Genomic DNA, 115,343 nt, shown 5'->3' with positions numbered 1-115,343 from the left:
AAGAGGGAACGCACGAACGCAAGGTGAAGAACGCCGCAAAGAAGGTGGTGGAATTTTTGGAGAAGGCTCACGCACTCCCGTAGCCATTACGATTATGGTTAAAGATACATCTCATTCAGGCCCTTGTGAATTATATTATCATGACATAGGCGATTACCTAAATAGGCAAGAAAAATTCGATATTATTGAAAAAGTAAGAAGCATTGAAAATATCGAGTGGCAGAAAATTACTCCAAATCAAAGTGGCGACTGGATTAATCAAAGGAATCCAATATTTGAGCGTTTTATTGCCTTGGGAAATAAAAATGATGTTAATACAAAATCTATTTTCAATATCTATTCTCAAGGTGTTTTAAGTGCTCGTGATGCATGGATATATAACACCAATAAAAATACTGTTGAATCTAATATTCAACGCATGATCGATGCTTATAATGCAGATAGAGTTAAATATTTCAATATGAGCTCTAACAACTTGGGACAGCAGATGAGTATTGAGGATATTATAGATACTGATTCCAAGAAAATTAGCTGGTCGCGCGCATTAAAGAAAGATGCAAAACAAAATAAGGAATATATTTTTGAATCTGAATCAATGGTGCAAAGCATGTACCGTCCTTTCTTTACACAGTGGATGTATTTTAATCGTCGACTAAATGAAATGGTTTACCAAATGCCTAAGATATTTCCAACAAGAAAGCATCGCAATTTTGTTATCATGACGACAGGGATCGGAGCTTCTAAAGAATTTTCCAGTTTAATATGTGATGTTGTCCCGAACTACCATATGCATGATACAGGACAATGCTTTCCCCTTTATTGGTATGAAAAAGTTGAAGAAAATTCTAATATCAAATCCGACTCGTTAGCATACTTTGATGGCTATATACGCCATGATGCAATTTCTGATTGGGCTTTACAAAAATTCCGGGGCCATTACCAAGATAGCCTCATTTGTAAAGAAGATATTTTTTGGTACGTTTATGGAATACTGCATTCTCCAGAATATAAACAACGTTTTTCTACAAATCTCAAAAAAATGCTAGCTCGTATCCCTCTTGCCAAGGATTTTCGTGCTTTCTGTGATGCAGGACGTCAATTAGGTAAACTACATTTAAATTATGAGAGCATAGCTCCCTATCCTCTAATTGAGGATAAGAAAATTGCGAGTAATACCAATTTTTTCGTCAGCAAAATGGTTTTTGGTAAAAAAGATGGGAAGCCAGATAAAACAACCATTGTATTTAATGACCTATTTACTTTTAGAGATATTCCTCTTAATGCTTATGATTATGTGGTTAATGGAAAATCTGCTATTGAGTGGATCATGGAGCGGTACCAAATTGTTATGGATAAAGACAGTAGTATCACTAATGACCCCAACCGATGGTCTAATGATCCACAGTATATTTTTGATTTGCTAAAACGAATTGTGAGAGTCAGTGTTGAAAGCATGGAAATAATTAACAGATTACCTCCACTCCAAGAGGCTGAATCTCAATAAAAAACACTAATTATTCATCAAGCTATGCAGATAATCCGCCCACCACTGCATCATCTTTCGTCGTTCGGGAAGATATTCCGCATAATTATACGCTGCGCGTATGTTATTACGTTCCGCATGTGCCAATTGCCGCTCAATAGCATCTCGGTTCCAACCGTGTTCATTAAGCAAGGTAGAGGCCATGCTTCTGAACCCATGCCCAGTCATTTCATCAGAATTGTAGCCTAAACGTCTAAGTGCTGCCAGTACGGTGTTTTCACTCATTGGGCGATCAGAGGATCGTAAGCTAGGAAATACGTATTTCCCTGAACCAGTGTACGCGTGTAATTCTTTGAGAATCTCAATGGATTGCGTGGAAAGTGGGACTATATGTTGCTCTTTCATCTTCATTTTTTCAGCAGGGATGCGCCATTCTGCTTTTTCCAGGTCAAACTCCACCCATTCAGCGCGGCGAAGCTCTCCTGGCCTTACGAAGAATAAAGGGGCTAATTGCAAAGCACATTTGGTAGTATAGCTGCCGCGATAATCGTGAGTAGCTGAGAGTAACTTTCCAATTTCGACAGGATCAATAATGCTGGCATGGTGTTTTTGTTTTACAGGTGCTAAGGCTCCTCGTAGATCAGCAGCAGGGTTGCGCTCTGCTTTGCCGATAACAATAGCATAGCGAAATACTTGCCCACAAATTTGTGATACTCGGTGGGCCGTCTCAACTGCGCCTCGATTTTCAATCCTACGAAGAGCAGAGAGAATTTCTGGTGCCGTAACTTCATTAATGGGACGTTTACCAAGCCACGGGAAAATATTTTGCTCGAAACGGATTAAAATACGTTCACCGTGATTTTTGCTCCATTGTGGGGTAAATTTGGCATGCCATTCTCTCGCAACTGCTTCAAAGCTATTTTCCTCTGCCATTTTCTTAGAACGCTTAATGGAATTTTTGAGTATCCCAGGATCAATGGTATTGGTTAATTGTCGACGCGCTTCATCTCGTGCATCTCTTGCAGCAGACAGCGAGACATCAGGAAAAGCACCAAAGGAGAGCTTTTTCTCAACACCAGCAAAACGATACTTAAATTTCCACAGCTTTGAACCGTTAGGATTAATCAATAGGTATAAGCCTTTCTCATCCGCCATTTTATAGGGCTTTTCTTTAGGCTTAGCATTCTTTATTTCTACGACAGTTAGGGTCATGGGGGCCTCATCTTTCTAGTATCATATAAAGCCCCTAAATAGGCCCCACTTTAGAGTAGGATTTTGGGGGCTTTTATTGAATCTTATAAGACAAAGATTAGACGAGATAAGCCTTTATATCAAGGCTTGTAGGATGTTTTTGGATGTCTTAGGAAGTTAATATGGTGGAGGCGGCGGGAATCGAACCCGCGTCCGCAAATCCTCTGCCTTCAGCTCTACATGCGTAGCCTTGTCATTTGATTTAACTGTGGACTCTCCGACAGGCAGGATGGTACACAGCTACTCCCTGAGTTTCGCATCGTAACCCGGGATAGATTAGGACACTAGCTTATCTTCTATGACCGTTGATTCGATACCGATAAGCGAGCTCGGTCAACGGGGCACTGGGGTTAAAGCCAGTACACGTTATGGTTTAACTAAAAAAGATTAAGCAGCTTGCGCTACTCCTTCAAGATTAGCTACGCCATCGAAGTTTTCTTCGTTTGCATTTATATTTAGTGAGTCTGATTTACGAGAGTTCTCATTCTCGGCATGCACTTCCGGTTTTGCAACCCACGTCGAAGCCAGGTCGCCCCCCGATTTGTACACTTTAAGTATAACATAAAATAGGACTATATTAGCAGTCTTTGCATTAAATTCTTATCTATATAGAAATTTGAGGGGAAAAAAGAATACTCCCCACGTTGATGTTGGGGAGCGTTATCGAAATATCGTGCAAAAAAGCACGGTATTTCGATGGCAACTCGTCTGCTCATATTATCTTTGCTGAATTGCATTATGTCTTAATAACGCATCTACCGTTGCGGGACGTCCTCTAAAGGCAACAAAAGCCTCAGACGCTTTCTTGGAGCCACCGGCTTCTAGAATATGGCTTAGAAAATCAAGTCCGGTTTTGGGGTTAAATACTCCTTCTTCCTCAAAACGAGCAAACGCATCACTAGATAAGACCTCGGCCCAGCTGTAACTGTAATAGCCTGCCGCATAGCCTCCACCAAAGATATGGCTGAAACTGTGTTGGAAGCGGTTGTAAGGAGCAATGGGGATCACATTAGTTTTAGTACGAACTTTAGCTAAAGTATCAGAAACCAGCGCTTTTCTTTCTGCATCGAAATCCTTATGGATCAGAAAATCAAATAATGCAAACTCTATTTGCCTTAGCATAGCCATGGCAGATTGAAAGTTCTTCGCGGCCATTAAGCGTTCGAATATGGTCTCCGGAAGCATTTCACCGGTGTCGACATGAGAGGTCAGCATGGTGAGAGCCTCTTGCACCCAGCACCAATTTTCAAAAAACTGACTGGGTAATTCCACTGCATCCCACTCAACTCCGTTAATACCAGAGCCGCCCATATAATCCACTTGCGTTAAGATATGGTGCAAACAATGGCCAAACTCATGGAATAAAGTAATCACTTCATCATGAGACAGCATTGCGGGTTTATTGGCTGATGCTTTAGCAAAATTACAGCTTAAGGTCGCTATGGGTAATTGCACATGACCATCTTCTAATTTTCTTCTACTTTGCAAAGAATCCATCCATGCGCCACCACGTTTATTGGGTCTTGCATATAAATCAGTATAAACATAACCACGAACTTGGTTGTGTTGATCAACAACACAAAAACATTGCACGTCTTTATGCCAAACATCAACACCATCAATTTCTTGAATCGTCATACCGTATAGCTTTTTAACGATATCAAACAAACCTTGCATTACTTTAGGATGAGGAAAATAAGGACGTAGTTCTTCTTGTGATAAAGTATAGAGATCTTGCCTTCTTTTTTCCGATAAATAACCTACATCCCAAGGCTGTACCTTATCTAACTGGAATCTCTCTGCCGCAAACTGCTGTAATTGTTTAAATTCTTCTTTCGCTTGTTCGCCAGCTTTTTTGACCAAATCCTCCATAAAGTTAATCACTTGATTGGAAGACTCTGCCATTTTAGTAGCCAATGACAGCTCAGCATAATTATGAAACCCTAGAAGCTTGGCCTGTTCATGACGCAGAGCCAGTATTTCGTCAATCAAAGCTGTATTATCGAATTGTCCTGCATTAGGTCCCTGCTCCGAAGCTCTAGTGACATAAGCTTGATAGATTTCTTCCCGCAAACTCCTGTCTTCTCCATAAGCCATTACTGCTTGATAACAGGGATATTCTAACGTCAATACATGTCCCTCTAGACCTTTTTCAGTTGCCAATTCTTTAGCCGTATTTAATGCGTGCTCTGGTAAGCCAGCCAAACGTGCCGGATCAGTAATCTGTAAGGTAAAGGCTTGAGTTGCATCAAGAACATTATTTTGAAATTGGTTAGATAATTCATCTAAACGTGTTTGTATGGCCTCAAAGCGTTTTTTATCTTCCTTGGATAAAGCAACTCCTGATAATTCAAAATCCAGAAGACTGTCCGCAATAATTTTTTGTTGTGCGGCATCTAAGTGCGACGTATCTATGGATTTAATCGCTTCATATAACTTCTGATTTTGCCCTACGGCCGATTCATACTCTGATAGTAAAGGTAAACATCCTTGGTAACATTCGCGTAAGGCTGGTGAGTTCATCACCGAATGTAGATGAGATAATGGAGACCAAAAGCGCTCTAGTTCATCAGATAAATCATCCAAGGGATACATTAAATTATCCCAAGTGTAATGGCGATTGGTTTCTAGCAAGGTTTTAATTTGCTCTAGATGACCTTTTAGCATGGCATCAAGATGAGTTTTAAATCCATCTACATCAATATGGCTAAACTGGGGTAATCCAACGATTGCAGACATGTTATACCTTCTAAAATTATGGTAATTAGAAGCATAGCATTCAATAGACCTCTTTCCAAACGCTACTGTAGTGGGGGTAATTGAACGCCTAGGTTTCAAGCGCGTTCATTGATAAGAAAAGAACCTAATCAATAAGTTAAACTCAGCAACAAGGAGAACATATCGCTGAAGGAGATGTATCTTCCAATTCAGGGGTTGGCTCTTTATCGACAAGCATGGAAGAAGGTACTTTCTCTTTTTGAGCAAAAAAGCCCAACTTACTGACGTTAGCAGGCTTCTCGACTATGTCATTAGGCCTATGCTGCTCCAGCATTTGCGTTAGTGTATAACTGGCCACCCAAACAGCAATTAAGAACGCGGCACCAATAAAAGGAATAACCGGGCTAGAAACCAAAAAGGGAAGAGCAAGGCTCATGGATAAAAATACAGCAACTGCATTAGCCACAGAAAGCCATAAACGTAATTGCTCAAATTGTATTCTATGGGTAATATAGTTTTGATACTCTTTGATTGCTTGCCGACTCTCTTCGTTTTCTTCTTTTCCCCACAGCGCAGTATAGTACTCCTGCAACTCAAATAAGCGGTTCAATTCAATATAAGCTCTAAAACTAGTATTCGCGATATCAAAAGCAAATGCCGCGACGGTAAGATAAATAGACACAGGAGCTAAGGGACCGATAAACAAGAAGCAATTTAACAGACCGACCGTAATCCATACCACATCATTACCTAACTCAAACCAACGACGTTGTATTTGCGCTACAAAACGAGTGCACCAATCAAGGGATTTTTCTTTTTCCTCCATCCAAAATCCTGGTATGGTATGCTTGAGCAATAAGAACATATTGGTTACAAAGCGAGGAAGGAAAAAGCACCAGGCTAGATAAGCGAAAAAAGGGTTGGTGTATTGATCAAGCATCGCCACAAAACGACTGTATGCTTCCGATCCAGTTCCCACCAATTCCAATAAATTGAATAGCCGTTTACTACGTGTCAAAAGCAGCCGGAACCAATTGGCCAGCGCAGTATTCTCCCGAACAAGCTGGGAAAGAGATAAACCCACGTCAACGTTTTCAGTATTGGGACTTTCTGTTGAAAAAGAATAACCAGCCAGTTCTGTTAACATGGAACGATATATTGCTTGGTGTCGACGTAAACGAGCTACTTCGCGGGGAACAGCTAAATAATGGTGATGCAGTTGCTCTAACAGTTCAGCTATCATTAAAGCAGCGGTCAACTGCTCAATGAGATGTTCTTTTTTAACGCGCTCAGGGAAGGAAAGGTTATGTTGTATTTGACTGCATAAGATACTATATTCCATATTGACGACAGGGTGCATGGCAACCAGCTTAGTATAAAGCTCTGGCCCTAGCTGTTTGATACTCTTATCAAAAGACCAATGCTGTGGCTGCTGCTCTGCAAACAAAGACAGATTCAAAAAATTAGATTGTAAGTGTCTAATAACTGGTGTCATATTTCCCTAAACTGTTTTTTAGATATTAAATCCATCCCCGAACAACGCCTCGCAGCTTGTTCTCAAGGCATAGAGACGGCTCCAAAGTACGGACTGAAAAACCTAAAGGTAGATCATTATTCCTATATTTTTATTATCTTTTCCACCCTGTTTCAAACCCGAATAGTTGAAAAACAGAGTGATTATTGCAAAAAATACACAAAAAGTAAAATTTTGAAAACATTGCGCTATAAAATTTACATTAGTCTCGACTAAAGTTAAACTGTTTTCTTGATGAATTATGCCTTCTGAGCGACAATAAGACCCTCAGTAAAATGCCGAAGAGTACGCATGAATCTTTCTAAAGAATTAGCTAATGCCTTGCGCATATTAAGTGTCGACGCTGTAAATCAAGCGCAATCAGGACATCCGGGAATGCCTTTAGGAATGGCAGATATAGCAACGGTTTTATGGAAAAAATTCTTAAAATTTAACCCTAATAATCCGTACTGGTTTGATAGAGACCGATTTGTCTTATCTAATGGCCATGGCTCAATGCTGCTTTATTCCTTACTGCATTTAACCGGTTATAAATTATCCATAGAAGAACTCAAAAATTTCCGTCAACTTAATTCTAAAACGCCTGGGCATCCAGAGTTTGGGCATACGCCTGGAGTAGAAACGACAACGGGGCCATTAGGACAAGGCTTAGCCAACTCCGTAGGTATGGCCATAGCCGAGAAGCTCCTTGCCAATCACTATAATCGTGAAGATATGAATTTGGTAGATCATTATACTTACGCTTTTGCCGGCGATGGCTGCCTAATGGAAGGTATATCTCATGAAGCCTGCTCTCTTGCAGGAACTTTGGGTTTAGACAAACTTATCGTTTTTTACGATGACAATGGTATCTCCATTGACGGTAACGTGGAGTATTGGTTTACCGACGACACTGCAGGACGATTTAGGGCATACAACTGGCAAGTAATAGGCCCTATAGATGGCCATGATATGGATGCTATAGAGCAAGCTATTATCCAAGCTCGTTCCAATACCACCCAGCCAAGCCTAATCATTTGTAAAACCATCATTGGCCTAGGTTCATCGGTTGCCGGAAGTGAAAAAGCACACGGGGCTCCTTTAAGTGCCGACGATATAGTTAAAGTTCGTCAATTTTTTAATTGGCACCATGCTCCTTTTGAAATTCCAGATACTATTTATAAAGGCTGGAACCATGGCAAACAAGGTGATGAAGAAGAACAATGCTGGTTAACCATGTTGCAAAAATACCAACAACGTTATCCTGAGGAACATTTTGAATTTTTACGCCGTATTAATGGCGATTTACCAGATTCTTGGCAAGAAAAAACTACTGCCTTTTTAAATCAATGCCGTAGCAACGACAAAGCCATAGCAACGAGAAAAACATCTCAGCTCTGCATCGAACATTTTGCCTCGTTATTACCAGAAATGTTAGGAGGCTCAGCTGATCTAACCGGATCGAACAATACAGACTGGTCAGGCAGTAAAGCCATTACTCCTCACGACTTTTCGGGTAATTATCTCTATTATGGCGTACGAGAGTTCGGCATGGCAGCTATAATGAATGGTATAGCAGTACATGGTGGATTTATTCCTTATGGGGGAACATTCCTCGTTTTCTCTGATTATGCCCGTAATGCGGTTCGTTTAAGCGCATTAATGAAACAAAGAGTCATTTATGTATTTACCCATGACTCCATTGGTCTAGGTGAAGATGGGCCCACCCATCAACCTATAGAACATGCGGCGATGTTACGCATGACCCCCGGTATGACTGTATGGCGTCCAGCAGATCTCATGGAAACAGCTATTGCATGGCAGCAAGCTCTGGAGCATCATAATGGCCCAGCGTCATTGTTGCTCTCAAGGCAAAATTTACCTGCATTGCCACATCGTGCGGATGCTGCCGTATTGATTAAAAAAGGGGGTTATATTATTGCTGACTGCGAAGGAAAGCCCGATGCTATCTTAATTGCAACAGGTTCTGAGGTTCATTTAGCACTAGCTGCCGCAGAACAAGCAAAAGCACAGGGGCTTAAAGTAAGAGTGGTCTCTATGCCGTGCGGTGAGCTGTTTCTAGCGCAAGACAGTAAGTATAGAAATCAGGTATTACCCAAAGAAGTACGCCTACGTATAGCAATTGAAGCAGCCAGCAGCGCTTATTGGTATCAATTCGTTGGCTTAGATGGCGCAGTGATTGGTATAGACCGCTTTGGTGTTTCTGCTCCAGCGGCTAAGGCTTTTGACTTTCTGGGCATTACTGTTGAGAAAATAATAAATACATTAGATACATTAACTAAACAAACCATTGTGTAACACGTTATACCCTTTGTAATTTACAAGATATACACTTTAACTCGGAGAAGTACTATGGCAATACGAGTCGCGATTAATGGCTATGGCCGCATTGGTCGTTGCATTTTAAGATCGATTTTTGAATACAATAGACAAAATGAATTTGATATCGTTGCAATCAATGACTTATCAGGTATTGATATTACCGCACACCTTACTCGCTTTGATACCACCCACGGTCGGTTTGCATCAGAGGTAAGCGTTGAGGGCAATATGCTGGTTGTCGATGGGCATGCGATTCAAGTTCTTGCTCACCGCGATCCCAAAACCCTACCATGGAAAGAACTTAATATTGATTTGGTCTTAGAGTGTACTGGCTTTTTTACCAGTAAAGAAGCCGCCATGCAGCATATTACTGCCGGAGCTAAAAAAGTATTAATTTCAGCTCCTGGCAAAGGAGTTGACGCAACTATAGTTTATGGCGTCAACCATACTGCGCTTAAAAACTCGGATATTATTGTTTCCAATGCGTCGTGCACTACTAACTGCCTGGCCCCTGTTGTTAAACCATTAAATGATGCACTAGGTATTGAGCATGGTTTACTTAATACCGTCCATGCCTACACCAACGATCAAATGCTATTAGACGGTAGTCATGAAGATCTGCGCCGTGCTCGTGCCGCTGCTCAATCAATAATCCCTACGAAAACAGGTGCCGCTTCTGCTGTAGGTCTAGTATTGCCAGAATTGGCTGGAAAACTCGATGGTTTCGCTATGCGAGTACCCGTTCTTAATGTGTCTGTTATTGATTTAACGTTCACTGCTAGCCGCGATACAACAGTGGATGAAGTCAATGATTTGGTACGAAAAGCAAAAAGCCGAATATTGCAAATCAATGAAGACCCATTGGTTTCTTGTGATTTTAACCACAACCCTGCCTCATCAATATTTGATGCCACCCAAACTAAAGTATTTGGTAATTTAGTAAAAATAGTTGCTTGGTACGACAATGAATGGGGATTCTCAAACCGTATGCTGGATACAGCACACCAAATGATGAGTTGCTAAGGATCTCTAATGAATCTGATAAAAATGAGCGATATAAACCTAAAAAATAAAAGGGTTTTAATTCGTGAAGATTTAAATGTGCCAATTAAAGATGGGATAATCACCAGCGACCAAAGATTGCAAGCCGCATTACCTACGCTAAAAGCAGCTCTTAATGCAGGAGCTGCGGTGATGGTGCTTTCACATTTAGGCCGTCCAGAAGAAGGTACGTTTGATAGTCGATTCTCCCTACAACCTATCGCGGATTATTTAAAAGAGAATCTGAATTATCCGGTCAGATTCATTACTGATTACTTGGATGGAATCGCGATACAACCTGGTGAATTAGTCGTTTGTGAAAACGTCCGTTTTAATCCCGGGGAAAAAAATAACGATTCCGATCTGGCGAAAAAATTAGCTAAGCTCTGTGATGTGTTTGTTATGGACGCATTTGGGACTGCTCATAGGGCTCAAGCGTCGACTTATGGCGTAGCCCAATATGCACCTGTTGCTGTTGCAGGGCCGCTACTAGTCAAAGAATTGGAAGCCTTACATAAAGTGCTACAAGCTCCAGAAAAACCTATAGTCGCTATTGTCGGTGGAGCTAAAGTTTCCTCCAAGCTTAGCCTATTAAAACAGCTAGTTTGCATGGTGAATTATCTTATTCCCGGTGGCGGGATTGCTAATACATTTCTCAAAGCTCAAGGTTTTGAAATTGGTGTTTCCCTTTATGAACCCGAGCTTTTGGATGAGGCGCGCGCAATAATTGCCTTAGCAAAAGAAAAAGGATGTGTGATCCCTTTACCGACTGATGTGGTAGTTGGCAAAACCTTTAGTGAGCACTGTCCTGCCTTTAATAAATCATTAGCTCATGTTGCCATTGACGATATGATTCTTGATATTGGCCCCGATACCATTAGCAATTATCTTGATATCATTGATTTAGCTAAAACCATCATATGGAATGGCCCTGTAGGCGTTTTTGAGTTCGCTCAATTTGCCTATGGAACACGGGCACTGGCCATAGCAATCGCAGAAAGCGATGCGTTCTCTATCGCCGGAGGCGGTGATACTTTAGCCGCAGTCGATCTCTATGATCTGAATCAGCAAATTTCTTATATTTCCACAGGAGGTGGGGCGTTTCTGGAGTATTTGGAAGGAAAAACCTTGCCAGCCGTTGCCATTTTGCAGGAGCGAGCTAAAGATGTTACGCCGAACTAAAATAGTTGCCACTTTAGGTCCCGCAAGTAAAGACCCTTCAACGCTGCGTGCTATGCTCAGCGCGGGGGTCGATGTCATTCGAATTAACTTTTCTCACGCTGCAGCCACAGCTCTTGAACTGATCACCTCCGCGCGCAAAATTGCCGAAGAGCTAAATCGCCCTTTGGCAGTTATGGCGGATTTACAAGGTCCAAAAATACGCATAGGCCGGTTCAAAGACAAATCCATTACCTTAGTTGATGGCCAATTCTTTACTCTCGATTGCTTAGCTACTGACGTATTAGGCGATCAGCAAGGGGTCTCTGTAGCCTATCCTAACCTAGCCAATGAACTCTCCGTAGGCGATCATTTATTACTCAATGATGGTGTTATTGAATTAGAAGTAATGCAAATCAACGTCCATAAAATTCATTGTCTGGTCATAGAAGGAGGAGTTTTAACCGACCTTAAAGGATTGAATCGTAAAGGTGGCGGTCTGGCTGCCAGAGCTTTAACGGAAAAAGACATTGAAGATATGCGCACGGCAATAAAAGCAGAAGTCGATTACATCTGCTTATCTTTTGTGAAAGACGCTGCTGACATTCTCCATGCGCGCAAATTAATGCAAGAATTTGGTGCCCTCACAACGCCCATTATTGCTAAGATTGAACGCACAGAAGCTCTAGAACAACTGACAGAGATTATTCAAGAAGCTGATGCCATTATGGTTGCTCGGGGTGATTTAGGGGTTGAAGTCGGTGCGGCGGAAGTTCCTGCGATTCAAAAACAAATTATCGAGCAAACTCGTCTTCTAGATAAAGTAGTAATTACTGCGACGCAAATGATGGAGTCGATGATCAGTTGTCCGCAACCAACACGAGCGGAAGTATCTGATGTAGCCAATGCCATCCTTGATGGGACTGATGCCGTAATGCTTTCTGCTGAAACGGCTAGTGGTCTTTATCCAGTGAAAGTGATTAGCATGGTCAACAAGATCTGTTTAAGTGCCGAAAAACATGCTAGCTTTTTCTACGATGCCAATGCAGAAAGCTGCCATTATCAACGAGCCGATCAGGCTATAGCAATGGCTACTATGCATGCGGCAAACCATTTTCCCATTCAGGCAATCATCACGCTTACTGAATCAGGTGATACGGCGTTGTGGGTATCTAGACAACACGGTACGGTACCTATTTTTGCAGTTTCCGCCAATAAAAGAACCATTGGCCGCTTAAGTTTAGTCAATAATGTCTACCCTATCTATCTCGATTTTCATCAATTCAAGCTGGAAGAACTGCACCAACAAGTAATTAATGAATTAGTTAACTTAAAACACTTAGAGAATAAGGGTTATGTTTTATTAACTCGCGGTCAAAGAATAGGAATGCCAGGCGGAACCAATTGCATGGAAATAATACACATCGAATAATATCATTCTATTTATCACCTATTTGCCCTGTTCTTGCGCACCATTAGTTGAGTACAATTTATGGCGCGCTTTGGGGCGAGCAAGCTCAATTAAACCAACGGTAGGTACACCAGAAATAGCTTAATTGGCCAAGTTATCTCTTTCTTTGGTCAAAATAACTTTTTTATTGTCTAGAAAATCACTAACCAAAATTAATATTACCTTAATATTTATCAACCATAATGGATGTATATTGGACACAATCACTCAAGTCCTTCTTTAACTTCTTAACTTGAGGCTATGTAATATGTTAAATAATCCAGAAGTAGAATCGCTTATATCAGATGATGCAATAAATGCCAGAAAAAATGCAGCAACAAATCCTACAGATGTAGGCTTACTACTACAAAACCTTGGCACTGATGAAGTTACTATTGAATTAGGTGCCCTGACGGCAGCTGAGATTAGCTCCAGAACAAACGAAATAAAACAAGCCTTATTAAGCTTAATTCATAGCCCTACAAAACGCCTCATCATTCATGGCGATGCCATGACAGAAGATCAAGCTAGATTTATTTTGAACTATTTACAAGAGCCTGAATCAGCACTCTTTGCTGTTGAAATCACTCTTCCAGCTCATCTTGAACAAAATAAAATACAACTTGAACTTGATAATCTTATTTCCAACCATTCTTTAGAAAAAAATAAAAAGCAAATTACTGGTGCGCTACCATCAGCAGAATTAGATCCACAAATTATTCAAGAAGCTCCCAAAGGACGTATACGTCCTAAAAAGGTTAAACCCAAAATTGAGATTACTTTATATGAAGAATCTACTCATGAGAGTCCTAAAGCAGAAGAAACTGTTGTTAAAACCAAGACACCTCCTCCCACATTAGTTGAGCCACCTAAACTTGAACGCTCACCAATGGCAGCACGTATTATTAATGAACTACTGTCTCAAGATATATTCAAGGCTGAGAAAAATATCTGGGAGCAAATTACTAACCGAAGCGATGCGCAAGTATTTAGAAAAACATTTCCCAAGGCCCGAACCGCACGCACGGAAGATCACCCCATATACTATCTAGTGCGTAATAACGAAGCACTGAAAAATAAATTAAATCATTGGACTGAGACACTTAAACTAGGTATTGAACAATATGACGCTCTCTTGGATGTCGTGGGTCAATACGGCCCAGAAGGACTTGAGTGCTTGTTTAAGACTTGGGAATACGATAGTGACCCGTACAAAACAGCAGCCTTTCAGGAGTCGCATGCTCTGCTGCTAAAATACATGCCAAGCTACTTACCCGTCATTCAAGATAGCGCTTTTAATGAAACAATTTCAAAAATTGCTAACTTAAATGCAGAAAAAAGAAGTTGGTGGGTCGCTCTAATAAAAAACCATGTTGATATCACTAAAGGATACAGTGACTTACCTTATCTATTTAAAGTATTCACTGAAGCTACTGTAGCCATTGAAGAAATGGGCTTACCCTTCTACAACATCAACACGATTCAATACAAGAAAAATCTTCCTACAACGCTGTCTCACATGATTGCACTGCTGCAAAAATGTCCTCCTCAAGATAGAGAGGTGCAGTGGAAATGTATCAGCAATGTAGATGTTTCCGAACAAGCTGATGTGCATTTCATTATTCCTGAGATGAAATTAGGAGAACAACACCCTGATTTGGCAGAAATGAAAACGATCATAGAGCGTACTCCTGAGAGTGCTCCTGAGCGTATCAAACCCGCTTTTTATCGCTTTCTTGCTCAGCAAAAACAGCACCTGCCGCTGAAACAATATGAACAAATTTTAAATGAGATTCTTTCCAATACAGTGCTCACCAACCAAAATAAACTGCGCATGGTCTATGTTTTAGCAAAAGCAACGAGTACTGACAAAGACACCCCTTTAGATGTTGAAAATGTTTATAAAGAATGGAATATCTTCCAAGTTCGAACACTAGAGCTCGCCTATATGGAGCGTATCAAAGCAAACCGTAGTGGTTTAGCACGCTTTGCCCTTACACAAGGTATAGAGTCAGAAGGGGGATATCCAGAAGTACGTAATACAATACTAAAACCTATTATGGACATGCCATTAGTTCCTCCAATGAGTTATTTAAATAAATTATTAACGCTGTCCGAATATCAGTTTTTAAGCCCGGCGCTATCGCTTTTGGATATGAAATCCGTACAAAAGGATATGTTGGTTAAAATGGACAAAGCTGCTGCATTATACGGTGACTACCCTGATGCGATGAGCAAGGCAATACGCCTTATCAAGACAGAAACAGTAAAAGCAAACGCGCAAGGACAATTTTTCCCGGAAACAAAGGATGTGACACTTTTAGAACAATTTGTTAGTTCTAGTACAACACTGATTGATAAAAAACATAATACGCTCAGCAAAGAGGAACATAATCCACGCCAGGTATTGCTCCCCTTACTCACTACTTTTCACTTAGAATATGAATCAAAAGATAAGCTCGAACAACTCATTGAGCGTTATAAAGAGCGCGTCACAGGGATTAAAAAGCCGAACTACAAAGACATCATTCAAGATTTGCTGCCTTATGGTTTATCTCTATTGCAATTGATCAAAGACAGAGCACAGCCTAACCGATTAGATCTTAATACCCTCGATAAAATTCAAAATGAACTCTTAGACATACTGTGCACGCCACAGCCGGTGTCCAAAAAGCAAATACGTGAATGGTTGCATCAGCGCTATGGAAAACATTTTGATGGCAATATTTTGCTTGATATTAAAGATGAAGTGAATTTTGATGTACTCTTTGATAGCCTGGATTGCCATCACAAGGAAACACGACGAGCTATAGAGACTTTGGCTAGTTACTTTGATGAGGATGAGGAAAAAGGTTACCATACGCAACTAGTAACAGATTTGGTAGCGCTAACGAATCAATTAATTCCTGAACAAAACGCCAAATTTTTTGAGTATTGCCTAGACGCTCTTAAAACAGATGGAATATTATCACGTAACAAGCAAGACAGACCACCAACCTATATACAACAATTTAGAACCCTTGTTCAGACTCTAACTTCGAACAAAAATATTGCAGCATTAGAACAGTACTTGATTATAGCTCGAGAACGCGCACTGCATGGTGGAACTGACCGAAATAATCTGGCGAAATGCGATTATTTGATTAACATTCTCTTTCCAGCCCTCTTAAGTAAAAATATAGAACGTAAGGAAGCATTCAATTTTGCGGCGAACCTGGTCTGCCAAAGTCCATTACAGGCATTACAAAGCGCCCATGAGCAAGTAAGTTTCGCAGCGACTATAGATCCCACCAGCTCCGAATTAAATGATTTAGAAAAACAAATTCAACACTTTAATACCGATGACAAAACCCTTCATGGTTTATTGGAAATTCGCAATAAAATTGAAGCACTTATTGCACTAGCACCTAATGATACGAATTATTTTAAACAGTGCCGAAAGATTCGAGATCTGATTGATAAAATAAACTCTGCCGCTGAAGAAAGGACTGCAGAACACAATAGTAGAAATTTATTAGTAAAAGCGTGGCGTTTTGTAACCAATTTCGGCAGCTATTCTCCAAGCATTATGAAAGATGAATTTTCTAGCCTAGACAGTGAAGGCCTCTCCACATTAGCAGCTGATACTCAAAATGATGTAAAACAACTAAGACTCAAGATGAATACCCGTTTTCAAGACGTTGTAACTCATCTTCATGATAAAAAAGAAGAATTAATTAGTAAATACGGAAATATCACCATTCGTGCCAATGACTTCATTGCAAAAGCCCTATCGCTTTCACCCAATGATATCAGCAAAAATCATAATGAAATCTGTCAATTAATCGACGATTTGATTCTTCTTGATGACCAAAATCTTGTCCTGAGCTTAATGTATCATTATGTTGGTGGCCTACCTGGTCGAGGTGTTAAAGACTTAGTGGCTCTGTTTAATACACCTGACTACCAATCATTAAATAACACCATTAAAAAAGATTTTATTAATGCCGTTATCTCCCAAATGAACAATAATGTGAAATGCGGCAAAGAAGAAATTAACGCCTTTCTCTCCTTTATTTGTGCCAATAAAGAACAACAAGTGGTCATCGATTGTTTGCATGATTTTTATCAACAAGCTCCTTATCCCCCCTTAGAAAAATTTATGTCGTGGACCCAAAACTCGACCAATCGAGAGGATTTAAATAGAACTTATGAACAGTTTGATAAAAATCCTTGTGCATTACCGAATGGTCATGATGGGCGTGAAAAAGAAAATGGATTCAAACTGGGTGAAGCAAAGCGCATTGTAGCAAAAATGCCTGAAGTACAAGAAATATTTACACAAGAATACCTCTTAGACATTGAGTCTCAATCTGAGAAGGCTAAAACCTTATCGACGGAATCCATCTTACAGCAACTCAAAGACTATAAAAATACATCGCATGCAAATCATATTGAGTTGGTCATGTTGGCTGCTGAATTGCTGCATCGCTGCAAAGGTCGCACTCCTGAGTTTGTTGGTGATGTTCAAATACCTGGACGATCATTTGAACTAAATACCACTCAAATTATGGCTATTCTTTCTATGCTTGAAACGGGAAGAAAAGTCACAGCTGAAATTGGAACCGGCGAAGGAAAAACACGTATCCTTATGCTTATAAACGCCTGCCAATTTCTTAAAGGCAATACGGTCGATTTTCTTACCAGCAATCTTGCTCTTGCGGAACGCGACTATCTTGAATCACTGCCCTTTTTTAAATCGTTGGGCGCTGAAGTTAATTTTATTACCGCCTCATCCAAAATTGAAGATTATAAAATTGGCGGTATTAACGTCTCCGATCCTGCCAACTTATTCTTATTCCGCAAGAAAGGCCATATGCAGAATAAAGCAAATCAGGTCATAGATCCTAACAAAGAAAAACGTACACTGACACTCGATGAAGCAGATGTAACCTTCTTCGATGTTTCAAATACAAAATATAATTTTGCATCCAAAACCCCCAAAATTAATATTAAGCTCGTTCCATTTTTCCCATTACTCATGGAATTTTTTGCGCAAGGCGAAACGGAAAAAACCTACCTTGAAAACAAAAAACGCTGTACGGAGCAACTCCTTGATTTTATTGAAGCAAGAAATCCAGACCTATTTAATATTGTAAAAACATTTAAAGTAGAACAATTAGAAAAGTGGCAGGATGCGGCTTATAGTGCTCGCCATCTTGAGTACAATATTGATTATTCCGTTGTCTCAGAAGCGACTATTTCAACTGACTTAGGCAGTAAAAAAGTAGCTGCAGCAATGTGTCTTATCGGCGGTCGTGTTAATGAGAATGCCAGATTCTCTGAGGGTGTTCATGCCTGTTTGCACGCTGAGCTTAATCGTTTAATGAAAGCACCTGACTCTGAGGTGATTAATCCTTATCTAAAAGAAATTCTGGAAAAATGTAAGAGTAAAGGGCGTCAATTCGATATAGCTCCTGAACGACAAATCGCCTCAACCACCTCAGCCAATACTATGCTTAAGGATTATGATAGAGGTAATCTCATGGCAGTGACTGGTACTGTAGGCACCGAGCTGGAACAAAGAGAAGCGAAAACTTATTTTAAAACAAAATTCATTTACGTGCCGAGGCATAAAGGATTACATCGATATGATCGCCCCATCATTATTTGTAACAATGATAAAAATTGTATCGATACGTTTGTTACTTCTATTCTGGAAGCACGCGCAAAAAATGAGCCTACTTTAATAATATGCAAAGATGACAATCAATCCAGAGAACTTTACGATGCGTTACAACGCCGCCTGGAATCAAACAAAGATAAGAACGGCTTACCTAAAATTACCCGTATTCATGCTGCCACTGATTATGAAGATGGAATTTCTGAAGCCGAGTATATCAAAAATGAGGCAGGTAAACCGGGACAAGTAACCATTTCAACGGAGATGCAAGGTCGCGGTGTGGACATTATACCTGGTCCAGCAGGATTAAGGGTGCTCCACGCTTATCTTCCCAAGGACGAACGTGATTATATTCAAGGAGTTGGTCGTTCAGGTCGCTTTGGGCAAATTGGAACGACGCAAATGATATTAACGGTAGACTCATTAAAACAGGATTTTGGGATAGATTACCTTAATACCGACTTTTATTTAAATCCAGAAGCATTCATTAGACGCCTGCAAATTTTCTCAACCATTACGAAGAAGCTTCATCGATTATTCTATAAAGGCTTTGATGATCTTTTGGGAGCTTATACCAAAAAATATGAAAAGCTCCTACTCGAAGATGAAGAGTCAGCCGAATCCTGGAGCCAGTTCCTAGAACAAATTAGTCTTAGCCAGGAAAATGCTCAGCAAGCAATTGAAGCACAAATACAACAGAAAGAACCCAATATTAGTGAAATTGAAGAAAAACTTGCTGAGCATTGCCAAAAGGCAACAGAGCTATGGAATAAATTTACTGAAAGCTTGCCTGAGGCTAAACGAGCCTTACTGGGAAATAACCAGCCTCCAGAAATGAAAAAGCCCAAAGAGTTAGAAGCATGGCTTAAGACGATGAAAGAATTGCAAGAAAAAAATATGCATCAAGTTGAAGTCATCGAAAAGCGAACCGTGAAAATTCATGAACGATACAATGCCGCTAATGATGGTCGTGTCAGTATTCTAAAATATCCAGCTGCTTTTATACCCAATCTCACAGCCTGGTGGAAGGGACAAGGAAAATTATTTCCCAATTTACAATCATGGTGGAAAGGCGATTTAGGCTTTAGAGATATGTTTGCATTCTCACGCAATTTCCAGGCTTGGTGGAGAGGTGAAGGTATCTTATTCCCTAATCTGCAAGCCTGGTTAAGTGGCAATTTATCCTTTAGAAACATGATAAGCCAATGGCCGATATTCCGATACTTTATAACACCAGTAGAGGAAACACATGAGGTTAAAATAACCATACCATCCACCTATGCCTATTTTTATAAACATCCAGAATTCATAGATGAAGAAGAGGCTGAAAATGATGCATTAGTTGATCCGAAACTCATAGCCGAAGAAAGCTCAGAAAAGGATTCATTAGTTGATAGAGAACCAAAACATCATCAATCGTTATTTGCCAATACGGATAAGGTGAAAGCAGGTACTGATGAGAATCGGTCGGAAATAGAAAATTTAAATGATACTTCCGCCCCCCAAAAATAACTATACGATTAAATAGAGGCCGGCAATTCCCGTCAAGAAAGTTCAGTGCCAACAAGTGATTCATGAATTAGTTAACTTAAAACACATTGAGAATAAGGGTTATGCTTTGTTAACTTGCGGTCGAAGAAGAGGAACACCAGGTGGAACCAATTGCATGGAAATTATTAGTACGTCGAATAGATTGCTGAACAACAAGTACAGATCGGCTCGTTCCATCACCTCTTTTTTAGCTCAGTTTGGATTATTTCTTTCCTAAATGCCTTGGAAGATGGCACTATTTTTGCTATTCTGCGCAACTTTATTAAAGCTATATTAATTGATTTAGTTTTATACAATAGACCTTTTTTGTAAACCCACAGACAGATACATGAGAGAATAAGAACTCACATACTGTATTAATAAATACAATTACACCCTTACCCAGGGTTTCGAATTGATCTTCACCTAAAAAAACAGTAATCGAGGTAAACTAGTGAAATTTTTTAAATTATCTAAAAAAACTGCCGAAAAACTCACTCCCTATATTCTTTATGCGGAGCCACCAGAAGGTAATACTGTGGTGTGCATCGCGATAAAAGAAGGAGGAAATAAAAAAGTATTATTAAAAAAAGGAGATATTGATGGAAACGAAACCCTTTATAGTGCTGATTTAGATTATGAAACCTCCGATCAAATGATGCCTGATGAAGAAAACTTTGATGGCGAAATAGCAGAGTTCACCCAGTCTGATGAAAAAAAGACCTCGCATTTTGATGATGAAATAGATGCACATGAAAAAGAATTTGCTATATCAAGAGAAATATTTTGCTCTGAACTTATCCGTGATATAGATGCTCAATGTAGCCCCAAATACAACCGTTATTATAAGGCTGAGACCATGAAGCCTTTAATAGGTCCTGATTTTATTAGTGATTTCCACTCATGGGAATCCAGTTATAACTATGAGCATCAGACCATTCTGGGTCATAAAATCAATAATCAGGGACTCATTCAATTTCCTGATCAATTAAAACGCGTACGAGGTTTGGGTACCTGTGCTGTTTTATTAGTCCTGCTTGGTAAAGATGACCGATTTAATAATAATTGGGGATTAGTTGAAAAAGGAAATCACCTGCAAGTGACTTTAATTGATTTCGGACGTTGCCTATCAACAATAATGTATCCCAATGGCCAAGAAACGAATATTGAAAATACATTTAGCGAACCATTAGACATGGTAAAAACAATATTTCAACAATACGCGAATGCTAATACAAATGAGCCGCCTCTACCCGCATCCTTTTCGCAAGCGGCTCATATAAAATTTGAAATTTTTGAAACTATAGACAGCCTGTACCACATGTCTGTTGCCTCTATAAAAAAGAGAGCGGAAGAGAATTTTAAACTGTTTCCATTATTTAGGGAGGCGATTACCCAAGATGTAAGACGAGGTATTGAACATTTACACCGTCAGTTTAAAGACAATCCAGAATATGTAGCCGCTCAATATATTAATCGTGCCTTCAAACAAGAAGGGCTTCAGGTCAAACTAAGTGATTTGGACGATGAGACAATAACTTACCTTCTCAGTTTTTATAATTTTGCAAAGCCTTATGAGACCTCGGCAAAAGCGGAAGCTTTTCTTAAGCAGCTATCACGATGCTTCACTACTCAGGAGCATAATGAAAGTTTGCAGACATCTCCTACAGCCCAGTAAAGCAACACCGGTCGGGTCCTTGGGACCCGACAATAGGCCTGTGGTACAACCTGCATGGACGGATTAAAACAGGAAAGCCTAATAGCTCCATTAAGGCTTTTTTAGAACCATAAAATAGGCATTAACATAATCAGGTAAATGACGCGTTGCACGAGAAAACGCCTCTTTTCCAGGGTAACTGCCTGCTAAATAATCAACTTGATATAAATTATCGGCAAAAGCCCCTCCTGTATCGGCCAAAATGCCTATTTTAGAAGTCCATGTCCCAGATTGGCCAGGATATTGGACCATTAGCATTTTGCCTAAACCAAGTTGAGTTAAATCTGCCGCGAAGGTTACCCCGGGATTAACTGTTATTTTATATTCTGCATCTTTACCGTAGCCTTTCACTCCAGCAACTTGCTTAAAATACCAAAACCGTTCTTGGGCATAAGGTGTTTTGGTGCGATCATAGGCAATGTTATTATTTCTGTGGACATTAAATATCTTTTTCCCCATCCCAGAACCAAAATCAGCAACCACAGTACCTTGTAACAAGGCTGCCTCTAAATCTTCACGGCTCAAATAAGCTAATTTCGGTACATCGAGATGGTTCAAAGCGCCATGCAATATAGCCTGCTTACCGTATTTAAAACGGGTTAGTCCCGGCTGGGCATCAGCCTGCTCTAGCGTTAAATGCAGTTCATCCTTAGGGAGAGCATACAAAGCAAAAGGCATAGCCGCGGTAGGTTTGGAATTGGCCGTAGCTAAATGCACATAGTATTTAGTCATTAAAATACGGTCTTTGGGCAAATGCTGTAATAAAGGCTTATTGGCTGAAAGTTGTCGTGCACGGCTCACATCAGGATACCAGCGTATGAAATCAAAATGCTCTTTAATAAAGGCGGGATCATTCATGCGCGATTGATTTTTACATATAAACACCAAAGTAGCCTTAACTCTATCAAGAGGTATGGTCACTGCTTTACCCGCATGAATGACTTGAGGATCATAAGCCATTCCTTTATTGAGATAAGCTAGAGTTTCTTTGGCCGTAGCACAAAGCTCAATGCTTTTAAAATCAAAACGACTTTTAAACTGCGGCTGGGAATCACTGAAATGAGACGCAGAATATGCCTGATGGATAAATACTAGGCCCATAACTAACGATATAGTTTTCATTTATTCAGCCGTTTCTTTTTTCTCTTCCAAGCTACGTGATAAACCTAATTTTTCTTTCAATCGTGCGATAGCATCAGGATCAAATTGCTTCGTTGTTTTATGCTTCACAACCACCGCTGCAGAACGCGCGGGCTGAGCTGGAGCAGATTGCGGACTTCTCGGTGGATAGATTGGTAAAAAGTCATCAGGCGCAGATACAGGCTGACTGTTGCTTGCCTTGAAGCTATATCCTGATCCTTGCTGCGGTGACATAGTGGGTGGATTTGAATTTTTCTCTGATAAAATTTTGCGAGCATTTCTCACACTTTTTTCTACTCGTCTTTTTATTTTTACAGAAGCATGTTCCGCTTCTTCGTCAGTCACTTCAGAAACCACATTACCTTGTAAATCAATCCGCATTTCCCGTGCTTTAAGGCAAGTCAAATAATCAAGACGGCGAGTGAATAATACAACTGCCTCTCTTAATTTACTTTTAGAAATACCTGCTTGAACAGCTTGCTCGGCATATTCCATAATATCAGCCATAATTCCCTTCTTTAAAGGGCTAATAGAGACTGAATTATCAAATGCGTTAGGGAAAGTCACCGCAAGCCAGGACAACGCATCAAGTCTGGCTTTTTTAGATTTATTTTTTTGCTTTTTATTAATAACAGCGGTGCGCGGATGCAGCTCCTGTCTTCTCATTCTGGTACCTTTCTTGAATAGAGTAAAATAAAATGAAAATAGCTAAAGTCATTTGCTTTGAAAAAGTCTATTGACCATGCATTGGTGATTGTCATATCTGGAAATTAGATAATAGAATAATTCTGTTATTCGGTTTAGAAATGAGCACACAATGTACAGTGTTTGGCGGTTGTTTGCAAGCCCCCCTGTTCGGACTTCTTATTTATTGATTATCTCATTAGCCAAATTACCTTGAGTCAGCATATAATTAACATAAATCAAAACACCGTTTATGTTGTTAAATAAAAGTTATCCTGTACAGTTTGTCCCTTATGCTGGTGATGAAGGATAGTTGTCATACGGGATCTAGCATTAGAAATGAGGACCTAATGAAACGGATATTAATGTCAGTTCTTGCCATACTCTTACCCTGGTTAGTTCTATTGCTTTATGATAATCCAGGAGGTGCTTTCGTTGCACTAATACTGCAGGCGACAATCGTTGGTTGGCCTTTTGCCGCCGTTTGGGCTTGGCGTCTGGTTCATCCTGAGCACTCAAAAACCTAGATCTATACCAACCACACTAGGTGCTTCTTAACATAGAGCTTATTCGCAAATTTGCTCTAGAAGAGCGTTTTTTTGCTAGTATTTGCCAATAAGCTCTTGAACAAAACAGCAATGGAGAATATATGACAACTCGAGTGATAGTTAACGGAGCTAAGGGAAAAATGGGAGTCCTTGCCTGTGAAACATTAGATAATCACAACGAATTTGAGTTAGTAGGAAAACTCGGTAGACAAGATAATTTGGCTCAAATCATTAAAGATACGCAGGCACGTATCGTAATCGATTTAACGCGAGCAGATTGCGTCTATGAAAATAGTATGGCTATTATCAATGCAGGTGCTCATCCCGTTATTGGCACTTCCGGATTAATTCCATCTCAAATCCAAACATTAACAGAGCAGTGCACTACAAAAAAATTAGGTGGAATTATTGTGCCTAATTTCTCCATAGGGGCGGTTTTAATGATGATTTTTGCTGCTAAAGCGGCAGAATATCTCTCCGAAGTGGAAATAATAGAAGCGCATCATCGACAAAAGCTGGATGCGCCATCGGGAACAGCGCTAAAAACTGCAGAAATGATTGCTGCAGCAAGAACAAAGCCTAAAAATAAATTAGACCTAAAAGAATTAATTCCTGGTGCAAGAGGTAGTTTACATAATGAGATCAATATTCATTCCTTGCGTTTGCCAGGAGTGCTTGCCCGTCAAGAGGTATTATTTGGCAATTTAGGAGAAACATTATCTATCACTCATAACAGTATCGATCGCCACTGTTTTATGCCTGGGGTACTATTAGCCTGTCAAAAAGTGCTGCAATTAAACACTTTGGTGTATGGCTTAGAGCATGTACTGTAAATAGCGCCGTCCACTAAGCTTTATACAGCGTTGCAAGCTTAGTGGACGACGCTATGTTTAGATCTTGTGCCAATTCGCTAAAAATTTCATTTTTTACAAAATATGCAAACAAGATCTAAAAAATACTAATACACCAAAGAGGTTCCTTGCTTAGACTCTTCAAACAATTGATTCCACTCCCTCACTGCATTGTCCGCTAAAACCTGACTTCGCCCACATGACTTTTCACGATCAAACAATTCACGAACCCTATCAAAAACTGAATTTGTTGCTTTGGGTCTTGTTTTATCCATTTTAGGTCGCTCTAAAACGATAGAAAATATTTTCTCAACTCGCTCCACACTACTACCAGCCTGCTTATCTTGCATTACTTCTTTAATCTGTTCTATTCCTGTGGACGCATTTGGCGTTTTATAAAGCGTTGCGGTCCAGCTTGTTTTAGGTTTAAATAATTCTGGTTGCTGCATTAGTCCACTTAAAGAATCATATATTTTTCTACACGTCGTTTCACCCAAATGATCCACCATTAATTTACATAACAGGGTACCTTCAGGTACTAGTTTACTTTTTAACGCTTTATACTTACTGATATTTTTTACTTCATTATCAGTAGCCAGCCTATCATCATACTCTAAAGTTTTCTCCATGTTTAAACGTTGCTTAATAGCGTCGGCAATATCTTGAGGTAAATACATTTCAGGAGTTTTAACTCCCTCAGAACCATGAGCATTTTGCCCGGCCAACACATGCTGATGCCTTGAGATATAAAGATCAACAAATTCATTAACAAATCGTGCCCGATCATCTTTAGAAGCACCAAACTTAGGCCAGCAACCGTATTTTAATTTATAGAGGATCATGGCGTCTGTATGAATTAATTCCAAAGCTCTCCTGTCTTTACCACTAACACAAGAGGCATAACTATGGCCGCCTATAGTTAGGACGATTAAGTGCTCTAGTGAGCTTAAAAATAATTCTCTGCCATCATAATCCCAAAAGGTAGCGGATCCCATGGATGAACCTAAGACATTTTGGTAATCATCTAATAACTCTTGTAAACCAGGTGTGTCTTTTACATATTTCTGGGCAACAGCTAAAATGGTAAGGCTATCTATGTTCTCAGCTTCGGTATAATAATAGCGCTTAGCAATATTATAAGGGTGGTTATGTTGCCAAATTGCAGCATAATGTTTACTTCTTTCGACAGCAGCTCGAGCTAGTTTATACAATTCTAGATCAGGAGGTAATTCAGGAAGCCAATCCGTCACTGCACTAGGAACATAATCTACCAGATGAATAGGACTAATTAAGGTTTGCATTAAACGGGGTTTGTCCGGGTCGGCCCCCTCCATAACTTTCGCTAAATTTGAATCACAATGACGCTGCTGTACCGCTTCTGGAAATTTTAATCCATCGCGAGTTGCAATATGGCTCGATCGAACCCTTTTACCATAAAGCTCACTCGCTTCGCCTTGCGCATTAATTTTTATTAAGCGGTGAACCCCCAAATTTGAAGGAAGCGGTAATGTACGAAGGCGGCTAGACACAAAAGCAAGAGCCTCTTCTTTAGTTGTTGCATTTTTCAGCACATGCTCTAAGAAATATTGCTGGCTCGTGGGAATATTCCAATACCATTGAGGAATGGTAGGTATTAATGCAAGAGTACGCTTGAAATCGGGGCTATTTGCATTAATAGCAAGCCACCCTTTAAATTTTAATAATTTCGAGTCAATCTCTTCAGGTTTTTTCGCTAGGACCTTAATCATTTCTTGATGAGAGACAGAAAGCTTATTAAACCAAGCGGGCAATGGTAGAGCGTTTGTTGCAATTTGTTTTAATTCTGTAAGAAGGCTTAATGACTCATCCTTAATGCTATTCCAGACTTTTAAAAAATCATTCAAATCATGCATTACCGTTGCCGGATTTACATTATCTAATTGTAAATTGCACAAATAAGCCTGTTGGTGCTCTTCAAGTGTGCGAAACCAAGAGGGGGTTTTCGGATACTCTTTAGTTTTTATAGTCTCTATTTCAGAGAGCAATAAATCATAATATGGAGGAATGGATTCATCGTATTGCAATATATATTCTTTTCTGCCGTCTATTTCAAAAGGCGTTAAAGTTGCTATATCGGGGCGTCCATGGCTCATCATCATGTTAAAACAGTCAGCATCATTTAACAAAGCAATGGCTTCTTTGACAGGCTTGGCTCCAGATGGCCATTGCCAACATGCTGACAGAACATTGATTAATTTGGCATTAAATGATTCCAACTCAAGGTGTAAATCCTCAACAGACTCCTTTTGCAGATTGCACGCGGCCTTACATTTTGCGGCGTAAGTTCTTAACGTATCTGCATTAATAAAGGTAGATGGATAAGAGTCGAGAATAAATGAAAATGCCGCGTGAAGACGATTAATACTGCGTATAATGCTTGCTTTATAATCAGGAGTTTGCTGATAAGTTTCTTTTTCATTATCAGGTAGGAGTTTACCTAATGTAGCTGCTACCTTTTCTGGTAATTCCATTCCTTCCGGAACACGTAAAATTATGCCTTTTTCCATAGCGATATTCCCTTACTGCTTAAGTAATTCATTACTGTATAAATAATTCAATAAAACAATAAGTTATCAAACTGTTGAATTATTTAACCCAATCGAGATTAGATGGGGCTGTGAACTTGTTGCTCACTTGAATCCTTATGAGGTGATTCCTGGGCGTAACAGCACAGAAACTCACTGCACTGGAACCAAGATAAGTAGACATATTATCAGTCCCTAGAAAGTTAATTATCTTAATAGTTCTACTTCATGTTAAACTATAACTCTCTACAATAAATGTTAAAAGGATGTACATGAAAAGTATAGAAGTTTTTACAGGAAATTCTGAACTAGGAATTGACGAAGCGATTAAAAATGCATTAGACAACGCAGGAAACCCTTCTCATTTTGAGGTACTTGAAACTCAAGGGTCTCGAGATGATAAAGCGTGTTATCACTATCAAGCAATCTTAAAAAAAATCACGATACTTAAATGAAGCCAACTTAAGCGCGTATAGCCTGGCTGCTGGCAACCAGGAGCAAACTTGGAATCACCCCCCTCCCCGCTTGCAAGCAACCGGGCTACAATTATGCGGCCAGGATTGATTCCTTAAGTTGACATCATTAAGTGAACTCTTACAAAATTCCTGAAATAGAAAAAGCAATAGACGGAAAAGAGTATTTTGGAGTATCTTGGTGTAAATAAAAAGCAACATAAAAAGGAGTTTAGTCATGGGCTATACGGTACCTCACCACATTGGTGGTCAACTGGTCAATGAAACAAATGCAGAAAATCTCCCAATTTATAATCCCGCCTTAGGTGAAATCATCGGTCAAGTACATTTTGCCGCAAAAGCAACTTGTGACAAAGCGGTTGCCACTGCCAAAGAAGCAGGAATAGATTGGGCTCAAACTCCTGCAATTAAAAGAGCACGCATCTTATTCAAATTTCGTGATTTATTAGAAAAACATCAAATGGATTTGGCTCGTATAGTCACCCGTGAACATGGTAAGACTTTAGACGATGCCAAAGGCTCCGTAGCACGTGCTATAGAAGTTGTTGAATTACATTGTGGATTGGTCAATCAACTCAAAGGCGAGTTCTCAGCTGATGTGGCCAGCCACATTGACTGCCATACGCTAAGACAACCTCTTGGGGTTTGCGCTGGAGTATCTCCTTTCAACTTTCCAGTGATGGTGCCTATCTGGATGATGATTCCTGCTATTGCCTGTGGTAATACCTTCATTCTCAAGCCATCAGAGCAAGATCCTTCTGCTCCTATTCGCTTGCTGGAATTATTAACTGATGCCGGATTACCTGCTGGAGTGGCCAATTGTATCCAAGGAAACAAAACAACCGTAGAGCATCTGTTAGCTCATCCAGATATTGCCGCATTTACCGCCGTGGCCTCCACTCCGGTCGCTCAATCAATTTATACTACAGCAACTGCTTATGGTAAGCGCAGCCATACTTTTGGCGGTGCAAAAAATCATTGTGTTGTCATGCCTGATGCAGATTTAGATCAAGCCGCAAATGCTATTGTCGGGGCAGCTTATGGTTCAGCTGGTGAACGCTGCATGGCTATCTCTGTGGCTGTTGTTGTAGGCAATCAAACGGCAGATGCTTTAATTGCAAAAATGGCACCACAAATTCGCGCTATACGTATTGGTGCTGGCGATGTCGCCAATACCGATATGGGTCCACTGATCAGTAGTACCCACAGACAAAAAGTCTTGGCAGCCGTTGATAAGGGAATCAGCGAAGGTGCCAACTTAATCATAGATGGTCGTGCGTTTAGGCATCCAGATCACCCACAAGGATTCTTCATGGGTCCCTGCCTCTTTGATCATGTAGAAGAACATATGTCTGTCTATCAGAATGAACTTTTTGGCCCGGTTTTAGTCATAGCTCGAGTAGATAACTTTGAACAGGCTCTTTCTCTTGTCAATCGCAATCAATACGGCAATGGCACAGCGATCTTTACTCGTGATGGCTTCTCTGCGCGAGAATACAGTCAGCGTGTACAAGTGGGCATGGTGGGAGTTAATATTCCTATCCCTGTTCCCATAGCAAATCATCCTTTTGGCGGTTGGAAGCGTTCTGTTTTTGGTGATACCAACATGCATGGAGCAGAAAGTATTCATTTTTATACTCGACGCAAAACCGTGACCAGCAAATGGCCTGTTACTGAAGTAAAATCAAGTGCTTTTATTATGCCGACTCATGATTAGATAGGTTTCTTGCATCTCGAGCAAATTTTGCTTGAGAACAAGAAGTCCAATACAGCGATTACGGAGCTTTCAATGGCAAAAATAGGATTTGTAGGATTAGGGCATATGGGTTTACCCATGGCTATTAATCTTGTTAAGGCAGGCCACAGTGTTACGGGATATGATCTAAACGACTCGGCTATGGACCGCCTTTCTGATGCTGGCGGTCTAATAGCTAATAACTTGATAGAAATATCTAAAGAACAAGATGTTCTTATTACCATGTTACAGTCAGGACAACAGGTATTACACGTGTGTACCGGGGTAGATGGATTATTGAGCCAGGCAAAAGAAGGTGCTTTATTTATTGACTGCTCAACCATTGATGTAAAAACTTCTCGCGAGGTACACCAAATTGCACAAGAAAATCATCTTCTGGCTGTGGATGCACCAGTATCAGGTGGTGTAGCCGGGGCTACTGCAGCGACTCTAACCTTCATGGTTGGTGGTGATGAAAAAGCATACAATGCCGCTAGGCCAATCCTGTCTATAATGGGCCAGAAAATTATTCATACTGGAAACGCCGGCAATGGCCAGGCTGCCAAAATATGCAATAATATGATCTTGGGCATCTCTATGATTGCTATTTCTGAAGCATTTACTTTGGCAGAGCATCTAGGCCTCTCCGCAGACAAGTTATTTGACGTCGTCAACAATTCATCAGGCCAATGTTGGGCTCTCAGTAAATATGTGCCAGTTCCCGGCATTTTAGAAAACGTCCCGGCAAATAATAATTATACCCCTGGCTTCGCAGCCACTATGATGCTTAAAGATTTAAATTTAAGCCAGGACACCGCTCGCTCTATTCACCTAGAAACCCCTTTAGGCGCAATAAGTACTGAACTGTACCAGCGCTTAATTGATCAAGGACTAGGAGAAAAAGATTTCTCCGCCATTATTAAACTGATAGCCCAAGGAAAAGAGGTCTAATATGTGTTCCGCTCCTATTCGTCACCCCCATCTATCACATACCGAAGAATCATTAGCAGAGTTCTGGGCAGAAATTGCCAAACAAACCGTTGATTGGATACAACCCTGGCATAAAACACTAGAAGGTGGCTTAAAACACGGGGATGTAAAGTGGTTTCAGGGAGGACTTTTAAATGTTAGTGCAAATTGCCTAGATAGACACCTTCCGCAGAAAGCAAACCAACTAGCCATCATCTGGGAAGGAGATGATGATAAAGAACAAAGAACGCTCACTTTTGCTCAACTGCATGCGGAAGTCTGTCGTATGAGCAACGTACTTAAGCGTTTAAACATAAACAAAGGAGATACCGTAGCCATTTATCTGCCTATGATACCCGAAGCAGCTATTGCCATGCTCGCTTGTGCGCGTATTGGTGCGATCCATACAGTCATATTTGCAGGATTTTCAGCCCAAGCGCTGAAACAACGTCTTATCGCTTCAGACTGTAAGTGTCTTATTACAACAGATGGCTTTAAGCGTGGCGGAAAAATTGTACCATTAAAAGCACAAGCAGAGAGTGCTAGCAACGATCTCAATATAAAGATGTTGGTTATCAACAATCATACCATTCCTATCAGCTTAGATAAGAAAAAAGAATATTGGTGGGATGACCTAAAACAAGAAGTTACAGATCAATGCGCTCCTCAACCCATGGATGCAGAAGATCCTTTCTTTATTCTTTACACTTCGGGAAGCACTGGCACCCCTAAAGGCGTAGTCCACACCACAGGTGGTTATCTAGTCCAAACAGCCTATACCCATCAATTAATATTTAACTGTCAGCCGGGAGAAATCTATTGGTGCACTGCGGATATAGGCTGGATTACTGGCCACAGTTACGTGGTCTATGGACCGCTGTGTAATGGTATTACAACCCTAATGTTTGAGGGCATTCCTACTTGGCCAGATCCGGCAAGGAGTTGGCGCATTATTGATAAATATCGGGTTAATATCTTTTATACCGCTCCAACCGCCATTCGTTCGCTGATGAAAGCAGGAGATCAATGGTTAAACTCCAGCTCCAGGGCTTCTTTACGGCTGCTTGGTAGTGTTGGTGAACCCATTAATCCCGAAGCATGGCACTGGTATCATCAAAAAGTAGGTCAGAGTAGGTGCCCGATTGTAGATACTTGGTGGCAAACTGAAACAGGGGCAATCATGATATGCCCAAGCGCTAGCGATGATCCACTTCCCAAACCCGGAGCGGCATGTCAACCTATTCCAGGGGTCATCCCTGTATTACTTGATGAGCATGGTCAGGAGTTAGCGGGAAGCGGTGAAGGATTCTTGGCGATGAAATATCCTTGGCCGTCCATGGCAAGAACCATTGCGGGTGATCACAAACGATATTGTGAAACTTATTTACTAAATAAGTACTACATCACCGGAGATGGTGCCAGACGAGATGAAGATGGCGATTATTGGATTACCGGTCGCGTGGATGATGTCGTTAATGTTTCTGGACATAGACTCGGTACTGCCGAAATTGAAAGTGCATTGGTTAGTCATTCTATGGTTGCTGAAGCAGGAGTCGTAGGTATTCCTCATGACCTTAAAGGCCAAGGAATTTATGCTTTTGTGATTCTGAAACAGGGGAATCAGGCTGATGCAACCTTACAAAAAGAATTAATCAATCATGTAAAAGAGGAAATAAGTGCTATTGCCAAACCTGATGTCATTCAGTTTGCCAGCGACTTGCCTAAAACACGCTCCGGTAAAATTATGCGTCGTATTTTGCGTAAAATTGCTTGCCGAGAAATAACACATATTGATGATTTAGGTGATTTATCTACTCTAGCTAACCCCAATATAGTTGAAGAATTGATTAAAGGAATGAAGAAATGATGTAATCGTTCATGGGGCATGCATATTTCGTCTTGGCGAGCTTAGCGAAGCAATTCACCGATACAGCACAGTTTCGACAGAAGCCTAATGAAATAGAGCGCGTTTTATGTAAGTCCTATTTTAAATTATTTTCATCTGCAGAGGAACCTCAATGTCTCTATTAGAGCAAACATCCACATCAATGGATTATCCAGAAATGCTGTATGGAACTGCGTGGAAAGAAGAGCAAACCCAAGAATTAGTGATCCAGGCATTAAACTCTGGTTTTATCGGTATAGATACTGCTAATCAACGCCGACATTATTTTGAGGAAGGGGTCGGGTTAGGAGTTCAACAATTTTTACAGAGTAACTCAATAAAACGAGAGCATTTATTTCTGCAAAGCAAATTCACCTATGCAACAGGCCAAGATGATAGAAAGCCCTATAATGACCAAGACCCGTTACCAACGCAGGTGAAACAGTCTTTTATCAGTTCACTACAACATTTACATACAGATTATCTGGATTCCTATATTCTTCATGGCCCTTATTATACCCAAGGACTTACCACAGCTGATTGGGAAGTGTGGAATACGATGGAACAAATTTATCATGAGGGCAAAGTAAAGCATTTGGGCGTATCGAACATCAATATCAATCAATTGGCAGAGCTTTATAAAGAAGCGTCTGTAAAGCCGTTTTTTGTACAAAATCGTTGCTATGCAATTACACAATGGGATCAGAAAGTTAGAAATTTTTGTACGGAACATAACCTTGTTTATCAAGGATTTTCTTTGCTTACAGCAAACCAGCAATACATCAGCCGACCAGAAATACAAGCCATCGCCACAAAGCATGGAAAAACCATTCCTCAGATCATCTTCCGTTTTGCAAAAGAGATAGGAATACTTTCTTTGACAGGAACTACGAACCTACAACATATGAAAGAAGATTTAAGTATTAATAACTTTCAATTAACTAATGAAGACAGATCTCAAATAGAATTGATTCGCATGCGTTAAGTAGGAACGGCCTCGTTCCATTCAAACCACTGGTTTAGTAAAGAGATTAATTCACTAACCCCTTCTTTTTTCAGCGAAGAAAAAGATTGAACACTAACCAGGTGGTGCGCTAAATCATAAGCCTTACGGACTTTGAGGACTGAATTTTTTACATCACTACGACTTATCTTGTCTGACTTAGTCAATAGAATATGAACTGGAAGCTCACGAGCGATAGCCCAATCAATCATCATCTGATCCAAATCCTTGAGTGGATGTCTTATGTCCATTAATAACACTAGTCCTCTCAGACTTTGCCTTACCTCAAGATAATGAGCCAAGTTTTTTTGCCACTCTAATTTCAATTGCAAGGCTACTTTGGCATATCCATAGCCAGGTAAATCAACAAGACGTCTTTGTTCATCCAAAGAAAAAAGATTAATCAATTGCGTCCGGCCTGGAGTTTTACTCGTTCGTGCTAAATTTTTTATTGTTGTTAAACAATTCAAAGCACTAGATTTGCCGGCATTGGATCGTCCTGCAAAAGCGATTTCATAACCTGAATCAGCAGGTAATTGATCAACACGGGCTGCACTTTTTATAAATACTGCTTTAGAATATGGATTTACAGACATTGGATTTTAGTTCATTTTGGGATTTAGACCCAAGCAGTGTACCATTAATTCAAGAATTTATGATGAGAAATCGATGAAAAAATTAGCACTAGCCTTTATCCTGTGCTCCCCTCTCTTGGTTTATGGCCAAGACGCTCCTTCCCCTGGACAAAATAAGACTCAAGTTTGTGCTGCATGTCATGGCCCTCAAGGTATTAGTGCCAATCCAGAATGGCCTAATCTTGCAGGACAAAATGAAAAATACTTCATCAAACAATTGAATGACATCAAACAGGGCACCCAGCGCAAATCACCAACAATGACGGCACTCATTGCCACACTGAGTCCTCAAGATATAGCAGAATTGGCCGCATTTTATGCTCCACTTCCCTATCCCCAAGGCTCAACTCCTAAACAATTTCTACAACGCGGGGAACAAATTTATCGTGGCGGAGACTTTGATAAACACATTACAGCATGCATTGCTTGTCATGGGCCTAAAGGTACTGGTAATGCTCAAGCAGGTTTTCCCGTACTTTCCGGACAACACGCCGCTTATACTCTAATACAATTACGTGCATTTAAAAATGGTAAAAGAACCAATGACTTAAACCACATTATGCAAGATATTTGTAGCAGAATGGACGAGGAAGATATGATTGCTGTAGCACATTATATTGAAGGTTTATATTAGGGTCTGTTACCATTTCTACTTTCTTGCTCAAAGACCCTGTCATCCGTAAACGTTGTGAGGAAATTCCTGTAGACAACATGAACATCAATGTTAAATATAGGCAAAAACCAGGAATTCCCTCGTTACACGCATCTCGAGATAATAAGGCTGCTGTTCAAGAGAGAAAAACCATTAACAGCTCCTAAGGAATTACAACATGTTAAAAAAAATAATTGGATTAATCTTCCTTTTACCAGCCTTAGCCTTGGCCGCACCATTTATTGAAGGGAAAGATTATCAACTGGTTTCTAATCCACAACCCATTGAAAACAGAAACAAAACGCCAATGGTTACCGAGTTTTTTAGTTATGGCTGCCCTTGGTGCTACCGTCTTGAAACACCGCTTAATGAATGGGTTGGCAAAATGGGAAAAAATGTTCAATTAGAGCGTGTTCCTGTAGTGTTTAAACCTGACTGGGAGTTATACGCTAAGGCCTACTATACTGCGAAAACGCTAGCAATGTCTGATAAATTAAATCCTTTATTATTTAAAACCATACAGGACGATAAAAAACCATTAAACACCAAACAATCAATGATAGATTTTTTTATTAGCCAAGGGGTCGATAGAGAAATTGCCAAAAGCGCTTTCGAGAACTCATCAACTATTGATATGCGTGTCAGTAATGGTATGAATTTAATGGCAAGATATCAAATTAATGCTGTACCAGCCTTTGTTGTCAATAATAAATATAAAACCGATTTGCAAATGGCGGGAAGTCCTGAACGTCTATTTCAAATTCTTGATTATTTAATGAAACAACCAACTTAAAGGTAGTTCGGGCCAAGAGCCCATGGCCGTCAAGCCAAGAGCGAACTATCCTTCTAAGGCCCTCTCCCGCGATTGAGTATTGAGTTCTAATCAAAAGTCCTCGCGCGGCCGAGAGGACTTTTCGTGCTATCTCATTTACCTCATTTCGCCCTTAACCTGACGGCCATGGCCATAGTGCCCAAGCTACATCACCAGTAGCGCAATATTCATTGTTGTTAGCCTCCCTTCCCTGGATTTTCTAAGCTTAAAATTCCCGTATTAAAATCATAAGCAAAAATCTCTGCATAGCGTCCCCAATCAATCATGGTACGCAATACTCTCTCCGCTTCTTTCTCACTTAAATAATCTTCCAATTTGCTTAAAAAGCGCTCCTCAGAAACCCTATGTCCTACTTTTTCATCCAAGACACGGCGGATATAACGAGCCAAAGGCACTTTCTCTAGTAATCTCTGGGCAAATAATTGCTTGCGCTCTTGCAGATCGGCTTCTGAAAACTGCTTTCCCAAATCACTTAATTGAATATCTCCAGCGGAGACCATAGCAAAACCTAGTATTTCTAAAGTTTCTAAGATAGGGAATAAATCATCTATATTCATCATCAGCTCATCGGCCAGCTCGGGTAAATCGATGCGCTCTTCAAAAGATTTCATCGTCTCAATCAAGCCTGATAATTCAGAAGGCTCCACATCAGGAAGACGATAGCCCAAACCTATTTGACGCTCACGCTGAGCACGTTTTGCCTTTTCTTTAGGACCAGTAGTCATCAAAGTATAAATCTTGTCAACTAAAGCACGGAACTCCGGCGTTTCAGGATCTCGGGGTTGTGGTAAAGTGACCGGTAATTCGGCACGAATATATCCTGGGTCATTACCAAAAATGACGATACGGTCAGCCAAAGTAGCTGCCTCTTCGATGTTATGAGTTACCAATAAGATGCCATTGGTATTCGTTTTTCTTTCTTTCCATAACTCCAATAAGTCAGACTTCAAGTTTTCTGCAGTCAACACGTCAAGTGCAGAAAAAGGCTCATCCATCAATAAGACATCAGGATTAATCACTAGAGCTCGAGCAAATCCCACCCGTTGGCGCATCCCCCCCGATAACTCTTTGGGAAAAGCGGATTCGAAGCCATCAAGACCAATGATATCTATAGCTTCAATCGCTCTATGCCTCCGCTCCTCACGACTTACTCCTTGCGCCTCCAGACCAAGCTCTACATTTTCCAAAACAGTCAGCCACGGCATTAAAGCAAAAGATTGGAATACCATAGCAATGCCAGCCACCGGCCTTGTTACCGGTTTTCCTCTATAAGTTACTGTACCACTAGAAGGAGCGACAAGTCCGGCAATAATTCGTAACAACGTTGATTTTCCAGAGCCTGATTTACCTAATAAGGCAACAATTTCGCCCTCTTGTAATTTAAAATTAACATCTTCAAGAACAAGCAGTTCTTGAACTGCCGCCTTCTTAAACGATTTACTTAAATTCTCTATAGAAATAATAGTCTCAGACATCGGGGCCTCAATTAAAATTAAATCGCTCTTCTGCTAGACGATAGAGCGGACGCCAAATAAGGTGATTAAAAGCCAATACATAAATACACATCATTGCTGTACCTAAGGCGATTTGCGGAAAATTGCCAGAGGCAGTGCTTGCCTGTATGTATTCACCCAGACCTGTAGCTCTTAAGGTGACATTCCCCCAACTCACCCATTCTGCCACAATGCTAGCGTTCCATGCTCCTCCAGCAGCAGTAATTGCTCCGGTGATATAAAAGGGAAAAATTCCCGGCAGAGCTAATCTTTTCCACCAAATCCATCCCTTTAAACCAAAGTTATCTGCTGCAAGATATAGCTCACGAGGAATAGTCGATGCCCCTGCGATCACATTAAACAAAATATACCACTGAGTCCCAAGAATCATCAGCGGAGTAACCCATATTTCTACACTTAAATTAAATTCAACTATAGCGATAACAAACAATGGATAGAATAAATTTGCCGGGAAAGCGGCTACAAATTGGATGACTGGCTGTATTTTTTGTGCGATACGCGGCCTTAGCCCTATCCATACGCCAACAGGAATCCAAATAAGTGAACTGATAATAATTAATACGATGACCCGAGTTCCAGTAGCAGCACCTAGCAGGAATACATGCAAAATATCACTTGCCTTCAACTCCGCAAGGATAAATCTGAGCAAAAACCAACAACCACAAATCATTAAGATTAAAATGATAGCTCCCCAGAACCTATCCATTCGCTTTTGCTTTATAAAGTCTATTTCTTTCACAGCCTTAGGCTCACTGATTCTTAACCAACGTGCATTAACAAAGGCATCAGTGAACACCCCTATAGTCTTGGTAAATCGTTTCATTAATCGACTGCCTCTTATTAAATCGATTAACCAAGATTGGTATTCAGTCTCGTCAGGAGATTGCTCCACTTTAAATTTTTCAGACCAGGCAATTAATGGCCTAAATAAAATTTGATCGTATAAAAAAATAACGATGACCATGGTTAATATGGCATAGCCCACCGCATGCAAATTTTTTTGTTGTATGGCTAAAGCAATATAAGAACCTACTCCAGGTAAACGAATGTTTTGGTGAGCCACTGAGATGGCTTCCGATAAAACCACAAAGAACCAACTAGCCGACATAGAAATCATCATATTCCATAATAAGCCTGACATGGAAAAAGGAACTTCTACTTTCCAAAAACATTGCCAGGCAGATAAACGAAATATGGAGGCAACTTCCTTTAAGTTATGAGGAAGCGTCTTTAATGACTGGTAAAATCCAAAAGTCATATTCCACACCTGGGCACAGAAAATGGCGAAAATGCAAGCGCACTCAGGACCAAGCAAACTATTAGGAAATAAATGAATGAATCCGGTAACCGTAATAGATAAAAAACTAAGGACAGGAATGGACTGTAAAATATCAATGGCTGGAATAATAATTTGCTCTGCCCGCCGGTTCTTTGCGGCTAAAGCACCAATGATAAAAGTAAAAATGATAGAAAAAATCAGGGCAATAAATAGCCTTAATACCGTACGTAATGCATAAAAAGGAAGATTGGATGGGGCTAATGAGATGGGTATTTGCTCTCCTAATTGATAAGGAGTTGCCATTTGGGAACCAGCCCAGCCCAGAAAAAATATAACAGAAAATACAATAATCAACAAAAGCAGATCCCAGCGATTAATAAATCGACCGACCTTATCCGGATTGGCAAAATAAAAACGGCTGTTAAACGCCATGCTCTCTCACATTTTTCAAAGTTATTCGGATTGAAACTACTGTCTCCTCTGAAAAGTGGGCTACGCCACCTCGAGAAGTTCCTGCGTTATGCTCAGGATGACATACAGACGCGAACGCAAGAACAATAGGTTTCTAAATTAATTATTTTTCTGTTGTAGGTCGGGGCCATGGGCCAGACCTACATTAATTGACGTCTACACGCTACAATAAAATTTCAAAAAAAATCCATTATAAAATACCACAAATGCCCGTCCATCGGTACCTTATGCCGGTATTCTACAAGCATTATAACTATAGAAAAATAAAAAAATGAATAAATATTGAACTTTCTTATGCAACGCGTGTCTATATTTATGAGCATTCTCCCCCGAATGCTCTACCCCGCTTTCCCCTCTTTATGCGGGGTAACGTCTGAATTAAAGTAATTCGGACATATTATTTGCCCCGGTCAATTTGCCGGGGATTTTTTTGTCTCTGAAAAATAGCTACACTAGCTTAATATAACGCAACCGAGAACGACTGGATGAACAAAAAAACTGCCCTCTTATTCGCTCTAATAGGCTTACTCTTTTCCCAATTTGCAAGAGCCACGCCCGATAGGACCCAATTAGCGGTATGGGCTAATGAGGCGATTATTGCCACTTACACTATTAACTATAAAACCTTTATTCAACAACAAAAAGAAATTGCAAAATATTACAGTTCTAACGGATGGATAGCTTATAGCAAGGCACTGGATGCTTCAAAATTGCCAGAAGCAATACAAAAAAATCAGTATGATGTCACTGCTGTAGCAACCCAACCCCCAAGACTAGTTACTCTCGATCCGACTCATTGGCAAGCGACTATGACCATTTTAGTGGTGTATCAAAATCCTCAATACCAGCAACGGCAAAATTTAAAAGTGGTGATAGGCTTTACTACTGCGCCATCAGGCCAGGGGGTAAGGGGGTTAAGTATCAATAGCATGCAATCTACGGTGATATCACCACCTTGTCAGTGCCCTAATGAGCAACCACAAGCCGCACCTGCTGCAACAACCCCTGTTACCCCAGGAGCCGGAAAATAATAATGCCAATTTGAGCCAAAACTAAAACACCAATTAATAAGAGAATAAAATTTAGTTTTTTAGGAATAGTTACATCCAAAGCGGATTGCTCAGGATGATTGGGGTTGTAATAAATATCAATTTCTGAGTTTTCCTTGTAAGCAACCGCCACTTTATACGCCATACGACGTGAGTATTTACTATTAGGATTATTATGGGAAGTATCCAAAAATAAGTATTCACCCACCAATTCTTGCTCGGCTACTTGATAAGTGTATTCAATTTTAGGCCAAACACTGTGCCCCACAGTGACCCATTCGCAGAGAGTAATATGCCCTCTAGCTTTAAGCCAGGATTGAGCCCGCACCAATGCTTTTCTATCTTGCCAAAAATGGTTCAATAATAGGAGTAGAACTATTAGCCATCCTATATCGAGTATCCATCGTCCTATGTGAATCCCCATTTCATGCTCCTGCCTCTTAGTCACATCGGTGCCACAATGCCGCAAAGCCCAGATGGGCGTTGCTCCTTCCTGGTGATTTGTGACCAAGAGTCAATTTTATACTCCAGGAACTTTCGGGCTTGTCTCAATAAAAATCTAGTATATAGCGATTTCAAAACATAATCATAGAAAAAGAGAAAAGGAAATCTCGCAAAATTAATCGCAATCGGTATAATCACAGCAATCAAGGTGATAAAAAAAGGATGTACAATGATTGCTAGAACCCCTCTTCATGCTACTCATCTCGCCTGTGGTGCTAAAATGGTTGATTTCCATGGCTGGGACATGCCCCTCCATTATGGTTCTCAGCTGAACGAACACCATTTTGTCCGCAAGGATGCAGGGATGTTTGACGTATCACATATGACTATAATTGACCTCTTGGGCGCTGGTGGCCGCCTCTTTTTGCGTAAACTCCTTACTAATGATGTCGATTTATTGGAACATAACGGCAAAGCACTATACAGCTGTATGTGTAATGAGCTCGGTGGAATTATCGATGATCTAATTGTTTACCAACGTGCTTCTGACAACTACCGTGTCGTTCTTAACTCTGCTACTCGCCAAAATGACATCAAGTGGATTCGCAAAAAAAGTGAAGGCTTTGCCGTCGGCCTACAAGAAAGACCAGAACTCGCTATGCTAGCAATACAGGGCCCCAAGGCTATAGAAAAAACGCTTACGGTTCTTAGTCCTGCCCAAATTGATGCGATCTCCACTCTAACTAATTTTGAATGCGTTGACGTGGATAACTGGTTTTTTGCTCGTACGGGATATACCGGTGAAGACGGCTTTGAAATTATTGTCCCTAAAGAAAGCATAACCCAGTTATGGGATGACTTACTTAACGCTGGAGTCAAGCCCTGTGGCCTTGCTGCTCGAGATACCCTGCGCATGGAAGCTGGCATGCTTTTGTATGGCCAAGATATGGATGAAACCACGACCCCTCTCGAATCAGGTCTTGCATGGACAGTCAAATGGGAGCCAGAAGATCGCGACTTCATTGGCATGGGAGCCTTAGTTTCGCAAAAACAGCACCGAGTCAAACGAAAAATGGTCGGGCTCACACTGCTAGACAAAGGAATAATGAGACATGGCCAAAAGGTCGTCATTGAAGGATGTCCTGATGGCATTATTACCAGCGGCGGTTATTCCCCAACCTTAGACCAATCCATAGCCTTGGCTCGAGTTCCTGTAGCAACAGGCGAGCAGGTGTTAGTGGACATTCGCGGTAAATTAATTCCGGCTAAAGTAGGGAAGCCACGTTTTGTAAAACATGGCCAGGCCATATAACTTTTCAGCATCATAACGACTCGTCTCAACTTAGCATAGTGGCGGAGGGCTCTTGAACAAAACGTTGCGCAATCAAGAGAAAATCCCTCTTCGAGCTGAAGATGATAAAGCGAACGATTGCTTCACAGATAAAATTATAAGATAAGGATAACATAATGAATGAATTAAAATTCACCACAACTCATGAATGGTTAAAAACCGAAGCCGATGAGGTCATTATCGGTATTACCGATCATGCACAGCAATTATTAGGTGACATGGTATTTGTTGAATTACCTGAAATTGGTGATGTAGTCAGTGCGGGTGAAGAACTCGGTGTTGTTGAATCGGTAAAAGCAGCTTCCGATTTTTATGCACCAATCAGTGGCATAGTCACAGCGGTCAATGAGGCAATTGTTGCTAATCCAGCTCTAGTGAACTCCGATCCTTATAGCGAAGGTTGGCTCGTTAAATTAAAACCATCTAACCTTGACGAAATAAAAAACTTATTAAGTGCCGATCAATATCAAAATGAGATAGCTGAGGAACATTAATCATGCCATTTATCCCACACACTGCTGAAGACACAAAAGAGATGCTCAAAGCTATTGGTGTTACTGATACCCAAGCCTTATTTGATGAAATTCCTACGGCGTTGCAATATGCCGGATTCCAAAATATCCCTGCGGGTATGAATGAAATGGATATGCTTAAAGAGGCGCATTATTTAGCAAACAAAAATAGAAATGGAGTCTGTTTCATTGGAGCGGGATGCTATGAACACCACATTCCTGCAGCAGTGTGGGATATAGCCTCAAGAGGTGAGTTTCTAACTGCATATACTCCCTACCAGGCAGAAGCAAGTCAAGGCACATTACAATTATTGTATGAATACCAAACTATGATTTGTGAACTAACCGGTATGGAAGTCGCTAACGCGTCCCTCTACGATGGAGCAACCGCTTTAGCGGAAGCTGTTTTAATGGCAGTCCGCGTCAATAAACACAGTAAAACCAATCGCGTACTGGTAGCGGGGACTATCCATCCCTTTTACCGTGAGACTATTGAAACGATAGTGCGTAATCAACATATTGAAGTGCTCACTCTGCCGTTTGATGAGCAACAAGGGATCATCACACTTTCTACCCTGGAGCAATATAATGGCGAAGACATTACTGCTTTAGTGATTGCCCAACCTAACTTCTTTGGTTGTTTAGAACAAGTCGATGCGCTAAGCAATTGGGCTCATGACAATAAAACGATTAGCATCGCTTGTGTGAATCCCATTTCACTCGCCCTATTGAACCCTCCCGGTTTATGGGGGCAACATGGCGTTGATATTGTTTGCGGAGAGGGACAACCATTAGGCTCGCCTATGGCATCAGGTGGCCCTTATTTTGGTTTTTTAAGTACTCGTATGGCCCATGTAAGACAAATGCCAGGGCGTTTAATAGGGCGTACCGTAGATAAAGAGGGAAAAACCGGTTTTAGCCTCACCCTACAAGCACGCGAGCAACATATTCGACGCGCAAAAGCAACTTCGAACATTTGTACTAACCAAGGATTATTAGTTACCGCTGCAACCATCCATATGAGTCTATTGGGAGCAGAAGGGTTACATCAAGTTGCAAGTCAATGTCATCATAATACTCATGAGTTGTTGGATGCATTAACGCAAATTGAGGGGATAGAACCAGTATTTACCACCCCATTTTTCCATGAAGTCTTAATTAGACTCAATCAACCGGTAGAGCAAGTATTAGCCCAATTATCCGAGGCTGGCATTGCTGGAGGTTATGCCCCAGCGGTTCATTACCCACAACTGGCTAATACGCTTTTAATCTGTGCGACCGAAATGCGTACAGCAGAAGAGATTGCGCACTACGCTAATACCTTGAACAACATTATGAGCAAAAAGAGAGGTGCCCAATGATCATTGTGCAAATGACCTATTTAGCCTCACTGCAAGAAGTAGATAAATACTTATCCGCTCATAGAGAGTTTCTAGACTACTACTACAAACAAGGTTTATTAGTTGCCTCAGGACCAATGAAACCTAGAACAGGGGGAATTATCATTGCGGCTACTAGTGATAAAGCTTATTTAGAATCCATATTTAAAAAGGACCCCTATTATCTGGCAGAAATTGCTGAATACCAATTTATTGAGTTCACCCCTGTGATGCATAGAGAGGAGCTCAAGGAACTTATTCAAAAAATGGAAGGTAAATTATGTTGATTTTTGAATTATCCAAAGCAAAGCGTCAGGCAACCGCTCAAGCACCTAAAGTGGCACCGAGTAAATATGCTGTTCCTACTGCCTTACAACGTAAGACGCCCCCCAAATTACCAGCTTGTTCGGAGCTGCAAGTAGTAAGACATTACACTCGCCTATCGCATAAAAATTTTTCTATAGATACTAATTTTTATCCCTTGGGTTCTTGTACAATGAAGTACAATCCTCGCGGTGTGCATAAAGCAGCATCCATTGCAGGATTTGCTAATCGTCATCCTCTTGCTTTAGAAGAAGAAAGCCAAGGCTTTTTAGAAGCATTGTACCAGTTACAAAATAATATCGCTGAAATTACCGGCATGCCAGGCGTGTCATTAACTGCCATGGCAGGTTCACAAGGAGAGTTTGCCGGAGTCGCCATGATAAAAGCATATCACCAATCAAGAGGCGACACCGCTCGTGATGAAATGCTGATTCCTGATGCTGCTCATGGTACTAATCCGGCGTCCGCCGTTATGTGTGGCTTTAAGGTCGTAGAACTAACTACCGATAAAGATGGAGACATCCATCTCGATGAGCTCAAAAGCAAACTAGGCCCCAAAACTGCTGGGATTATGCTAACCAATCCCTCTACTCTGGGATTGTTTATGCGTCAAATAAAGGAGATCGCCGCGCTTGTTCATCAGGCAGGGGGCTTATTGTATTATGATGGAGCTAACCTCAATGCTATTTTAGGTAAAGTAAGACCTGGAGATATGGGCTTTGATGTCATGCATTTAAATCTACATAAAACATTTGCCACTCCCCATGGTGGTGGTGGCCCAGGAGCTGGTCCAGTTGCCGTTAGTAAACGGCTCATCCCGTTTATGCCTCTTCCTGTAGTGAAGAAAACAGATTCGGGCTATCAGTGGGCAACACGACAAGATTATCCACAAAGCATTGGTCGCCTGTCTTGTTTTATGGGAAATGCCGGAATTTTACTGCGTGCTTATTTTTACATGCGACTTCTGGGCAAAGAAGGCTTATTACGTGTCTCAGAATATGCCACACTAAATGCTAACTATTTACTGAAAGAATTAGCAAAAGCAGGATATACCGCGGCCTATCCAGAACGACGCGCATCTCATGAGTTTATTCTCACGTTAAGCCAAGAGAAGAAAAATTACGGCATCACGGCCATGGATCTCGCCAAAAGATTACTGGACTACGGCGATCATGCCCCAACGACTTATTTCCCTTTATTGATTCCAGAATGTTTACTCATTGAACCGACTGAAACAGAAAGTAAAGAGGAATTAGATCGTTTTATTGATATCATGAAGCACATCAGGCAAGAAGCGATCAACAATCCAACTTTATTGAGAGAGGCGCCTCATACCTTACCCGTTAAGCGGCTAGACGATGTAAAGGCAGCTCGCGAGCTGGATTTAAATTATTTTGCTAGCACAGAGTAAACACCTTATTGGGGCAGAATAACCCCATAACCCCATAACCATCAGGTTATGGGGTTATGGGGTTATTCTGCCCCAACCAGCTTACTTTATAGGGCTATTTGATGAGGGATTATTCTCTATTGTACTTTGTAAATCATCTACAATTTGCGTTGATTGCGTTTTATGTACAAAGAAGAATGATTTGTTATTTGCTACGTTAATAGCGCCTTTTATTAGTAAGCCTATACCGGCAGTAGAAATAAGCAGGACAAGATTCACTAAAAACTCGGACCAACCGCGGTGTTTATCTAATACAGGACGTTGTTTCGCGATTACATCGGTACATTTAGCCCGAAAGTTATCAATATTATGATTTCCCTTTAAATCTCTGTAAGCTTTTTCTAATTTACTGTGTATTTCCATAGCGCTCGTATAAGCCTCTGTATGGCCATTCTGGTGCAATTCATTTGCCTTAGATTTTAGTTTATGTAATTGGCTTAAAAATGGATTGGCTATGTCTGCAACGTAAGCAGGCTCAGTTTTCACCGGAACAATATTGACATTAGCGTGTTGATTTTGCAGTTTAGGCATGGTGCCACTAACTCCAAGAGCCTTATGCGTACCTATATTTGGAGTTTGCGGCTTACCTAACGAGCTATCGAGATTGAAAATATTATCGTGAGATAGTTCTCCTGAATCATGCCCGTGAACATAATATACATTATACCCTTTATGCTCCTTGTTTCTATTTAATCCATGATAGAAGCGATTCCATAATAAAAATGAAATAGGATCACCTTGAGGGTCGGAAGCACTGGTTAAATGAACAGGTAAGGTATGTACGGTACCGGCCGCAATATGTTTAGCAAAAACGGCGTTAATGGCATCTATAGTTCTTGCTAAATCCTCAGCAGTATCATCCTTATAGACAACACCATCGTCTTTAAATTTCCTTGCTAATGATTCAATTACTTCTAATCCAATGCCGGCATGACTATAAATGGTAATATTATTAGCTTCTAATGAATAAGAAATTAATTTTAAGTTGGGTAAGTAAGCCTCAGCAACTAATTCGTCAACTTCTTGTTTGTCAATTACGCCATCCGTAATCAATTGTCTTAAATTATTTAATGATCTTGCCTGTCCCGCTAAATCAATATTGGGAGCATAGAGTTCGTGCCCTTGCTCATAAGGAATAAGGAATTCAATACCATGATTAGAAAGCATTATTTCTACTGGAACACCATGCTTTTTTAATTTCTGCAGAATCTTGAAAATAAAATAATCGTTTTGCCCTCTATCACAAATTTCATCGCCAATAAGTCTAACGAGCGTTTTTTCATTTATCTGTAACGCATCAATGATTTGATTAAACTGCTTGATGTCTTCTTTTGTATGCTTGTCTTTTCTATAGATATCGACCAATTTTTGATAATCGGCTGCCGAAATATTCACTATTCCGTTACTCTGTAAGAAAAACATCAGCAAAACAGCATTGGCGTGCAAATCGCCTATTGCAATTTCAGATGCGCCAGTTGGTTCCGCCCGAGGATAATTATAAATGTTTACTTCTTTTTCAATTTTTACGTGGGGCATGGTAAAATTCCGAACGCAGTCAAATATGCTCTTATTATAAACAAATAACCTTAAGGTTTCCTTAATCTTTCCTGTTAATTTTTGCATTGTTACTAAAATGATGTACCGGAAAAGGAGGAAAAAGACACGATTACGTTAGCTGTATCCCAAATAGAATACGGTAATCCAAACAAATCTGCTTATTGTATTTTTTAATCTATACTATAAACAAGCAGATCTAATAAAAACTATAAAATTGAGCTTACCTCTAATAAAAATATTATTAGCACGACAAGGTATCTACAATAAGAACGGTTCGGTGCATGCCTATGAGCTTTTATACCGCGATGGTGATGCACAGACAGCACATGTAGATAACCTTAACTCTTTCTCGGGCGACTCGGCAACCTCGTCTGTTATAGCTCAGTTGTTTTCTAATATGGATATGAACTCCATCATTGGTAATAAACGAGCATTTATTAATTTCACCCGCAACCACCTATTAGATGAAGTACCTCTTTTATTACCTAAGAGTCGAATTGTTGTTGAGGTATTGGAAACGGTTACTGTAGATCAACGTTTAATTGTAAATTTAGAAGCATTGAGTCAATTAGGTTATGAAATAGCACTCGATGATTTTATTTTCCACGAAGAAACGCGCCCCTTAATCGACATAGCCAATATTATTAAAATCGATATATTGAATCAAACAAATGAACAAATTGTTGAACGGTTAAAACCATTAAAAGGATATCATGGAAAGCTTTTAGCTGAAAAAATAGAAAATAAGAGCCAATTTAATTTTTGTGTGGATCTGGGATTTGACTACTTCCAAGGCTTTTTTCTCAATAAGCCTGATCCGCTTAAAGGCCAAGTTATTACTGAAAATAGGGTACATCTGCTCAAATTACTGGCCGAATTAAATGATCACGACGTACCCTTAGGACGTGTGGAAGAAATCATTTTACAAATTCCTAAGCTTAGCTACCGAATCTTACGCTTGTCTAATTCTGCCTCGCTATACACCGGAAAAAAAATTGATTCATTGATGGATGCCATATCCCAGCTAGGATTAGTACAAATTCGCAATTGGATAAGTCTTTTGCTCCTGGCAAGCCTTGATGATGTAGCTCCTGACCTTCTGGAGCGGACATTGATACGCGCAAAGATGTGTGAGTCCTTAGTCAGAAAACTGGGATCTGGCAATCCCCTTCAAGCTTATACTGTAGGAATATTGTCCACTTTAGATGGGATTCTTAATGAACCCATGGGCTCTCTCCTCGCTAAAATCCATCTCAGTGATACATTAAACGATGCATTGCTCTATCAAAAAGGTGACTTAGGACAAGTTTTGAAATTTGCTACAGATTATGAAGCCGCTAATTTTAATGAATTAGATAACATATCTCTAGAAAACAAAGACTTGGCTCAATCTTATCTCGAGGGCATAGCCCATGCTAGTGAGATAATGGATATTATTAATCACTAATCTCTGAAAACCTTCACTCCGCAAATTTATTATTTTTTTACAACTAGGACTACAACCCTCTGCCAGAAAGAACAAAAGTGATTGATTTTACATAAAAAAACTTTGCTATTGAGGAAAAATAAGTTATAACACTCTTATCTGTATCAAGGATTGATACAGACTTATATTGGCTCAATGATCAACTGGATGTTATTGAATTTTTTACTATTTTTTCATGGAGTGAGAAAATGAACAACAAGGTGTTTTCCCAACGTTTTAACCAAGAATTAGCAACATTCGAGTTGCCCGGAGAATTCAACGAAAAAATTAAGGCTGTTTCCAAGATATTTGGCATCACTCGCCATTTAGCTAACTCTCTAATCTTTGGAAATGGATTCCCTGACCGTGAGCAACTTGATAAAATTGCAAAAGTACTAGAAGTATGTCCCCAATGGCTAAGTGGCGTAACAGACAAAAAGAAAGCATATAGCGCCAGTAAAGAAACTGCCGATAGCGTGTAATATCATTGATTTTATTGTATACTTTAGCCAATTAGATGGCGTTCGTTGACAGAACCTATTGGCGAGCGCCTTTTTCAAGTTGCGAGTATCAATCATGGAATGCTTAAGCTTTTGTGTAGCTAAATCAATCGATTTGACCCGTTTAGATAACTTTTTAAAAAACGCCTCAAACGAATATACTTCATCTAAAACGCGTGATGTTGTCAAATTAAGTCCACACAAAAATCCCAATCACGTTATATTTATCTTTAAAAATGGCACTGTGGTCTCATGGGGTGTTAAACGTTATGAAATTAACGATTATTTAACTACAATCAAACGTCTCGTGGATAAACCGGTCGCCCTTCTAGTACATGACGAATTCCACTATCAAATTGCCGATAAAACAGCAATTGAGCCCCATGATTTTTTTGATGTGGATTGTTTAACCATGGAGGATGACAGTGAGGAGTTGAAGCTAAGCCTCTCTTACGGATTCTCCCAATCAGTGAAGCTACAATATTTTGAAACCATCATCGATGGGTTAATTGAAAAATACAATCCCATGATTCAAACATTATCCCAAACAGGGGAAATGCCCATCAGCCGTAAACAAATACAACAAGTCATCGGTGAGATCCTCGGGGCTAAAAGTGAAATGAACTTAATCAGTAACTTCCTCTACCATCCTAAATATTTTTGGCAACACCCTACATTGGAAGAGCATTTTATTATGCTTGAGCGTTATCTACATATTCAAAGACGAGTCAATGCCATTAATCATCGCCTCGATACCCTTAATGAAATTTTTAATATGTTTAATGGTTATCTTGAAAACCGTCACGGCCATAATTTAGAAATAGTCATTATTATCTTAATCGCCGTGGAAATTATTATCGCGGTGATGAATTTCCATTTTTAGAGTGTTTCCCTATTGATGAAGAACCTCAAAACTTATTTGCTTAACGGCACTACCTTAAAAACAGAATTACTCGCAGGAATTACCACATTCCTCACCATGGCCTACATTGCCTTCGTTAATCCATCCATTTTACACGATGCCGGCATGGATCAAGGCGCAGTATTTACAGCCACCTGCTTAGTCACTGCCTTTGCCTGTTTACTCACTGGACTTTTAGCCAATACCCCTATAGGTGTAGCGCCTGGCATGGCATTGAATATTTATTTTTCTTATGGCGTGGTCCAAGATTTAGGAATAGATTGGCAGCATGCCTTAGCCATGGTATTCATTTCAGGAGTTTTATTCTTTGTCGTAACCATGACCGGACTAAGGCGTTTATTGATAGAGGCTATTCCTCATAATTTACAAATCGCTATTCTCATAGGGATTAGCTTATTGATCGCCTTAATCGCGCTACAAACGAACCATATCATTGTCGATGCCCAGCATAGTTTAATGCAACTGGGTGACATCAAGCGCCCAGAATGCGGCCTATTTTTTTTAGGCTTCTTACTTATTTTATCCTTGGATTATTATCAGGTCCGAGGAGCTATTATTATTGGCATTCTCAGTATCAGTGCTTTAAGCTTACTTTTAGGTTTAACCTCCTGGCAGGGTGTGGTAGGTATTCCCCCCTCTCTATCACCAACATTGTTGCAACTGGATTTTTCTGGAATTACGAGTGTTGAAGCATTAAAAGCGACATTTACTTTTTTCTTAATTGCCATTTTTGATGCCACAGGAACTTTAATTGGTTTGCTCAACCCCTCAATCTTCAAACAACAAAAAGATTTCCCCCAGCGCTTAAGCAAAAGTTTAACTGCAGATGCTGCCGCCTCCGCGTTAGCGGGACTGCTTGGCTCTGCCAGCACATCCCCCTACATTGAATCAGCAACAGGTATAGAAGCAGGAGGACGGACTGGAATGACGGCCATAGTCATCGCCATAGGATTTCTCTTTATGTTATTCTTTTTCCCTCTGGCTAAAATGATTCCTGGCTATGCAGTAGGACCCGCATTACTCTACGTTGCTTGCTGCATGATGAAACACTTAACCGATATAAAACTAGATGATATCAGTGAAACCGCTCCGTGCATGACGACCATCATGATGATTCCATTTACCTTATCTATAGCAGATGGAATAGGATGGGGCATCATTCTTCATACCCTGCTAAAAGCAATAACCAGACAGACACTTAACCCGTTAATTATCGTTCTTAGCCTGGTTTTTGTTGTTTTCTTTTTAATTAGCTAGACGATTTAAGTAATCGCTCAACGCCAATCTAATGGGAACAGTTACTCCTTCAATCCTTTATAAAGAGACAAGGCCTCCTGACGCGCATACTGATGATCAACAATAGGAAAAGGATAATCAACACCTAAAACTAATGGTAAAGCCTCCTTAGGGGCTTCCCAGGGTCGGTGTACCCATTTTTTGTCCATCGCTCTTAACTCAGCGACCCAATGCTTAACATAGTCCCCGTGAGGATCGAACTTCTCCCCCTGAAGTACAGGATTAAAAATTCTATAATAGGGCGCCGCATCAGCCCCACAACCAGCAACCCATTGCCAACTGGCAGAGTTATTAGCTAAATCCGCATCCACAAGAGTATTCCAAAACCATGCAGCCCCTTTCCGCCAATCAATGAGTAGATCTTTAGTCAAAAAAGAGGCTACTATCATTCTCACCCGATTATGCATATAGCCTGTTTGCCATAATTCACGCATGCCCGCATCCACTATGGGATACCCTGTGAACCCTTTTTGCCAAAGCTTAAGCGCTCGGTCATCATCCCTCCAAGGAAAATGATCGAACTGACTTTTAAAATGAGTATCCATCAAACGAGGATAATGGTAGAGCAAATGATAAGAAAACTCCCTCCAGCCGAGTTCTGTAAGGTAGGTTTGTGCTGAGGGTAAATCACAATCAGAGTCTGACATGGCCTGTTGTATTGCTCGCCAAATTTGCTGCGGACTAATTTCACCAAAATGCAAGTGCGGCGATAATCGTGATGTGGTTGAAATAGCGGGTACGTTACGTTGTTCTTTGTAGTGCTGTAGATGCTCAAGGATAAATTGCTGTAACCTAATTGCCGCCCCCTCTTCTCCTGGCTGCCAATGAAGAGAAAACTCTTCTGCCCAATTAGGTTGGGAAGGTAATAAATGCCATTCTTCTAGCGGTTGTGAGTAGACGGCTTGATTTAAGGGCCATTGTACTATTTGCCATTGGGTACTGACGTGCATTTGTCGTAAACATTGCCGCCAATAAGGAGTAAATACTTTAAAGTAAGAGCCCGCTTGATTAAGTACTTCCCATGGTTCATTTAATAAACTGCCATTACTGCTAATCACTTTGACACCAAGATTTTTTAATTCTGCTTTAATCATTTGATCTCGAGCGATGTGCATGGGTTCATAACATCGATTCCAATACACGGCATCTACTTGATACTGGACAACTAATTCTTTTAAAAGAGTTAATGGCTCCGCAGCCCTAAAATGTAAATCCAGATGCACGCGGTTAAGCTCTTTTTTTAAGGAGGATAATGAATGATGAAGCCACCATTGTTGCGCCTCACCTATAGGTAACACTGGATTAGCTTCTTTAATATAAAGAGGAATAAGTTTTTGATGATTTTGGCATGCCAGCGTTAGTGCGGGATTATCATGACAACGAAGATCTTGCCTAAACCAGATTATTGCGGTGGACATTAATATCCTCTATTGTGGTTTCATTAAATTATGATATTTATCTTAACCTTTTTGCTAAAAAAAAAGGAAAATATTCATAAAAAGAGCTAATCTTAGCAATAATAACAGTTAATTAAAAAAGAGTGCCATGTTAACAAAGACGCATCAGCTTGACGAAGAACAACTAAAACAACTAGAAGAATTACGTGTTCTATGTAAGGGTAGAGATAGCAGTACACCCAATTTATATACTCACATCCTCGCTCAGCCTAGAGCGTTCCCTGCTAGCTTGTTGTACTACAATGACCAACACCAATTAATTGCATTTTTAGGGGTTTATTTTTTTTATGATGATGCGGTTGAGGTATCATTACTTGTTCATCCATCTTATCGTCGACAAGGGATTGGTAAACAACTTATCCTTGCCATTTTACCGCTTGTTCAATCGCAAAATTACCATAAGTTAATTTTTTCTAGTCCAGCGCAACTGAATAATCTCTGGTTATTCACTAATGGCTTTTCTTATCTCCATAGTGAATATTATATGGAGAGAGATGATTTAAATCCTTTATTGGAATACAAGCAAACGTTAACCTACCGTACAGCAACCGAAGACGACATTCCGCTGCTTTGTGCTTTTGATGAGGCCTGCTTCCCGACCAAACAACTGGATTCAGTAGAACGCTTCCAACATTTACTCAATGGTAGAGAATACCAAATCATTATTGCGTACCAAAACAATAGGCCTATAGGTAAAGCCCATCTTCGCTGGTTAGATAATGGCGCGACTTTATCTGATATAGCGGTATTGCCCGCCAAACAAGGCCAAGGTTTAGGTACTACCCTAATTACCTACTGTATCAATATGGCTTTAAGTGAAGGTAAGCCGCATCTTAATCTTGATGTGGAAACTCATAATGAAAGAGCTCTCAAACTCTATACTCGCCTAGGTTTTGTCACCCAAAATGCCTGCGATTACTGGGCAATTGATGCCAATAACTTTCTTAATTAATATGTTAAATAACGTCAGTTTCGGATAAGAGAATGTTTGTTGCCTGGGAGCAGCGCTAGGGTAACCCTGGATCAGGATCGACTTTATCGCACTTATTAGGCATATAAAGAATTTCTAATTCTATGTTTATCCTGATTTTTGGTGCCTCACTATTCCAAGTTACCCTAGCGCCGTACCCAGGCCACAATTCATATCTGAGACGAATGTTAAATAATATGCACTCTAATCTGTTTTAACCTAAATCAGCTATCAATACGCGGTATTTTACGGGATAAAAAATAGAACTTGACATAGTTTAAATCTCACCTTTAGTATTGCTCTAATCTGCTTTATGGAAGATGCATTTTCTATGCTTATAGCTTGAGGACCATGAATGAAAAAAAGAGTAGTAATTACAGGTATGGAAATAACCTCTTCCATAGGAACAGGGTTAGATAAGTTTTGGCAAGCAGCCATCGAAGGACAATGTGGCATAAAACATATCCAATCCTATGATCCTTCATCTTATACTACTCAAGTAGCCGGTGAGATTACTGATTTTTCTCTCAGCGAGCTGCCTCAATTTGCTAAAAGTAAACGCCTTCCCCGAGTAGCTCAATATGCACTCTATTGTGCTCATCATGCCATACAACAAGCAGGACTTGGCAATGAAGAACTATCCGCGGCAGGAACTTATATAGGGACAAGTTTAGGTGGCTACCCTGAATTAGAAGGTAGTTATAAAGCTTTTTTCACTGAAAGCTGGAAAAAAATTCCGCCGCTCAGTGTTATTAGAGGCATGCCCAATTCGGTCGCCAATCATATTGCCATCGCCTTTGGTTTACACGGTCCTAATTCAACTATTTCTAATGCGTGTGTTTCTTCAGCAGAAGCAATAGGACAAGCTTACCAGCAGATTGCTCATGGAACGCTCTCCACTGCCATTTGTGGTGGTACTGAATCCTTAATATGGGAATCGATCATGGCTGCTTGGTGTAAATTAAAAGTAATGTCTACCAACAATGAAAATCCGACACAAGCATGCCGTCCTTTTGATCTTCAAAGAGATGGGATGGTCATGGCCGATGGAGCAGGGATTTTAGTACTAGAAGAGTTACAACAAGCGAAAGCAAGAGGAGCAACCATTTTTGCCGAAATTATTGGCTTTGGCGCAAGCTGCGATGCCTTCCATGTTACTGCACCTAATAGTGAAGGGCAGATACGTGCTATTCATGTAGCATTGGATAGCGCCAAATTATCCGTAAATGACATACATTATATTAATGCTCATGGCACTGGTACTCAGTTAAATGACAGTTCAGAAACGGAGAGTATTAAAGCGGTGTTTGGCCAAAGAGCCTATGAAATTCCTATCACAGCACAAAAATCAATGACAGGCCACGCCATTGGTGCAGCAGGGGCAATGGAAATCATCGCCACCACTTTAAGTTTACGTAAAGAGATACTATTACCGACAATCAATCTGCATAATCCTGATCCAGCTTGTGATCTAGACTACGTGCCTAATGCAGCAAGGGCACAACCAGCGGATATCGCCTTGTCTAATCATTTTGCCTTTGGTGGGGCAAATGCGGCCTTAATACTGCGTAAATATGTAGGATTTTGAGCTTATTAAATTAAAAATTTAATACCTTTCCCTGAATCGGCACTATGAAATGAACGCCAAGATCGTTCTTTTCATTGAGCTCACGTAAAATCTCCCGCCAGTTATCCTTCTCTCCAATCCCTTGTTTAATATGGGTGATTACTACATTTAAGCCTTTAAGTGCAGCCTGAGGTTGCTTGGAATCAACATCTTTAGCTAATTCATGTAACTCATTGAGTACCCATTGTGGCTTTAAATGACCAAAAAGTAACGAATCAAGACGGCTATCAGGATAAGAACATTCAATAAATAGGGCATTAAGTTTATGCTCTCGAATTAAAGGAGCAATGCCTTGCCACAGCTGTTTTAGATCTTGACTATGTTCTACCTGATCAGCCCCTGTATCACCTAAATACAGAAGATAATTATTATTCGCTTCTAATAAAAATGCGGTAGAAGGGTAGCCATGTCCATGGTTTAAAGGAAATGCTGTTACCCAAAAACGAGTATTGGGGACTGATGTTTTTTTACCAAGTTCCAATCGCGAATAATGAAATTGCTTCAATAAAGGTTTGCTACCTTCATCGCCAAAATTAGGCCAAACTTTCCAATTAAAAATGTTATCCCTGATGTAATCAATAGTTGAATTGATCCCCAAAATATTTTTATGTCGGTCTATAGTCGAGCAAATGACTAGCCCGTTGATATGATCGAGATGTGCATGAGAAATTAAATAGGCTTTTATTTTTTCCGTGAATAACTGTTGGGGTGATTGAATGCCGAGCGCGTTCAATTCATTAAGTGGAAGATTATTAATTTCACTACATAAAGTACCCGCATCTAAAGAAATCCACTCATTAGACTGATTAGCTGCAACTAAATAAGCAGATAAATTGTTTTGAAACTCTCCGCCCGAAGTACCCAAAGGAATTACTTTAAAGTGATAGCGTTCCTGGCTAGTTGTGGACCAAGACGGCGCCGTGTAAAAGAAATAAAATAAAGCAATAACAGTGAGACAAGCAATAACCCCTGTCCAAGAATGCTCATAACGATAGTACACAACCCTCTCCCTGATATTAAATCTTAAGCATATAGTATTTGAATAGGATGAGAAAAACACTATTTAATAATTTGCTCTAGAAGTTAGCGTCCAATCAAAGAGAACAAAACAGAAACAAAACAAACATAAAGATCACTTATTGACTAAATTTTGAATGGAATATAAAATATAACCACTTTGACCTATTTATAATCCAACACTATGTTCCCTTATTTTTTCTCTACCAGAAACGCTCTTGACGATTTACTGTTTACTATACGCTATGCGCCAAAAGCCGCAGCAAAAACTATAGCCTATGCTCTTTGCGGCGCAACGTTAGGATATGGGATAAGTTACACCTGTACCGAAAGTTTAAAGCACTTTGCGGAAGATCATCATGATGAGGTCGATCTCACTGACTCCTACGTTCGTGATGATGAACAATTCTTGCATGTGTCACGAGACCAACGATTCAATCAGGTGACACCTCCAATTTCAGATTTCATTCCTTATTATGCCGCCATAGTCGGAGCTGGTGCCGGTACGTTATTTGCTGTAAGCAAAGTGACTTGTGAGTTTAAGGAGCAATTAGAAGAAGATAGAGCAAGAAGAACGTTAGATCTTGTTTAGCCTCTGTAGCATGACGGGAATGTTGAATCTTTTCGAAAACCCGGGAAAGGCCATCCCGAACGAAGTTAGGAATGGCCTTAAAGAATTAATCAACTAATTTTAATTGGCCAATAAAATCCTCTTCCATTTTATAGAGCAGACAATTATTTTTTAATTGTTCAAGATAACCTAGCTCTTTGAGCTTATTGACTGCGGCTAGAGTCTCTTCTGTTAGATCATAGCGCAAACGCGGGATAGATGAATTCAATAAAGCATGTGGCTCTACAACAAAAAATTCCCTTATATTTTTATGTTCAGGGTCGGCCATATCCGTTTTAATCTGATTCATAAAATGAGAGCGTTCTTGAAGCATTTTATCCCAAGCTATTGTTTTACTTTTCTGTTCTTGTTCCCAATGTTTTCTATTATTCAACCATGCTTTTATACCATACTGACATATCATGCCAACAAGAAATCCAGTCAATAATCCAAATAAAAAAGAGACACTCATAAAAATACCTGCACTATGGAAAATAATGGTGCATATTATAACAGGAAAAAATATAAACAATGTCAGATCCCTGCACCCACCGCGTCGAATAACTCATACTTAACCGTATTCACTGATTGTTGTAAGGCTATAGGAATAATAAAATTAGCAATCAACGCCTGCCAAAAATCATGATAGAGAGTATGTTGTAAAGGATGCCCGGCACTAATCGGAAAGCAAGGGGCATGGTTTGCTTCTAATAGCCATACCTGTGATTTACTATCGACGATAAAGTCAAAACCGAAAATAGCCAATGCCTTCTGTTTTCTACAAATAAAGGCTTGAGGATATAATTGCTGCAATCCATGAATTACTTCGGAGATGATATTCTTAATTTGGGGATAAAAAGGTTTAAATAAATCATATTGTCGTGTGCGAATCTGCACTACATTTAGTTCATCGTCACTTAAGTGCTCATTGGTTAAATGAGGGCGTAAATCAATAAAATTATCGGTCTGGTAAGGACGAAGCCCTACATTGAAATACCCTTCGGGATAAAGATAAGCGCCGGCGTAATTAGTGAGTACGACAAACATACGAATACTGTATTTATGTCCGAATTGCGGACCTTTTAGTAAGTGAGGTTGCCACAGATAACGTTGTAAGACATGCTGGCCCCCCAAGCGATCGGCACTAAGATAATGTTGCTCTAACTGGCTGAGTTTTTCAAATATCTTAATATGCTGACCATTATTTAATAGAGCAGGCTTTAATATCCACGCAACGTGTTCCATCTGATCAAGCAATTGATTGTCTTTTCTATAATATTCATCTGCTATTTCATTTAATATGGCAAACCAATTGTCATCATTGATACAATAGGTGAGCGGCATGACGTTTGGACAAAATTGAGCAACCAAAGCGGCTAACGAGTGTTTAAACTCCAGGCACTGCGCGGCATGAAAATCAAATTGAAAATTCTTTTCACTAAAATGAGCCCACCAATTAAAATAAGTGCGCTTCCACCCTTTTTCTTGCAAGTAATGACATAAATTATAATAAGTGGGCGATTGTGATGGTCGTAAACAAAAACGAAATCGTTGCGCTTTTATATTACTATTACTTTGCCCTACCAATTTTTCATTTCCTACGGCAAGGGAGCTTTTATAGGACTCCATTAGCATCTCCTAATACCCATACTTAAATTATAAGCCTGTTTTTTCATTTCAATAGCCTTCTCGATAACATCAATTCATTAGACTTCTTATATTCAAGAAAAATCTACTCATTAACGTGAGTTCACTATAAAAAGCATGAGAATACTTTTTATGGCGCTAAACGAACGTTATCCCGTGAAATGCGCCGCATTTATAAGGGATCTCGCTCTAAAGAAAAGTAGTTCATTATGCACGACGTCCATTAAGCAAATGTTAATTAATACAAGGTATAATCATCGCGTTCGTATCCTACGAACTCAAGCTGATTATGAAAACTTATTAAAAATAGGACTAAAACATGAAAACTAGTAATAAGATAACCGGTATAATAGCTTATGTTCTCTCTTCAACAACCATAGCTGCGGCAAGTAGTTCAACTTTATACGAGAAACTATATAGATTGACAGAAAAAGTTTATTACAGTGAGTACTCGTTCTCTCTTGAACAACAACAAACTATCGCAGCATTAGCAGATCAAATAGAAGCAGTCGCTAGTTATCCGAATAACACTAGTTGTGGCAATAAGTTAAGTGTATTTCAAGAAGCTTATAAATGGTCCTATAGTTCACAGGGGCTAAATTTAACTTCATCTGAGGCAGAAAAATTTGCTACAGATGTATCCAATAAATTATGCCCAGCCACTTATTTTAAAACGTTCCAATTCTCTTATAATTTTGCCTATAAAAGCGATGGGATGAATAAAACCAAGAGTAGTGCGAGAAGTTTTGCGACCATGATTAGTGATTATGAAGCAGCCAGTTTTTATACAAAAAATTCGGTGCAATGCTTTATTGATGGTTATAATTTTGCTTATTCAAGTGATGGTATGAATAAAACTCGTTCAGGAGCAGAGGAATATGCGACTAAACTATGTTTAGGATAAGAAATTTGATCAAATAGCAACCGTCTTGAGTTTTAATTCAAGACGGTTGCTGGCATGAGATATTGAGAGGGGAATGATAGTTATAAATTATTTTTTTACAGATTTATATAGCTGCAAAACCTGGAGAATTATTTAAAGATGCATCCGGTGTTGATTGACAACCTCTATAAGCTCCTGTTCCAAATAATCCAACGCCGCCAAGGATAGAAGCAACACCCAATCCAGCAGTTATGAGACCCGCTAGACCCAAAGTTGCAGCATTCAGCACAACAAAAGCAACAGCAACCGCAGCAGCACCAATAGCAGCCAGAAAACCACCTAAAACCTGCATGCTAATATTTGAAAATGATGATGAGGGAGAGTTTGTTCTCGTGATTTTAGGTTCATTAACTGTGGCTTCATCAGATGAGGAGGTGCTGGTTTCTTGATGATGGTCTTTATGAAGAGGTTCGATATTATTTGCAGTCACAACTTTTGGTTTATCTTGTTTTAAATCAACTGGATTTAACTCGTTAGAATCTATCTCAGCATGCTCTAAGTCATGAGCGTATTTAGTACAAAATGCAACTAACAGATTAATTCTATCAGCGTTTCTTTGAAGATCAGGGAAAAAAGCTATGGGTTTTTGACTATTAATAAGTCTCACCTCAAGCTTAAAAAGATCCGCATTAAAGGATTGTTGGGGAAGAAATAATAATGCTTGATTTCCTATGGCATATATATTTTCAACTATAGAATTTTTTTCATTTAGATTTTGCAAAACATCTTTGCTAATAGCGGCAGGATAAAGTTTAACATCATAAGCAAAACGATATTTCCAATCATCCTGCTTGAGAGCATAGATTGTTCCACCCATAAATAATGCGATCATTTTTTTTTGCTTATCCGCATCATCGCTAGCTAACAATCGTTCAAATTCTTTGCGCATTGTGAACAATACGGTTTTTGCTTCACTGCTTATATGTGACGTCCGGATCATTGTATAGGAGACTAACTCTTTGAGAAGTTCTTGAATATTTTGTTTCATAAAAAATATATCATGGCTAAAAAATGGGCATTTTAGCGTTTTTTTTCACTCATAGCAAGAGTTAATCTGACAGCAGTTAACCATCACAAAACAGCTCCTAATGAAGGATTATTTTGCATGATTCACCGCTTCGATTATTTTATTAAATAAAATTAATCCGAAATGTCTAGGCGCTTTTAAACGCTCAGATAAGGAAACTCTTTCTGCAACAACAGTGATACTTTTCCTAAGTAATCTTTACCCTTGATAATTAACAATAAAGTATCATCACCAGCGATGGTTCCCAGTATCCCAGAATCTTTATCATCAAAAGAATGGAAATTTACATATTTTTGGTCAATAAAATAGCCAAGACTGTTCGCATTACCTGGTTCAGTATGCAGTACAATAAGGCCATATTCGGAAACATGAATGCCTAGCACTAAAGGAGCATTTGAAGAGGCAAAATCGACTACTTTATATAGACCGGATACTTTGGCAATTTTTAACTTCTTTAATCGACGCGATAAAGTAGCTTGGGGGACATCATAGCCTTTTGCTTTTAAATAATTTTGTAATTCCATTTGCTCAGAAATATTATGACTTTGAATAATATTCACGATATATCCATCAAGTACCGCATCTTTTGTCATTAAATCCCCTCCAACAATTTCGAATACACACTCATCTTAATTGAAATTAAATTCATTTAAAAGAAATAATAAGCCTCCACCTTCTAGACAACGGAAGGCGTTGGCAACGATGTTTCTTCTGCTGTATTTAATTCCGCGAAGCATTCATTCAATCGGGCTTGATGTATTAAGCGATCGCCAAGTAGCGGGTGAACATTTTTTCTATTGTCAGAGATCTCAGCCGTATAGGTATACTTGGGTTCATAATAATATTCTATAGGACGAAATGGAGACCGCGAATAGGTAGGATATCGATGCTGATTGGGGTCTATCGCTGCATAACATTCCCAAGACAGATGCTCCCAATCTGTTCCCATTAAGAGCTCTTCTCGTCCTGGTAATCCAAGTTTATATTGTTTTAGCAGATCAGATTTTATAAATTTACGAACAATTTGTGCTTGTTGCATAAATTCCTGAGGGCTATAGATTGCACCTTGAGCTGGATACCAACTCTCGACAATTAAGGCATTGCCCCAAGTTTTAGGATCATCAATATCCCCTGTTCGATTCACCACAACCACAAAATGATCAAAATTGAAGGAAAGAAGTTCTATTCGTTGGATCTCTGGATAGTTGTTTTCCCACAAATATTTAGCCAGTACGCAGCAACGCGTATGACAATTGCCCATGCGCTTTTCTCCAGCGAGCAGAGCAAGTAACAATACGTCTTTGTGCTGCTCTTCTAAGGCAAATTGCGGATCGATGAACGGATCCACCCCTGGATACTTTACAGTGTACTTAAGATCGACGGCTAGGGTTGCCATAGGATCATCGCTGGAAAAAATCCATTTATCCTTCTTCTTTACATAGCGTCCTGAATAATTATAGCGAAACTGGGGGAAAAAGACCCAGCCATTTGTTTTTTCCATATCGCTGCTTTTATTTGAAGAACCCAATATACAAATGTGACGTACATGTCTTATTGCTGCCGCCAATATTCGTTTTATTTTACTCATATTGTTCTATTAAATATCAAACACAATTGTTCAATATAATATCACAAGAGGTCTTTTCTGTCATTCAGAACGCAGCGAAGAATCTCTCGAAAAACGCACTGTGCCACAATCAGGAAACTCTTCGCTGCACTATAACTAACAAAGAAAAAGTCTGAATGATAAGCCAATCAACCATTATTTATCATTCAAAATAAATGAATAAATATCCAAAAATATGAAAATATATTCATTTATCCATTGACAAATTCACTTTAACTGGATAAATTGAATAAATGGATATTTTTTGGATATATACTTACAATGAAATTATTAACCACAAGCATACTTATTTTATCAACGATTGCACTATCAGGATGTAGTGGAGAAGAAAAACCCAATACCCTACATTTTGCTACTTCAGCAGAATATCCACCATTTGAATATTTAGACCACGGGGAACTCAAAGGATTTGATATAGATCTAGCGAAATTAATCGCTAAAGAATTAGGAAAGGAAGCCGTTTTTGATAATATGCAATTCAGCAGCATTTTGCCTGCAGTATCCTTTGGCCAAGATGATATGGCTATCTCCACCATAACCATTACCCCCGAGCGCCAAGTCAATTTAGATTTCAGCACCCCCTACTATTTTGAAAGTATGGCCGTGGTATTTAAAACAGAACATCCCCTTGATTCAACGGAGAAACTAGCCCACAAAAAATTAGCCTGTCAGTTAGGGACTACTATGGAATTATGGACAAAAAAATACGCGCCCACGGCAGAACTTATTAGCATGAATAATAATAACCAAGCAATAGAAGCACTCAAAGCCGGGCACGTAGAAGCGGTTATCATGGATGGAGCTCAGGGCCTTGTTTTTAGTCAGAAAAACCCGGGATTATCTTTTGCGTTAATTGCCAAATCTGATGATGGTTATGGCATTGCCTTAGCGAAAAATTCGCCATTTACCACCCAAGTGAATCAAGCATTGCAGAAATTACAAGATTCAGGGGCCATAGCAAAACTACAACAGCAATGGTTGGAGGGTGTCCAATGGAAGAAGTAATACACAATATTCTATTCATAGGTAACGGCATCGTCTTAACGCTAAAGCTACTGGTTGGTGGTTTATTTATGGGTTTATTAGGCGGGACTGCCTTGGCCATAGTTAGACACCAAGGCATTGCTCAGGGAATAATCAATAGATTTATTTCCATCATGAGAGGCACTCCTGTTATTTTACAGCTGAGCTTCATTTATTTTTCCTTACCAGGGCTAATCGGGGTAAGGCCCGATATTATGCTTGCAGGAGTACTCACTTTTGGTCTCAATAGCTCAGCTTATATTGCAGAAATAATCAGAGCGGGTATTGAACAATTGCCTAAGGGTCAATTTGAAGCAGCGAGCTCTTTAGCAATACCTAATTTTTATCTGTGGAAAGATATTATTTTACCGCAAGTGGTTAAAAATATTCTTCCCGCATTAATCAATGAAACCATCGCTTTAGCGAAAGAAACTGCCTTAATCTCCACTATTGGCGGCATGGATTTAATGCGCAAAGCACAATCTATTGCGGCTGAGCAATTTACTTACTTTCTACCCTTATGTATTGCCGGAGTTTATTACTACACCTTGGTTTTACTCATTGAGCATGTAGGCAAAAAAATCGCTAATGGAGGCTCCTATGCTACACATTGCTAATGCTTCAAAAAGCTTCGGCTCAGTTGCCGTATTAAATAATATTAATTTAACCCTTGAAGAACACCAAATTCTCGGGCTGGCAGGTCCATCAGGCAGTGGTAAATCCACCTTATTAAGGTGCATTCAACAATTAGAAAATTTAAGCTCTGGCAGTATTAAAGTTGCTGGGCAAAGCGGCTTTATGTTTCAAGACTTCCAGCTTTTTCCGCATATGAGCGTGCTTAAAAATTTAACGTATGCTCCTCAATTACACAATAAAAAACAGAAAAAATCTAAGGCTGAATTAGCGAGCAGCATAGAAGAAATACAAGAAAATGCGTTAAGCATGTTGGATACTTTGGGCATAAAAAATAAAGCCTCTTGTTTGCCACACCAATTATCTGGAGGACAAAAGCAACGAGTAGCGCTAGCACGTAGCTTAATGATGAGTCCGTCTTTATTGCTGTGTGATGAACCGACTTCAGGTCTGGATACGGTAATAACCGAAGAGATCTCCTCCCTACTTAAATCAGTACAGGCTATGGGAGTAACCATGGTTATTGCCTCCCATGATTTGGCCTTTCTCACTCAAGTAGCAGATCGATTGGTCGTACTGAAAGGCGGGAATTTAATCACCGACGTCAAACCTACAGATTTTACTAACCCCATTGATTATTTAAAACAACAATTGTCAGGAGCAAACCATGAATCCTCAAATTAAAAAGATTGTCTTAGCTTATTCCGGTGGCCTCGATACTTCAGTGATGATTCCTTGGTTGAAGGAACATTATCCGCAAGTCGAAATTATTGCCGTCATTTGTGATTTAGGACAAAAAGAAAATTTAGAGGCCATTAAACACAAAGCCATCAAAAGTGGTGCAGTAAAAGCTTATGTTTGCGATGTACAAAATGAATTTGTCAGCGACTATCTTTGGCCTTTACTGAAATCAGGCGCACTCTATGAAGATCAGTACATCCTAGGAACCATTTCTCGACCACTTATAGCGCAAAAATTGGTAGAAATCGCCGCTGTTGAACAGGCTGAAGCCATAGCTCATGGAGCAACGGGCAAAGGCAATGATCAAGTCCGATTTGAATACACCGTTAAAGCCCTGGCACCCAATCTACAAATTATTGCCCCCTGGCGACATTGGGAAATCAAATCAAGGCAACAAGCGATAGACTATGCCAAAGCCCATGGCATAGACGTTCCTGTCACCCCTAAATCCCCTTACTCCAGAGATCACAATATTTGGTATATCTCTCACGAGGGTGGAGTATTAGAAGATCCAGCACAAGAAAGACCTGATGATGTATTGCTTATGACTAATCCCATTGAGAAAACACCAAATACGGCGGAATTGATGAGTATTCATTTTAAAAAAGGTGTTCCTGTAGCATTAAATGATACCCCCATGGATCCCGTGCTGTTACTTAATCTTCTTAATGCTAAGGCTGGAGAGCATGGTATTGGTGTGGCAGACATCATTGAAAATAGATTAGTAGGGATGAAAATCAGAGGTATTTATGAGGCTCCTGCTGCGGCAGTGTTGTATAAAGCGCATCAAATGTTAGAAAGCCTTTGTCTCGATAGAGCCACTTTACACTTGAAACAATCGTTACAATCAACCTATGCCAATCTTGTCTATGAAGGACGATGGTTTACCCAAACCAAAGACGCTTTAGACGCATTGATCAATGTGACTCAAAAGCACATAACAGGTACCGTCAAACTGAAATTATTCAAAGGAAATATGATTCCCTGTGGCATGCATTCGCCATTCAGTCTGCATCAACCCGCTTTGGCAACCTTTGAAGAAGACAGTGTCTATAAGCAACAAGATGCCGAAGGATTTATTAATTTATTTTCCTTATCGGCCAAAGTCTATGGCATGGTTCATCTAGGAGGTCAACATGAGTAATAAAACGTGGGGCGGGCGATTTAAAAAGCCCCTAGATCCATTAGCTGTTGAATTTAATGCGTCTTTAGCCTTTGACCATGTGCTCTATGCCTACGATATTCAAGGAAGTCAAACGCATGCCGCCATGTTAGCCAAACAAGGCATTATCTCCTCTGCTGAATCCCAGGCCATTACCGAAGCCTTAGCTGAAATCAAAATGGAACTACAAGAAGGGAAGCATAGCTTGAAGCAAAGTTATGAAGACGTTCATATGTTTATTGAACAACTATTAATAGAAAAAATCGGTGACACTGGGAAAAAATTGCATACGGGACGCAGCAGAAATGATCAAGTGGCTCTTGATTTACGACTGTATGCTCGTGATGCCGCCTCCAATATCATGGCGCAACTTTATGCTGTCACCGATGTATTGCGCCAATTATCGCAAAAACATGCCCAAGACAAAATGCCAGGATATACTCATTTGCAACAGGCTCAGCCCATTTATTTAGGTGGGTATTTCGATGCCTACCTGGCCATGTTGCACAGAGATATTAGTCGTTTGCAAGATCTGAAAAAAAGGATGAATTTTTCTCCCTTAGGGGCTGGTGCATTAGCGGGGAGCAGCCTGCCCTTAGATAGAGAGTGGGTGGCTCAGGCACTGGCCTTCGATGGCGTTATAGAAAATACCCTTGATGCAGTAAGTGATAGAGACTTCATCATGGAATTTTGCAGCGTCAATGCCATCGTTATGGTGCATTTATCGCGATTATGTGAGGATCTAATCCTCTGGGCGACGCAAGAATTTGGCTTTATTACCTTAGATGATGCCTTTGCAACAGGTTCGTCGTTAATGCCTAATAAAAAGAACCCCGATATTTTGGAGTTAATCCGAGGTAAATCCGGAAGGGTATTTGGTCATCTCTTGGGCATTCTAACGGTGATGAAAGGTTTGCCATTGGCCTATAACAAAGACATGCAGGAAGATAAAGAGGGGTTGTTTGATTCCGTGAAGACCGTCACGTCTTGCCTTACTGTCCTCTCGCCCTTTTTAGACAGTTTGCAGTTTAACACTGAACTGATGGCTGAAAAAGCAAACTCCGGCTATCTCGACGCAACCGCTGTTCTTGAGTCACTTATAATAACGGGAGTGCCATTTAGAGATGCTCATCATCAAGTCGGACAAATGGTCGCCTCTGCTTTAGAGCAAGGCTGCTCCCTTACTGAGCTAATGAAGAAGAATAATCAGTGTACAACTCCATCTGCCAAAGAAGCTCCTAAGAACGATATCCAGCAATGTGCTATACCGGTAAAAAAACAACAGATAAAAATAAAACATCATCCCAAACATTTGCTCACCGGCCTGGAGTTGGATGTGCAGGATATTAAGCGCATACTTAAAATAGCCTCACAGGTGAAGAAAAATCCCAAACAATACTCACAAACATTAACGAATAAAAACCTAGCTATGATTTTTGAAAAGCCTTCTTTTCGTACCCGATTAAGCTTTACTTTGGCTATGGAAAATCTCGGCGGCACAGCGATAGAAAGCGTTAGTTCGACAAGAAAGACAGAGGAGCCTCGTGATTTGATCAGGGTATTAAATGGCTATTGTGACTATGTCATGGTAAGAACTCATGAAGACAGCGCCCTAGAGGAAATGGCCCAACATGCGACAGTACCGGTAATTAACGGATTATCTGCCTTGTACCATCCGTGCCAAGTTCTCGCCGATTTATTATCCTTACAAGAATGTTTCGGTGAATTAAACGGATTGACGCTGACGTATATTGGTGACGGTAATAACGTATTGCATAGCCTGTTGCTCATGGCACCATTGCTTGGGATAAAAATTAATTATTGCTGTCCAGAGGGGCATCAGCCTAACCACCAGATCGTCGCTCAAAGCAAACAATTATTTCCGGACATGATTCACTGTTATACCGAGCCAGAAGTTGCTGTTCGTGACGCGAATGCTGTTTATACCGATGTTTGGACTAGTATGGGTTTTGAGGCTCAAGCTTCAGAGCATCACTTTGCCGGCTATCAAGTCAATGAATCCTTAATGTCCCAAGCAAAACCTGGTGCGGTATTCATGCATTGCATGCCTATGGAACGGGGGAAAGAAGTATCAAAAACCCTACCTGACACTCCAGAGTCTATTATCTTCACTCAAAGTGAAAATAGATTGCATGTGCAAAAAGCCCTGTTAATTGACTTGGCGATATGATGGGCTAGGCTTATGTATTAAACGTCAGTTTCGGATAAGAATTGTAGCCCGGATTAGGCATCTGGGAGATTTCGTGAGTAGCCTGCCATCTTATCCGCAAATGACGTTAACTTATCTCATAGTTTATTTACATCAAACTGTTGTCCATTGACGAAGATCTGTTGATTTTCAATTTTCAAATTGACAACGTAAGTATTACCTTCGACTTTTATATAGCCCTTCTCTATAAGACTTTGTAACAGCTTATCGACTTGCTTTTGCATTTCCGCATCGGAATTTGTAGCGGTATTGGTTACTGAGGATATAGGGGGAAGACGGGTTGCTGTCGAATCTGGTGATGCAGAAGATGACTGAGTTGCGGTATTTTCTTGTTTACTATTCTTCAATAGTACCATCATTAGCTCTTTAACAACGGCAATAGGGGCTTTGAATTGACCGGAGCCAGAGGCCTTTTGTAATAACTGAGAGGGATCGCTAACATCCATTTTAGGTAAAGCGAGTTTAAAATCACCGGTAATTTTTCCCTCTGGCAAATCAACTGCTGTAGATAATGCTAACTCCGAACCTTTAGAAAGAAGTAAGGGTACATTAGACAATAATTCCGGTACGAGCAAAACAGAACTCTGGTTACTTTGCACGGCACTCAAGGCTCGCTTATTGATGCGGGCCATGGCATCTGCCTCTAGATTTCTAACACTTAACTTAAAAATGCCTGGGCCATAAGTTTTGTTGTCTACCAATAATTTGTTCACTGATAGATTAAAGTCAAAGCTCAGTAGCCCTTCTGTAACATCAGAGCTGGATACCAAGTCAACACCGTCAAGCTCAAATTGCTTTTGATCGCCTTGGCTCATTGCTGCTGAAAGAAGAGAAAAGTGATTTTTACCTGGCCATAACCCATTGCTTGCATGAATAAAATTGAACTCATCTGCTATTGTTCCTAATTGGAAAGTAACATTGCCAGCGGCAGCATTGAGTCCATACATAGTAAAATCACCAAATAGATTATTTAAAGAGGAAGAAGTACCCAATGTTGCGCTTAAACCTTGCCATGAAAAATCAACAGAGTCAGCGTCTGAACCACCTTTAAAGCTAAGCGCTGGAAAAGCGTACCTAAACCACGTTTCGTTAAAATAGTTAATCAACACATTATAATGTGATTGTGGCTGTGTTGTTACATATCCTATGCCAAAGCGTATACCATAATCTGTACAGATAACTGGGCCATGTTTGATAATGAGCGGATAGTTCAACTCCAAATTCATTGGTGGCTGCATTTTAGTAATACCATGCACATCGGTTCTCTCTTGTGCTGGTATATTCATTTTAATAGACAATATCGCCTGGGAAGAAAACCAACCGCGTTGGTAGTTACCAAGGTGAATGCGCAAAATGGAGTTTTGGGGAAGGGAATCAACGTTTTGATTCAGTGTATTTTTGACTATAAATCCCGTAATCACATAAGCTAAAAGAAACAACACGACTAAGGATAAGAGTATGCCAGTCCATTTTTTCATAAAAGCTCTTATATAAAAGGTCCTTTGTTATTATTTAGCCTAAAAATTGTATTCTGTAAAACAAATTAGGAAGTTTGCTCTTTTTCTATCGTCCTTAGATTTTTTATGATAGATACATCAAAACGCGTTAACTTGGCCATGTGTTACGCGCGGTATGTGCCAATAAGATATCTCATGGAATGGGAGTGATACTACTCGTTACCCATTGGATTTAAAGAAAACTCCTGTGCAAACAATTGATACTCTTTTGTAAAAGCAAAGCGACTGAATTGATAAATACCATAAGTAATAAACGGCGCAGCAAACACATCGATGCTGTAGTGAATATGCCCTGCTAATACTATGTAGGCAAAAAATAAGCTGGTCGCCAAATAAAAATAACGTAATTTGCTTTGTTGCCAAAAAATCAACATTAATAAGAATGGACCACCAACATGACCTGAGAAAAAAAGATCGCCGGTAAATAGGAAAAAAGCCGAGTAATTAGAAGGGATGATTAAATTGTTATGCGGTGCACCAAGATGGGTAAGACAAATAAATGCACTGCGAATGAAAATAAAGACAGCGGCCGTTTTGGTAACGAAAGGCAAGGCGCCTGGTTTAGTCATAATATAGATTGCAAAAATAAGCCAAAAGGCTAAGGCAGCATGAACATGGAGCACCGTCACATCGCGCATGGCGATACTATCCAGCAGCAGATCACTAACACTTGCCGTCGCCATCAAAGTCGCATATTCCCCTGCTTGATTGGCGACCAGAAAACTGATACCTAGCATTAATAATCCAAGCAACAGGCTGATGAGATAATTACGCTCCTGGCACAAAGTACTGTAGCGGAGAGCTAACGTTTTCATAGCACAATCATTTCTTGATAAAGGCGCTCATAATGCTCCGCCGTACGATTAATATCATGTGTTTCAGCAAGTACCCTACTTTCAACCCCCATTCGCTTTCTTAATTCAGAATTAGATAAAATATCAATCATGTAATTGGCCAATGCAGCGATATCATTGGGGACAAACAAATAGCCATTCTTACCAGGAATAATTAACTCCGGCAAGGCCATAGCATGAGCACCGATTATCGGCAAACCTGAAGCAATAGCCTCTAATACCACTATGCTTTGTAGTTCTGCAGTACCGGCATTAACAAAACAATCAGCCAAACCATGAATTTGTGGGTATTCTGCATCGGATAAATAATCAGTAAAAGTAATGTGCCGATGGATGCCTAACGACCTGGCCAGCTCCTCAAGAGCCGACCGTTCTGTGCCTCTACCCACAATGACCAAATGCGCATCAACACTTGGTCTTGTTCGATGAAATGCCCGCACCACGGTTGCTATATTTTTTTCTTTGTCTAATCGTCCGCAATATAACAAGATAGGCTTATCAGGAATTTGAAATCTTCCTTTCAATAAACTGGCATCCTGGTTAGGGTGAAAACGCTGTAAATCAACCCCACATGAAATGACATGAACCGGCTTCTTTAAATGAACCTTCTCAAGTAAGGCTGCGGCAGTTTGGGTGGGTGTGGTTACTCTATCCACATTAGATAACATATCAATCACTATGTTCCAACAGATGCGGTTAAACCAAGGTTCGCAAAAGCGGGGAAGGCGGGTGTAGTGGAAAAAATTCTCCGGCATAAAATGATTGGTCGCCATTAAGGGAATACCCATTGAGCGACAAGCCCGATAACAAATACCACCAAGAAAAAATTTACCCTGCAAATGAACCAAATCCGGTTTAAAATCCTTAATGGCTTTTACCATCCCTTGTTTGATAAATACGGGCCAACAAACACGAAAATGTTTATAGCCAATGATGGGCCAGGAACGAACACCAAAAAGACGAACCCCTTCATATTCACTATACCCTTGCTTTAAACTTCTTGAAGGGCAAATAACAAGAATCTCATGCCCTCTTTTTTGTAAGGAGAGAGCAAGTCTATGAGTAAAATAAGCTCCCCCATTAAGATCTGGAGGATAGCTGTCCAATACTGTTATAATCCGCATTGACGCCCTTTTTACTTGAAGTGATATTAGTGAGCAAGGAAGTACTATCCTAGCACTTGTCCATTTTGGGTTCAAGTTGATTTAAAGTCATTGTTAATTGATCCAATTAACATCCAATTGATGAATAACAGCCCTTGATGTACAATTAATAACTTTTCTCTCCTGGATGCATGATATGCCAGCAGTAAAAATAACCGGATTAGGACATTACTTACCAGAGAATAAAATTTTATCCTCCGAGCTTGATCAACAACTTGGACTAGAAAAAGGCAGCGTTCAAAAAAAATCAGGGCTTATTTCCCGTCATTTTGCGACCCAACGAGAAACGACCTCTTATATGGGAGCTCAAGCCGCATTACGCGCTATAGAGCACGCGGGTCTCACTCTGCAAGAGATAGATGTGATTATCAGTGCGAGTGGTGCCAATGAACAAGGTATTCCCTGTACCGCTGCATTAATTCAAAAACAACTGGGATTAGCACACTCAGGCATTCCTTGTTTTGATATTAGCAGCACCTGCCTGAGTTTCCTCACAGCATTAGACACTATGTCTTACTTAATAGAAGGAGGGCGCTTTAAACGAGCCTTGATTGTTTCCAGTGATCTCCCTTCTCGAGGGCTTAATTGGCATGATATGGAAACCTGTACTATTTTTGGCGATGGCGCAGCCGCTTGCGTACTGGAAAAAAGCACTCATTCTAGCCGCATTATTGCCTCACATATGATAACTCATAGCGCCGGCGCTGAATTCTGTCGTATAGAAGCTGGTGGTACCCTTTTTCCACCATCACAACCCCATGATAAAGCACTTGGTTTATTTTATATGGACGGTAAGAAGGTCTTTAAATTAGCCAGCCAATTGCTAGAGCAGTCTACAGAAGCGTTGCTTAGCAAAGCAGGAGTCACGATGTCTGATATCCATTGGGTAGTACCGCATCAAGCCAGCTTACTTGCCATGCATCATATGAGAAAGCGTCTCGCTATCCCGACAGAGAAAGTTGTAGACATCTATGCCACTCATGGCAATCAAATGGCAGCCTCCTTACCCAATGCCTTATCCAACTATGTATATGCCAATAAAATACACCGAGGACAATTACTTTATTTAATAGGAACAGGGGCAGGAATTTCTGCCTCAGGTATAATATTGGAGTTTTAGCATGAGATGCGTAGTCACAGGAGCTACTGGTTGTCTTGGACTTAATTTGACTCAACGTCTCGTTCAAGAAGGACATGAAGTCATGGCTTTGGGCCGTAATCAACACTTGGGTGCCCTACTATCCCAATTTGGAGCCCAATTTGTTGCTCTTGATCTAAATGAAAAAACACGTTTGCAACAGCTTATGCAAAATGCAGAACTCATTTTTCACTGCGCAGCGCTTTCCAGCCCATGGGGTCCTTATAAAGATTTTTATCACGCCAATGTGGTGGGTACCCAACATGTCATCGCCGCAACGCCTAGTACGGCAAGATTAATTCATGTCTCATCCCCCAGTGTTTATTTTGATTTCACCGAAAAGCATCAAATTAAAGAAGAGGATGTCTTGCCAAGTAAGCCGGTAAATCATTATATAAAAACCAAACGTCTTGCGGAATCATTGATTGATCAAGCGCATCAGGAACAGCGGATACAGGTTATTACCATACGTCCAAGAGCTTTATTTGGGCCTTATGATCGTGCGATTTTTCCCCGTTTACTTAAAGCGGAGAGAAACGGGGTTTTGCCATTAATCGGTTCAGGAGAAAATATCATCGACATCACTTTTGTTGATAATGTAGTAGAAAGTTTAATTCTGGCAGCGCAAGCAAAAAATCAATTTTTAGGAAAAAAATATAATATTACTAACGATGAACCGCAAAAGCTGACAAGCCTTATCACAGAGCTTTATCGTGCGCTAGGCAAACCACTAAAAGTAAAATACATCCCTTATTCTATTGCCAAAAATATCGCGCATTGCCTGGAAATTTTATACCGCTTGCCTTTTATCACCCAAGAGCCGCGCCTTACCGCATACAGTGCAGGAGTTTTAGCTTTAGGCCAAACCCTGAATATAGAGGCGGCTAAAACAGACTTAGGCTATAAACCTATAGTGAGTGTTGCCGAAGGGATGCAGCGCTTTGCCCATTGGTATCATGTCTCATGATTAGTTATAAACTCCTTGAAGCAGGCTTTTGCAAACATTGCGAAAAAATGACCTTAAAAAAAGGGCGTTTAAAACAATGCGAATACCCCGCCATTTGTGCATTAATCAAGCATCCACAACAGGGTTATATTCTATTTGATACGGGCTATAGCGACCGATTTTTCAACTTAACCCGGAAATTTCCTTTTTCTTTATATCGTTATTTAACACCCGTAACCATTCAAAAATCATTAAAGGAACAACTTTTAGAACAGCATATTCATCCAGATGAAATTAACTATATTGTCATCTCTCATTTTCATGCCGATCATATTGGTAGTTTAAAAGACTTTCCTAAGGCTCGCTTTTTTTGTCATCAAGAAGCATTAGCCGATATTAAAAATAAAAAAGGACTGAGGGCTTTAATCCAAGGCTTTCTGCCTGGACTTCTACCTGCCGATTTTTATGAGCGATTAATCATATTGGGTAATAAGGAAAGCATCCTGGCCTCCCACCTTGCCCCCTTCACTAGAGGATTTGATTTGTTTGATGATGGTCTAATCTTTGCTATTCCCTTACCTGGACATGCCCAAGGCCAGATAGGATTATATTTTAAAGCCATAAAAGAAACTTTTTTAATTGCTGATAGTTGCTGGCATCAAGAAACATTTCAGCAGTTAATTTATCCTCATGTGCTTACTTATTTAATCCACCACGATAAAGAAGCATACCAAAACACCATACAAAACCTACATGCCCTTTATCAACAAAATAAAGAGATGGACATAATTCCTTCCCATTGCCAACATTTCAGACCCAAGGTAGGGCTTACTCTGTGATAGCACGTATTCTTTATTACTACTACAAAACACTGTGGCTAAAACGCACTTTGCAAACACCAGGGCAACTAGCCTGCTATCAAGAAAAGCAATTTAAGAAACTAGCTAAAAAAACTTTAGCAAAATCCCCTTTTTATTACCCCTATAAAGACAAACCGCTGTCTGAATGGCCCATAATGAATAAACAACTGATGATGGAGCATTTTGACCAAATCAATACCGTTAATTTAACTAAAGAACAGGCTATGGAGGTGGCGTTAAAGGCGGAACAGACTAGAGATTTCTCCCCATTAATTCATAATATTTCCGTGGGGCTATCGTCAGGCACCTCAGGAAGCAGAGGTTTATTCCTCACCAATCCGAGAGAGCGAGATGCTTGGGCTGGAGCCATTCTAGCCAAAGCATTACCCAATGGACTTAAAACACGTGAGCGAATCGCTTTTTTCTTACGTGCTAATAACAATTTGTATACCACTTTAAATAAAAGTAAAAAAATTCAATTTCATTTTTTTGATTTACTGCTGAATTTTGATGAGCACATCACCCGATTAAACGCCCTACAGCCGACTATTTTATCCGCACCAGCCAGTGTGTTGCTATTACTAGCCAGGCAAAAGGAACGCTTGACTATTAAGCCCCATAAAATCTATTCAGTTGCTGAAGTTTTAGAAAAAGATGATGAGCAATTAATAAGTGAGGCATTTCATAGTCCTGTATCCCAAGTCTATCAATGCACAGAAGGGTTCCTGGCTATTAGCGATAAAGGCAACAACCAATTAACCATGAATGAAGAGTTTTTAATCATTGAAAAAGAATGGATTGATGAGTCGCGCTTTGTCCCTATTATTACTGATTTGATGCGTAGCACCCAACCCATCATACGTTATCGTTTAGACGATGTCCTCGTCGCTAAAAACGCCAATAAAACCTTCACCGAACTTGCTGCTATAGAAGGGCGAATTGGCGACATTTGTTATGGCAAACAAAATCAGCAGCCAATCCCCATCTTTGCCGATATCATACGCCAACAAATGGCAAGCAGTGCTATTGAATTTGCAGAGTATAAAATCTGCCAACATGCTTTAGATGAGTTCAGCATTCAAGTCGAGCCAGAGCCCATGGACAAAGAGGGACTAATTAATCACCTCAACGCCTTATTCCTACAAAAAAATTGCGCTATTCCCAACTGGCGTTGGGAGCCTTTTGTAAAAAAAGAACAGGGGATAAAACGACGACGGATTCAGTCACGAATTATAGTGTGAGTCCTCATGCTGAGAAGACTTAAAACGAATCAGACATTTTTCTTCTTGTAGGCGGTAGTGGTCGGTTTTGGATGATCTCCAGACCCACATAGTAAACCGCTACTCATATTACACATCATTTAACCTACATTCAGTTTTAATGTTATCGCCACAGGCTGATTAAAGGTGTTTGCTCCACGGCTATCATTACCCCTTGTCGCCACACAATGGGATAAAGACCCATCAGTGGGGCTTAATTGACAAATAGATAACGTATTCATAGAGGTTCCCAGGCCATTATTAGGGATATATCCATATCCCGTTGCACTTGACATAAATAAACCGACACCCGTGAGTTGTTCAAAATTGAATGTTTGATTGCCAGCAGCATCTGGCCCATCAGATACGGTGCATGGAAGGATATCCCCATTAGATACCGGACACACGAAAACATCGCTATTCCCAGCATTTCCAAAATAAACATAGGTATTGGCGGCATTGAAGCTAATGCCTTCTACAAGGTACTCACTGATGACGGCAGGGTAATTGGCTGAAGTACATACTCCGATGGTACCGCCCACCACCGGACAGATTGCCGCAGATTGTTGTATTGCATTTGCATTGGTATAGAGATAAGAACGTCCATTCGACGCTGTTTGTACGCCAACAAAGAGATCATACCCAAAATCAATCTCATTAAGCGTATCATTACCATAGGAAATTGCGCATGCCCCCAGCGATCCATTCGCATTGACAGGACAAATGGATACCCAACCGCAATGCATGGCGCAAGTTTGATTGCTAGTATAGAAAGAAGCATACAAATAACTTCCATCTGGACTAAAAGCTACCCCCGTGACGCTCCCATCGGTAAAAGAAGCATCTGTATTAATGGTGCAAGTATCTAATAAGCCATTGGATTTGATAGGGCAAATGGCAATAGAACCGTTGTTCTCAGATGATGGAGATGCATTATTGCCAATATAAGCGATCGTTTGTGCTGGATTTAAGGCTATCGCGAAAGGCGAATTTAAGGTGCTCGTCTTGGTAGAGTCGGGCGCATTCGTTGTTTGACAAATACCCAGGTGGGAGCCATCGGAACTGACTGGGCAAATGGATATTGTAGAAGGTTGATTATAGTTGACAACATAAGCATAAGTGTTTGGGCGCACTTGAAAAGTCGCCGGAGAGGTATCACTCACTACAAAAGAACAATAGCCTTTGTTATTCAAATGACAAGGCGCTCCGTTGATGGTAACGGTATAACCCGGGGTATTTACTTTAATTCCTGCATTATTGTACTGATGATGAGGAATGGTGGTCGATATACTCAGCGTTAATCTCGATGCACTATAATTTTGGCATGATAAGGGGCCGCTTGCATTAAGACATAATGTCATGCTAAAGGGCTGCGGTGTTCTCGTTCCAGAGGGAGAAACATTAAACAATGCTCCTGTAGCACCGAAGACATGCTGCCCCAACATCATGAGGATAAACACAAGCATGCCGAGTAGTCTTAATCGCATTAACATACATCGTCCTTAAATTAACGTTTGGATAAGAAGCTTATTAGATCCGGTCTCTATCTCGATCCGTTCGCCCTGAGGAGTCGCTTTAGCGACATCTCGAAGGGTTTTGGTACAGTGCCTAGCCTTCAAGACGGGCTAAAGCCCTCCTCAGGACGAACGGGGCAATGTAAAATCTGAGTTCCTTATCCAAAACTGACGTTAAATTAATGTGAATTCAATATTATTTTTATGATCAACTTCGGCTGAATCTTTCAAATTTAGTCAAAAATGATTTAAAAGGACCTAGAATAGATAATCTAGTGGAATTATTTTGTGCTGTCGATGATTTTTCAGAAGAATTTTTTCCTTAATTTGAAAAAGTACAACTTGAGTTTGACATTAAAAAAATCAAAAAACCGGCTCGATGAGCCTCCTTATGGAAATGAATAGGAAGAGAAAAAAAGCGATTAACTACTGCTAGGTTAAAGAGCTTTGCACAAATTGTGCCAGGCCAGCGATAGAAGAAAAATCATCCAAAGCATAAGCCTTTATCTGCGGATTTGTGTCAGCAAACATTTTCTTTAATGAACTTCTTGGCCCTAGCTCTAAAAAAAATGAGATGCCATATTCTGGAGCCAAATGCATTACTCTATCCCAATGCAGGGTGTGAGATAATTCATTAGCTAATATTGGGATTAGGTCTTGTGCATGATAAATCACTTCGTTAGTCAATGCGTTTAATACCGGATACGCCATAGGAGTGGATGAAACGCTTTGTAAATACTGCAAAAAATCCTCGCTTGCTGCACTCAATAAAGGCGTATGAGAAGGAACTCTCACTCGCAATAATTCGGCCTTACTAATACCTTTAGATTGCGCTGTCGTAAGCAATGCATGGAGGTCATCTACTGTCCCGCCAACCACATAATGATCTTCCCCATTAATAATCGCTATATGGCAATTAAAATGTGCCGTGAGCAGCCGAGCCTGAGTTAAGCTGATATTCCCTTTTAACACAGCTAGCCCACACTCTTGTTTTCCCAGTAAATGACTCATCGCTGCCGCCATAAAAGAGGCGCGTTTTTGGGTCAGGGAACACAGTGTGTTGAGATCGAACCGTGCGCTAACACCAAAGGCAGTTAGCTCACCTAAACTATAACCACAAAGAAACTCAGGAGATAAATCAGTGTATTGATTAATTGCCTGGAAGGCCCCGGCACTAAGGAGCATTATGAAACACTGCGCATAAACCACATCATCACAATAATGCTGCACAACTTCTGTATTCAATAAATCCAGATGCATGTACTGACTTGCCTCTTCAAGCCAACGCTTACCCCAATCATCCGCTGCCAGTTTACTAAACATGCCGCTGTATTGCATTCCCTGACCAGAAAAAGCGATTAATAATGACATAGAAGAGGCTCACAAAATAACTGTCCAATGAATAATAAAACACTAATTAAGTCAGCAACACCACCAGGACTAATTCCTTCTCTAGAAAAAAGCATATGAAGTTCCATAGCCTGTTGTTGACGAGTATCAAGACACTCAATAGCTAAAATTTCCTGCGCTTTTTGCCGTGCAAATAATAAGCCAGCCGTTCCTTTTCTATAAAGCACATTAGTGTCATCAACTGCTGATAACAATTGTAAATAAGCAAACAAGCAACTTTTATCAAGACAGAGGGTCTGTTGATACAGCGCAAGAAAAGAGGTAAGCAAATGAAAGACAACCGCATAGCCATCCCTTGCCATTTGCTTGGCATCAACAACCTGATGATTTTGTCTCACTATTGCCCCATGGCTGGATTGCTCCGTTTGATGATGTTGTAATATCACACGCCAATCTTTAATTAACTGCTGGTACAAATCATGAGGAGCAAAGTGTCTTTTTTCTTTGATAAGCCGCGATACAGAGACAGCTAATACCCCTAAGGCAAAAATAGCCCCTCTATGCGTATTAATTCCCGCCGTTTTATGCAGCATGCGTCGTTCTGCCTCAACCCCAATCCGTCGTAAATCGTCATAACTTCGATGAGCCAGTCCTTGCACCGCAATATCATAAAAATAATGACGCAAAGTAAAAAGACTACGATAAAACGTTTCTCCATTCATATCTCTGTGAGCCCCTGAATCGATAAAGCTAACTAAACCAGGTTTAGGATAGGCTTTAACCTCAAAATAGAGTGCCCTGATTGCTATTCTAGTAATTCCTCTAGCGATCCGGTCCTCAGAGTCCCAATAAATGGGGGTATTGTGCATAGAGTTCATGTCTCGATATCAATCCAGCGTTACGTGAATCTTTGAATAATAATTGTGGCGAAGAAGCATACAATAACTCATTAATGGCAACATCACCCACACCATGAAAGCGAATTTCGCCATCAATGGTTCTCTTAAACTTTGTTTTTAATTGATTGAGTAACTGTCTCAGCACGACTAATGAATAACCATCATAATCAATCAGCACATCCAAATCGGAATGTTCCGTGACAAAGCATTGCCCTGTTAACGATTCAAATAAAAAAGAGCCAAAAACAAATATGGATTTAAAATCTACTAACTCCTGAGGGGAAAATAAAGTCTCTGCTTGTTGTCCCAGTTTTTTGGCAAAAAATACAGTCATATCTGCCAACTTGGGTAACTCTTCTGCTCGATGTACTAAGTGTTTTGACAGTAATAAACCCACCCGGTATTTTTTATTAGCCAACAAAACAGGCAATCCTAAATTTACCTGCGAGCCCTCATCATCTAACTGCCGAGCATAAATACAGGGTAGTCCCTGATTAAACCAGTCCCGTATATGATGCATCAGCTCATCTTTATTTTCGTGTCTGGAATGAATGGTAAATTGTGCATGACGCTCTGGGAATACCAGCTGATGTCTTTGCTCCATCATTACAGAGCAGCGACTTGATTAATTATTGCATAGGCTAATTGCCTGCCCCCTCGCTCGGCACCTAGCTGAGCACGCCGGTCTTCGTTACTGCTACTTACAGCGCGTAGTAATGCATCAGCAACCTCAGGCAAGGCGACAAGCTCATGTACCCCACCTAGTTTATAGAAATTATTTGCACCAGGGGCAAATACAGGTAAGGTTTCACTCAATTTCTGCAACACAGCCAAATCTATCTTCGTCACTCTGGCAATACCCTCTAACCACATTACCGCCAACTTTGCCTCAGGCAAAGCCAAAATAGTATCGGCCATTAAACCATAAGCGATAAAACCGCCACCTATCGCCTGGTTATAAACTAAAGAAATTAATTTATTTCCCTGTTGTCGTAAGCACTCCAAACTAGCAAGGAGATGTGCGAAATATTGATGCATCCCTAACCACTCATCGCGCATGGTTAACTGCTGTCCAGCTACATCCACTAATAATAAAAGCGGATCGAGCGAATGAGATGCCGCCATGGTGAGTACATGTTCTGCCATAATTAGAGCTTGCTCAACACCTAAACAAGTAGACTCCTTCACACCGAGAATGCGAAAAGGTTGAGAGCCAAGGCGCCCTTGACCACAAACCACTGAATGCTCTTCGGTTAATTCGTATTCTGTCCCAAAGATGCCCTTCATTACCTCATCTAATGTAGTCATTACTCATCCTTGTCGATCTGTTGTGCGGCTTGTAAAAAGCTAGGCTTATCCATATTAAATAAAGTTGGAGCCAACTGAGGATATTTATCCGCTAGATAGCTACCCTCTTCTTGATATCCCTTTGCTGATTCAAAACGTTTTTTTAATAAAGCATGCTGCTCTTGCAAAAAGGCACTATTGATAGGTTTTTTCTTATTTATCGCTTCTTTAAGCACTTCTTTGATCGTATCTATAGACGAATCGACATAGGCTTGAACAGCCTGCTGCAAGTAACGGGTTTTACCACCATAAACGCGCCAGACTAAAGACCTATTCTGAGCATCAAATGCCTCAACGCCTTTGACCGCCTGAATCACATCAGCCCCGGAAACACCTATACGTCCGATTTCATTCACGATGAGGTAATCGAGACAGCTAGAGATGATTCCCATACCACCAAATGCCCCATTTTTGCCACAAATAACCCCTATAGTCATCACTCCTTTACTTCTGGCGGTAAAAATAGCCCGAATAGTCTCTGATATAGCCAGCTCCCCAGCATTGGCTTCATGCAGCCTCACGCCACCGCTATCAATCAATAAAATCACTGCCGCGACACCACGTTTAACTGCCGCCTTGAATAAGCCGGTCAATTTGGCGCCATGCACCTCACCTACAGCCCCCCCCATAAAATCTTTTTGCTGTGCCGCAATTAATATGCTTTGGTTGTTAAATGAAGCAGAACCAATCACAATGCCATCATCGGCTTCCCCTGGTAATCCTAAAGCAGCTAAGTGGGGACTATAATGAGCTTCATCGGCGAGCCATTCGCTAAACGAATGAGAGTCGACTAGGGCATCAATTCGAGCACGAGCATCCAATTCCAGATAATTGCTTGCCGTTTTCTGATACCCATTAAATGCTTCAAGTGCCTGCCTAAGGCGCAACGCAACCACCGGTGGTGTCGCACCATTATCGTTTAAGGTAAATTTCAATCCTACAGGTTGGTATTCTGCAACAAAATTTTCAATGACTATACGCCAAATTGGCGCATAATGTTCTATTGCGGTTTCAATTTCAAACCGCGTATTCGTAGTATCATTTTCTTCAACAATAATTTCCAAATTCCCAGAACCAACAACGCCACAAACGGTGCGTTGACCTTTAAACTTATTCCCTGATAAAGCAAAATCAAATGCCATTGATTCCATTATAATTCCTTACCAATTTCTAAATTTTGCGGGAGGAGCATACAGCCCCTTGGAATAGTCGACCAAATCACGAATAGATTTAGCAGCAAGCAAATCTCTAGTCGCATCAGAAAACTTAATCCCTAAATCTTCTGGACGTTGGATTACTTTTCTTGCCCGCAACTCATCCACCTTGTGCTGATCTCGTTGACGCCCCACTTCAGTATAACCAGCAATACCGCGTATCGCTTGTTCTCGCTCCTCAAGATTACGACACATCAATAGATTAGCAATTCCTTCTTCGGTGACTATATGACTAATATCATCACCATAGATCATCACCGGAGGGAGATCGGCGTTCATTGATTTTTGCAGCGACCAAGCATCCAATTGTTCAACAAAAGTAGGTTGTGTTGCACTTTGAAATGTTTCAACCATTTGAATCACTAATTTCCTACCACGAGGCATTTTGCTGGATAAGGCCTCACAACGCTCCTGTCCTGCTTTTAACCAGGCATAAGAGGAATGTCTGCGCCCTGGGGCATCACAGCCCATATTAGGCGCACCACCAAATCCTGCTATGCGGCCATCTATTGCGGTGGAGCTATGTCCCTCCACATCAATTTGTAGGGTAGCGCCAATAAAAAGATCACAGGCATAATGTCCTGCCAATTGGCCAAACATACGATTAGAACGCAGCGAACCATCTTTACCTGTAAAAAATACATCAGGTCGAGCAGCAACATAGTCATTCATGCCAACCTCACCGCCAACGGCATGAATTGATTTGACAAAACCTTCTTCAATGGCTGGAATAAGCGTGGGAAGAGGATTAACCATCCAATGTTGGCAAATGGCTCCTTTCAATCCCAAAGATTCGGCATAAGTGGGCAGCAATAACTCTATAGCGCAAGTATTAAAACCAACACCATGATTTAATACATTGACCTGATAAGGCGCATAGATCCCTTTGATTACCATCATAGCCATTAAGATTTTAAGCTCATTAATTTGTGCTGGATCCCGGGTAAAAAGAGGCTCTATATAAGAAGGCTTCGGGCCTTTAACTATGATGTCAACCCAACCACCCGGAATATCCACCCGCGGCAATTGCTCAACAACTTCATTCACCTGAACTATGACTATACCATTTTTGAATGCGGTTGCCTCAATGATCGCAGGTGTTTCTTCTGTATTAGCACCGGTATACAAATTCCCTTTTTTGTCTGCTTTATCCGCCATTAACAAACAAACATTAGGGGTCAAATCAGTGAGTAAGCGAGCAAATAATTCATTGTAGGTATGAATATTACCAACCTGAATTTTTTTATTTTTTACCATGTTAGCCAAACGCGCAGCTTGCGGGCCAGAATAGGCAAAATCAATTTTGGATGCTATACCTTTGTCAAAAACAGCCAAATGTTCGGGTAAAACAATAGCTGATTGAATCATATGCAGGTTATTAATAACAGAGGGATCTAATTGCGTCATGGCAGATGCCAAATAACTTGCTTGCTTTTGGTTATCGCCTTCAATACAAACCCTATCACCACTTAGAATAATTTGTGACAAGACTGCAACGATATCCTCTGTATTAATAAATTTACTGTCTTTTAAATATGGCTGAATTTTAGCAAGACGCGATAGATATTTTTTTCGATTTATATCCCACATAGTTATTCCCTAGTAACGCCTCCGCGAATCCTTTTTTTATAGCATAACACAGGCTATTATTCACCATCCGTCTGCACTTAATTACCTGGCTACCTTATTTAGCATGCTGAGTCAGCCAATCCTGTATCCTTAAAATGGTATCGGTAACCGTCATGCAAAATTGTTTATATAGGGCGGCGACTAGATGAACTGGTTCGGGCTTGGAACAAAGCTCAAGATATTGACTGGCAAACTTTAAACGGATTGCTCCGCAATATAAAGCTTCGGTTTTAATTTTTTTAGCAATTTGCTCGACCTGGCTCCAATTTTTTTGCGCATAGGCAGTATCTATTTCTTTCAGGTCTTGAGGAAGAGCTTCCCTGATCATCAACTGCAATAATTCTTTTAATGTTGTTATATCTTCTATTTCATTTTTTTCTTCAAGAACTGGGTAAGAATCTAATTTAAATAACTCTTCTTCAGAAGCAGGCAAATCCTTGCCTAAATATTGTGGTGACTGTTGGTTGCAATGAGTTATTTTAGCTTGAACGAATTCATCTACTAAATGCTGTAATGCATTCATTTTAATAGGTTTTATAATGACTTTGTTCATCCCTGCAACGATACATTCTTTTTTTATGGCATCCACAGCATGAGCAGTTAATCCTATAATAGGAACCGCGGGCTTGTTTTGGCTTTGCTCATAAGCCCTGACGGCTAGAGTCAGTTCACTTCCTGAAATTCCAGGTAGTCCTAAATCGGATAAAATTAAATCAAATTCGTGTTCTTTAATTAAATCTAACGCTTCTTCACCTGTATGAGCTGATTTATAGCGGCAGTTACATTGTTTGGCGATGAACTCTATCATTTTTAATGCAATGGCATTATCTTCCACTAACAATAATAGCGGAGAGTCAGATGATACAGCATCTCCTTCATTCTTTGTTGTCACCCTATCATCATTAGTCCAGTGCTCTTCGAGCTCCACAGAAGAGGAAGGTTCTAATGAATTAGCTTTAGAGGAATCAATAACAATGGGAACTTTGACTACAAACTGAGTTCCTTCATTTGGTTTACTTTCAACGGAAATCGACCCTTGAAGAAGATCAATGTACTTCTGCACAATGTGCAGCCCCACTCCATGCCCTGCGTATAATCCTTTAGAAGAGGGAGTTGCTCTATAGAATCGGTCGAATATTTTACTTTGATCTGCCTCAGAAATTCCAATGCCACTATCCGCTATCATCACTGTCAATTCAGCGTGCTCAGGTTCTTTAAGAAGAGTGCTGCTAACATGTATCGTTATATCCCCTTCTTGGGTAAATTTTATGGCGTTTGATAAAAGATTTAAGATAATACGATGTAATTTAGTAGAGTCGGTTATTATCCATTGTGGAACAGAAGAATCGATTGTTAGATGCAGTTCTAGCTTTTTAATCTTAATGGTAGGTAATTCTAATTCACAGATTCCTTTAATCAGTTCATATAAATCAAACAATTGATTTTCGATAACATGTTCTTTGGAGTTATTGGAAGAAACCATATCAAGAATGCTATTAAATAACTCTAATAACTGTTCCCCACTCATCTCAATCATATGAGCGTATTCTTTTTCCTGAGCTTTACGGAGTTCTTGCTGTAAAAGATTCGCCATACCAATAATACCAATTAATGGTGTACGAATATCATGGCTCATATTTTGAATGAACTCATCTTTAGTATGATTGGCTTTTTCTGCAATATCCTTCGCTATTTGTAGTTCTTCTTCTCGTTTTTTTTGTTCTGTAACATCAATGGCTATTCCACTAACACCAAAGCAGGCACCTTGATCATCATAGAGAGGAAAACCATTATCCATTATCCAGCGAACGTCCCCATTGGGACGAATAATTCTATATTGTTCAGAATACCTTGCTTTATCCCCTAGTAGAACGATTTTGTTGGCCATTTCCTCTATGGGGTGATGAGTGGCTGTATCCTCAGGGTGCAAATACGTAATCCAGAGTCCGGGGTTATTATATAGCTCTTCTCGCGACCGCCCCCAAATTCGTTCATATGAAGGACTAACATATTGTATTTTTTTAAAATCAGGGCTACTTATCCAATAGACATGATCGCTATTTTCAGTGAACTTCGCTAAGAAATTTCCCACTTCATCTAGCGTTAAGGTTATTTTGTTATAATTTTTGTCCATTGCGGTTTATAATTTGATTCTTATTAACTAAAATATTAGCATACATTACATATATTGTTCATTTAATACGGGATTAAAATAATGCTAACACCTGATGGTTTATCAGCAGATGATACAGACAAAGTCATGCTGCTCAATATGTGGGCCAAGACATTAGAGAAAGAAAATCACAATCCTAATAAGTCTTTTATCTATGCCGGTATGGGCAAACCAACTTTTCGGGTAAACATCTATATTGTAGAAATGCTTGTCGCTTATTGGCAAGCTATCCTGGCATTAATTCAAAAAGAAATGACCAAGCCAGGAAGCGTAAAAGAGTCTATTGCAATAGACTACGGAGACGGCCGTGGAGATATTGAGCCACGAGCAATGATGGCAACGGCGATGAGCTCTTGGTATGCATCTCCCATTACGGCAGATAATATCTTATTTACCACTGGAGGAGCAGGTGCTTTACGCGTTATTTTTGAGACCTTCAATAAATTGTATGCCGACTCCTCAAAATACCGCGTCATTACCCCATTCCCTCATTATTCTCTTTATGCAGATAACGACAAACACATACTCCATCCTATAGACGTAATGCAAGAGCCTGGATATCGCCTTACAGCTACGGCCTTAGATGAAAGTATTCTTTCTGCCTATGAACTCGCAAAGCAAGATGGCTGCCCTCCTAGAGCAGTTCTATTATGTAATCCGAGTAATCCCTTAGGTACCGTGATTACAGAAGAAGAGTGGAAGGATATTGCCCAGGTATTACGTAAGTACCCTCATTTAAAGCTGGTTATAGATGAAGCTTATGCCGAAATGTATTGGTCAGCAGGAAACATCCCTTCTGTCTTAAAATATGCTCCCGAATTAAAAGATAGAGTTGTTTTATTACGTTCGGCAACTAAAGCCTTATCCTCTGCCGGTGAACGCTTTGCTATGTTGATGGCTTTTGATCCTGAATTAATGAATGCTTTACGCAATAAAAATATTTCCACTATCGGCCATGCCGCCCGCTCAGCTCAGTTAGCTTATGCTCATGCTATGGCACATTTTGGCGATAAAGAAAAAAAGGAACTAAAAGACTTTTATTATCCCAAGGTACAATACGTATGGCAAAGAGCTCAGGCAATGGGTGCAGCCATGCCAGATCCCTCTTATAAAATAGATAGTACTTTTTATGTGTTGTGTGATTTCAGCGATCTACTGGGTGATGAAATTCCAACCGAAGCCCAAAGAGCTTTAGGTAGAACAGGAAGGATCAAAACTAGTGAGGAACTGATTTATTCTCTATTATTCAAAGAGTCGTTGATGCTTGCTGCAGGTTCTTTTTTTGGCATGCCAGAAAATAACGGTGTCGTCCGAATTACTTGCAGTGGAACTGAGGCAGAGCTCAAAGATATGATGGATCGGCTAGAAGGGTGTCTTTTACAGGCACGAAAAAGAAAATCCGATCTTTTGGTAAAAGAGATTCGTCAGCAAATAACTATATTAACTAGTGTTGATGCGGCCAAGGGAACAATTGCCTTAAAACGACTTGAAAAAATTTCAGTCCCTAACAACTCTGTCCTGCAACTTAAAGCAAAAAATAAAGTTTTAGTAGAATTACTTGATGATATAAAACAAACAATTAAAAATCACAAAACTAATCCTGCAAGTGTCAAAGCAGAAACTAGAGCAAACGCGGCCCTCGCGCTTCAATCGTTTATCAGGACATATACCCAATCTACAGTACCTGCATCACAAGCTCCAGCGGTACCAACCACCCATCCATCGATATCAACAACTGCTACCAAAACACCACCAGCCAAACAGCCAGTAGATCTATTACAAAAGGAATGGGAAAAGTTTGTTGATGTGACTTTTAGTGAGGGGGCGTTAAAAACTCAATTCTTAAACTTAAAAGAAGCGGACAAAGAAACGATCCAACCATGGATTGAGCATAAAAGAAAATTTCTAGAAAAAATGTCCCCAGAGCGCACTATGGTTCATGATCAAGAGAAAGTGATAGATACACCAAAAGCAAGGCCCAAGATATCATAAAAAACAGGATGATTTTTGTAAGAATGACAATCACAGAGCGACCAATTACCCACCTAATTCCTGTGCAAGGAGTATGCGGTAAGTGTTTACGTATTAATGTTCAACTTTAGCCATTTTCGCATTTCCGATGAAAGTCGGTATCCATAAAACGTTTAAAAGCAATCAGATGTGTAATTGTTGCCAATTTTTTAAATAATCAACAATTATTTTTGCATCATCAGGCTTAAATGGTTTATAAAAATAACCTTCCATGCCTGCTGCAGCAGCTTTATGATAATACTCTGGCTCGCCATGAGAAGTAACCGCCATAATGGGCGTGTTTCTATTAATCTTGCTTTGTTTTTTTATCTGCATTGCCACTTCAAAGCCATCGGGTCCATCACCAAGGCCTATATCCATCAGAATAATATCGTAATGGGTCAACAAAGCTAGATTTAATGCAGATACACCATCAGATGCCGTATCAACAGTACACCCCTGTTTCATCATCTGTGTTTTAAGAACAACCTGAGCAATCATTGTGTCTTCAACAATGAGAATATGAGGTGCTCTGTGCATCAATATCTCCTTATGCCAAGCTTTTTTATTCGCCTATCGTGTCAAAATTGAAATATCTTGGGTTAAGTATAGCACCCTCAAGAATTGATCACCGCACGCTCTATCTTAAGGAAACCGTAATAATCATGGTGTATAATGCTTCCATTTAGCTCTAGTTGCATAAAAGGAAACAATATGACCCGTTTATTTCCAAATGATAATGAAAAGATAACGATAAAGCAAGGCCAAACAGGCGATTGCTATCTTCTAGCTGTGCTAGATTGTGTCTTTAGCACTGGAAAAGAAGGGCGCGATTTAATCCAATCAATGTTCACAGAAAATGCCGATGAAAGCGTCACATTACGTATTCCTCATAATAGCCACAGCCAATACCTTTTATTAAACAACATTAATGCTAAATATAAATATTTCCATAATACGGTTACTAATACTGATGAGATTACAATAAGTAAAACAGAACTGGAACGAATTGACAGAAATAGTACCGAGATTTCTCCTGGGCTTTATAAGCGAGGAGTTAGCTCTAATTCTCTTGCAGTGAAAATATTAGAGCACATTAGTTCTTATTACTTTGCTACAGCATGGAACCAACAGCATAGCATTATTGCTCATGACCAGAAGGAACGATATGAAGGCCATGAGGCGGCCGTTTTTGTGAGCGAATTATTAGGCATAGAAGGTAATTACACAAAAGATTATGACAAAATTATCAAATTAAAAGCCATCAATCCAGAGCAACCCCTCTATGTAGAAATGGACTATGGGACACCTGATGAATTTGGAAAAATACACGGTTACCATGCACTAAGAATTAAGCGTATCGAAAAAAAGAGTACCTCTTGCGACTTTATCTTAGTTAATCCCTGGGAGAATGAGAAAGAGGAGCGATTTAGTTTAGAAGAGATCAAAAAAAGACATTATAACTTCTGTGAACTCAATCTGGATACACCAAAGCGAGAACTGAATAAGGACATACTTAAATGTTCAGAAGCTCTTGGAGCGTATATTTATCGAACTCCTGCTTTAGTTACTGCATTACTTGCACAACGAAAAGCAGGATTTATTCAGCACTTGAAGAAAGACAATCTAGAGTCTTGTGCTCAAGTACATCAGCAACTCCCTTATTTTGATGCGCTGCTTAATGCATTAACACCTAGTGATCAAGACACGATGGTACGTCGTATGTTATCAGCAAAAGGCAGCAAACAAGAGTTTATTAAACAACTGTTAACCCGATTTCCACGTATTGAATTGCTCCAATTGATCTTGGAAAAAGAGCAAATGCACGAGCAACTCGGTGAAACTCTTATAAATTTAGTCAATACAGACCGTTGTATTGTGCCTAATATACTTAGCACCCAGGAGTTTTTTAACTTAGTGGTAGATAAGGCCATTCAACATAAAGCCGTACAACCTGGCGAGTCAGGAGCACTTTATGGGAAAAAAGGCGCTACAGAGTTTATTCAAAAAGGCTTAATCAATCATTTCTTCAATATACGCGGCCCAATGTTTGATCGAGTAACGCGAAATTCAGGGTTAAGAGCATTATGCGATGCTAATGTATTTACAAATGAGCACATCAAGTCCTGGATACAACCCGAATTACTTATGGCATCAGCAATAGCTCATGTAATCAATAATTTCACTTCACCAGCGTCAATAGAATATATTGTAAGCAACCGTCAAATAACAGCAAATGAAACCGTTCTAGATATGGTTCTGGAAAAAATAAGTGCCCAAGACTCTTACTTATCATTTGAAGGTCTAAAAAAATTAAGTACGGTGGATGCAGAATTAGCTAAAAAATTATTCCCGCTGCTTGCAGCAAAAATCGACCGTACTGCGGCAAACTCCTTTAAACGTTTGGCTCAAGAAGTAGCCAACCAAGGGTCTAGCGAATTTAAGGCTTGGTTTTCTCAAATGCAAAAAGAACTACTTCCAACTTCTGAAGAAGATTTAAGAAAACAACGCGATGCAGAGCAAACTATTCGTTTTTATGTTCAGCAAATCACCACTTATCCGGTACCGGCCAACAAACACACTCAACCTCAAGAAGTTGAAGCACAACGTGTGTCTCAACTCCGTGGAGTAAACGCACTCGTTTTAAATGACGCGCGGTTAGAAGAAGCAGAACAAATCCTCGGCTTTATCAGACATCCAGCAATCAAGAGCGCTCTTGAGGCTAAGTCTAAAATAATTAATGAAACTACTTTGAGGCAACTAGAAACCTTAAAAGAAGCAGAGCAAACCATCAGTCGTTTTATACGTAATATCAAAGACTTACCTTTAGTATTCACTAATCCCCATAGCATAGAAGAAGTGGAACAACAAAAACACGAATTATTAGAACGCTTACAACAATACAAGAACGGACTAAAAAATAACGGCGAGCTGACTACAGCACATCAAAATCTAGGTCTAGTGGATAAACCTCATACGGCAATAACATCTGCATTTACCCAAAGAGAAAATAAGATAGTGCAAGAAGCAAAACGATATGCAGATGCTATCGTGGCTAAAAAAGTAATCGAATTTTACGCAGCTAAAATCAATGATTTTCACGTCATAGTTAATAATGGGCACTCTCTTGTAGAAATTGCACAAATAGAAAAGGCTCAGTTGGATAAATTAGACGAATTAATCAAAGATAAGCAGGATCTACAAGAAGCTGAAGAAGTCTTTAACATAAACAATGGACAGCATCATTATAAAATTAATGAGGTACTGCGTAACAAACGAACGCTGATAATCCAAGAAGGGCAACGCCAATCTCTTCAACTGGCTCAAGAAAAGCAACGGGCAGAAGATAAAACAGAGCAAGCTATAGAAGCTCGTGTACGAAAAATCACTGCATTACCTATATCTTTTGAGCATAACCACACTCCTGACGCAGTCTCTATGCAACGACATAACTTACATAAGCAATTAGATGAAATCGTAAGTTTTGATGGCCAGGAAGAGGCGGACGGACTGCTAATCAATGAGCATCCTAAGGTGAAAAGCGCCATTTTCAATAAAAAAGAAGCTATTAATAGAGCAGCAGAACAACAGCATTCCAATGTGAAACGCAATGCTCAAGACATAGTCAACGAGTATGCTATCGCAATTTATGATGCTCCACTCCTTTCATTCCAACGATACCAAATGATTCAAGAAGTTGAGGAGGCACGAGATAGACAGGTTCGCCAACTCCATAATCAAGTAATGGGTCAAGCGAAGTTAAGACAGGCTCAACAGGTTTTAGGTCAAGATACGTTAACTTTGCCCCCAGAAATTAGAATAGCTCTTGATGCTAAGGTGCAATTAGTAGAAAAAGAAGCCAAAATGGCTAAACAGAAAATTGTGACGCGAAAAGAAGGAGATATTATCCTCACGCAAATTAACTTCACAGCCCAACTGGAAACCATAGAAAAAATGACTCTCGATTTAGAGGATAAGGCAAAAAGCGATGACAACTATCAAGAAGCCGCTGCTGCTGGTCGAGAACTTTATAATCAGCTATTACAAGCAAGAGAGCACTTATTAACTGCGGAACTACCCCAAAATAAAAATGTACGTCAGTTTAAAGACTCATGCATAAAAGCGATTGATAAAGCCAATCTTGTTTTAGAAGAGCACCGCGGCTGGAAACAAGTGCTGGCCGATCTGGCCGGTGTATTGTTATCTCTTGCAACCTTATTTACTGCTAACCTAGCTGCAGGTAGATGGAGATTATTCCAGACTCCAACTAACTCCGCCACAGTCACTCATGAGGTACAAGAAGTATTCCAAAGCATCACGGTTAGTGCTTAAGTGCTCCAATGTAGGTTGAGCCAAGGGCCAACCTACTCTGCTCTCAGCTAACAATTAAATAAATAACTTAAACTAAATAGCACTTCATTAGTGTACATATGCGTCAATCCCGGCCCATTAAGTAAAGAACCCGGATCAGGGCCAAGATAACTTTTCCCCCAATCAGCAAATTCATAGCCAACCCCTACTTGCCAGTGTGGAGTTAACATTGTTTGTATCCCTGCCCCCAAGGTATACGAAAAGGCAATGCTAGAACTGGCAGTAAAAAAATCTGGGGGGAACAGTGCCATGTTTATCGTGGTTGGCACATAGGCATGAGAACTATTAAATCCTGCCCCTAAACTGCCACTAATGTAAGGTTGTACCTGCTTATACCAGGTGCCTATGAGTTTTCCTTTAAGCTCTACGCGAGCATGATCGACCTTATAACTAAAAGTATTGACCTCTGGAACACCATTGATATCAATCACTCCAGTCGCTAAAGCATCCGTAGCGCCAGCGATACCAAGCCCTAACTCGCCGATTAAAAATCCAGGTGGAATAATATGTTGTAATCCAAAGAAAATCTCACCTGTCGCCAATACACCAGTTTTTGAATTATAGTTAAAATAATCAATATCAAGTGGAACTAGCGTAGGATTAGGATAAAGATATTGATTTTGCCCAGGATCAGCCCAAGCAGGGCCGCCACTAAGAGTGATAATTGATGACCATACTATTGGTAACTCGTCAGTACCAAAAACCATATCTGAGGCATGGACACTCGTATGAAGCAATGCCCCTAACCCCAAAACCCCCATTTTTTTTAACATATCTCATCCTTTTGACCTTAAATCTAAAACACAGCCCATGTACTTAATTAACGTGAGTTCGATATAAGAAATACGTTATTTTTTATATCGAACTGCTTTTATTTAGACCTAGTTCCCATAATAAATGGGTCGCACTTTATGGGATAATGTTCGTTTAGCGTCATAAAAGGCATTTCCATATCTTTTATGGCGCACTCATGTTAATTAGTTGATTTTATACCTTATTTAATGGTGCTTTTCTATGTAAATAACCTAAATTTCCATAGAAAAGTCAAATGATTCTCCTTTCTTCCATTTATTAACTCGAAAATAGAAAGCAAGGGGTATATAATCGGCCTATTTTGCACAATTAACGAGTTAATGAATGAATAATTCACTATGTGATATAGCCAACCTGATTCAAGGAGTGGTAGTAGGTGATGCCGCAACAACAATTTCTTCATTAGCACCTATTGATAATATTATCCCTGGTTCATTAGTTTTTGCCGAAGGAAATGACAATCTGCGATTGGCAGAAGCCTCCGAGGCAGCGGCCCTGTTAGTAAGCAGCAAAGTAGTTCAGTCTAATAAACCGCTAGTTCAAGTGGCGCATCCATTTAAAGCATTTATTCAACTGATGAACCATTTTAATCCCCCTAAAAAAGTAACGCCAGGAATACATCCTACCGCGGTGATTGGTGATAATGTGCAACTGGGTGAGGGGGTATTTATAGGCCCTTATGTGGTTATAGAATCAGGAAGTATTATTGGAAACCACAGTGTTCTTAAAAGTCATATTCATGTAGGGTATGATGTCATAATAGGAGAGCACTCAACCATTCACCCCCATGTTACTATTTATGATCATTGTCATATTGGTTCTAGAGTCATTATTCATGCCTCTACAGTGGTTGGCTCTGATGGATTTGGTTATACCTTTACTGATGGCCACCACCTCAAAGTCCCTCATGTAGGTCGTGTTGCTATCCACGATAATGTTGAAATTGGCGCCAATACAGCAATAGATAGAGCAACAATAGGTGAAACGGTTATAGGAGAAGGAACTAAAATTGATAATCTAGTTCAAATCGCTCACTCCGTAAAACTAGGAAAACATAATATCCTGTGTGCTTTTACCGGTATCGCCGGCAGTTCTACAAGTGGTAATAACGTCATTTTTGCCGCCAATGTTGGCATTAGTGATCATGTGCAAATAGATAATAATGTCATACTAGGAGCCCGGACAGGAGTTCCCCCGAACAAACATTTAAAAGAAGGAATGGTCTACTTAGGCAACCCGGCAAAACCTAAAGATATTGCTATAAAGCATGAATTATCTGTTAATCGCATCCCGCTGATACGCAAAAACATTAAAACACTTACAGAACAAGTTAATTCGCTAACAAAACAAATAGCGCAAATGGAAGAGGAATAAGCATGAAGGCACCTTTAGTTCTGGTTGATGGCTCTTCTTATTTTTTTCGGGCATTTCATGCTTTGCCTCCCCTAACAAACTCTAAAGGTCAACCCACTGGCGCAGTCTATGGGGTTGCCAACATGATTAAAAAGTTAATTAAAGAGTACCAACCAGAAGCCTTAGCCGTAGTTTTTGATACCAAAGGAAAAACATTTAGAGATGAATGGTATCCGGAATATAAAGCCCATAGACCACCGATGCCCCAGGAACTCAGTTCCCAATTTCAGCCTTTAATCCAAGTACTGCAAGCTATGGGCTTGCCTTTACTGATAATTGATGGAGTTGAGGCTGATGATGTGATTGGCACTCTAGCACGCCAGGCTACAGAACGGAGTATACCCGTTGTGATCTCAACAGGTGATAAAGATATGGCGCAATTAGTCAATGAGCATGTTTCGCTGATTAATACCATGAGTAATTCCAGTATGGATATTGCTGGTGTAAAAGAAAAGTTTGGCGTCAACCCAGAACAAATCATTGATTATCTCACCCTCATTGGCGATACCGTTGATAATGTCCCCGGAGTTACCAAATGTGGTCCCAAAACCGCAGTAAAATGGTTAACCGAATACCAAACCTTAGATAATTTATTACAAAATGCTGACACTATTGGCGGTAAAATAGGGGAATACCTGCGAGCAGCAATCCCTCAACTACCCCTATCAAAAAAACTGGTTACCATTAAAACCGACGTAGAGTTACCTTTGAGTTTTGATGAGTTAATACCCAAACCTGCTGATAATCAGCAACTAATTGAATTAACTCGAGAACTAGAATTTAAAAATTGGCTTAAGGAACTGCTAGGCCAAGAAAATCAAGTCGGCGCGCCTACGGAATCAGTTGAGTCACAACAAACAAACTACGAGTTGGTTACCAATAACCAGCAGTTGAATCAATGGCTCAGCAAGCTGGAACAATGCAGCATATTTTGTATTGATACAGAAACGACTAGCATCGATGTGATGGTAGCGGAATTAGTTGGCATCTCTTTGGCGATTGAGGAACACGAGGCGGTGTATATCCCTCTAATGCACACTGATAATAGCCCTCAGCTCGATCGAAATGAAGTGCTCACTGCCTTAAAACCTATTTTGGAAAATCCAGCAATAGGAAAAATCGGGCAAAATATTAAATATGATTATTGTATTTTTAAAAATTATGGCATCACTCTAAAAGGAGTGGACTATGACACGATGTTGGAATCCTATGTCTTAAATAGTAGTGCTGGACGTCACGACATGGATACTCTGGCATTAAAATATTTAGGCCATAAAACGATTAGTTATGAGGATGTGGCAGGAAAAGGAGCAAAACAGTTGCGCTTTGACCAAGTCTCTGTCGATAAAGCAGGAGTTTATGCGGCTGAAGATGCTGATATTACCTTGCAATTACATCATAAATTATATCCCATGATGGATGAGTCGCTACGCCGGGTTTTTAAAGAAATAGAAATGCCGCTGGTCACTGTTCTTGCTGATATGGAGCAACTTGGAGTATTAATCGATCCAGTAACCCTAAAAAAACACGGTACTCGATTAAAAGAGCGAACACAGGCGTTAGAGGAAGAGGCAGTGCAATTGGCAGGTAGACCCTTTAACTTGAACTCTCCTAAGCAATTACAGGAAATCTTATTTGATGAACAAAAACTACCTGTTATTGCCAAGACACCAACTGGCCAACCTTCTACAGCCGAAGCAGTATTACAAGAACTCGCTTTTGATTTCCGCTTGGCTGCAGTGATTTTAGAATACCGCAGTCTAACAAAATTAATATCGACTTATATTGATGCTTTGCCACAAAAAATTAATGCTAAAACCCATAGAGTGCATACCTCTTACAACCAAGCGGTTGCAGCAACAGGACGCTTATCTTCTAGTGAGCCTAATTTACAAAATATTCCTATCCGTAGTGAAGAGGGACGATTGATTCGTACCGCGTTTATCGCTCCTCAGGATTGGGTTATTCTGGCAGCAGATTATTCGCAAATTGAATTGCGTATCATGGCCCATCTATCACAAGATGAGAACTTGTTAAAAGCCTTTGCCAATGGCTGGGATATTCACGCGGCAACAGCCAGTGAAATTTTCCAAACAGCGCTTGATGAAGTTACTCATGAGCAACGAAGAAAAGCCAAAGCAATTAATTTTGGCTTGATTTATGGTATGTCCGCTTTTGGTCTGGCCAAGCAAATTAATGTAGAGCGCCAAGACGCGCAGCATTATATTGATACTTATTTTCATCGCTACCCCAAAGTACTGGAGTATATGGAAAATACCCGCAAGCAAGCTCATCAATTAGGCTATGTAGAAACTTTGTTTGGTAGACGCCTCTACTTACCAGAGATAAATGCTCGCAACATGATGAGACAAAAGGCAGCGGAGCGAACTGCAATTAATGCCCCAATGCAAGGAACAGCGGCAGATATTATCAAAAAAACCATGCTCGCCATTGCTCACTGGCAACGTTCGCAAAATAATCCTCAAGCGAAAATGATTATGCAAGTTCATGATGAATTAGTCTTTGAAGTCCATCAAGATGCTATAGAGTCGTCTAAAGAGATGATCCGCAATCTAATGGAAAACACCGTACAATTATCAGTACCCTTGCTTGTTTCTATCGGTGTTGGCCCTAATTGGGATGCAGCCCATTAATAGCTTATGATTTTTTTCTTTATCCATCGACTGCCGTCAACTTAAGTATGTGCAGCCCGGATTAGACGGAGTCGTAATCCGGGCTACGTTACCCAAGGCATTAGCTCATTTTAGAACGGGTTGAGAAAGCTCATCAACCTTAGCCAGTTTATCACCACACTCCCGTTTTCCTTGGCGCAGCAAGTCCTGCTGGCGTTGGTATTGTGGGGAGGGCTTGGTTCTTCGATCATAGGAAGGGGCGTTTTCTGGAGCAAACAAGGTTAAATTGTTACCGGACTCAAACGCAACCTTATAACTACGCTTACCTGAATTTTTCGTTTTCAGTATACTTTTAGGCTGACGACTCCCCTCATGATCCATTTTTTCAAACGAGACATCGCCTTTGTCACTCGACACCTCGTCATCGTCGCTGCTTTCATAATTCTGGCGGGGTTCTTCAACCACAGAGTATTTCAAGTGCGGTGATAATGCCGCTGGTGCCGGTGATGCTGGTGTTTGAGGTATCTCTGGAACCTGTCCTTTTAAAAATTGCTGCATCTCATCATAGAACGAAACATGTTCTGGCGACCGATCCCTTTCATTTATTAATCGAAGAGGATTGGCTTGATGACGACGCCTAAGCTCTAGCTGAGCTCGCTTTATTTTATTTCTCGCATCCTGTTTCTTCTCCTCATTATCCCAGCTCATATCTAAAATCGCCATTTTGAATTTTCGCAGTGCATCCAGATACTCGTCTTGATTATATTTTATAATGGCATAGTCATAACACGCTGGGCCACAACCACGTTCAACAGCCATTTGAAAAAAACTGTTGGCAATGGCAGTCGAATTAAAGTCTTTATGAAGTGTTAATTTCTGCAAATTTAGATTTGCAGAAATGTCATATAAAATTTGACCATAACAGGGAAAATTATTTTTCAAATAAGCTTTGATAGAAATAGTCTCTTTTAATTCTTCATGTTTTCTTATATAACGCTCATACAGAGAAACTACCTCATGGACAAAGGCAGGATATAACTTATTATCCTTACTAAAATTAGTCGTCAATTCGCTGTACGCTTCTTGTTGCCACTCGCGTGGGCCATGCAGCACAACCTGGCTTAGTTGAGAACTATTGCCACGGACACGCTGAGAAATCATATAATGCATGTTTTCAAGTGAATATCGCTCCGCTGTATTCAAGGGTTGAGTGTTCAAATACTCGGACAAAAATGCTCTTATTTCAAATAGCTCCGGCAACGAGAGTAAATCGGATGATTTTAACAATAAGGCATAACAGGACCACGCTTGGGGATATTCTTTGACTAAGTGATAAGTACGAGCCGCATTTAATAAAATTTGCTTAGGCTGAATAACGGAATTATTTACTATCAATTCCGGATGGCTATCCAAAAACTTCCAACAAGCCATGTAGGCTGATGCTGCTTCAGCAAAATCTTTTTTCGTAAACAACTCATCTGCTTTTGCAATTTCTACTTTCAACAATTTCATAAGATGAGGGATACTCCAAGCAAGATGATTTTGGTAGTTTTCTTGACATGTGGATAGTAACGCTAAATCACCATAAGCCGTATCTTCTAGTTCTTCTAAATAGGCCACTCTAATGGATTGAGCTGTCTCATAATGTAAAATTGCTTTTGAAACTAAAATCTCTCTTTCTCTACGCTTATTCAAACCTTGGTAATGCCCTATCATTACATGGTAATAAAAAGCAAAATAATAGTTAATCAAACTCAACAATTTTTGCTGCTCACGATTCAACTCTGCGGCAGCGCTCACGTAATTAGCTTTTAACTGTTCGTCATCTGCAATAACGGACGACTCCCCAATCAGTGATTTTCTTTTTTCTTTTAATTTTGATTTAACAATTTCAATTTTAGATAATAAATCTCTATGATTTTTTGAGCATAATATTTCTTCATATTGAATTCTCAATTCAAGCAACTCCAACTCTTCCGTTGGGATACCTGTTATTGTTGTTTTGCGATGAATAAATTTAACCAGTGTATGCAAGTTTTTTACCTTATCTACTACTTCAATACGCTGTGAGTTGGCAGCTAATAATCTTTTGATTTCGTTATAACAAGCTAAAAATACATGACTCTTTTTAACTGATTCACTTTCATTATAAAGGCTATTTTCATCAAGAATCGCCAATAATATAGACTGCAATATCCCTTCCACTAAAGTGGCAGTGCCCTCTGCGCAATTGCTATAGTCCATTTTCGCCAAGCGCTCTAACTCGTCATCAATATCTTTTTGCAATTGTTTGGATGCCTGATTTAATTCCGCATCGACTAAGTTGGTCGCTGGGCCATACTCTATTACTGTTTGTCTAACCCTCGCTAAATGTTCAAAAACGGCATATTTTCCTGCTATCGAATCCGTCTCTCTCATTTCAAACTCTAAACTGTACGCATATGCTGTGGCTAATTTAGCGTATAATTCGATAAATAAGTCATGTGACCAAATATCACGATTAATTTCAGTTTTCTTGTCAAATGAAATAGAAATACGAGACATGACGGTCAAAAGGCTTTTCTGATACTCCGCATAATTATCCTGGTTAATATGTTCAATACATTGCTCTACTTGGTTCAAGCAATCACGAATTAATGCGCCGACAGTTAAATCTAAATTCTTTTTTTTGATTAAATCTAATAAAATATTTATTGAATTTGCCGCATCCGTGTTGCCATCGAGTATAGTGCTTGCCGTACTCATGGTGGGGACGTCTGTTAGTGTCCAGGAGACACAATTAATATATTTATCCGTTTCGATTGCTTTTTTTAATTCCAATAACCGTTCTGCGACGTCAACATCATTTCTTGATATTAATAACTGGTATAAGGACAAATAATACAGACAAGCCACTTGTACACTTAGCTCATCAAATTGTTGATTATCTTGTGGTCCACCCCAAATATCATCAAATTGTTTAAAACTTAATTCAATAGATGAATAGGCCTCAGCCCTGTGCAGCAACTGCATATTGGTTACTGTGGATCTTAGATACAAAAGTTGATCTTCAAAGGGGAGATTATGTATGCTCATGAAATGTACCACTGAGTTAGTTTGTAGACAGCAATCATTATACGATGTGCACTTTTTGAGATCAACAGTGAGTTTGTCTTTCATTTCATTATGGTGGACTAACAACAATAGAATCGAGCGCGTGTGGAGGCAGTAGGTCGGCTCCCGTAAGCCAGCGAAATTAAAATAGAAGTACCAATTCATTACCGCTCTCAGCGGGTAATGTTGATTGAATTAAAAGAAGCTATTTTAATTCCCCCCCCCAATAGCAGCATTAATTTTCCAAAAATGCTTTATTCCATTACCTATCTGTCGCTGCTATTATGTAATGACACACCCATCATTAATAAGCCATAGAATATAAAACATGAAAAATATCCATAAATTATTTTACACCGTATTATTAACCTGTGCTGCCTTTTCAACAACCAACGCGTGCACGAGAGCGCTTTATCACGGCACGGAGAATACCGTCATCACAGGACGTTCCATGGATTGGGATGACTTCAATGCTCCAAACCTTTGGGTATTTCCTCGAGGCATCAAACGCTCCGGTCAGGCAGGCGATAACCCAGTGAACTGGACAGCAAAATATGGCTCTGTTGTCACCAGTATGTATGAGCTTGCGAGCGTAGATGGCATGAATGAGAAAGGCCTTGTCATGAACCTTCTCTACTTGGCTGAATCAGATTACGGAACAGCCTCACCCGGTATGCCTTCAATCTCAATTAGTTTGTGGGGACAGTATGCTTTGGATAGTTTTGCCACGGTAGCTGAAGCGGTTGATGCTTTGCAGACGAAACCATTGCATGTTCAATCATTCAATTTACCAAATAATAGGCCTGCAACAGCTCATCTTTCTTTATCAGACAGCTCAGGTGATTCTGCAATTTTTGAGTATATTGGCGGAAAACTAGTTGTTCATCATGGACCACAATATACAGTAATGACGAATTCACCTATTTACTCAAAGCAGCTAGCCCTAGACGAATACTGGCAGTCAATCGGCGGCACCGTATTTTTGCCTGGTACAGACCGCGCCGCGGATCGTTTTGCCCGAACCCAGTTCTACATTAATGTTATTCCCAAACAGAGTGATCAAAATCTTATAAAAGGGGTTCCAGACCAAAGATTTCAGTACCAAGCGATTGCTAGTGTTCTTTCAGTTATACGCGCTGTATCCGTTCCAATGGGTATTACTACACCTAATCAGCCCAATATCGCAACAACATTATGGCGTACTATAGCCGATCAAAAAAATCTGACCTATTATTATGACTCAGCTACAGCACCTAATACATTCTGGCTGTCATTTGCCAAGCTAAATTTTAAGGAAGGTTCTCCCGTGCTTAAATTAGCATTGGATAAAGGCCAAGTTTATGCTGGTGAAGTTAGCAGAGAACTAAAGCCTGCTGAACCGTTTAAATTTCATTAAGGGTTGTAGTACTTGGCTTGTGTGGGTTGCCTTCCGCAAGCCAGTTTAGCAATCATTGATGCTTGTCAATTATTTTTAGGTTGCATTCACACTAATTAAACCTGCATTGGCTTGATTGTCGGCAAAAGCAGCATTTTGTCCGCTCATGAATTCGTCAAAATAATAAGCCCACGTCTTACATATGAGTTCTCTACCGACAACTTTAGTCCAAATATTATATTCATTGAGAAGTCTATTATGTCGCATAAAAGCTGATGCAAAATCCTCTCGCATAGTGTCAGAATCGGACCATGCAATAATAGGAAGATAAGGATTTTTTTGTAATAAGGTCTCGGTTAGTTCAGGACCATTGCAGTATGGCTTATCCGTAGCGCCTAAATCACCATCAATGATGACTATATCAGGCAAACTATTATTGACAGAAGACATAGCCGCTTGGCTGTCATGAACTATAGTCACCATGACTGATGTAACTTCTGACTCTAATAAACGACGTAAACAAAATGCATTAAAAGCACTGTCTTCGACAATTAATACTCGCATCTCAGCTCCCTGTTACTTACAACTAAAAGTATAAAGGGAAAAGCTTAAGAAAAACTTAAGGAATAAGTTAATTCTATAGAATTTTTTTTATCCTTTTCTTAGACTGCGTACGCTTAACACATTGATCTTATTTGTATCATTATGATCGAAAAAATTTCATAGCCATTCACTATTTCTAGCTATTGGACTCTGCCTGCATAGTGTAACCTGATTGGTTTGCCAACAGCGGGGTTACCTATGTGATGAGTAATCGTTTATGGCGCGCACGATAATATCGGGCAATTTGTTGCCAGGTAGGTGTAAGGCCTTAGCTTGTGCTCTAGATATCTATATCATGCGGTAATATACGCCTATTGGCACGAAAATAAGTAATAGGAGAATACTCGAGAAAATCCGATAATTTTTCCATATAAATACAGGCAAAGCGTTCTACCTGATGGGCAAAGTAACTTTCCTCTGCCCCTGCACGAAAGACTCTTTCCCATTTGGGATTATAAAAACTACTCTGCTCTTGTAATAATTTAGAAATCTGTAAATCTAAGGTGGAAATTTGCAATTGTAACTCTTGAATCTCTTTAGCATATTGTTTTGAGTTTTCATCAATACTTTGTGTACGTAAAGAAACGTATTGCTCTTCAAGTTTCTTTTTCAAGTGCATTGCTTCAATAATTTTTTTCTCTACAGGCAAAGCCTTTAACTGAGCAGCGATCTCTGCTCCTAACTCTTCAACCACTAAGGCGGTGCGCCAATTACAATCTTTTTTCAATCGTAAAATGTCACCATAAATATGGTCCCCAATATAGAGAATCTCATCACCACGGACCTGTAAGTTTTCCGTGAATTTTTTTGCATTGCCTCCTTGATAAACACCTGGTTTGAGTTCACTTTCAATATTGGTCATAGCGCCATTATCGGGATTGACCAATAGAAACCGCAAATTATCATAAAAGAAACGGGGTTTATTAGCCAAAGTGATAACATACTCAAACAAACTCTGCCACGTCTCGCCATCGTTTAAATAAGGATTAATGGCATAATCCAATAGCAGTTTAGTGTAAGAATAATCCGAATTGGTGAGAATAAAAATCTTTTTGCCATAGCGAATAAAATGCTTTAATCCATCAACAACAGCTTTTTCTTTTAAGACGTACTTTTTTAAATCTTTACTAATAATACCTTTTAAACTGCCATCAGAATGTACCTTATCTACACAATACTGCACGTCTTTGGCTATGGTTTGGTAATTAGGCATTTCATGAGCAGGTAACTCATCTTTCAAATCAACTAACTGACTGTATAAAACACAAAATGCAATGGAAAAAGAAGTATCTATGGGCATATAGTTAGGATCTCCTAAATCAACATAAATACTTCTATAGATCTCTTGTTGCTCGGAAAAACTAATCTGCTTTGTGCCGTGATAACTTTGTCTAATTGCTCCATAACGGCTGAGCTTTAAAATATTGCCATTATTACAATCTATCACTAGGCCACGAATGGCATCATGATAATTAAACGTCAGTTTTCTGATCGCATCAGGATAATGTTTTATTTCCACCAAACGTTCTTTGACTAATTGATAAACCAGAGATTCAAAATTTTCTGAATTATAGCGAATTAAGGTATGGTCCATGTCGAGACCAATCAACTTAATTTTTCTCATATTTAAAATACGATTTACAAATACTCTATGTCTATCCATTATGTCTATTAACCTTTATTAAATACGAGCCATCAATTTATTTTCTGTGATTGAATTCACGTTATTTTAGATGACGTACCCCATCAGCAGACGCAACTAAGACCGTATCAGCTACTCTATGAGCAAATAATCCATTATCAACTACGCCAGTAATTGCCTTCATGCGCTCTTCTAAGCTTTGCGGCATGTCAATTGATAAATTATAAACGTCTAAAATAATATTACCATTATCAGTGACAAAACCCTCTCTATACTCTGGATCGCCGCCGAGCCTCACTATTTGCCTGGCGACATAACTTCGCGCCATAGGGATTACTTCAACTGCTACAGGAAATTTTCCTAACTGGGTGACTACCTTTGACTCATCAACGATACAAATAAATTGTTTAGCCACCGAAGCAACAATTTTTTCTCGCGTTAGAGCGCCGCCGCCTCCCTTAATCATTTCACCGTATTGATTCACCTCATCGGCCCCGTCAATATATACAGGTAATTCACTTACTGAGTTTAAATCAATTACCGGAATCCCGGCAGCGCGAAGTAAGGCTTCTGTTGCTTTTGAACTGGATACACAAGCGTCGATTCGGTGTTTGATTGTTGCCAGCTCTTTGATAAAGAAATTAACGGTAGAACCTGTTCCTACGCCGATTACCATATCGTCTTCTACATAAGCTAGAGCCGCTTGTGCTGCTTTAATTTTTAACTCGCTCATTGAACACCTCTTTGCCTAATGACTTCATACAAAGAAACACCAGTAGCGACTGAAACATTTAAACTTTCGACAGTCCCTTGCATAGGTAAAGAAAATAAACCATCACAATGTTCGCGGGTTAATCGCCTCAATCCTTCTCCTTCCGCTCCCATAACTAATGCTACAGTGCCAGAACAATCTATTTGGTAAAGGGAATGCTCTGCCTCACCAGCAGCTCCATAGATCCAAACGCCCTGTTCTTTTAAAACTTCCATCGCTCTAACCAGGTTGGTCACTCGAACCAAAGGCACTGATTCCGCGGCGCCACATGCTACTTTACTCACCACTGGAGTAACACTGGCGCTTTTATCCTTAGGAATCAGGACAAAGTCAACGCCAGTAGCATCTGCCGAGCGCAAACACGCACCTAAGTTATGAGGATCGGTAACGCCATCCAAGATTAAGATCAACCCCGGCTTTTTAGCAGAGTCTAGTAGGGAAATTAAATCTGACTCGCCATAATTAGGTAAGGGGATCGCACTGGCAACCACTCCTTGGTGAGTGAAATCGGCAAAGCGCTGGTTCATGTTTTGCGAACTTAATTTTTCAATGGGAATCCGCGCATTCTCTGCTTTAATTAATACATCCTGTAGTCGTTTATCAAGCCGATCTTGGCTGATATAGAGTTTATTGATTATCCGATGGGGATTGGCGAATAAAGCGCAAACGGCATGCACCCCATATATAAACTGCTCACTCATTACTTAGTTCTTCCTCTACAGGCTCAAAATCTATTTTGCGCTCATCCAAATCAACGCGAGCGACTAAGACGGTCATGCGATCTCCTAAGCCATACACATGTCCGCCACGTGCACCAATTAGTCGATGTTTTACTGCATCGTAATTATAATAATCATTCTTTAACGAAGTAACATGGACTAAACCTTCGACATAAATCTCATCTAACTCAACAAAAATTCCGAAGCTGGTCACCGCAGAAATCCGGCCACCAAAGACTTGTCCCAGTTTATCTTGCATGTACTCACATTTAAGCCAGGTCACTACTTCGCGAGTTGCTTCATCGGCACGTCGCTCGGTCATAGAAGAGTGCTTACCTAGACGATTCATATCATCATGAGAGTAACTAAACTCATGTACTGGATGCTTGTCCAACAAGTGACCTATAGCTCTATGGATTAGTAAATCAGGGAAACGTCTGATGGGTGAGGTAAAATGCGTATATACCGAATAAGCCAAACCGAAATGTCCTTCATTCGCTTCAATATATTGTGCTTGCTTCAAAGAACGCAACATGACTGTTTCAATTAAATGGCGTTCTGGCCTGTCGCCGATAGTACTCATAGTACGTTGAAAATCTTTAGGTGTTGGCTTCTTACCGCCCCCCAACGTTAAGCCCAACTCTCCTAAGAATTGTCTTAAAGCCGTAATTTTATCTTCCTCAGGTGCCGCATGCACGCGATATAAGGTAGGGATATCAGCTTTTTCCAAGAAGCGTGCGGTAGCGACATTTGCGGCCAACATACATTCTTCAATCAATTTGTGCGCATCATTACGGATCACGGGGACAATACATTTGATTTTTTTATTTTCGTCAAATTCTATACGCGTTTCGGTTGTCTCAAAATCCATAGCGCCACGAACCTTACGCGTCATTAATAATACATGATAGAGATCATAAAGAGCTTGCAAGGTGGGCCATAAAGATTGATATTGTTTATCCGTATTCCCCTGCTCCAGCCACAAGCCCACTTGAGTGTAGGTTAAGCGCGCATGGGAATGGATCACTGCCCTATAAAAACGAGAGCGTGATATTTTTCCATCGGCACTAATGGACATTTCTGCAACCATACATAATCTATCTACCTGAGGATTAAGCGAGCAAACCCCATTGGACAATGCTTCTGGAAGCATGGGCACAACCTTACCAGGAAAATAGACCGAATTTCCTCGTCGTGCCGCCTCTTTATCGAGGGCAGAATCTTGAGCAACATAATGACTCACATCGGCTATAGCGACATAAAGCTGAAAACCACCTTTAGGTTTTTTATAACAATAAACGGCGTCATCAAAGTCTTTGGCATCGTCACCATCAATAGTAACAAAAGGATAAGAACGCAAATCAGTGCGACCTTTCAATTGCTCCGCAGTTATTTGTTGTGGAATTTTAGCGACTTCAGCAGAAACATCATCCGGCCACTCGAATGGAATGCCATAAGAATAAAGAGCCACTTGAATTTCCATGCCTGGAGCCATATGCTCACCAAGAATATGAATGACTTTACCTATGGCTTGGGCACGTTTGTTGGGATAGGCAATTAGCTCAACCAATACAATTTGGCCATTCTTAGCATTACCAACAAACTCGGAGGGAATGGAAATATCTTGGGTTAAACGCTTACTATCGGGCAAAACAAAACTCACCCCATGGTCGGTGAAAAATCGTCCGACAACCGTTGCATTGGCATGCTCAACAACTTCATGGATTTTTCCTTCGGGCCTACCACGTCTATCAACCCCAACCTGATAGGCTAAAACGACGTCACCATGCATGACTGCCCGCATCTCTTTAGCAGACAGAACCATATCATCGCCACCTTCATCGGGAATAAAGAAACCAAACCCGTCAGGATGGCCTTGCACAGTGCCACGAAGTAAATTTATTTTTTGTAATAGACAAAAGCGCCCGCGCCTGTCCTGCATAAGCTGTCCATCACGCAACATCGCTTTTAAGCGAAAACCCAAAGTTTCTTGTTTGCTTTCTGATTGCAAATGCAATTTATCAAACAGTTGGTTACGTGTCATTGGCCGTCCATACTCATTCAAAACATCCATTATGAATTCACGACTCGGTATAGGATCGGCGTACTTTTCACTTTCCCGTTTATAAAAGGGATCTTTTGATTTTTTATTCACCTTCCACCATTTTTATATGTTTTATTATCATTATTAGGATCCATTTACAATTATTAGTCTGTTCTACCACTTATCCAGTTCAGTAGCAAGAAAGAGACCTGGGACAGGTGAATACTGGATAACTATTCTTTGACTGCAGGCAAGACAAATCCACGATCACCAAGAGCAGCTGTTAATTGGGCTAAAGGCTTATCTTCTGCTGCCCAAAACGTACTACCTTGTAAATTATTAGGAACTTTAACGCCAGGCCATTGACATACGGCTATAGCTCCTTCACAAGGCAATTGTTGTTCATGCCCTGGTCTTGATTCAATACAGTTCAAAACAAAAGGAGGTTTATCCACTACCAATGCCGACCAATTCCCGGCTTGCAACCGGCTAGTCCAACCAGCACTGGCGCTAGGATTAGTCACTGGGTGGGTAATCCACAAATCACCGCTAGTCAAATTATGAACAAATACTACTTTGCTATTTTTAGATTTCAGAGTTACCGCCTCACCCTTCACAGCAACTACTTGGCAACCAGCAGGTAATGTAGGCTGTGCCAACGCATAAGAAGATAGCAATAAACAACAAAAGGAAACTAAAACTCTCATTAGACTCTCCCAGTATTCTCTAACATTATTAGGCTTCTATACTGTATCAATTTATAAGCCCCATTCAAAACGCACCATGCTTTATTTTTTATCTTTTCTAATCGTTACTGAATACTATTACTTTTTACATAGGTACCGCAGTTTGCTCCTTCACCACAACGGACTCCTCCGTTAACCCTTTACTACTAAATAGACTCTGGCCACTTTGTGACGGCCGCGTCATTAAGGAAACGGGCGCTGGACAATGTCTAATTGTAGCTAATAAATTGATTAATTGTCGTCTCTTTTCTGTAAACTCTAAATAAGCAACACTTACTTTTGCACAAGAAGCAGGGACACTCACTTCCTCGCCAGAGCGAACTATCCTTGGTGGTGGCTCATTATCTTCACAAAAAGCCACTATTCCAGAGGAGTTATTTTTTGCATTAAAACCATAATGCCATAATCTTTTAAAGAATTTAATTAAGCCAAAATGAAAATAACCTAAACTCAAGCTTAAATCTGCTTCGATCCGCGCCTCATAAGCACCTTTAGTGAGCTTTGCTTTTACTCCCTGATCATCACACGTTTCTAGCAGTTCATTACATCCGGCGTGCACCAAAGCATATTTTTTATTTTGACCAAAGTACGTTAATAAATGCAATTCTGCTAAAGGGGACTCGTTTTCTAAAATTGCATTTTTCTTCGTATAATAATAGGCCATGCATTGCAATACAGTTTTATCTAAAAGACGAGGATTCTTCAGCGCCATTGCTTCTAAAACATCAAAAACCACTGCACTAACGTCCCGTTGTGGGAATTGTTTTAATAATCTCACAACAGGATAAAGGTAATCTGGCACATCCTGAAAGGCATTAATGTAATCACGCAATAAAAAAGCTAAGGGCTTTTTGGCGCCGGAGTAATTCAATAAATACGCACAGATAATGGGTAATTTCTTTTTCTGAATTTCGTTCCATGTTTGTTTGATCAAATGACGCCAATCGATTAAAACTCGATAACCACCTACTTCTTTTTGTAACGGACTCTGCTCATCTGACCAAGATTTGATACGCTCTATGGTGTCCGCAAATTGTTCCTTAACGCCTTCTGGGATCCAAAACTTATCAACCAACTGCTCTAAAAATGGTCTAGTAAATGATAAACGGGCTATGCCTGGATTAAATTGTTTCTCGCGATAAAACGACGATATTTGTCCCGCATAAGCGGATCTAAAAATTAATTCGCCCAATACCTTATAGCCAATAATGCCGTCACAATCTAATGTGCTTTTCTTCTCTAAATGTTGACTAATAAAACAAGCCAATTCATTTAGTTCATCACTTTGCCATGATGATGTTGCAATATAATGAGCCCCTCTTACCTCAAATAATTGTTCGTAATTATTATTTAAACTATGCAAAACTAATTTATAAAGTGAACTATTTTCCCACTGAGACAGTTTATTTAATGTGCGCAACGCTACGACTAGCTGCTTTTGGCCAAAGTGCTGAATTACTCGCTCGATTTCAGTGCTTTTTATTTGTTGTACTGCTAGGTGAGCTCTGTCATTGAGCAATTCCTGCAATAACACTTGGGCTGTAGCCTCAGAACTAACCAGTGCATTGACAACATCATCTAGCTGTTTAGCCTTCATTTCATTAGCCAGCAAATCTAGGGCATCAGCAAGTAAGTGTTCTTTTTTCTGCTTTTTAGCGCAACGAGCAAAATAAGCTAACCCGTCAGCAAACCAGGGTTTATTATGAAAATTAGCCATATAATAGGCTAAGCATTGAACTAATCCCTGTTTATCCAAAAATTGTTGCGCCTCTTCCTTGAACTCTCCCTGAAATAATCGCTCACGCTGTTCATCATGATTTAAAATATTGTGGAATAATAAGATAGCATTATCTTTATGCCTTAAGAATGCCAGCAAAGAAAATACAGCCTTATCATTATGGTGAGTAACGACGGAGTTGAATATAACAGACGAGAGATTTTGCTCGCAGTCTCTAATTGCCGCTGAAATCTGCTCTTCTAGCCACAAATGTTTTGCACTTCCTTTACCCACAGAATCTGCTTCATAAAGCACGTCGAGCGACTCTTCATATAATGTGTGCCGAACCAACAATGACAAACCATCAGGAGATAATGCTAATTCTGTTTGAGGAACTCGTGCTAGTAGTTGAGCACTGACATTTTTTTGTAACAGATCGGCACTACGCATATGCCCTGTCTCAGTTAAATAACCCAAAAGTGTACCCTGTTTATCATAAACAGGTTCATTGGCCTTAACCGCATCAGTATCAATTAGTAAAACAACCTCCGCCTCAATAAAAGTCAAGGCCTCGTTGAATTCATTAAGAAAACCTAATTCTTCCCCGGCTAAATCATGGAGTTTAACCTCTTTTTTTCGTTGTAAGGATATAAAAGAGGTTGTATACGCTGGTAGATATTGCTGTAACCAAGACAGTAATACGCTCTGATGGCTGAGCAAATATCCCATATCACGCATCCATGGGCTATAAGCGTAATTTATAGCACGGAATAATAAATCAGGGCGCAAGCGAGGAATAGTCTGATTATAATAACTATACAGTGTTTCTAAGGCTTTTTCTGCCATGACCAAATTTTGCGATTTTCCTTCGTCACAAGCCCGATCAAGTCTTATCAGCAAAGCATGTATTACACTATCTCGAATAAAAGAATGTAAATGACTCCTTTTATTCAACCAGTACTCTTTTGCTTCTGGATGGTGGGCCTCATGATGAGAGACTCGTCCCAAATTCTTCTGTATTTCCCCCTCATAAGGCAGCTCATCTTTAAATGAAGCAATTAACAGACTGTACTCTCGCCGAGTCAAAGTAACGGACAATAGATGGTACCTATCACATAATTGCTGTATCTCTCTGGCAGTGCATGCTGCAACAAAACGAGGAGATGTCAGAAGTTGCTCTATCCATAAACCATGAGCTACATGCTCTGCCGTATTAGACCGCGTAGGAAACTCTACTGATACAGCAGAATCCTGTACTTCTTTCGCTAATGCCAATAAATAAGGATCATCTCCCAGTAAATAAGTATCTGCTCGTGCCAAGCGAGTTTTAATCAACGCTAAACGATGTTTATCGGCTACTAACGATTCAGAACACAATAAAAGCAATAAAAACTTACACTCTTGTTGTAGCAATTCATCGCTACTAGCACAGCCTCTTAAACATAAATCAATAATAAAAAGTAAGCGCTCTTGATCTAGGCGTGCCATGAGTTCGCGTTGACCAGCTGTATCCATCCGCATCATCAAATCATGCAGTAACGATAAGAACGATTGACTTACCGGCGAGTACGGTTTTGTTTGTAATTCGTCAGAATAAAAATAAATAACAGCGCGAAGAGTTTCTAAATGAATAGCAAATGGATATTGAGCAAGAAATGTTCTTATTTCCTGCCGCTTGCTAAATTCATTATTCTCAGGTTTTAAGATAAGTATTAATAACTTAAGGGAGATGACATTGCTTGCTTGGCAAACCAATGCCTCAAGAAACTCCAAAAGCCAACCACTTAAATCAGGCTGGCGTAAAAATTGAATTAAGCGATGACGATTAATCAGCTCCAGCTCACTACTGTTGTGCGCTAGAAAGGTCTCAACCAAGCTCGTTAAGTCACTCCCGCGAGCAAAACGCATCAACGCCCTTAAAGAGGCCTCATCGGCCTGATTAAGTATTTGTAGTAAATCAGAACAGCCTTGTTGGTAGAGAGCCATAATAATTGGCCAGGCAGCCTTATAATCAGCCAGTTGCTCGCTTAACTCTCTGTTCATCAGAGGATCAACGGAAGAAGGCTCTTCGGGAATTAATTCGGTAGATGCTAAAAAGTGACGAGCAAACTCCTGACGTAATGATGCAGGAGCATAAGTATTAAAAATAAATAAAGGTAATGAAAAAAATAATTGCTGCGCCGGCAACAAAGGAAAAATCGGCTCTTCATGAGCCCCGGAAACTTCTTGTCGCTCAGCAAAAAGCTCGTCTAAAGTATGCGCATCTTCGCGAAAATGACTTAACAGCCATTCGCTTAATGGTTCATTTTTTAGCTGTTGTATTTGTTCTTTTATAAGAGCAGCTAACTGCTTCATTACGACACATCCTTAACCTGGCCGCTATGAAAACCTCAAAGCCCTCAAGGACCCAACTATTTTTTCTAAGATTATTTAAAATTAATATACCGCGAATTAATCTGTTTGAACATCTGGCATGGATTTCTTTTTACAATCATCTCGCTTATTCATTGAAAATTGCCATGAATCAACTAGAATTTGGCATTATTGTCTAAATGAGGATATTAAAACATGCAGATCTGGGTCGATGCCGATGCTTGCCCCAAGATGATCAAAGAGATTTTATTTCGGGCAGCAACACGAACTCAGACTCATCTTATCCTAGTCGCTAATTCCTTTCTCACATACCCCAATTCCCCTTTTATTCGCTCTGTACGCGTTGAAAAGGGATTTGATAGTGCAGATCACTACATTGTCGCCCATTTAATAGCACATGATTTAGTCATTACTGCAGATATTCCACTGGCAGCAGAAGTAATAGGCAAGCAAGGAGTCGCGATTAATCCTCGCGGGGAACTGTATACTGAAAATAATATCAAACAACGTTTACAATTCCGGGATATGAATGAGCAGTTACGCTCTATAGGAGAGCGAACTGGCGGTCCAGCCGCATTAAGCATTAAAGAAAAAACCGCCTTTGCTAATGCCTTAGATCGATGCCTAGCCAAAAAGAGATAATCTACTTTACTGTCTCTTAGCCTATTGATTTGACAAAAAGCAGCATCCTTCCTAGAGTTTAAATACTTGCTAAAAGGATTAATAGTATGAAAACTCTAGTGTTTATCATCCTGCTTGTCTCTAATATCGTAGCCTCTAGTGCTCCTGTTAGTATAGGGGTTTTAAAATTTGCCCCCCCTTTTTCTTCTTTAGCCGGTGATGGCAATCATTATTATGGTTTTACCATCGATTTGATGGATAATCTATGCAAACGTATTAACGAACAATGCATTTATAAATCAGCCGATATAAAGCAGCAATATGAACAATTAGAGCGGGGTGACTTTGATTTATCTTTTTTACCTGTTCCTATTTCCTCAAAAATACCAGAACAATTCATCTATAGTCTTCCCTATTTAGCCAGTAACGGCCACTTCCTCGCATTGGAAGACAGTAATATAAAAACGGTCAATGACATTAAGAATTACAAAATCGGGGTAGTTCACGATACCTTATACCCCATTATAGCCAACTCAGGTTTTGCTCAGCTCAATACCATCAAGGGATATGCCACAATTAATGAGGTTCTCTCTGCGTTACAAAATCGGGAAGTGGATGTCATTTATGTTAATGCCAGTGTGGCTAAGTATATTGTTAATAATGCCATTTTTCATTTTAAGATAGTAGGAAATAGAATTACTATGGGGCAAGGTTATGGTATATTGGCGCTCAAGAAAAATGCCGAACTTATCAGAAAAATAAATAATGCATTACTCGATATGGAAGCAGATGGTACTTATGTGAAAATCTATAAACAATATTTTAGTAAATAGTCTATTTATCTATAACTATTCCATTCGCTGATTCTATCCGTGTTTACAACGGATGCTGTTGTGCAAAAAGTGACAATACAATAGACCTCGTTCCAATTCTATTGTGTTGGGAAGGAGGTCTAATAACTATTTTGATTACGGAATAATTCAATGCCTTATTTATATGCTGTAAGCTACGTCTTGATCGCTAAAAAAATAGGCTTACTTCATTCAACCGTTTCACACAAACAATTAATACCATAGAATTAGAAGAATCGGTGACAGAAATCTATTCTAATCACAATTTAAATCCTTCTTTTTTTTTACTCACTGAAAGCGGTAAACTTTATGCTTTTGGCACCAATAATGAAGGACAATTAGGAATAGGGAAGAAAACATGGTCTGAAGGAAAGCTTCAATTAGTACATGGTGAATCCATAGGTAAAATCATACAGGTGAAATCAGGTAGGCTTCATAGTGTTCTCTTGAATGAAGATGGTGAAGTGTATGTTACCGGCAGTAACAAAATTTCCCAGTTAGGTCGAGAAGGAGACGGTACGTCTACGTTTGAAAAAGTGAACTTAGAGCCGTTTGGTCGAGTGATATCTTTAGAGTGTGGTCCTTTTTTTACTGTAGCAATGACTGCAAAAGGGCAATTAATTGCATGGGGCTATAATATTTATGGGGCATTGGGATTAGATAGCGGATATTATCGGTCTACGCCATCTCCTATAGATTTGCCCCAAGTCTCCGGTTCAATTTTAGATGTTGTTGCCTCCGATCATGCAACTTATGTCATTACACCAACACAGGTTTATGGTACTTGTTTCCATAAATTAGGTTCGAGTTCCCCCAATAGTGAGACAGCAGGACTGCACCCCATACCCCAGTTGATGAGCCAGAAGATTATTAAGCTTATCAGTGGGGAAAATTTCTGCATTGTTCAAAACAAGCAAGGCCAGTTATTTGGCTGGGATAAACCTACTGTCGAAGAGGTAGAAGATATAAAACGTATAGATGAACCAACTCAATTGCCTATGCAAGCCAGAATAATAAAATGTGCAAGAAACGAAATTCTCGTGCTAACCCCAGATTATCAACTTAAACTCTATGAAGTAGATAGAATAGGAACGATGAAAGAGCGCAGCCTATCCAATAGGCAAGTGAAATTACTCTTGGAACAAACTGTTATTGAAGATTATATGTCGAGAGAGCCATTGTTAGGTCCTTGTTTATATAGCTCACGCAACAACAAGCAACTCATCGATTTATTCTTTACTCCCTCAGCAGAACAATACCTGCCAACGTCTAAAAATGCTTCCGATTTGATGCCTGGATATGACGCTTAATCACCGTCGCATACGGACCCCTCGCTAAAATCTGCTCCTTGGCTCAATCTATAATTACCAACCCCGCTCTTAGCTAAGGAGCTATCGTTGTCGCTAGATGGAGCACGCTCCCCTTTCACAGTTTATTGCAGAAAGGATGTATTTATTGTTATAAATCAAAAACCACCTCATCAGCCACTCCATCCGTATTTGCAACGGATGATTCTGTGCCTACATGAACACACAATAATCAAAATGCAAACAAGGAGGCCTATATGGCTTATTTATACAGCAGCAGCTGCATTATGATCGCTGAAAAAAATAAAATCAC

87 protein-coding genes, 1 other RNA gene and 1 pseudogene (2 of these 89 cut by a window edge) are annotated in these 115,343 nt (G+C 40.0%); 49 read left to right on the top strand and 40 right to left on the bottom strand.

The genetic code is table 11. The features are described from left to right. Nucleotides 1–1,504, top strand: the end of a protein-coding gene (locus tag LFA_RS00895) for a DEAD/DEAH box helicase (protein WP_045094522.1). The gene continues 3,260 nt to the left of window position 1, outside the view; the window shows 1,504 of its 4,764 coding nt (coding positions 3,261–4,764); its start codon lies beyond the left edge, outside the window; its stop codon occupies nt 1,502–1,504. Between the two features lie 6 nt (nt 1,505–1,510). Here LFA_RS00895 and LFA_RS00890 read toward each other — a convergent pair whose 3' ends face one another. The 4 genes from LFA_RS00890 to LFA_RS00880 all read right to left on the bottom strand — a co-directional run bounded on the left by LFA_RS00890 (nt 1,511) and on the right by LFA_RS00880 (nt 6,947). Further along, a complete protein-coding gene (locus tag LFA_RS00890; protein WP_045094521.1) occupies nt 1,511–2,695 on the bottom strand; it encodes a tyrosine-type recombinase/integrase in 1,185 nt (394 codons plus the stop codon). A gap of 162 nt (nt 2,696–2,857) precedes the next feature. Next, nucleotides 2,858–3,271: a transfer-messenger RNA gene (gene ssrA, locus LFA_RS19140) on the bottom strand. A 180-nt stretch (nt 3,272–3,451) separates the two neighbouring features. Continuing rightward, nucleotides 3,452–5,473, bottom strand: a complete 2,022-nt coding sequence (locus LFA_RS00885; RefSeq protein WP_045094520.1) for a M3 family metallopeptidase — start codon at nt 5,471–5,473, stop codon at nt 3,452–3,454. 142 nt (nt 5,474–5,615) lie between these two features. Then, nucleotides 5,616–6,947 (bottom strand): hypothetical protein, encoded by a 1,332-nt coding sequence (locus tag LFA_RS00880; RefSeq protein ID WP_045094519.1) that lies wholly within the window; start codon nt 6,945–6,947, stop codon nt 5,616–5,618. Between the two features lie 330 nt (nt 6,948–7,277). On the opposite strand from LFA_RS00880, the gene tkt reads away from it, so the two are divergent. The 6 genes from tkt (at nt 7,278) to LFA_RS00850 (ending at nt 21,827) form a co-directional block, all read left to right on the top strand. After that, the gene (tkt, locus tag LFA_RS00875) at nt 7,278–9,284 is read left to right on the top strand and encodes a transketolase (protein ID WP_045094518.1); all 2,007 of its coding nucleotides are present in this window, start codon (nt 7,278–7,280) and stop codon (nt 9,282–9,284) included. A gap of 54 nt (nt 9,285–9,338) precedes the next feature. After that, nucleotides 9,339–10,331 carry a type I glyceraldehyde-3-phosphate dehydrogenase gene (gap, locus tag LFA_RS00870; protein ID WP_045094517.1) on the top strand — a complete coding sequence of 331 codons (993 nt, stop codon included), beginning with the start codon at nt 9,339–9,341 and terminating at the stop codon, nt 10,329–10,331. Between the two features lie 9 nt (nt 10,332–10,340). Then, entirely contained in the window at nt 10,341–11,531 is a 1,191-nt protein-coding gene (locus tag LFA_RS00865; protein WP_045094516.1) for a phosphoglycerate kinase, read from the top strand. Then, nucleotides 11,515–12,939: a pyruvate kinase gene (pyk, locus tag LFA_RS00860; protein WP_045094515.1), complete on the top strand. Its 1,425-nt coding sequence runs from the start codon at nt 11,515–11,517 to the stop codon at nt 12,937–12,939. Before LFA_RS00865 ends, pyk begins: the two co-directional genes overlap by 17 nt. Nucleotides 12,940–13,225: 286 nt before the next feature. Beyond that, nucleotides 13,226–20,131: a preprotein translocase subunit SecA gene (locus tag LFA_RS00855; protein WP_065814351.1), complete on the top strand. Its 6,906-nt coding sequence runs from the start codon at nt 13,226–13,228 to the stop codon at nt 20,129–20,131. Nucleotides 20,132–20,603: 472 nt separating this feature from the next. Beyond that, complete coding sequence (locus LFA_RS00850; protein WP_045094514.1) at nt 20,604–21,827, top strand: hypothetical protein; 1,224 nt, start codon at nt 20,604–20,606, stop codon at nt 21,825–21,827. Nucleotides 21,828–21,917: 90 nt separating this feature from the next. On the opposite strand, the gene LFA_RS00845 is transcribed toward LFA_RS00850, so the two are convergent. Together LFA_RS00845 and LFA_RS00840 are read right to left on the bottom strand one after the other, a co-directional pair. Further along, nucleotides 21,918–22,967, bottom strand: a complete 1,050-nt coding sequence (locus LFA_RS00845; protein WP_407927642.1) for a hypothetical protein — start codon at nt 22,965–22,967, stop codon at nt 21,918–21,920. A gap of 21 nt (nt 22,968–22,988) precedes the next feature. Then, a complete protein-coding gene (locus tag LFA_RS00840; RefSeq protein ID WP_045094512.1) occupies nt 22,989–23,672 on the bottom strand; it encodes a ProQ/FinO family protein in 684 nt (227 codons plus the stop codon). A gap of 368 nt (nt 23,673–24,040) precedes the next feature. Here LFA_RS00840 and LFA_RS20005 point away from each other — a divergent pair, with 368 nt between their 5' ends. Both LFA_RS20005 and dapB read left to right on the top strand, forming a co-directional pair. Beyond that, the gene (locus LFA_RS20005) at nt 24,041–24,217 is read left to right on the top strand and encodes a hypothetical protein (RefSeq protein ID WP_172653442.1); all 177 of its coding nucleotides are present in this window, start codon (nt 24,041–24,043) and stop codon (nt 24,215–24,217) included. A gap of 122 nt (nt 24,218–24,339) precedes the next feature. Then, complete coding sequence (gene dapB, locus LFA_RS00835) at nt 24,340–25,071, top strand: 4-hydroxy-tetrahydrodipicolinate reductase (protein ID WP_045094511.1); 732 nt, start codon at nt 24,340–24,342, stop codon at nt 25,069–25,071. A 125-nt stretch (nt 25,072–25,196) separates the two neighbouring features. On the opposite strand, the gene LFA_RS00830 is transcribed toward dapB, so the two are convergent. Beyond that, the gene (locus LFA_RS00830; protein ID WP_045094510.1) at nt 25,197–27,635 is read right to left on the bottom strand and encodes an oxidoreductase; all 2,439 of its coding nucleotides are present in this window, start codon (nt 27,633–27,635) and stop codon (nt 25,197–25,199) included. Nucleotides 27,636–27,925: 290 nt separating this feature from the next. On the opposite strand from LFA_RS00830, the gene LFA_RS00825 reads away from it, so the two are divergent. From LFA_RS00825 to LFA_RS00805, 5 genes are all read left to right on the top strand, one after another. Then, nucleotides 27,926–28,108, top strand: a complete 183-nt coding sequence (locus tag LFA_RS00825; protein WP_045094509.1) for a dodecin domain-containing protein — start codon at nt 27,926–27,928, stop codon at nt 28,106–28,108. A gap of 235 nt (nt 28,109–28,343) precedes the next feature. After that, on the top strand, nt 28,344–29,843 hold the full coding sequence (locus LFA_RS00820) for a CoA-acylating methylmalonate-semialdehyde dehydrogenase (RefSeq protein WP_045094508.1): 1,500 nt from the start codon (nt 28,344–28,346) through the stop codon (nt 29,841–29,843). A 27-nt stretch (nt 29,844–29,870) separates the two neighbouring features. Further along, nucleotides 29,871–30,812: a 3-hydroxyisobutyrate dehydrogenase gene (mmsB, locus tag LFA_RS00815; protein WP_269447732.1), complete on the top strand. Its 942-nt coding sequence runs from the start codon at nt 29,871–29,873 to the stop codon at nt 30,810–30,812. A gap of 1 nt (nt 30,813) precedes the next feature. Beyond that, on the top strand, nt 30,814–32,697 hold the full coding sequence (acs, locus tag LFA_RS00810) for an acetate--CoA ligase (RefSeq protein ID WP_045094506.1): 1,884 nt from the start codon (nt 30,814–30,816) through the stop codon (nt 32,695–32,697). A 151-nt stretch (nt 32,698–32,848) separates the two neighbouring features. Then, on the top strand, nt 32,849–33,700 hold the full coding sequence (locus tag LFA_RS00805) for an aldo/keto reductase family protein (RefSeq protein ID WP_084602075.1): 852 nt from the start codon (nt 32,849–32,851) through the stop codon (nt 33,698–33,700). Here LFA_RS00805 and yihA read toward each other — a convergent pair. Beyond that, nucleotides 33,697–34,314 (bottom strand): ribosome biogenesis GTP-binding protein YihA/YsxC, encoded by a 618-nt coding sequence (gene yihA, locus LFA_RS00800; protein WP_045094505.1) that lies wholly within the window; start codon nt 34,312–34,314, stop codon nt 33,697–33,699. The two genes, LFA_RS00805 and yihA, sit on opposite strands and share 4 nt — an antisense overlap. 73 nt (nt 34,315–34,387) lie before the next feature. Between yihA and LFA_RS00795 the strand changes: the two genes are divergently transcribed. Further along, nucleotides 34,388–34,987, top strand: a complete 600-nt coding sequence (locus LFA_RS00795) for a c-type cytochrome (RefSeq protein WP_045094504.1) — start codon at nt 34,388–34,390, stop codon at nt 34,985–34,987. A 196-nt stretch (nt 34,988–35,183) separates the two neighbouring features. Continuing rightward, a complete protein-coding gene (locus LFA_RS00790) occupies nt 35,184–35,798 on the top strand; it encodes a thiol:disulfide interchange protein DsbA/DsbL (RefSeq protein ID WP_045094503.1) in 615 nt (204 codons plus the stop codon). A 215-nt stretch (nt 35,799–36,013) separates the two neighbouring features. On the opposite strand, the gene LFA_RS00785 is transcribed toward LFA_RS00790, so the two are convergent. Continuing rightward, nucleotides 36,014–37,312 carry an ABC transporter ATP-binding protein gene (locus LFA_RS00785; RefSeq protein ID WP_045094502.1) on the bottom strand — a complete coding sequence of 433 codons (1,299 nt, stop codon included), beginning with the start codon at nt 37,310–37,312 and terminating at the stop codon, nt 36,014–36,016. Nucleotides 37,313–37,319: 7 nt separating this feature from the next. After that, nucleotides 37,320–39,062, bottom strand: a complete 1,743-nt coding sequence (locus LFA_RS00780) for an ABC transporter permease (protein WP_045094501.1) — start codon at nt 39,060–39,062, stop codon at nt 37,320–37,322. A gap of 524 nt (nt 39,063–39,586) precedes the next feature. Here LFA_RS00780 and LFA_RS00775 point away from each other — a divergent pair. After that, the gene (locus LFA_RS00775) at nt 39,587–40,132 is read left to right on the top strand and encodes a DotI/IcmL family type IV secretion protein (RefSeq protein WP_045094500.1); all 546 of its coding nucleotides are present in this window, start codon (nt 39,587–39,589) and stop codon (nt 40,130–40,132) included. Here LFA_RS00775 and LFA_RS00770 read toward each other — a convergent pair. Beyond that, nucleotides 40,110–40,574, bottom strand: coding sequence for a DUF3592 domain-containing protein (locus tag LFA_RS00770; protein ID WP_045094499.1), 465 nt, complete (start codon nt 40,572–40,574; stop codon nt 40,110–40,112). The two genes, LFA_RS00775 and LFA_RS00770, sit on opposite strands and share 23 nt — an antisense overlap. 249 nt (nt 40,575–40,823) lie before the next feature. On the opposite strand from LFA_RS00770, the gene gcvT reads away from it, so the two are divergent. From gcvT to gcvPB, 5 genes are all read left to right on the top strand, one after another. Next, complete coding sequence (gene gcvT, locus LFA_RS00765) at nt 40,824–41,906, top strand: glycine cleavage system aminomethyltransferase GcvT (RefSeq protein ID WP_045094498.1); 1,083 nt, start codon at nt 40,824–40,826, stop codon at nt 41,904–41,906. A 155-nt stretch (nt 41,907–42,061) separates the two neighbouring features. Beyond that, nucleotides 42,062–42,439 carry a glycine cleavage system protein GcvH gene (gene gcvH / locus LFA_RS00760; RefSeq protein ID WP_045094497.1) on the top strand — a complete coding sequence of 126 codons (378 nt, stop codon included), beginning with the start codon at nt 42,062–42,064 and terminating at the stop codon, nt 42,437–42,439. Nucleotides 42,440–42,441: 2 nt separating this feature from the next. Beyond that, nucleotides 42,442–43,818, top strand: coding sequence for an aminomethyl-transferring glycine dehydrogenase subunit GcvPA (gene gcvPA / locus LFA_RS00755; RefSeq protein WP_045094496.1), 1,377 nt, complete (start codon nt 42,442–42,444; stop codon nt 43,816–43,818). Further along, complete coding sequence (locus tag LFA_RS00750) at nt 43,815–44,123, top strand: YciI family protein (RefSeq protein WP_045094495.1); 309 nt, start codon at nt 43,815–43,817, stop codon at nt 44,121–44,123. Before gcvPA ends, LFA_RS00750 begins: the two co-directional genes overlap by 4 nt. Continuing rightward, nucleotides 44,117–45,571, top strand: coding sequence for an aminomethyl-transferring glycine dehydrogenase subunit GcvPB (gcvPB, locus tag LFA_RS00745; RefSeq protein WP_045094494.1), 1,455 nt, complete (start codon nt 44,117–44,119; stop codon nt 45,569–45,571). Before LFA_RS00750 ends, gcvPB begins: the two co-directional genes overlap by 7 nt. A gap of 81 nt (nt 45,572–45,652) precedes the next feature. Here gcvPB and wip read toward each other — a convergent pair whose 3' ends face one another. Further along, nucleotides 45,653–47,146, bottom strand: a complete 1,494-nt coding sequence (gene wip / locus LFA_RS18675) for a Dot/Icm T4SS effector Wip (RefSeq protein WP_052673800.1) — start codon at nt 47,144–47,146, stop codon at nt 45,653–45,655. Nucleotides 47,147–47,381: 235 nt separating this feature from the next. On the opposite strand from wip, the gene LFA_RS00735 reads away from it, so the two are divergent. The 4 genes from LFA_RS00735 to LFA_RS00720 all read left to right on the top strand — a co-directional run bounded on the left by LFA_RS00735 (nt 47,382) and on the right by LFA_RS00720 (nt 51,311). Further along, a complete protein-coding gene (locus tag LFA_RS00735) occupies nt 47,382–48,614 on the top strand; it encodes an EAL and HDOD domain-containing protein (protein WP_157010237.1) in 1,233 nt (410 codons plus the stop codon). A 227-nt stretch (nt 48,615–48,841) separates the two neighbouring features. Then, on the top strand, nt 48,842–49,114 hold the full coding sequence (locus LFA_RS00730) for a helix-turn-helix domain-containing protein (protein WP_045094492.1): 273 nt from the start codon (nt 48,842–48,844) through the stop codon (nt 49,112–49,114). A gap of 94 nt (nt 49,115–49,208) precedes the next feature. After that, nucleotides 49,209–50,015, top strand: a complete 807-nt coding sequence (locus LFA_RS00725; protein ID WP_045094491.1) for an RMD1 family protein — start codon at nt 49,209–49,211, stop codon at nt 50,013–50,015. 15 nt (nt 50,016–50,030) lie between these two features. Continuing rightward, on the top strand, nt 50,031–51,311 hold the full coding sequence (locus LFA_RS00720) for an NCS2 family permease (RefSeq protein ID WP_045094490.1): 1,281 nt from the start codon (nt 50,031–50,033) through the stop codon (nt 51,309–51,311). Nucleotides 51,312–51,352: 41 nt separating this feature from the next. Here the strand turns inward: LFA_RS00720 and LFA_RS00715 are convergent, their stop codons facing one another. Beyond that, nucleotides 51,353–52,768 (bottom strand): cryptochrome/photolyase family protein, encoded by a 1,416-nt coding sequence (locus LFA_RS00715; RefSeq protein ID WP_045094489.1) that lies wholly within the window; start codon nt 52,766–52,768, stop codon nt 51,353–51,355. 127 nt (nt 52,769–52,895) lie between these two features. Here LFA_RS00715 and LFA_RS00710 point away from each other — a divergent pair, with 127 nt between their 5' ends. Further along, nucleotides 52,896–53,759: a GNAT family N-acetyltransferase gene (locus tag LFA_RS00710; protein WP_045094488.1), complete on the top strand. Its 864-nt coding sequence runs from the start codon at nt 52,896–52,898 to the stop codon at nt 53,757–53,759. Between the two features lie 373 nt (nt 53,760–54,132). Beyond that, nucleotides 54,133–55,365, top strand: coding sequence for a beta-ketoacyl-[acyl-carrier-protein] synthase family protein (locus tag LFA_RS00705; RefSeq protein ID WP_045094487.1), 1,233 nt, complete (start codon nt 54,133–54,135; stop codon nt 55,363–55,365). A 10-nt stretch (nt 55,366–55,375) separates the two neighbouring features. Here the strand turns inward: LFA_RS00705 and LFA_RS00700 are convergent, their stop codons facing one another. Further along, the gene (locus LFA_RS00700) at nt 55,376–56,404 is read right to left on the bottom strand and encodes an MBL fold metallo-hydrolase (protein WP_052673798.1); all 1,029 of its coding nucleotides are present in this window, start codon (nt 56,402–56,404) and stop codon (nt 55,376–55,378) included. Nucleotides 56,405–56,605: 201 nt separating this feature from the next. On the opposite strand from LFA_RS00700, the gene LFA_RS00695 reads away from it, so the two are divergent. After that, on the top strand, nt 56,606–57,013 hold the full coding sequence (locus LFA_RS00695) for a hypothetical protein (protein ID WP_045094486.1): 408 nt from the start codon (nt 56,606–56,608) through the stop codon (nt 57,011–57,013). Nucleotides 57,014–57,098: 85 nt separating this feature from the next. On the opposite strand, the gene LFA_RS00690 is transcribed toward LFA_RS00695, so the two are convergent. Both LFA_RS00690 and LFA_RS00685 read right to left on the bottom strand, forming a co-directional pair. Beyond that, nucleotides 57,099–57,503, bottom strand: coding sequence for a hypothetical protein (locus tag LFA_RS00690; RefSeq protein WP_045097316.1), 405 nt, complete (start codon nt 57,501–57,503; stop codon nt 57,099–57,101). Nucleotides 57,504–57,565: 62 nt separating this feature from the next. Continuing rightward, nucleotides 57,566–58,660, bottom strand: a complete 1,095-nt coding sequence (locus tag LFA_RS00685) for an ATP-grasp domain-containing protein (protein ID WP_052673796.1) — start codon at nt 58,658–58,660, stop codon at nt 57,566–57,568. 337 nt (nt 58,661–58,997) lie between these two features. On the opposite strand from LFA_RS00685, the gene LFA_RS00680 reads away from it, so the two are divergent. Continuing rightward, nucleotides 58,998–59,582: a hypothetical protein gene (locus tag LFA_RS00680; RefSeq protein WP_045094485.1), complete on the top strand. Its 585-nt coding sequence runs from the start codon at nt 58,998–59,000 to the stop codon at nt 59,580–59,582. A gap of 103 nt (nt 59,583–59,685) precedes the next feature. On the opposite strand, the gene LFA_RS00675 is transcribed toward LFA_RS00680, so the two are convergent. From LFA_RS00675 to LFA_RS00665, 3 genes are all read right to left on the bottom strand, one after another. Next, nucleotides 59,686–60,609 carry a hypothetical protein gene (locus LFA_RS00675; RefSeq protein WP_045094484.1) on the bottom strand — a complete coding sequence of 308 codons (924 nt, stop codon included), beginning with the start codon at nt 60,607–60,609 and terminating at the stop codon, nt 59,686–59,688. 176 nt (nt 60,610–60,785) lie between these two features. Continuing rightward, a complete protein-coding gene (locus tag LFA_RS00670) occupies nt 60,786–61,241 on the bottom strand; it encodes an arginine repressor (RefSeq protein ID WP_045094483.1) in 456 nt (151 codons plus the stop codon). An 83-nt stretch (nt 61,242–61,324) separates the two neighbouring features. After that, nucleotides 61,325–62,236: a hypothetical protein gene (locus LFA_RS00665; RefSeq protein WP_045094482.1), complete on the bottom strand. Its 912-nt coding sequence runs from the start codon at nt 62,234–62,236 to the stop codon at nt 61,325–61,327. A gap of 300 nt (nt 62,237–62,536) precedes the next feature. Between LFA_RS00665 and LFA_RS00660 the strand changes: the two genes are divergently transcribed. From LFA_RS00660 to argF, 6 genes and pseudogenes are all read left to right on the top strand, one after another. Then, a complete protein-coding gene (locus tag LFA_RS00660; RefSeq protein ID WP_045094481.1) occupies nt 62,537–63,280 on the top strand; it encodes an ABC transporter substrate-binding protein in 744 nt (247 codons plus the stop codon). After that, nucleotides 63,268–63,915: an amino acid ABC transporter permease gene (locus tag LFA_RS00655; protein ID WP_045094480.1), complete on the top strand. Its 648-nt coding sequence runs from the start codon at nt 63,268–63,270 to the stop codon at nt 63,913–63,915. The genes LFA_RS00660 and LFA_RS00655 overlap by 13 nt, the downstream gene beginning before the upstream one ends. Beyond that, nucleotides 63,899–64,615 (top strand): amino acid ABC transporter ATP-binding protein, encoded by a 717-nt coding sequence (locus LFA_RS00650; RefSeq protein ID WP_045094479.1) that lies wholly within the window; start codon nt 63,899–63,901, stop codon nt 64,613–64,615. The genes LFA_RS00655 and LFA_RS00650 overlap by 17 nt, the downstream gene beginning before the upstream one ends. Further along, on the top strand, nt 64,599–65,816 hold the full coding sequence (locus LFA_RS00645; protein ID WP_045094478.1) for an argininosuccinate synthase: 1,218 nt from the start codon (nt 64,599–64,601) through the stop codon (nt 65,814–65,816). Before LFA_RS00650 ends, LFA_RS00645 begins: the two co-directional genes overlap by 17 nt. Further along, nucleotides 65,809–67,041, top strand: a pseudogene (argH, locus tag LFA_RS20530) (argininosuccinate lyase); the annotation flags it as partial. The gene LFA_RS00645 and the pseudogene argH, both read left to right, overlap by 8 nt. Continuing rightward, complete coding sequence (gene argF, locus LFA_RS20525; protein ID WP_331709347.1) at nt 67,027–68,025, top strand: ornithine carbamoyltransferase; 999 nt, start codon at nt 67,027–67,029, stop codon at nt 68,023–68,025. The pseudogene argH and the gene argF, both read left to right, overlap by 15 nt. Nucleotides 68,026–68,141: 116 nt before the next feature. On the opposite strand, the gene LFA_RS00635 is transcribed toward argF, so the two are convergent. The 3 genes from LFA_RS00635 to LFA_RS00625 all read right to left on the bottom strand — a co-directional run bounded on the left by LFA_RS00635 (nt 68,142) and on the right by LFA_RS00625 (nt 71,559). Beyond that, nucleotides 68,142–69,542 (bottom strand): DUF945 family protein, encoded by a 1,401-nt coding sequence (locus LFA_RS00635; RefSeq protein WP_045094477.1) that lies wholly within the window; start codon nt 69,540–69,542, stop codon nt 68,142–68,144. Between the two features lie 191 nt (nt 69,543–69,733). Beyond that, on the bottom strand, nt 69,734–70,396 hold the full coding sequence (locus LFA_RS00630; protein ID WP_045094476.1) for a phosphatase PAP2-related protein: 663 nt from the start codon (nt 70,394–70,396) through the stop codon (nt 69,734–69,736). Further along, nucleotides 70,393–71,559, bottom strand: coding sequence for a glycosyltransferase family 4 protein (locus LFA_RS00625; RefSeq protein ID WP_045094475.1), 1,167 nt, complete (start codon nt 71,557–71,559; stop codon nt 70,393–70,395). Before LFA_RS00625 ends, LFA_RS00630 begins: the two co-directional genes overlap by 4 nt. A gap of 175 nt (nt 71,560–71,734) precedes the next feature. On the opposite strand from LFA_RS00625, the gene LFA_RS00620 reads away from it, so the two are divergent. The 4 genes from LFA_RS00620 to LFA_RS00605 are packed head-to-tail and all read left to right on the top strand — an operon-like array spanning nt 71,735 to nt 75,783. After that, nucleotides 71,735–72,718, top strand: coding sequence for a beta-ketoacyl-ACP synthase III (locus tag LFA_RS00620; protein ID WP_045094474.1), 984 nt, complete (start codon nt 71,735–71,737; stop codon nt 72,716–72,718). 1 nt (nt 72,719) lies between these two features. Beyond that, entirely contained in the window at nt 72,720–73,703 is a 984-nt protein-coding gene (locus LFA_RS00615) for an NAD-dependent epimerase/dehydratase family protein (RefSeq protein WP_045094473.1), read from the top strand. Next, nucleotides 73,700–74,521: an MBL fold metallo-hydrolase gene (locus tag LFA_RS00610; protein ID WP_157010236.1), complete on the top strand. Its 822-nt coding sequence runs from the start codon at nt 73,700–73,702 to the stop codon at nt 74,519–74,521. The genes LFA_RS00615 and LFA_RS00610 overlap by 4 nt, the downstream gene beginning before the upstream one ends. Next, complete coding sequence (locus tag LFA_RS00605; protein WP_045094471.1) at nt 74,518–75,783, top strand: F390 synthetase-related protein; 1,266 nt, start codon at nt 74,518–74,520, stop codon at nt 75,781–75,783. The genes LFA_RS00610 and LFA_RS00605 overlap by 4 nt, the downstream gene beginning before the upstream one ends. Nucleotides 75,784–75,902: 119 nt before the next feature. Here the strand turns inward: LFA_RS00605 and LFA_RS00600 are convergent, their stop codons facing one another. From LFA_RS00600 to LFA_RS00565, 8 genes are all read right to left on the bottom strand, one after another. Continuing rightward, nucleotides 75,903–77,294, bottom strand: a complete 1,392-nt coding sequence (locus tag LFA_RS00600) for a lactonase family protein (RefSeq protein ID WP_045094470.1) — start codon at nt 77,292–77,294, stop codon at nt 75,903–75,905. A 453-nt stretch (nt 77,295–77,747) separates the two neighbouring features. Next, entirely contained in the window at nt 77,748–78,686 is a 939-nt protein-coding gene (locus LFA_RS00595; RefSeq protein ID WP_045094469.1) for an acyltransferase domain-containing protein, read from the bottom strand. Then, nucleotides 78,674–79,543 (bottom strand): triphosphoribosyl-dephospho-CoA synthase, encoded by an 870-nt coding sequence (locus LFA_RS00590; protein ID WP_231865882.1) that lies wholly within the window; start codon nt 79,541–79,543, stop codon nt 78,674–78,676. Before LFA_RS00590 ends, LFA_RS00595 begins: the two co-directional genes overlap by 13 nt. Continuing rightward, nucleotides 79,503–80,171: a malonate decarboxylase holo-[acyl-carrier-protein] synthase gene (gene mdcG, locus LFA_RS00585; protein ID WP_045094467.1), complete on the bottom strand. Its 669-nt coding sequence runs from the start codon at nt 80,169–80,171 to the stop codon at nt 79,503–79,505. The genes LFA_RS00590 and mdcG overlap by 41 nt, the downstream gene beginning before the upstream one ends. Next, nucleotides 80,171–80,872 (bottom strand): biotin-independent malonate decarboxylase subunit gamma, encoded by a 702-nt coding sequence (locus tag LFA_RS00580; RefSeq protein ID WP_045094466.1) that lies wholly within the window; start codon nt 80,870–80,872, stop codon nt 80,171–80,173. Before LFA_RS00580 ends, mdcG begins: the two co-directional genes overlap by 1 nt. Next, on the bottom strand, nt 80,872–82,062 hold the full coding sequence (locus tag LFA_RS00575; protein WP_045094465.1) for a biotin-independent malonate decarboxylase subunit beta: 1,191 nt from the start codon (nt 82,060–82,062) through the stop codon (nt 80,872–80,874). The genes LFA_RS00580 and LFA_RS00575 overlap by 1 nt, the downstream gene beginning before the upstream one ends. Before the next feature lie 9 nt (nt 82,063–82,071). Then, nucleotides 82,072–83,715 carry a malonate decarboxylase subunit alpha gene (gene mdcA, locus LFA_RS00570; RefSeq protein WP_045094464.1) on the bottom strand — a complete coding sequence of 548 codons (1,644 nt, stop codon included), beginning with the start codon at nt 83,713–83,715 and terminating at the stop codon, nt 82,072–82,074. A gap of 94 nt (nt 83,716–83,809) precedes the next feature. Then, on the bottom strand, nt 83,810–85,888 hold the full coding sequence (locus LFA_RS00565) for a PAS domain-containing hybrid sensor histidine kinase/response regulator (protein ID WP_052673795.1): 2,079 nt from the start codon (nt 85,886–85,888) through the stop codon (nt 83,810–83,812). A gap of 81 nt (nt 85,889–85,969) precedes the next feature. Here LFA_RS00565 and LFA_RS00560 point away from each other — a divergent pair, with 81 nt between their 5' ends. Then, a complete protein-coding gene (locus tag LFA_RS00560) occupies nt 85,970–87,919 on the top strand; it encodes an aminotransferase class I/II-fold pyridoxal phosphate-dependent enzyme (RefSeq protein WP_065814350.1) in 1,950 nt (649 codons plus the stop codon). Nucleotides 87,920–88,081: 162 nt separating this feature from the next. Here the strand turns inward: LFA_RS00560 and LFA_RS00555 are convergent, their stop codons facing one another. Further along, nucleotides 88,082–88,477: a response regulator gene (locus LFA_RS00555; RefSeq protein ID WP_045094463.1), complete on the bottom strand. Its 396-nt coding sequence runs from the start codon at nt 88,475–88,477 to the stop codon at nt 88,082–88,084. A gap of 174 nt (nt 88,478–88,651) precedes the next feature. Between LFA_RS00555 and LFA_RS00550 the strand changes: the two genes are divergently transcribed. Beyond that, entirely contained in the window at nt 88,652–92,269 is a 3,618-nt protein-coding gene (locus tag LFA_RS00550; protein ID WP_045094462.1) for a sbcc family protein, read from the top strand. Between the two features lie 47 nt (nt 92,270–92,316). Here LFA_RS00550 and LFA_RS00545 read toward each other — a convergent pair whose 3' ends face one another. Next, a complete protein-coding gene (locus tag LFA_RS00545; protein ID WP_045094461.1) occupies nt 92,317–93,081 on the bottom strand; it encodes an outer membrane protein in 765 nt (254 codons plus the stop codon). Between the two features lie 364 nt (nt 93,082–93,445). Here LFA_RS00545 and lpxD point away from each other — a divergent pair, with 364 nt between their 5' ends. Both lpxD and polA read left to right on the top strand, forming a co-directional pair. Continuing rightward, nucleotides 93,446–94,495, top strand: coding sequence for a UDP-3-O-(3-hydroxymyristoyl)glucosamine N-acyltransferase (lpxD, locus tag LFA_RS00540; protein ID WP_045094460.1), 1,050 nt, complete (start codon nt 93,446–93,448; stop codon nt 94,493–94,495). 2 nt (nt 94,496–94,497) lie between these two features. Next, nucleotides 94,498–97,188, top strand: a complete 2,691-nt coding sequence (gene polA, locus LFA_RS00535; protein ID WP_045094459.1) for a DNA polymerase I — start codon at nt 94,498–94,500, stop codon at nt 97,186–97,188. Nucleotides 97,189–97,293: 105 nt separating this feature from the next. Here the strand turns inward: polA and LFA_RS00530 are convergent, their stop codons facing one another. Continuing rightward, the gene (locus LFA_RS00530; protein ID WP_045094458.1) at nt 97,294–100,242 is read right to left on the bottom strand and encodes a hypothetical protein; all 2,949 of its coding nucleotides are present in this window, start codon (nt 100,240–100,242) and stop codon (nt 97,294–97,296) included. 346 nt (nt 100,243–100,588) lie between these two features. On the opposite strand from LFA_RS00530, the gene LFA_RS00525 reads away from it, so the two are divergent. Beyond that, entirely contained in the window at nt 100,589–101,656 is a 1,068-nt protein-coding gene (locus LFA_RS00525; protein ID WP_052673794.1) for a linear amide C-N hydrolase, read from the top strand. 75 nt (nt 101,657–101,731) lie between these two features. Here LFA_RS00525 and LFA_RS00520 read toward each other — a convergent pair whose 3' ends face one another. The 7 genes from LFA_RS00520 to LFA_RS00490 all read right to left on the bottom strand — a co-directional run bounded on the left by LFA_RS00520 (nt 101,732) and on the right by LFA_RS00490 (nt 112,233). Next, nucleotides 101,732–102,199 (bottom strand): response regulator, encoded by a 468-nt coding sequence (locus tag LFA_RS00520; RefSeq protein ID WP_045094457.1) that lies wholly within the window; start codon nt 102,197–102,199, stop codon nt 101,732–101,734. A 319-nt stretch (nt 102,200–102,518) separates the two neighbouring features. Continuing rightward, on the bottom strand, nt 102,519–103,901 hold the full coding sequence (locus LFA_RS00515) for an HAD-IG family 5'-nucleotidase (protein WP_045094456.1): 1,383 nt from the start codon (nt 103,899–103,901) through the stop codon (nt 102,519–102,521). Between the two features lie 61 nt (nt 103,902–103,962). Then, complete coding sequence (gene rpiA, locus LFA_RS00510; RefSeq protein WP_045094455.1) at nt 103,963–104,613, bottom strand: ribose-5-phosphate isomerase RpiA; 651 nt, start codon at nt 104,611–104,613, stop codon at nt 103,963–103,965. After that, nucleotides 104,610–105,353: a 23S rRNA (guanosine(2251)-2'-O)-methyltransferase RlmB gene (rlmB, locus tag LFA_RS00505; protein ID WP_045094454.1), complete on the bottom strand. Its 744-nt coding sequence runs from the start codon at nt 105,351–105,353 to the stop codon at nt 104,610–104,612. Before rlmB ends, rpiA begins: the two co-directional genes overlap by 4 nt. Next, complete coding sequence (gene rnr / locus LFA_RS00500) at nt 105,346–107,526, bottom strand: ribonuclease R (protein ID WP_045094453.1); 2,181 nt, start codon at nt 107,524–107,526, stop codon at nt 105,346–105,348. Before rnr ends, rlmB begins: the two co-directional genes overlap by 8 nt. Before the next feature lie 122 nt (nt 107,527–107,648). Next, nucleotides 107,649–108,122 carry a hypothetical protein gene (locus LFA_RS00495; RefSeq protein ID WP_045094452.1) on the bottom strand — a complete coding sequence of 158 codons (474 nt, stop codon included), beginning with the start codon at nt 108,120–108,122 and terminating at the stop codon, nt 107,649–107,651. Between the two features lie 124 nt (nt 108,123–108,246). Further along, complete coding sequence (locus LFA_RS00490) at nt 108,247–112,233, bottom strand: hypothetical protein (protein WP_052673793.1); 3,987 nt, start codon at nt 112,231–112,233, stop codon at nt 108,247–108,249. A gap of 213 nt (nt 112,234–112,446) precedes the next feature. Between LFA_RS00490 and LFA_RS00485 the strand changes: the two genes are divergently transcribed. The 4 genes from LFA_RS00485 to LFA_RS00470 all read left to right on the top strand — a co-directional run. Beyond that, nucleotides 112,447–112,893 (top strand): YaiI/YqxD family protein, encoded by a 447-nt coding sequence (locus LFA_RS00485; RefSeq protein WP_045094451.1) that lies wholly within the window; start codon nt 112,447–112,449, stop codon nt 112,891–112,893. A gap of 86 nt (nt 112,894–112,979) precedes the next feature. Beyond that, nucleotides 112,980–113,705 (top strand): transporter substrate-binding domain-containing protein, encoded by a 726-nt coding sequence (locus tag LFA_RS00480; RefSeq protein WP_045094450.1) that lies wholly within the window; start codon nt 112,980–112,982, stop codon nt 113,703–113,705. A gap of 257 nt (nt 113,706–113,962) precedes the next feature. Beyond that, complete coding sequence (locus tag LFA_RS00475; RefSeq protein ID WP_045094449.1) at nt 113,963–115,033, top strand: RCC1 domain-containing protein; 1,071 nt, start codon at nt 113,963–113,965, stop codon at nt 115,031–115,033. Between the two features lie 254 nt (nt 115,034–115,287). Continuing rightward, on the top strand, nt 115,288–115,343 hold the 5' portion of the coding sequence (locus LFA_RS00470) for an RCC1 domain-containing protein (protein WP_045094448.1). It continues 1,099 nt past the right edge of the window; 56 of the gene's 1,155 nt are visible here — the first part of the coding sequence; it begins with the start codon at nt 115,288–115,290; its stop codon lies beyond the right edge, outside the window.

Source organism: Legionella fallonii LLAP-10 (assembly GCF_000953135.1).
GTDB lineage: Bacteria > Pseudomonadota > Gammaproteobacteria > Legionellales > Legionellaceae > Legionella > Legionella fallonii.
This window is presented reverse-complemented; position numbering and strand designations above follow the sequence as displayed.

Coding starts and splice junctions, on each gene's coding strand:
- tkt (WP_045094518.1), top strand. CDS start 7,278: ATGAATCTTTCTAAAGAATTAGCTAATGCCTTGCGCATATTAAGTGTC.
- wip (WP_052673800.1), bottom strand. CDS start 47,146: ATGCCCCACGTAAAAATTGAAAAAGAAGTAAACATTTATAATTATCCT.
- rlmB (WP_045094454.1), bottom strand. CDS start 105,353: ATGAGTGAGCAGTTTATATATGGGGTGCATGCCGTTTGCGCTTTATTC.
- gcvT (WP_045094498.1), top strand. CDS start 40,824: ATGATTGCTAGAACCCCTCTTCATGCTACTCATCTCGCCTGTGGTGCT.
- LFA_RS00560 (WP_065814350.1), top strand. CDS start 85,970: ATGCTAACACCTGATGGTTTATCAGCAGATGATACAGACAAAGTCATG.
- LFA_RS00710 (WP_045094488.1), top strand. CDS start 52,896: ATGTTAACAAAGACGCATCAGCTTGACGAAGAACAACTAAAACAACTA.
- LFA_RS00515 (WP_045094456.1), bottom strand. CDS start 103,901: ATGGATAGACATAGAGTATTTGTAAATCGTATTTTAAATATGAGAAAA.
- LFA_RS00805 (WP_084602075.1), top strand. CDS start 32,849: ATGTCTCTATTAGAGCAAACATCCACATCAATGGATTATCCAGAAATG.
- LFA_RS00520 (WP_045094457.1), bottom strand. CDS start 102,199: ATGCGAGTATTAATTGTCGAAGACAGTGCTTTTAATGCATTTTGTTTA.
- LFA_RS00680 (WP_045094485.1), top strand. CDS start 58,998: ATGAAAACTAGTAATAAGATAACCGGTATAATAGCTTATGTTCTCTCT.
- LFA_RS00620 (WP_045094474.1), top strand. CDS start 71,735: ATGCCAGCAGTAAAAATAACCGGATTAGGACATTACTTACCAGAGAAT.
- LFA_RS00880 (WP_045094519.1), bottom strand. CDS start 6,947: ATGACACCAGTTATTAGACACTTACAATCTAATTTTTTGAATCTGTCT.
- LFA_RS00705 (WP_045094487.1), top strand. CDS start 54,133: ATGAAAAAAAGAGTAGTAATTACAGGTATGGAAATAACCTCTTCCATA.
- gcvPA (WP_045094496.1), top strand. CDS start 42,442: ATGCCATTTATCCCACACACTGCTGAAGACACAAAAGAGATGCTCAAA.
- LFA_RS00790 (WP_045094503.1), top strand. CDS start 35,184: ATGTTAAAAAAAATAATTGGATTAATCTTCCTTTTACCAGCCTTAGCC.
- LFA_RS00890 (WP_045094521.1), bottom strand. CDS start 2,695: ATGACCCTAACTGTCGTAGAAATAAAGAATGCTAAGCCTAAAGAAAAG.
- polA (WP_045094459.1), top strand. CDS start 94,498: ATGAAGGCACCTTTAGTTCTGGTTGATGGCTCTTCTTATTTTTTTCGG.
- LFA_RS00750 (WP_045094495.1), top strand. CDS start 43,815: ATGATCATTGTGCAAATGACCTATTTAGCCTCACTGCAAGAAGTAGAT.
- LFA_RS00550 (WP_045094462.1), top strand. CDS start 88,652: ATGACCCGTTTATTTCCAAATGATAATGAAAAGATAACGATAAAGCAA.
- LFA_RS00480 (WP_045094450.1), top strand. CDS start 112,980: ATGAAAACTCTAGTGTTTATCATCCTGCTTGTCTCTAATATCGTAGCC.
- LFA_RS00725 (WP_045094491.1), top strand. CDS start 49,209: ATGGAATGCTTAAGCTTTTGTGTAGCTAAATCAATCGATTTGACCCGT.
- LFA_RS00830 (WP_045094510.1), bottom strand. CDS start 27,635: ATGGAAAAAGGCATAATTTTACGTGTTCCGGAAGGAATGGAATTACCA.
- gcvH (WP_045094497.1), top strand. CDS start 42,062: ATGAATGAATTAAAATTCACCACAACTCATGAATGGTTAAAAACCGAA.
- LFA_RS00565 (WP_052673795.1), bottom strand. CDS start 85,888: ATGGACAAAAATTATAACAAAATAACCTTAACGCTAGATGAAGTGGGA.
- gap (WP_045094517.1), top strand. CDS start 9,339: ATGGCAATACGAGTCGCGATTAATGGCTATGGCCGCATTGGTCGTTGC.
- LFA_RS00495 (WP_045094452.1), bottom strand. CDS start 108,122: ATGAGAGTTTTAGTTTCCTTTTGTTGTTTATTGCTATCTTCTTATGCG.
- LFA_RS00885 (WP_045094520.1), bottom strand. CDS start 5,473: ATGTCTGCAATCGTTGGATTACCCCAGTTTAGCCATATTGATGTAGAT.
- LFA_RS00845 (WP_407927642.1), bottom strand. CDS start 22,967: ATGGGCCTAGTATTTATCCATCAGGCATATTCTGCGTCTCATTTCAGT.
- LFA_RS00525 (WP_052673794.1), top strand. CDS start 100,589: ATGAAAAATATCCATAAATTATTTTACACCGTATTATTAACCTGTGCT.
- LFA_RS00660 (WP_045094481.1), top strand. CDS start 62,537: ATGAAATTATTAACCACAAGCATACTTATTTTATCAACGATTGCACTA.
- LFA_RS00730 (WP_045094492.1), top strand. CDS start 48,842: ATGAACAACAAGGTGTTTTCCCAACGTTTTAACCAAGAATTAGCAACA.
- LFA_RS00635 (WP_045094477.1), bottom strand. CDS start 69,542: ATGAAAAAATGGACTGGCATACTCTTATCCTTAGTCGTGTTGTTTCTT.
- LFA_RS00715 (WP_045094489.1), bottom strand. CDS start 52,768: ATGTCCACCGCAATAATCTGGTTTAGGCAAGATCTTCGTTGTCATGAT.
- LFA_RS00825 (WP_045094509.1), top strand. CDS start 27,926: ATGAAAAGTATAGAAGTTTTTACAGGAAATTCTGAACTAGGAATTGAC.
- LFA_RS00490 (WP_052673793.1), bottom strand. CDS start 112,233: ATGAAGCAGTTAGCTGCTCTTATAAAAGAACAAATACAACAGCTAAAA.
- LFA_RS00820 (WP_045094508.1), top strand. CDS start 28,344: ATGGGCTATACGGTACCTCACCACATTGGTGGTCAACTGGTCAATGAA.
- LFA_RS00795 (WP_045094504.1), top strand. CDS start 34,388: ATGAAAAAATTAGCACTAGCCTTTATCCTGTGCTCCCCTCTCTTGGTT.
- LFA_RS00625 (WP_045094475.1), bottom strand. CDS start 71,559: ATGCGGATTATAACAGTATTGGACAGCTATCCTCCAGATCTTAATGGG.
- LFA_RS00545 (WP_045094461.1), bottom strand. CDS start 93,081: ATGTTAAAAAAAATGGGGGTTTTGGGGTTAGGGGCATTGCTTCATACG.
- LFA_RS00675 (WP_045094484.1), bottom strand. CDS start 60,609: ATGAAACAAAATATTCAAGAACTTCTCAAAGAGTTAGTCTCCTATACA.
- pyk (WP_045094515.1), top strand. CDS start 11,515: ATGTTACGCCGAACTAAAATAGTTGCCACTTTAGGTCCCGCAAGTAAA.
- LFA_RS00855 (WP_065814351.1), top strand. CDS start 13,226: ATGTTAAATAATCCAGAAGTAGAATCGCTTATATCAGATGATGCAATA.
- LFA_RS00610 (WP_157010236.1), top strand. CDS start 73,700: ATGATTAGTTATAAACTCCTTGAAGCAGGCTTTTGCAAACATTGCGAA.
- LFA_RS00670 (WP_045094483.1), bottom strand. CDS start 61,241: ATGACAAAAGATGCGGTACTTGATGGATATATCGTGAATATTATTCAA.
- LFA_RS00695 (WP_045094486.1), top strand. CDS start 56,606: ATGTTCCCTTATTTTTTCTCTACCAGAAACGCTCTTGACGATTTACTG.
- dapB (WP_045094511.1), top strand. CDS start 24,340: ATGACAACTCGAGTGATAGTTAACGGAGCTAAGGGAAAAATGGGAGTC.
- argF (WP_331709347.1), top strand. CDS start 67,027: ATGAAGAAGAATAATCAGTGTACAACTCCATCTGCCAAAGAAGCTCCT.
- LFA_RS00840 (WP_045094512.1), bottom strand. CDS start 23,672: ATGAGAAGACAGGAGCTGCATCCGCGCACCGCTGTTATTAATAAAAAG.
- LFA_RS00665 (WP_045094482.1), bottom strand. CDS start 62,236: ATGAGTAAAATAAAACGAATATTGGCGGCAGCAATAAGACATGTACGT.
- LFA_RS00575 (WP_045094465.1), bottom strand. CDS start 82,062: ATGGAATCAATGGCATTTGATTTTGCTTTATCAGGGAATAAGTTTAAA.
- LFA_RS00615 (WP_045094473.1), top strand. CDS start 72,720: ATGAGATGCGTAGTCACAGGAGCTACTGGTTGTCTTGGACTTAATTTG.
- LFA_RS00770 (WP_045094499.1), bottom strand. CDS start 40,574: ATGGGGATTCACATAGGACGATGGATACTCGATATAGGATGGCTAATA.
- LFA_RS00580 (WP_045094466.1), bottom strand. CDS start 80,872: ATGACTACATTAGATGAGGTAATGAAGGGCATCTTTGGGACAGAATAC.
- LFA_RS00630 (WP_045094476.1), bottom strand. CDS start 70,396: ATGAAAACGTTAGCTCTCCGCTACAGTACTTTGTGCCAGGAGCGTAAT.
- LFA_RS00555 (WP_045094463.1), bottom strand. CDS start 88,477: ATGCACAGAGCACCTCATATTCTCATTGTTGAAGACACAATGATTGCT.
- mdcA (WP_045094464.1), bottom strand. CDS start 83,715: ATGTGGGATATAAATCGAAAAAAATATCTATCGCGTCTTGCTAAAATT.
- lpxD (WP_045094460.1), top strand. CDS start 93,446: ATGAATAATTCACTATGTGATATAGCCAACCTGATTCAAGGAGTGGTA.
- LFA_RS00595 (WP_045094469.1), bottom strand. CDS start 78,686: ATGTCATTATTAATCGCTTTTTCTGGTCAGGGAATGCAATACAGCGGC.
- LFA_RS00655 (WP_045094480.1), top strand. CDS start 63,268: ATGGAAGAAGTAATACACAATATTCTATTCATAGGTAACGGCATCGTC.
- LFA_RS00685 (WP_052673796.1), bottom strand. CDS start 58,660: ATGGAGTCCTATAAAAGCTCCCTTGCCGTAGGAAATGAAAAATTGGTA.
- LFA_RS00485 (WP_045094451.1), top strand. CDS start 112,447: ATGCAGATCTGGGTCGATGCCGATGCTTGCCCCAAGATGATCAAAGAG.
- LFA_RS00785 (WP_045094502.1), bottom strand. CDS start 37,312: ATGTCTGAGACTATTATTTCTATAGAGAATTTAAGTAAATCGTTTAAG.
- LFA_RS00690 (WP_045097316.1), bottom strand. CDS start 57,503: ATGAGTGTCTCTTTTTTATTTGGATTATTGACTGGATTTCTTGTTGGC.
- yihA (WP_045094505.1), bottom strand. CDS start 34,314: ATGTCTGTAAATCCATATTCTAAAGCAGTATTTATAAAAAGTGCAGCC.
- LFA_RS00530 (WP_045094458.1), bottom strand. CDS start 100,242: ATGAGCATACATAATCTCCCCTTTGAAGATCAACTTTTGTATCTAAGA.
- rpiA (WP_045094455.1), bottom strand. CDS start 104,613: ATGAGCGAGTTAAAAATTAAAGCAGCACAAGCGGCTCTAGCTTATGTA.
- LFA_RS00600 (WP_045094470.1), bottom strand. CDS start 77,294: ATGTTAATGCGATTAAGACTACTCGGCATGCTTGTGTTTATCCTCATG.
- LFA_RS00865 (WP_045094516.1), top strand. CDS start 10,341: ATGAATCTGATAAAAATGAGCGATATAAACCTAAAAAATAAAAGGGTT.
- LFA_RS00720 (WP_045094490.1), top strand. CDS start 50,031: ATGAAGAACCTCAAAACTTATTTGCTTAACGGCACTACCTTAAAAACA.
- LFA_RS00590 (WP_231865882.1), bottom strand. CDS start 79,543: ATGAACTCTATGCACAATACCCCCATTTATTGGGACTCTGAGGACCGG.
- gcvPB (WP_045094494.1), top strand. CDS start 44,117: ATGTTGATTTTTGAATTATCCAAAGCAAAGCGTCAGGCAACCGCTCAA.
- LFA_RS00780 (WP_045094501.1), bottom strand. CDS start 39,062: ATGGCGTTTAACAGCCGTTTTTATTTTGCCAATCCGGATAAGGTCGGT.
- acs (WP_045094506.1), top strand. CDS start 30,814: ATGTGTTCCGCTCCTATTCGTCACCCCCATCTATCACATACCGAAGAA.
- LFA_RS00775 (WP_045094500.1), top strand. CDS start 39,587: ATGAACAAAAAAACTGCCCTCTTATTCGCTCTAATAGGCTTACTCTTT.
- LFA_RS00650 (WP_045094479.1), top strand. CDS start 63,899: ATGCTACACATTGCTAATGCTTCAAAAAGCTTCGGCTCAGTTGCCGTA.
- LFA_RS20005 (WP_172653442.1), top strand. CDS start 24,041: ATGAAACGGATATTAATGTCAGTTCTTGCCATACTCTTACCCTGGTTA.
- LFA_RS00645 (WP_045094478.1), top strand. CDS start 64,599: ATGAATCCTCAAATTAAAAAGATTGTCTTAGCTTATTCCGGTGGCCTC.
- mdcG (WP_045094467.1), bottom strand. CDS start 80,171: ATGATGGAGCAAAGACATCAGCTGGTATTCCCAGAGCGTCATGCACAA.